At 59.0% G+C, this 112,701-nt stretch carries 108 protein-coding genes (1 of these 108 only partly in view); 56 read left to right on the top strand and 52 right to left on the bottom strand.

From position 1 onward, the window contains the following. From nsrR to KHQ24_RS13870, 4 genes are all read left to right on the top strand, one after another. Positions 1-412, top strand: partial view of a nitric oxide-sensing transcriptional repressor NsrR gene (gene nsrR, locus KHQ24_RS13885; RefSeq protein ID WP_002885667.1) — the 3' portion only. Its footprint begins 14 nt before the window's first position; only the last 412 of its 426 coding nucleotides appear in the window; its start codon lies off the left edge, out of view; the stop codon is at positions 410-412. 36 nt (positions 413-448) lie between these two features. Further along, complete coding sequence (rnr, locus tag KHQ24_RS13880) at positions 449-2,887, top strand: ribonuclease R (protein ID WP_004206447.1); 2,439 nt, start codon at positions 449-451, stop codon at positions 2,885-2,887. Between the two features lie 79 nt (positions 2,888-2,966). Further along, positions 2,967-3,698 (top strand): 23S rRNA (guanosine(2251)-2'-O)-methyltransferase RlmB, encoded by a 732-nt coding sequence (gene rlmB, locus KHQ24_RS13875; protein ID WP_002885669.1) that lies wholly within the window; start codon positions 2,967-2,969, stop codon positions 3,696-3,698. 124 nt (positions 3,699-3,822) lie between these two features. Next, the gene (locus KHQ24_RS13870; protein WP_023319565.1) at positions 3,823-5,460 is read left to right on the top strand and encodes an isovaleryl-CoA dehydrogenase; all 1,638 of its coding nucleotides are present in this window, start codon (positions 3,823-3,825) and stop codon (positions 5,458-5,460) included. On the opposite strand, the gene yjfN is transcribed toward KHQ24_RS13870, so the two are convergent. Both yjfN and bsmA read right to left on the bottom strand, forming a co-directional pair. After that, on the bottom strand, positions 5,451-5,726 hold the full coding sequence (gene yjfN, locus KHQ24_RS13865) for a DUF1471 family protease activator YjfN (protein WP_004206450.1): 276 nt from the start codon (positions 5,724-5,726) through the stop codon (positions 5,451-5,453). The two genes, KHQ24_RS13870 and yjfN, sit on opposite strands and share 10 nt — an antisense overlap. 137 nt (positions 5,727-5,863) lie before the next feature. After that, positions 5,864-6,172 (bottom strand): biofilm peroxide resistance protein BsmA, encoded by a 309-nt coding sequence (bsmA, locus tag KHQ24_RS13860; RefSeq protein WP_004206451.1) that lies wholly within the window; start codon positions 6,170-6,172, stop codon positions 5,864-5,866. A gap of 209 nt (positions 6,173-6,381) precedes the next feature. Here bsmA and yjfP point away from each other — a divergent pair, with 209 nt between their 5' ends. Next, on the top strand, positions 6,382-7,098 hold the full coding sequence (gene yjfP, locus KHQ24_RS13855; protein WP_004206452.1) for an esterase: 717 nt from the start codon (positions 6,382-6,384) through the stop codon (positions 7,096-7,098). Here yjfP and ulaR read toward each other — a convergent pair. Beyond that, positions 7,095-7,850, bottom strand: coding sequence for an HTH-type transcriptional regulator UlaR (ulaR, locus tag KHQ24_RS13850; RefSeq protein ID WP_004206453.1), 756 nt, complete (start codon positions 7,848-7,850; stop codon positions 7,095-7,097). The two genes, yjfP and ulaR, sit on opposite strands and share 4 nt — an antisense overlap. Before the next feature lie 107 nt (positions 7,851-7,957). Beyond that, the gene (gene ulaG / locus KHQ24_RS13845; RefSeq protein WP_048294047.1) at positions 7,958-9,022 is read right to left on the bottom strand and encodes an L-ascorbate 6-phosphate lactonase; all 1,065 of its coding nucleotides are present in this window, start codon (positions 9,020-9,022) and stop codon (positions 7,958-7,960) included. 362 nt (positions 9,023-9,384) lie between these two features. Here ulaG and ulaA point away from each other — a divergent pair, with 362 nt between their 5' ends. The 6 genes from ulaA to KHQ24_RS13815 are packed head-to-tail and all read left to right on the top strand — an operon-like array spanning position 9,385 to position 13,794. Next, entirely contained in the window at positions 9,385-10,785 is a 1,401-nt protein-coding gene (gene ulaA, locus KHQ24_RS13840) for a PTS ascorbate transporter subunit IIC (protein ID WP_023319569.1), read from the top strand. Positions 10,786-10,797: 12 nt separating this feature from the next. Further along, positions 10,798-11,103 carry a PTS ascorbate transporter subunit IIB gene (ulaB, locus tag KHQ24_RS13835; RefSeq protein ID WP_002885682.1) on the top strand — a complete coding sequence of 102 codons (306 nt, stop codon included), beginning with the start codon at positions 10,798-10,800 and terminating at the stop codon, positions 11,101-11,103. A gap of 9 nt (positions 11,104-11,112) precedes the next feature. Beyond that, positions 11,113-11,580: a PTS ascorbate transporter subunit IIA gene (gene ulaC / locus KHQ24_RS13830; RefSeq protein WP_002885683.1), complete on the top strand. Its 468-nt coding sequence runs from the start codon at positions 11,113-11,115 to the stop codon at positions 11,578-11,580. A gap of 13 nt (positions 11,581-11,593) precedes the next feature. After that, positions 11,594-12,244: a 3-keto-L-gulonate-6-phosphate decarboxylase UlaD gene (gene ulaD, locus KHQ24_RS13825; protein ID WP_008807179.1), complete on the top strand. Its 651-nt coding sequence runs from the start codon at positions 11,594-11,596 to the stop codon at positions 12,242-12,244. Positions 12,245-12,253: 9 nt separating this feature from the next. Further along, positions 12,254-13,108, top strand: a complete 855-nt coding sequence (locus KHQ24_RS13820; protein WP_017900591.1) for an L-ribulose-5-phosphate 3-epimerase — start codon at positions 12,254-12,256, stop codon at positions 13,106-13,108. After that, on the top strand, positions 13,108-13,794 hold the full coding sequence (locus tag KHQ24_RS13815) for an L-ribulose-5-phosphate 4-epimerase (RefSeq protein ID WP_004206461.1): 687 nt from the start codon (positions 13,108-13,110) through the stop codon (positions 13,792-13,794). Before KHQ24_RS13820 ends, KHQ24_RS13815 begins: the two co-directional genes overlap by 1 nt. A gap of 63 nt (positions 13,795-13,857) precedes the next feature. Here the strand turns inward: KHQ24_RS13815 and KHQ24_RS13810 are convergent, their stop codons facing one another. Both KHQ24_RS13810 and KHQ24_RS13805 read right to left on the bottom strand, forming a co-directional pair. Continuing rightward, a complete protein-coding gene (locus tag KHQ24_RS13810) occupies positions 13,858-15,051 on the bottom strand; it encodes an MFS transporter (protein ID WP_004206462.1) in 1,194 nt (397 codons plus the stop codon). A 149-nt stretch (positions 15,052-15,200) separates the two neighbouring features. Continuing rightward, a complete protein-coding gene (locus KHQ24_RS13805; protein WP_004206463.1) occupies positions 15,201-15,476 on the bottom strand; it encodes a DUF1471 domain-containing protein in 276 nt (91 codons plus the stop codon). Between the two features lie 341 nt (positions 15,477-15,817). Between KHQ24_RS13805 and rpsF the strand changes: the two genes are divergently transcribed. The 4 genes from rpsF to rplI are packed head-to-tail and all read left to right on the top strand — an operon-like array spanning position 15,818 to position 17,256. Beyond that, entirely contained in the window at positions 15,818-16,213 is a 396-nt protein-coding gene (rpsF, locus tag KHQ24_RS13800; protein ID WP_002885691.1) for a 30S ribosomal protein S6, read from the top strand. A 5-nt stretch (positions 16,214-16,218) separates the two neighbouring features. Continuing rightward, the gene (gene priB, locus KHQ24_RS13795) at positions 16,219-16,533 is read left to right on the top strand and encodes a primosomal replication protein N (RefSeq protein WP_002885722.1); all 315 of its coding nucleotides are present in this window, start codon (positions 16,219-16,221) and stop codon (positions 16,531-16,533) included. Between the two features lie 4 nt (positions 16,534-16,537). Then, positions 16,538-16,765, top strand: a complete 228-nt coding sequence (gene rpsR / locus KHQ24_RS13790) for a 30S ribosomal protein S18 (RefSeq protein ID WP_000135199.1) — start codon at positions 16,538-16,540, stop codon at positions 16,763-16,765. Positions 16,766-16,806: 41 nt separating this feature from the next. Next, the gene (rplI, locus tag KHQ24_RS13785) at positions 16,807-17,256 is read left to right on the top strand and encodes a 50S ribosomal protein L9 (protein WP_004206464.1); all 450 of its coding nucleotides are present in this window, start codon (positions 16,807-16,809) and stop codon (positions 17,254-17,256) included. A 108-nt stretch (positions 17,257-17,364) separates the two neighbouring features. On the opposite strand, the gene KHQ24_RS13780 is transcribed toward rplI, so the two are convergent. Continuing rightward, positions 17,365-18,039 carry a LysM-like peptidoglycan-binding domain-containing protein gene (locus KHQ24_RS13780; RefSeq protein ID WP_023319573.1) on the bottom strand — a complete coding sequence of 225 codons (675 nt, stop codon included), beginning with the start codon at positions 18,037-18,039 and terminating at the stop codon, positions 17,365-17,367. 219 nt (positions 18,040-18,258) lie between these two features. On the opposite strand from KHQ24_RS13780, the gene fklB reads away from it, so the two are divergent. Next, a complete protein-coding gene (fklB, locus tag KHQ24_RS13775; RefSeq protein ID WP_002886687.1) occupies positions 18,259-18,879 on the top strand; it encodes an FKBP-type peptidyl-prolyl cis-trans isomerase in 621 nt (206 codons plus the stop codon). Positions 18,880-19,184: 305 nt separating this feature from the next. Further along, complete coding sequence (gene cycA / locus KHQ24_RS13770) at positions 19,185-20,588, top strand: D-serine/D-alanine/glycine transporter (protein WP_004206470.1); 1,404 nt, start codon at positions 19,185-19,187, stop codon at positions 20,586-20,588. Positions 20,589-20,692: 104 nt separating this feature from the next. Here cycA and ytfE read toward each other — a convergent pair whose 3' ends face one another. From ytfE to KHQ24_RS13750, 4 genes are all read right to left on the bottom strand, one after another. Next, a complete protein-coding gene (gene ytfE, locus KHQ24_RS13765; RefSeq protein WP_004206471.1) occupies positions 20,693-21,355 on the bottom strand; it encodes an iron-sulfur cluster repair protein YtfE in 663 nt (220 codons plus the stop codon). Positions 21,356-21,437: 82 nt separating this feature from the next. After that, on the bottom strand, positions 21,438-22,409 hold the full coding sequence (locus KHQ24_RS13760; protein ID WP_053810846.1) for a DMT family transporter: 972 nt from the start codon (positions 22,407-22,409) through the stop codon (positions 21,438-21,440). A gap of 75 nt (positions 22,410-22,484) precedes the next feature. After that, positions 22,485-23,309 (bottom strand): AraC family transcriptional regulator, encoded by an 825-nt coding sequence (locus KHQ24_RS13755; RefSeq protein WP_048294052.1) that lies wholly within the window; start codon positions 23,307-23,309, stop codon positions 22,485-22,487. Positions 23,310-23,387: 78 nt separating this feature from the next. Next, positions 23,388-24,236: an SDR family oxidoreductase gene (locus KHQ24_RS13750; RefSeq protein WP_211777325.1), complete on the bottom strand. Its 849-nt coding sequence runs from the start codon at positions 24,234-24,236 to the stop codon at positions 23,388-23,390. Between the two features lie 90 nt (positions 24,237-24,326). Between KHQ24_RS13750 and KHQ24_RS13745 the strand changes: the two genes are divergently transcribed. Then, positions 24,327-24,698, top strand: a complete 372-nt coding sequence (locus tag KHQ24_RS13745) for a winged helix-turn-helix transcriptional regulator (RefSeq protein ID WP_004206475.1) — start codon at positions 24,327-24,329, stop codon at positions 24,696-24,698. 226 nt (positions 24,699-24,924) lie between these two features. Here the strand turns inward: KHQ24_RS13745 and cpdB are convergent, their stop codons facing one another. Continuing rightward, positions 24,925-26,868: a 2',3'-cyclic-nucleotide 2'-phosphodiesterase gene (cpdB, locus tag KHQ24_RS13740; protein WP_032456889.1), complete on the bottom strand. Its 1,944-nt coding sequence runs from the start codon at positions 26,866-26,868 to the stop codon at positions 24,925-24,927. A 191-nt stretch (positions 26,869-27,059) separates the two neighbouring features. On the opposite strand from cpdB, the gene cysQ reads away from it, so the two are divergent. Continuing rightward, the gene (cysQ, locus tag KHQ24_RS13735) at positions 27,060-27,803 is read left to right on the top strand and encodes a 3'(2'),5'-bisphosphate nucleotidase CysQ (RefSeq protein WP_211777324.1); all 744 of its coding nucleotides are present in this window, start codon (positions 27,060-27,062) and stop codon (positions 27,801-27,803) included. Here the strand turns inward: cysQ and KHQ24_RS13730 are convergent. Further along, complete coding sequence (locus KHQ24_RS13730) at positions 27,793-28,350, bottom strand: YtfJ family protein (protein ID WP_004206478.1); 558 nt, start codon at positions 28,348-28,350, stop codon at positions 27,793-27,795. The genes cysQ and KHQ24_RS13730 overlap by 11 nt on opposite strands. A gap of 324 nt (positions 28,351-28,674) precedes the next feature. Here KHQ24_RS13730 and KHQ24_RS13725 point away from each other — a divergent pair, with 324 nt between their 5' ends. Continuing rightward, complete coding sequence (locus KHQ24_RS13725) at positions 28,675-28,881, top strand: DUF1107 domain-containing protein (protein ID WP_002886707.1); 207 nt, start codon at positions 28,675-28,677, stop codon at positions 28,879-28,881. Positions 28,882-28,942: 61 nt separating this feature from the next. Here KHQ24_RS13725 and araC read toward each other — a convergent pair whose 3' ends face one another. The 5 genes from araC to msrA form a co-directional block, all read right to left on the bottom strand. Then, positions 28,943-29,815: an arabinose operon transcriptional regulator AraC gene (gene araC, locus KHQ24_RS13720; protein ID WP_004206480.1), complete on the bottom strand. Its 873-nt coding sequence runs from the start codon at positions 29,813-29,815 to the stop codon at positions 28,943-28,945. Positions 29,816-29,845: 30 nt separating this feature from the next. Further along, entirely contained in the window at positions 29,846-31,855 is a 2,010-nt protein-coding gene (locus tag KHQ24_RS13715; RefSeq protein ID WP_211777323.1) for a beta-galactosidase, read from the bottom strand. Positions 31,856-31,873: 18 nt separating this feature from the next. Continuing rightward, the gene (locus tag KHQ24_RS13710; RefSeq protein ID WP_017900583.1) at positions 31,874-33,106 is read right to left on the bottom strand and encodes an oligosaccharide MFS transporter; all 1,233 of its coding nucleotides are present in this window, start codon (positions 33,104-33,106) and stop codon (positions 31,874-31,876) included. Between the two features lie 200 nt (positions 33,107-33,306). After that, complete coding sequence (locus KHQ24_RS13705; RefSeq protein ID WP_004206485.1) at positions 33,307-34,644, bottom strand: hemolysin family protein; 1,338 nt, start codon at positions 34,642-34,644, stop codon at positions 33,307-33,309. 180 nt (positions 34,645-34,824) lie between these two features. Next, a complete protein-coding gene (gene msrA / locus KHQ24_RS13700) occupies positions 34,825-35,463 on the bottom strand; it encodes a peptide-methionine (S)-S-oxide reductase MsrA (protein ID WP_211777322.1) in 639 nt (212 codons plus the stop codon). A gap of 209 nt (positions 35,464-35,672) precedes the next feature. On the opposite strand from msrA, the gene tamA reads away from it, so the two are divergent. The 3 genes from tamA to KHQ24_RS13685 are packed head-to-tail and all read left to right on the top strand — an operon-like array spanning position 35,673 to position 41,526. Then, positions 35,673-37,406: an autotransporter assembly complex protein TamA gene (gene tamA / locus KHQ24_RS13695; RefSeq protein ID WP_211777321.1), complete on the top strand. Its 1,734-nt coding sequence runs from the start codon at positions 35,673-35,675 to the stop codon at positions 37,404-37,406. Then, positions 37,403-41,179 carry an autotransporter assembly complex protein TamB gene (gene tamB / locus KHQ24_RS13690; RefSeq protein WP_211777320.1) on the top strand — a complete coding sequence of 1,259 codons (3,777 nt, stop codon included), beginning with the start codon at positions 37,403-37,405 and terminating at the stop codon, positions 41,177-41,179. Before tamA ends, tamB begins: the two co-directional genes overlap by 4 nt. Before the next feature lie 2 nt (positions 41,180-41,181). Beyond that, entirely contained in the window at positions 41,182-41,526 is a 345-nt protein-coding gene (locus tag KHQ24_RS13685) for a gamma-glutamylcyclotransferase family protein (RefSeq protein ID WP_002886724.1), read from the top strand. Positions 41,527-41,671: 145 nt separating this feature from the next. Here KHQ24_RS13685 and KHQ24_RS13680 read toward each other — a convergent pair whose 3' ends face one another. Continuing rightward, the gene (locus tag KHQ24_RS13680; RefSeq protein ID WP_186602555.1) at positions 41,672-42,859 is read right to left on the bottom strand and encodes a hypothetical protein; all 1,188 of its coding nucleotides are present in this window, start codon (positions 42,857-42,859) and stop codon (positions 41,672-41,674) included. 74 nt (positions 42,860-42,933) lie between these two features. Beyond that, complete coding sequence (gene ppa / locus KHQ24_RS13675; RefSeq protein WP_002886766.1) at positions 42,934-43,464, bottom strand: inorganic diphosphatase; 531 nt, start codon at positions 43,462-43,464, stop codon at positions 42,934-42,936. Positions 43,465-43,867: 403 nt separating this feature from the next. Between ppa and ytfQ the strand changes: the two genes are divergently transcribed. The 4 genes from ytfQ (at position 43,868) to yjfF (ending at position 48,471) form a co-directional block, all read left to right on the top strand. Beyond that, positions 43,868-44,824, top strand: a complete 957-nt coding sequence (gene ytfQ, locus KHQ24_RS13670; protein WP_002886769.1) for a galactofuranose ABC transporter, galactofuranose-binding protein YtfQ — start codon at positions 43,868-43,870, stop codon at positions 44,822-44,824. Between the two features lie 123 nt (positions 44,825-44,947). Next, positions 44,948-46,450, top strand: coding sequence for a galactofuranose ABC transporter, ATP-binding protein YtfR (gene ytfR, locus KHQ24_RS13665; protein ID WP_008807146.1), 1,503 nt, complete (start codon positions 44,948-44,950; stop codon positions 46,448-46,450). 10 nt (positions 46,451-46,460) lie between these two features. Beyond that, positions 46,461-47,486, top strand: a complete 1,026-nt coding sequence (gene ytfT, locus KHQ24_RS13660; RefSeq protein WP_004206491.1) for a galactofuranose ABC transporter, ATP-binding protein YtfT — start codon at positions 46,461-46,463, stop codon at positions 47,484-47,486. Then, positions 47,473-48,471: a galactofuranose ABC transporter, permease protein YjfF gene (gene yjfF / locus KHQ24_RS13655; RefSeq protein WP_002886825.1), complete on the top strand. Its 999-nt coding sequence runs from the start codon at positions 47,473-47,475 to the stop codon at positions 48,469-48,471. The genes ytfT and yjfF overlap by 14 nt, the downstream gene beginning before the upstream one ends. 44 nt (positions 48,472-48,515) lie before the next feature. On the opposite strand, the gene fbp is transcribed toward yjfF, so the two are convergent. Then, a complete protein-coding gene (fbp, locus tag KHQ24_RS13650) occupies positions 48,516-49,514 on the bottom strand; it encodes a class 1 fructose-bisphosphatase (protein WP_004206493.1) in 999 nt (332 codons plus the stop codon). 175 nt (positions 49,515-49,689) lie between these two features. On the opposite strand from fbp, the gene mpl reads away from it, so the two are divergent. Together mpl and KHQ24_RS13640 are read left to right on the top strand one after the other, a co-directional pair. Continuing rightward, on the top strand, positions 49,690-51,063 hold the full coding sequence (mpl, locus tag KHQ24_RS13645) for a UDP-N-acetylmuramate:L-alanyl-gamma-D-glutamyl-meso-diaminopimelate ligase (protein WP_004206494.1): 1,374 nt from the start codon (positions 49,690-49,692) through the stop codon (positions 51,061-51,063). A 68-nt stretch (positions 51,064-51,131) separates the two neighbouring features. Continuing rightward, positions 51,132-51,659: a GNAT family N-acetyltransferase gene (locus KHQ24_RS13640; RefSeq protein ID WP_017900578.1), complete on the top strand. Its 528-nt coding sequence runs from the start codon at positions 51,132-51,134 to the stop codon at positions 51,657-51,659. Between the two features lie 43 nt (positions 51,660-51,702). Here KHQ24_RS13640 and KHQ24_RS13635 read toward each other — a convergent pair whose 3' ends face one another. Both KHQ24_RS13635 and yjgA read right to left on the bottom strand, forming a co-directional pair. After that, the gene (locus KHQ24_RS13635; RefSeq protein WP_017900577.1) at positions 51,703-52,911 is read right to left on the bottom strand and encodes an aldose 1-epimerase family protein; all 1,209 of its coding nucleotides are present in this window, start codon (positions 52,909-52,911) and stop codon (positions 51,703-51,705) included. Positions 52,912-53,339: 428 nt separating this feature from the next. Further along, positions 53,340-53,891 (bottom strand): ribosome biogenesis factor YjgA, encoded by a 552-nt coding sequence (yjgA, locus tag KHQ24_RS13630; protein ID WP_004206498.1) that lies wholly within the window; start codon positions 53,889-53,891, stop codon positions 53,340-53,342. A gap of 95 nt (positions 53,892-53,986) precedes the next feature. On the opposite strand from yjgA, the gene pmbA reads away from it, so the two are divergent. From pmbA to KHQ24_RS13560, 14 genes are all read left to right on the top strand, one after another. Further along, positions 53,987-55,339, top strand: a complete 1,353-nt coding sequence (gene pmbA / locus KHQ24_RS13625) for a metalloprotease PmbA (protein WP_043519315.1) — start codon at positions 53,987-53,989, stop codon at positions 55,337-55,339. 36 nt (positions 55,340-55,375) lie between these two features. Continuing rightward, complete coding sequence (gene cybC / locus KHQ24_RS13620; protein WP_002886893.1) at positions 55,376-55,762, top strand: cytochrome b562; 387 nt, start codon at positions 55,376-55,378, stop codon at positions 55,760-55,762. A gap of 289 nt (positions 55,763-56,051) precedes the next feature. After that, positions 56,052-56,390, top strand: coding sequence for a PRD domain-containing protein (locus KHQ24_RS13615; protein WP_004206500.1), 339 nt, complete (start codon positions 56,052-56,054; stop codon positions 56,388-56,390). 10 nt (positions 56,391-56,400) lie between these two features. Beyond that, positions 56,401-56,763, top strand: a complete 363-nt coding sequence (locus KHQ24_RS13610) for an SFCGS family glycine-rich protein (protein ID WP_004206501.1) — start codon at positions 56,401-56,403, stop codon at positions 56,761-56,763. Between the two features lie 2 nt (positions 56,764-56,765). Beyond that, positions 56,766-57,065, top strand: a complete 300-nt coding sequence (locus KHQ24_RS13605) for a DUF4312 family protein (protein WP_004206503.1) — start codon at positions 56,766-56,768, stop codon at positions 57,063-57,065. A 21-nt stretch (positions 57,066-57,086) separates the two neighbouring features. Next, a complete protein-coding gene (locus KHQ24_RS13600; RefSeq protein WP_002886897.1) occupies positions 57,087-57,863 on the top strand; it encodes a DUF4311 domain-containing protein in 777 nt (258 codons plus the stop codon). 13 nt (positions 57,864-57,876) lie between these two features. Continuing rightward, positions 57,877-58,521, top strand: coding sequence for a DUF4310 family protein (locus KHQ24_RS13595; RefSeq protein WP_004206504.1), 645 nt, complete (start codon positions 57,877-57,879; stop codon positions 58,519-58,521). A gap of 112 nt (positions 58,522-58,633) precedes the next feature. Further along, positions 58,634-59,767, top strand: a complete 1,134-nt coding sequence (locus KHQ24_RS13590; RefSeq protein WP_049092412.1) for an amidohydrolase/deacetylase family metallohydrolase — start codon at positions 58,634-58,636, stop codon at positions 59,765-59,767. Next, the gene (locus tag KHQ24_RS13585; protein WP_048322776.1) at positions 59,751-60,869 is read left to right on the top strand and encodes a DgaE family pyridoxal phosphate-dependent ammonia lyase; all 1,119 of its coding nucleotides are present in this window, start codon (positions 59,751-59,753) and stop codon (positions 60,867-60,869) included. The genes KHQ24_RS13590 and KHQ24_RS13585 overlap by 17 nt, the downstream gene beginning before the upstream one ends. Continuing rightward, on the top strand, positions 60,866-61,606 hold the full coding sequence (gene dagF / locus KHQ24_RS13580) for a 2-dehydro-3-deoxy-phosphogluconate aldolase (RefSeq protein WP_064187964.1): 741 nt from the start codon (positions 60,866-60,868) through the stop codon (positions 61,604-61,606). Before KHQ24_RS13585 ends, dagF begins: the two co-directional genes overlap by 4 nt. 66 nt (positions 61,607-61,672) lie before the next feature. Then, positions 61,673-62,824: a lactonase family protein gene (locus KHQ24_RS13575; RefSeq protein ID WP_057212389.1), complete on the top strand. Its 1,152-nt coding sequence runs from the start codon at positions 61,673-61,675 to the stop codon at positions 62,822-62,824. Between the two features lie 22 nt (positions 62,825-62,846). Next, positions 62,847-64,757 carry a BglG family transcription antiterminator gene (locus KHQ24_RS13570; protein ID WP_004206509.1) on the top strand — a complete coding sequence of 637 codons (1,911 nt, stop codon included), beginning with the start codon at positions 62,847-62,849 and terminating at the stop codon, positions 64,755-64,757. A 77-nt stretch (positions 64,758-64,834) separates the two neighbouring features. After that, positions 64,835-65,077: a type II toxin-antitoxin system RelB/DinJ family antitoxin gene (locus tag KHQ24_RS13565; protein WP_002886901.1), complete on the top strand. Its 243-nt coding sequence runs from the start codon at positions 64,835-64,837 to the stop codon at positions 65,075-65,077. Further along, a complete protein-coding gene (locus KHQ24_RS13560; protein WP_017900571.1) occupies positions 65,067-65,348 on the top strand; it encodes a type II toxin-antitoxin system RelE family toxin in 282 nt (93 codons plus the stop codon). Before KHQ24_RS13565 ends, KHQ24_RS13560 begins: the two co-directional genes overlap by 11 nt. A gap of 3 nt (positions 65,349-65,351) precedes the next feature. Here the strand turns inward: KHQ24_RS13560 and nrdG are convergent, their stop codons facing one another. From nrdG to treR, 5 genes are all read right to left on the bottom strand, one after another. Continuing rightward, complete coding sequence (gene nrdG / locus KHQ24_RS13555) at positions 65,352-65,816, bottom strand: anaerobic ribonucleoside-triphosphate reductase-activating protein (protein WP_032456904.1); 465 nt, start codon at positions 65,814-65,816, stop codon at positions 65,352-65,354. A 241-nt stretch (positions 65,817-66,057) separates the two neighbouring features. Then, positions 66,058-68,196 carry an anaerobic ribonucleoside-triphosphate reductase gene (nrdD, locus tag KHQ24_RS13550; protein WP_049114966.1) on the bottom strand — a complete coding sequence of 713 codons (2,139 nt, stop codon included), beginning with the start codon at positions 68,194-68,196 and terminating at the stop codon, positions 66,058-66,060. Positions 68,197-68,581: 385 nt separating this feature from the next. Continuing rightward, positions 68,582-70,237 carry an alpha,alpha-phosphotrehalase gene (gene treC / locus KHQ24_RS13545; RefSeq protein ID WP_154041549.1) on the bottom strand — a complete coding sequence of 552 codons (1,656 nt, stop codon included), beginning with the start codon at positions 70,235-70,237 and terminating at the stop codon, positions 68,582-68,584. A gap of 51 nt (positions 70,238-70,288) precedes the next feature. Then, positions 70,289-71,707, bottom strand: a complete 1,419-nt coding sequence (treB, locus tag KHQ24_RS13540) for a PTS trehalose transporter subunit IIBC (protein ID WP_004206516.1) — start codon at positions 71,705-71,707, stop codon at positions 70,289-70,291. 131 nt (positions 71,708-71,838) lie between these two features. Continuing rightward, the gene (gene treR, locus KHQ24_RS13535; RefSeq protein ID WP_069135465.1) at positions 71,839-72,786 is read right to left on the bottom strand and encodes a trehalose operon repressor TreR; all 948 of its coding nucleotides are present in this window, start codon (positions 72,784-72,786) and stop codon (positions 71,839-71,841) included. On the opposite strand from treR, the gene mgtL reads away from it, so the two are divergent. Continuing rightward, complete coding sequence (gene mgtL, locus KHQ24_RS24565; protein ID WP_349817321.1) at positions 72,767-73,018, top strand: mgtA regulatory leader peptide MgtL; 252 nt, start codon at positions 72,767-72,769, stop codon at positions 73,016-73,018. The genes treR and mgtL overlap by 20 nt on opposite strands. Before the next feature lie 145 nt (positions 73,019-73,163). Next, complete coding sequence (gene mgtA / locus KHQ24_RS13530; RefSeq protein WP_004206521.1) at positions 73,164-75,872, top strand: magnesium-translocating P-type ATPase; 2,709 nt, start codon at positions 73,164-73,166, stop codon at positions 75,870-75,872. Between the two features lie 73 nt (positions 75,873-75,945). Here the strand turns inward: mgtA and ridA are convergent, their stop codons facing one another. From ridA to KHQ24_RS13510, 5 genes are all read right to left on the bottom strand, one after another. Then, a complete protein-coding gene (gene ridA / locus KHQ24_RS13525) occupies positions 75,946-76,332 on the bottom strand; it encodes a 2-iminobutanoate/2-iminopropanoate deaminase (RefSeq protein WP_002886926.1) in 387 nt (128 codons plus the stop codon). A 152-nt stretch (positions 76,333-76,484) separates the two neighbouring features. Next, a complete protein-coding gene (gene pyrI / locus KHQ24_RS13520; protein WP_002886927.1) occupies positions 76,485-76,946 on the bottom strand; it encodes an aspartate carbamoyltransferase regulatory subunit in 462 nt (153 codons plus the stop codon). 14 nt (positions 76,947-76,960) lie between these two features. After that, positions 76,961-77,896, bottom strand: coding sequence for an aspartate carbamoyltransferase (gene pyrB / locus KHQ24_RS13515; RefSeq protein ID WP_004206522.1), 936 nt, complete (start codon positions 77,894-77,896; stop codon positions 76,961-76,963). 2 nt (positions 77,897-77,898) lie between these two features. Next, a complete protein-coding gene (locus tag KHQ24_RS24480) occupies positions 77,899-77,958 on the bottom strand; it encodes a pyrBI operon leader peptide (RefSeq protein WP_227650304.1) in 60 nt (19 codons plus the stop codon). Further along, complete coding sequence (locus KHQ24_RS13510) at positions 77,933-78,037, bottom strand: pyrBI operon leader peptide (RefSeq protein ID WP_002886930.1); 105 nt, start codon at positions 78,035-78,037, stop codon at positions 77,933-77,935. The genes KHQ24_RS24480 and KHQ24_RS13510 overlap by 26 nt, the downstream gene beginning before the upstream one ends. A gap of 194 nt (positions 78,038-78,231) precedes the next feature. Here KHQ24_RS13510 and KHQ24_RS13505 point away from each other — a divergent pair, with 194 nt between their 5' ends. Next, positions 78,232-78,684 (top strand): YhcH/YjgK/YiaL family protein, encoded by a 453-nt coding sequence (locus KHQ24_RS13505; protein WP_017900567.1) that lies wholly within the window; start codon positions 78,232-78,234, stop codon positions 78,682-78,684. A 69-nt stretch (positions 78,685-78,753) separates the two neighbouring features. Here the strand turns inward: KHQ24_RS13505 and argF are convergent, their stop codons facing one another. Then, positions 78,754-79,758 (bottom strand): ornithine carbamoyltransferase, encoded by a 1,005-nt coding sequence (gene argF, locus KHQ24_RS13500; RefSeq protein WP_032456908.1) that lies wholly within the window; start codon positions 79,756-79,758, stop codon positions 78,754-78,756. Continuing rightward, a complete protein-coding gene (gene argL, locus KHQ24_RS24560) occupies positions 79,728-79,823 on the bottom strand; it encodes a putative translational regulatory protein ArgL (RefSeq protein WP_370701738.1) in 96 nt (31 codons plus the stop codon). The genes argF and argL overlap by 31 nt, the downstream gene beginning before the upstream one ends. Before the next feature lie 98 nt (positions 79,824-79,921). Here argL and rraB point away from each other — a divergent pair, with 98 nt between their 5' ends. Together rraB and miaE are read left to right on the top strand one after the other, a co-directional pair. Continuing rightward, complete coding sequence (gene rraB, locus KHQ24_RS13495; RefSeq protein ID WP_004206524.1) at positions 79,922-80,344, top strand: ribonuclease E inhibitor RraB; 423 nt, start codon at positions 79,922-79,924, stop codon at positions 80,342-80,344. Positions 80,345-80,402: 58 nt separating this feature from the next. Beyond that, positions 80,403-81,167 carry a tRNA isopentenyl-2-thiomethyl-A-37 hydroxylase MiaE gene (gene miaE, locus KHQ24_RS13490; RefSeq protein WP_004206526.1) on the top strand — a complete coding sequence of 255 codons (765 nt, stop codon included), beginning with the start codon at positions 80,403-80,405 and terminating at the stop codon, positions 81,165-81,167. Between the two features lie 282 nt (positions 81,168-81,449). Here the strand turns inward: miaE and KHQ24_RS13485 are convergent, their stop codons facing one another. From KHQ24_RS13485 to pepA, 4 genes are all read right to left on the bottom strand, one after another. Next, the gene (locus KHQ24_RS13485) at positions 81,450-81,953 is read right to left on the bottom strand and encodes a GNAT family N-acetyltransferase (protein WP_017900565.1); all 504 of its coding nucleotides are present in this window, start codon (positions 81,951-81,953) and stop codon (positions 81,450-81,452) included. A 119-nt stretch (positions 81,954-82,072) separates the two neighbouring features. Further along, positions 82,073-84,928 carry a valine--tRNA ligase gene (locus tag KHQ24_RS13480; RefSeq protein ID WP_053810834.1) on the bottom strand — a complete coding sequence of 952 codons (2,856 nt, stop codon included), beginning with the start codon at positions 84,926-84,928 and terminating at the stop codon, positions 82,073-82,075. Continuing rightward, positions 84,928-85,371 carry a DNA polymerase III subunit chi gene (gene holC / locus KHQ24_RS13475; RefSeq protein WP_004206530.1) on the bottom strand — a complete coding sequence of 148 codons (444 nt, stop codon included), beginning with the start codon at positions 85,369-85,371 and terminating at the stop codon, positions 84,928-84,930. Before holC ends, KHQ24_RS13480 begins: the two co-directional genes overlap by 1 nt. 121 nt (positions 85,372-85,492) lie before the next feature. After that, positions 85,493-87,004: a leucyl aminopeptidase gene (gene pepA, locus KHQ24_RS13470; RefSeq protein ID WP_004206531.1), complete on the bottom strand. Its 1,512-nt coding sequence runs from the start codon at positions 87,002-87,004 to the stop codon at positions 85,493-85,495. Positions 87,005-87,393: 389 nt separating this feature from the next. Between pepA and lptF the strand changes: the two genes are divergently transcribed. Next, complete coding sequence (gene lptF, locus KHQ24_RS13465) at positions 87,394-88,491, top strand: LPS export ABC transporter permease LptF (protein ID WP_012969078.1); 1,098 nt, start codon at positions 87,394-87,396, stop codon at positions 88,489-88,491. Continuing rightward, entirely contained in the window at positions 88,491-89,573 is a 1,083-nt protein-coding gene (lptG, locus tag KHQ24_RS13460; protein WP_002886956.1) for an LPS export ABC transporter permease LptG, read from the top strand. Before lptF ends, lptG begins: the two co-directional genes overlap by 1 nt. A 49-nt stretch (positions 89,574-89,622) precedes the next feature. Here the strand turns inward: lptG and KHQ24_RS13455 are convergent, their stop codons facing one another. Both KHQ24_RS13455 and KHQ24_RS13450 read right to left on the bottom strand, forming a co-directional pair. Further along, positions 89,623-91,125, bottom strand: a complete 1,503-nt coding sequence (locus KHQ24_RS13455) for a helicase HerA-like C-terminal domain-containing protein (protein WP_211777319.1) — start codon at positions 91,123-91,125, stop codon at positions 89,623-89,625. A gap of 97 nt (positions 91,126-91,222) precedes the next feature. Continuing rightward, a complete protein-coding gene (locus KHQ24_RS13450; RefSeq protein ID WP_023319606.1) occupies positions 91,223-92,044 on the bottom strand; it encodes a TIM barrel protein in 822 nt (273 codons plus the stop codon). 351 nt (positions 92,045-92,395) lie between these two features. Here KHQ24_RS13450 and KHQ24_RS13445 point away from each other — a divergent pair, with 351 nt between their 5' ends. Further along, complete coding sequence (locus tag KHQ24_RS13445) at positions 92,396-93,901, top strand: CoA-acylating methylmalonate-semialdehyde dehydrogenase (protein ID WP_004146794.1); 1,506 nt, start codon at positions 92,396-92,398, stop codon at positions 93,899-93,901. A gap of 18 nt (positions 93,902-93,919) precedes the next feature. Next, on the top strand, positions 93,920-94,729 hold the full coding sequence (iolB, locus tag KHQ24_RS13440; protein ID WP_017900561.1) for a 5-deoxy-glucuronate isomerase: 810 nt from the start codon (positions 93,920-93,922) through the stop codon (positions 94,727-94,729). 745 nt (positions 94,730-95,474) lie between these two features. Here the strand turns inward: iolB and KHQ24_RS13435 are convergent. Continuing rightward, the gene (locus KHQ24_RS13435; RefSeq protein WP_004206536.1) at positions 95,475-96,332 is read right to left on the bottom strand and encodes a MurR/RpiR family transcriptional regulator; all 858 of its coding nucleotides are present in this window, start codon (positions 96,330-96,332) and stop codon (positions 95,475-95,477) included. A gap of 151 nt (positions 96,333-96,483) precedes the next feature. Continuing rightward, entirely contained in the window at positions 96,484-98,397 is a 1,914-nt protein-coding gene (locus KHQ24_RS13430) for a bifunctional 5-dehydro-2-deoxygluconokinase/5-dehydro-2-deoxyphosphogluconate aldolase (RefSeq protein WP_211777318.1), read from the bottom strand. Between the two features lie 505 nt (positions 98,398-98,902). On the opposite strand from KHQ24_RS13430, the gene iolD reads away from it, so the two are divergent. The 4 genes from iolD to iolE are packed head-to-tail and all read left to right on the top strand — an operon-like array spanning position 98,903 to position 103,752. Beyond that, complete coding sequence (gene iolD, locus KHQ24_RS13425) at positions 98,903-100,843, top strand: 3D-(3,5/4)-trihydroxycyclohexane-1,2-dione acylhydrolase (decyclizing) (RefSeq protein WP_211777317.1); 1,941 nt, start codon at positions 98,903-98,905, stop codon at positions 100,841-100,843. A 46-nt stretch (positions 100,844-100,889) separates the two neighbouring features. Continuing rightward, on the top strand, positions 100,890-101,903 hold the full coding sequence (locus tag KHQ24_RS13420; protein ID WP_004186740.1) for a Gfo/Idh/MocA family protein: 1,014 nt from the start codon (positions 100,890-100,892) through the stop codon (positions 101,901-101,903). Positions 101,904-101,944: 41 nt separating this feature from the next. After that, positions 101,945-102,829 (top strand): sugar phosphate isomerase/epimerase family protein, encoded by an 885-nt coding sequence (locus KHQ24_RS13415; RefSeq protein ID WP_004152193.1) that lies wholly within the window; start codon positions 101,945-101,947, stop codon positions 102,827-102,829. 23 nt (positions 102,830-102,852) lie between these two features. Beyond that, the gene (gene iolE / locus KHQ24_RS13410) at positions 102,853-103,752 is read left to right on the top strand and encodes a myo-inosose-2 dehydratase (protein WP_002886970.1); all 900 of its coding nucleotides are present in this window, start codon (positions 102,853-102,855) and stop codon (positions 103,750-103,752) included. A gap of 227 nt (positions 103,753-103,979) precedes the next feature. On the opposite strand, the gene KHQ24_RS13405 is transcribed toward iolE, so the two are convergent. From KHQ24_RS13405 to KHQ24_RS13365, 9 genes are all read right to left on the bottom strand, one after another. Continuing rightward, positions 103,980-105,290 (bottom strand): ABC transporter substrate-binding protein, encoded by a 1,311-nt coding sequence (locus tag KHQ24_RS13405; protein WP_043519346.1) that lies wholly within the window; start codon positions 105,288-105,290, stop codon positions 103,980-103,982. Then, positions 105,283-106,356, bottom strand: coding sequence for an ABC transporter ATP-binding protein (locus KHQ24_RS13400; protein ID WP_032456913.1), 1,074 nt, complete (start codon positions 106,354-106,356; stop codon positions 105,283-105,285). Before KHQ24_RS13400 ends, KHQ24_RS13405 begins: the two co-directional genes overlap by 8 nt. Before the next feature lie 5 nt (positions 106,357-106,361). Beyond that, positions 106,362-107,186 (bottom strand): phosphodiesterase, encoded by an 825-nt coding sequence (locus tag KHQ24_RS13395; protein ID WP_023284524.1) that lies wholly within the window; start codon positions 107,184-107,186, stop codon positions 106,362-106,364. 10 nt (positions 107,187-107,196) lie between these two features. Then, positions 107,197-108,084, bottom strand: a complete 888-nt coding sequence (locus KHQ24_RS13390; protein WP_004206543.1) for a carbohydrate ABC transporter permease — start codon at positions 108,082-108,084, stop codon at positions 107,197-107,199. Beyond that, positions 108,074-108,958, bottom strand: a complete 885-nt coding sequence (locus KHQ24_RS13385) for a carbohydrate ABC transporter permease (RefSeq protein WP_004146807.1) — start codon at positions 108,956-108,958, stop codon at positions 108,074-108,076. The genes KHQ24_RS13390 and KHQ24_RS13385 overlap by 11 nt, the downstream gene beginning before the upstream one ends. A 130-nt stretch (positions 108,959-109,088) precedes the next feature. Continuing rightward, positions 109,089-110,108: an NADPH-dependent aldehyde reductase Ahr gene (gene ahr, locus KHQ24_RS13380; protein WP_211777316.1), complete on the bottom strand. Its 1,020-nt coding sequence runs from the start codon at positions 110,106-110,108 to the stop codon at positions 109,089-109,091. 111 nt (positions 110,109-110,219) lie between these two features. Beyond that, a complete protein-coding gene (locus KHQ24_RS13375; RefSeq protein ID WP_117130497.1) occupies positions 110,220-111,689 on the bottom strand; it encodes a SulP family inorganic anion transporter in 1,470 nt (489 codons plus the stop codon). Continuing rightward, positions 111,686-112,366: a carbonic anhydrase gene (locus tag KHQ24_RS13370; RefSeq protein WP_201357172.1), complete on the bottom strand. Its 681-nt coding sequence runs from the start codon at positions 112,364-112,366 to the stop codon at positions 111,686-111,688. The genes KHQ24_RS13375 and KHQ24_RS13370 overlap by 4 nt, the downstream gene beginning before the upstream one ends. A 74-nt stretch (positions 112,367-112,440) precedes the next feature. Further along, positions 112,441-112,701 (bottom strand): hypothetical protein (locus KHQ24_RS13365; RefSeq protein ID WP_211777315.1); only part of this gene is annotated, 261 nt, incomplete at its 5' end.

Genomic DNA, 112,701 nt, shown 5'->3' with positions numbered 1-112,701 from the left:
TTTCACCGATTACGGACTACGGGCGCTGATTTATATGGCGTCGCTGCCGGAAGGACGGATGACCAGTATCTCGGAAGTGACCGAGGTCTATGGCGTCTCCCGTAATCATATGGTTAAAATAATCAATCAGTTAAGTCGCATGGGCTACGTAACTGCCGTGCGGGGGAAGAACGGGGGCATTCGCCTCGGCAAACCAGCTGGACAGATCCGCGTCGGTGACGTGGTACGCGACCTGGAACCCTTATCGCTGGTCAACTGCAGCAGCGAGTTTTGCCACATTACACCAGCCTGTCGTCTGAAACAGGCACTAGCTGAAGCCGCGCAGAGTTTTCTCAAGGAACTGGATAACTATACGCTGGCTGATTTGGTTGAGAAGAATCAACCGCTTTATAAATTATTGCTGGTGGAGTGACGCCACTCTGCCGGAGATGACAACGGAGGAACCGATATGTCACAAGATCCATTCCAGGAACGCGAAGCTGAGAAGTACGCGAACCCAATCCCGAGCCGGGAATTTATCCTCGAACATTTAACCAAACGGGAAAAGCCCGCCAGCCGCGATGAGCTGGCCATCGAGTTAAATATTGAGGGCGAAGAGCAAACCGAAGCGCTGCGCCGCCGCCTGCGCGCGATGGAACGCGACGGTCAGCTGGTCTTCACCCGCCGTCAGTGCTATGCGCTGCCGGAGCGCCTTGATCTCCTCAAAGGAACCGTTATTGGTCACCGTGATGGCTATGGTTTCCTGCGTGTTGAAGGGCGCAAAGACGATCTGTATCTGTCGTCAGAGCAGATGAAAACCTGTATTCATGGCGATCAGGTGCTGGCCCAACCGCTGGGCGCGGACCGCAAGGGCCGCCGCGAAGCGCGCATCGTCCGCGTTCTGGTGCCGAAAACCAGCCAGATTGTTGGCCGCTACTTTACCGACGCTGGCGTCGGTTTCGTTGTCCCGGACGACAGTCGCCTGAGCTTCGATATCCTGATCCCGCCGGAAGAGATTATGGGCGCGCGGATGGGCTACGTGGTGGTGGTCGAGCTGACCCAGCGCCCGACCCGCCGCACCAAAGCCGTGGGGAAAATCGTCGAAGTGCTGGGCGACAACATGGGTACCGGCATGGCTGTCGATATGGCGCTGCGTACCCATGAAATTCCGTACGTTTGGCCGCCGGCGGTGGAAAATCAGGTTTCCGGCCTGAAAGAGCAGGTGCCGGAAGAGGCGAAAGCCGGGCGCGTCGATCTGCGCTCCCTGCCGCTGGTCACTATTGACGGTGAAGATGCCCGCGACTTCGATGACGCGGTGTACTGCGAGAAGAAACGCGGCGGCGGCTGGCGCCTGTGGGTAGCCATTGCCGACGTCAGCTACTACGTGCGTCCGGGGACGCCGCTGGACGCGGAAGCGCGCAGCCGTGGAACCTCGGTCTACTTCCCGTCGCAGGTGGTACCGATGCTGCCGGAAGTGTTGTCTAACGGTCTGTGCTCGCTGAACCCGCAGGTCGATCGCCTGTGCATGGTATGCGAGATGACGATTTCGTCAAAAGGCCGTCTGACCGGTTATAAATTCTATGAAGCGGTGATGAGTTCACATGCTCGCCTGACCTATACCAAGGTGTGGCATATACTGCAGGGCGACCAGGAGCTGCGCGAGCACTACGCGCCGCTGGTGAAGCATATTGAAGAACTGCATAACCTCTACAAGGTGCTGGATGGCGCCCGCGAAGAGCGCGGCGGTATCTCATTTGAAAGTGAAGAAGCTAAATTCATCTTCAACGCCGAGCGCCGTATCGAGCGTATCGAACAGACCCAGCGGAACGATGCGCACAAGCTGATTGAAGAGTGCATGATCCTGGCGAACATCTCCGCCGCGCGCTTCGTTGAGAAGGCGCAGGAGCCGGCGCTGTTCCGTATTCACGATAAGCCGAGCACCGAGGCGATTACCGCGTTCCGCAGCGTGCTGGCGGAGCTGGGGCTGGAACTGCCTGGCGGCAACAAGCCGGAGCCGCGCGATTACGCCGAACTGCTGACCTCCATCGCCGATCGCCCGGATGCGGAGATGCTTCAGACGATGCTCCTGCGGTCGATGAAGCAGGCGGTCTACGATCCGGAAAACCGCGGCCACTTTGGCCTCGCGCTGCAGTCCTATGCCCACTTCACCTCGCCGATCCGTCGTTACCCGGATCTGTCGCTGCACCGCGCCATCAAATATCTGCTGGCCAAAGAGCAGGGGCATAAAGGCAACAGCACGGAGACCGGCGGCTGGCACTACAGCATGGAAGAGATGCTGCAGCTGGGCGAGCACTGCTCGATGACCGAACGCCGCGCTGATGAAGCGACGCGCGAAGTCTCCGACTGGCTGAAGTGCGACTTCATGCAGGATCAGGTAGGCAACATCTTCTCCGGGGTTATCGCCAGCGTGACCGGCTTTGGCTTCTTCGTCCGTCTCAACGATCTGTTTATCGACGGCCTGGTGCATGTTTCCTCTCTGGATAACGACTACTATCGTTTCGACCAGGTGGGGCAGCGTCTGATCGGCGAGTCCGGCGGGCAGACTTATCGCCTGGGCGACCGCGTGGAAGTCCGTGTGGAAGCGGTCAACATGGACGAGCGTAAAATCGACTTTACCCTAATCTCCAGCGAGCGCGCGCCGCGTAATGTCGGCAAAACCGCCCGTGAGAAAGCGAAAAAGAGCACCTCCGGCAAACCGGGCGGCCGTCGTCGTCAGGTCGGTAAGCAGGTGAACTTCGAGCCAGACAGCGCGTTCCGCAAAGAAAAAGACCAGGCGAAAGCGAAGCCGAAAGGCGAGAAGAAAGCGAAAAAACCGTCGGCGAAAACGCAGAAAATCGCCGCCGCCACCAAAGCCAAGCGCGCGGCAAAGAAGAAGAGCGCCGAGTGATTGACCACCCTTCATCCTGAAGTCTGCTGACGCAGGACGGGGTGAAGGGCGGATAACAGAACCTAAAACGAGTACATCAATGAGTGAAATGATTTACGGCATCCATGCGGTGCAGGCACTGCTGGAGCGCGCACCTGAGCGTTTTCAGGAAGTTTATATTCTGAAAGGCCGTGAGGATAAGCGCCTGCTGCCGCTGATCCACGCTCTGGAAGCGCAGGGCGTGGTGATTCAGCTGGCCAACCGCCAGTTTCTCGATGAGAAGAGCGAAGGCGCGGTACACCAGGGGATCATTGCCCGCGTGAAGCCGGGGCGTCAGTATCAGGAGAACGATCTGCCGGATCTGCTGGCGCAGCTCGATCAGCCGTTCCTGTTGATCCTTGACGGTGTGACCGATCCGCATAACCTCGGCGCCTGCCTGCGCAGCGCCGATGCTGCCGGCGTGCACGCGGTGATTGTGCCAAAAGATCGTTCCGCGCAGCTGAATGCGACGGCGAAGAAAGTGGCCTGCGGCGCGGCGGAGAACGTCCCGCTGATCCGAGTCACCAACCTGGCGCGCACCATGCGTCTGTTGCAGGAGGAGAACGTCTGGATCGTTGGAACCGCAGGTGAAGCCGACCATACGCTGTTCCAGAGCAAAATGACCGGGCCGATGGCGCTGGTGATGGGCGCGGAAGGCGAAGGCATGCGCCGCCTGACCCGCGAGCACTGCGATGAGCTGATCAGCATTCCGATGGCGGGCAGCGTCTCCTCGCTGAACGTCTCGGTGGCCACCGGCATCTGCCTGTTTGAGGCGGTACGCCAGCGCAGCTAAGCTGACCCGCTGACGAAACTGAAAAGCCATCCTTCGGGATGGCTTTTTTGTGACCGCTCTCGCGGGCGAGTATCCTCCCGGATAACCATACTTAGGCTTATCGCCATTGATGGAGGGAGACACGATGCACTGGCAAACCCACACCGTTTTTAATCAACCGACCCCGCTGAATAACAGCAATCTGTTCCTGTCCGATACCGCCCTACGTGAAGCGGTGGTCCGCGAAGGCGCCGGCTGGGATGGCGATCTGCTCGCCAGCATTGGCCAGCAGCTGGGGACCGCAGAATCGCTGGAGCTGGGACGCCTGGCCAACAGCAACCCGCCGGAGCTGCTGCGCTATGACGCCACCGGCGCCCGACTGGACGACGTTCGCTTCCACCCCGCCTGGCACCTGCTGATGCAGGGGCTGTGCGCGAACCGGGTGCATAATCTCGCCTGGCAGGAGGATGCCCGTGAAGGCGCGTTTGTCGCGCGCGCCGCTCGCTTTCTGCTTCACGCCCAGGTAGAGGCCGGAACGCTGTGCCCGATTACCATGACTTTCGCCGCGACGCCCCTGCTGCAGCGCGCCCTGCCCGCGCCTTTTGGCGACTGGCTGTCGCCGCTGCTGAGCGACCGTTACGATCCCCACCTCGCGCCGGGCGACCAGAAGCGCGGTCTGCTGATTGGCATGGGGATGACCGAGAAGCAAGGGGGTTCCGATGTGCTGAGCAATACCACCCGCGCGGAGAAAACAGCGGAAGGGTTTTACCGGCTGGTGGGACACAAATGGTTTTTCTCGGTGCCGCAGAGCGATGCGCACCTGGTGCTGGCCCAGGCGCCTGCGGGTCTGTCGTGCTTCTTTGTGCCGCGCCTGCTGCCCGACGGGCAGCGCAACGGGGTGCGTCTGGAGCGCTTAAAAGAGAAGCTCGGCAACCGCTCCAACGCCAGTAGCGAAGTGGAGTTTTATGACGCCTGCGGCTGGCTGGTGGGTGACGAGGGCGACGGCGTGCGGCAGATCCTCAGGATGGGCGGTCTCACCCGCTTTGACTGCGCGCTGGGCAGCCATGCCCTGATGCGCCGGGCCTTCTCGGTAGCGCTGTATCATGCGCTACAGCGTCAGGCGTTCGGTAAAAATCTGGTCGATCAGCCGATGATGCGCCAGCTGCTGGGGCAAATGGCGCTCCGTCTTGAAGGACAGACCGCGTTTCTGTTTCGTCTGGCGCGAGCCTGGGACCGTCGGGATGATGCCCGGGAAAGCGCCTGGGCGCGTCTGTTTACGCCTGCGGCCAAGTTTGCCATCTGCAAGGCCGGTATCCCGTTTGTCGCTGAGGCGATGGAAGTCCTGGGAGGGATCGGCTATTGCGAGGAGAGTGAGTTGCCGCGGTTGTATCGCGAGATGCCGGTCAATAGCATCTGGGAAGGCTCCGGCAATATTATGTGCCTCGATGTGATGCGGGTGCTGAGCAAGCAGCCGGCGGCGATGGAGCTGTTGGCCGCGGAGTGTGCGGAGGTGAAAGGACAGAACCGCCATCTCGACCGCGCATGGCGTCAGCTGCAGCAATTGCTGAAACGACCCGCCGAAGAGCAGGGCAGAGAGATTGCCCGGCTGGTCTATCGTCTGGGGGCGGGGGCGCAGATGCTGCGTTTCGCTTCGCCGCCGCTGGCCGAAGCCTGGTGCCGGATGATGCTCGACACGCGCGGCGGCATACGTCTTGACGCGCCGACCCTCGACGACCTGCTGCTGCGGGCCATGGGGCGGGGGCGCCAGGCGCCTCAGGCGTAGAGAATGGCCTGCACGCGCCAGCTGTCCGGCTGTTGTTCCTCGTACATCTGAATAATGCGATACCAGGAGGCGCCTTGCTCGTCCGCTTTGCGGGCAATGGCGTGCTCCACATCCTGTTGGCTGCCGGAAAGATTAGCGACGGAGATCAGACCGATTTCATTCAGGCCGGTAACGCAATCCGCGCTGGCGAATTCGGCTGACTGCGCGGACGTGTTGGCCGTCGCAGTGGTTAACAGCAGGCTGGATAGGGTAAAAGATCGTTTCATCGTCAGCTCCATTTCACGTAGTCCCAAGGGCAGTCCGTTGCTAACGTCCTGCCAGGTGGCTGGCCGAACGTTATTATGCACAGGAGAACGTGAATGGACGCAAAGCTATGTAAAGCAGATTTAAAGACACCGCCTCGTCATCGACGATAGAGGATCGCCTGCGAATACCACTGGCCGGGTACCATGGTGTCATCGATCATGATGATGACGTAGTAATCGGCTTTGGCCGCTTCTGCTTTGGCCTTCAGCGCCGCTTCGACATCCATCGGCGAACCGTACATCAGTACGCTCACCGTGGCCATTTTCTGCAGGCCAGCCGTCTGGTTGCGCTGGATCTCCTGCGGATGGTCGGTGGCGGGCGGCGGGGCTTCCGGCGTTCCCTGCAGAGCACTACACCCGCTGAGGACGATAGCCAGTAACCACGGAGACAACCTGCGCATAACCATATCTCGTTTCCTGATAGTGATAGTGTAGTGGTAGCCTTAACAGGATTTCCGGGGAATGTTCCCGAACTGTTATCTCTGACGCGATTTTCGAATGAAAATGTTGTGAAAGCGTAACCGGGTTCTCAACATTATGAATCGTAGCAAACTGGGTTGCCTGGTGAATGCATTTTCCCATGCCGCCTAACCACAATAGAGAAGGGAGACGATAAATGATTGCACTAGAAATGCGCAACCTCGGCGGTGGCGAAATTTTGCATGCCTGCCCGCAGGAGAGTCTGGACAAACCACTGCCCTGTATCGTCTTTTATCATGGCTTTACCTCGTCGAAACTGGTTTACAGCTACTTTGCGGTGGCGCTGGCCCAGGCGGGTTTCCGGGTGATTATGCCGGACGCGCCGGAGCATGGCGCGCGCTATCACGGTGATGAGACCGGGCGGATGCAGCGCTTCTGGCCGATCTTGCAGCAGAATTTCAGCGAGTTTCCCGCGCTGCGCGAGGCGATTATCGCCGAAGGCTGGCTGGAAGGAGAGCGACTGGCGGTGGCGGGGGCGTCGATGGGGGGAATGACGGCCCTGGGTATCATGACGCACCATCCCGAGCTGAACAGCGTCGCCTGCCTGATGGGATCAGGCTATTTTCGTTCGCTGTCGCAAACCCTGTTTCCCTCGCCTGGCTTTGATGGCGACAGCCTCAGCGAATGGGATGTCAGCCATCAGCTGGCGTCGCTCGCCCGGCGGCCGCTGTTGCTCTGGCATGGCGATGCCGACGACGTGGTGCCGCCGGAAGAGACCTTCCGTCTTGAGCAAGCGCTCAGGCAGAGCGACCTTGCCGCCAGGCTGACCTGTGTCTGGCAGAAAGGCGTCCGCCATCGCATCACCCCGGAGGCGCTGGCCACGACGGTCGCCTTTTTTCAGCAGCATCTTTAAACGCGGATCACGCTGACGCCCTGGTCCTCAAGCTGCTTGAGGATCGCGGCATCGGCCTGTTTGCCGGTGATCACCACGTCAATTTGCCCGGCCTGGCTGAATAGCATTCCGGCGCGCTCGCCGATCTTGCTGCTGTCGACCAGCACCGCCAGCTTGCCGACCACGCTGAGCATTTTCTGCTCGGCCATGGCGGTCAACATATCTGTTTTGTATAACCCCTCGGCGGTTAACCCTTTGCCGCTGGTGAACATCCAGTGCCCGGCATAGAGGCTGTTTTCACTGCCGTGGGGGCTGAGGGTGATGGCGTGGCTGCGGTTGTACTGCCCGCCCATGATAATCACGCTGTCGTGTTCCTGGTCGATCAGGTAGTTGGCCAGCGGCAGATAGTTAGTGATGATCTGCACCGGTTTGCCGCACAGTTCACGCCCCAGCAGAAAGGCGGTGGAGCCGCAGTTGATGACGATGCTCTCACCCGGCGCGATCAGCTGCGAAGCGGCGCGCGCAATACGCACTTTTTCATCCAGATTCTGCGCCTGGTGGATATTCATCGGCGTCCAGCGGGGGCGCTGCTCGCTAATGGCTTCCGCGCCATTGCGTACCTTTTTCAGTTTGCCGCTTTCATCCAGCTTGTTGATATCACGTCGGGCCGTTGCGGGTGAGATCCCGAGCCGCGACATCACCTGCTCTACGGTAACAAACCCCGTTTGGGCGAGCAGATCCAGCAGAATTTGGTGCCTTTGCGCTTCCGTCATGAGCGAATCCGATTAAAAGTGAACGGCAAAGATGATATTTGAAATCATGTGAAAATACTAACCCTGCGGCGGGGTATTTCCGGCAGGCAGGGCCTGCCGGAGGCGGCTTACAGGAAGGATTTGAACGGCAGGTCCGGCTCAATGGTAAAGCAGTCATCGAAGCCGCGCGGGTAGTGATATTCGAAATTGTCTTTATCCAGCGGCCAGGTAAATTTGCCGCCGACCTGCCAGATAAACGGCTTGAAGCCGTACTTCAGACGATCTTTTTTCATCTCCCACAGGACGCGGATCTCCTGCGGATCGGCCTGAAAGTTCGACCAGATATCATGGTGGAACGGGATCACCACCTTCGCGTTGAGCGACTCTGCCATGCGCAGGATATCGGCGCTGGTCATTTTGTCGGTGATCCCGCGCGGGTTCTCGCCATACGAGCCGAGGGCGACGTCAATCTGATGCTCGTTGCCATGCTTCGCGTAATAGTTGGAGTAGTGGGAATCGCCGCTGTGGTACAGGTTGCCGCCCGGTGTTTTAAACAGATAGTTGACCGCGCGCTGGTCCATCCCGTCCGGCAGCACGCCGGCGGCTTTTTGATCCGCCGGGAGGGTGATCAGCGCGGTACGGTCGAACGCGTCGAGCGCGTGGATCTCAATGTCCTTAATCTTCACGACATCGCCGGGCTTCATGACGATACAGCGCGCTTTCGGCACGCCCCAGCCGATCCACATATCGACGCAGGTTTTCGGGCCGATAAACGGCACATCGGCCGGGCAGTTCTGCATGACGGCGGCGGCGACGTTGACGTCAATATGATCGTTGTGATCGTGGGTCGCGAGGACCGCGTCAATCTGGCGAATGGCGAATGGATCGAGCACGAACGGGGTGGTGCGCAGATTGGGCTGGAGCTTCTTCACCCCTGCCATCCGCTGCATCTGATGGCCGGTTTTCATCAGTGGATTGCCGTGGCTCTGCTTGCCGGTGCCGCACCAGAAATCGACGCAGACGTTGGCGCCGCCTTCGGATTTCAACCAGATGCCGGTACAGCCCAGCCACCACATGGCGAAGGTGCCGGGCGCAACCTGCTCCTGCTCAATCTCTTCATTCAGCCAGCTACCCCATTCCGGAAAGGTGTTCAGGATCCATGATTCACGGGTGATGGTCTGTACTTTACTCATCGCGGTCTTCCTCGTGTATTTTCAAAAGTAATCATTATTTGATTGGTTTTGATTATGTTGTCACTGTGCTTCCAGGATTGCAATCATGTTTTCCATCCCTTTTGCGATCTGATACGTATGATCTCCCGTCTTTTTCACAGCTTACGTGCCTTGGTTTTTGTTTTATCTATATGATTTAAAATGTTTATTTATGTTTCATTATAAATGAATGGAAATAACCTGAGTGAAGGAAAGGATTATTGCGGTGTGCGTCACATTTAATCAAATTTAATCTTGTTGTGATTATTTTTGATTATTAGAGTGAGCAACGAGAAATGCTGAGCGTAAGGCGCGTTCAGCGCCTTCACCATCGGGAGTGTGTTATGGCAATCCTCTACAACATCTTTACCGTTTTCTTTAATCAGGTGATGACTAATGCCCCGCTGCTGTTGGGTATCGTGACCTGCCTGGGCTATATCCTGCTGCGTAAAAGCGTCAGCGTGATTATCAAAGGCACCATCAAAACCATTATCGGTTTCATGCTGTTACAAGCCGGCTCCGGCATCCTCACCAGCACCTTTAAACCGGTGGTGGCGAAAATGTCAGAGGTGTACGGCATTAACGGCGCCATCTCTGACACCTATGCCTCGATGATGGCGACCATCGACCGGATGGGCGAGGCCTATAGCTGGGTGGGCTACGCGGTGCTGCTGGCGCTGGCGCTGAATATCTGTTACGTCCTGCTGCGCCGGATTACCGGCATCCGCACCATCATGCTGACGGGCCATATCATGTTTCAGCAGGCGGGGCTGATTGCGGTCTCGTTCTTTATTTTCGGCTACTCCATGTGGACCACCATCATCTGCACCGCGGTGTTGGTGTCACTCTACTGGGGCATTACCTCCAATATGATGTACAAGCCTACTCAGCTGGTCACCGACGGCTGCGGTTTTTCTATCGGGCACCAGCAGCAGTTCGCCTCGTGGATTGCCTACAAAGTGGCGCCCTGGCTGGGGAAAAAAGAGGAGAGCGTCGAAGACCTCAAGCTGCCCGGCTGGCTGAACATCTTCCACGACAACATCGTTTCCACCGCGATTGTGATGACTATCTTCTTCGGTGCGATCCTGCTCTCTTTCGGCATTGACGTGGTGCAGGCGATGGCGGGTAAAACCCACTGGACGGTCTATATCCTGCAGACCGGTTTCTCCTTCGCGGTGGCGATTTTCATCATCACTCAGGGCGTGCGGATGTTCGTCGCCGAGCTGTCCGAAGCCTTCAACGGTATCTCGCAGCGTCTGATCCCCGGGGCGGTGCTGGCGATCGACTGCGCCGCCATCTATAGCTTCGCGCCGAATGCGGTGGTCTGGGGCTTTATGTGGGGCACCATCGGTCAGCTGATTGCCGTCGGCATTCTGGTCGGCGTCGGCTCCCCGATTCTGATTATTCCAGGTTTTATCCCTATGTTCTTCTCCAACGCGACGATTGGCGTTTTTGCCAACCACTTTGGCGGCTGGCGCGCGGCGCTCAAAATCTGCCTGGTGATGGGCATGATTGAAATATTCGGTTGCGTATGGGCGGTGAAACTCACCGGCATGAGCGCCTGGATGGGGATGGCGGACTGGTCGATTCTGGCGCCGCCGATGATGCAGGGCTTCGCCTCCGTCGGGCTGGCGTTTATGGCCGTCATCATCCTGATTGCACTGGCTTATATGTTCTTCGCCGGCCGCGCGCTGCGCGCCGAGGAGGACGCGGAAAAACAACTGGCAGAGGCCTCTGCCCAATAAGGAGTTCTGATTATGACCGTACGTATTCTGGCTGTGTGTGGTAACGGGCAAGGCAGTTCCATGATCATGAAAATGAAGGTGGACCAGTTTCTGACGCAATCCAACATCGACCACACGGTAAACAGCTGCGCGGTAGGTGAATACAAAAGCGAGCTGAACGGCGCGGATATCATCATCGCTTCAACCCATATCGCGGGGGAGATTACCGTCTCCGGTAATAAACATGTGGTGGGCGTGCGTAACATGCTTTCGCCAGCGGATTTCGGTCCCAAGCTGCTGGAGGTGATTAAAGCTCACTTCCCGCAGGACGTGAAATAAGGAGCGGCCATGAAACTTCATGAATCGCTGGCGCAGAACCACTCCATCCGCCTGCAGGCGGAAGCGGAAACCTGGCAGGAGGCGGTAAAAATCGGCGTCGATCTGCTGGTGGCCGCCGACGTCGTGGAACCGCGCTACTACCAGGCAATCCTCGACGGCGTCGCGCAGCACGGCCCCTATTTTGTGATCGCTCCGGGATTAGCCATGCCGCACGGGCGGCCGGAAGAGGGCGTCAAAAAAACCGGCTTTGCGCTGGTCACGCTAAAGAAACCGCTAATTTTCAACCACGAAGATAACGACCCGGTCGACATCCTGATCACCATGGCGGCGGTTGACGCCACCACCCACCAGGAAGTGGGCATCATGCAGATCGTTAACCTGTTTGATGATGAAGCCAATTTCGACCGTTTACGCGCCTGTCGCAGCGAGCAGGAAGTGCTGGATTTAATTAAAAACGCCACCGCAGCGGCTGTTTAAAAGGAACACTATCATGTCATTACCTATGTTACAGGTCGCACTGGACAACCAAACGCTGGCCAGCGCCTACGAGACCACCCGCCTGATCGCCGAAGAGGTGGATATCATTGAAGTCGGCACCATCCTTTGCGTCGGCGAAGGGGTGCGTGCGGTGCGCGATCTGAAAGCGCTGTACCCGCATAAAATTGTGCTGGCGGACGCCAAAATCGCCGACGCCGGCAAGATTTTGTCGCGAATGTGCTTTGAAGCCAACGCCGACTGGGTCACGGTGATCTGCTGCGCCGATATCAATACCGCCAAAGGGGCGCTGGATGTCGCCAAAGAGTTCAACGGCGACGTTCAGATCGAGCTAACCGGCTTCTGGACCTGGGAGCAGGCGCAGGCATGGCGCGAGGCGGGCATCCAGCAGGTGGTTTATCACCGCAGCCGCGACGCGCAGGCGGCGGGCGTGGCGTGGAGCGAGGCGGATATCAGCGCAATTAAGCGTCTGTCCGATATGGGCTTCAAAGTGACCGTCACCGGCGGCCTGGCGCTGGAGGACCTGCCGCTGTTCGCTGGCATCCCCATCCACGTCTTTATTGCCGGGCGCAGCATCCGCGATGCCGCTTCGCCGGTGGAAGCGGCGCGCCAGTTTAAACGCTCTATCGCCCAGCTGTGGGGTTAAGGAGCGGCTATGTTGGCGAAACAAATTCCGCTCGGCATCTATGAAAAAGCGCTCCCCGCCGGGGAGTGCTGGCTGGAGCGGCTAAAGCTGGCGAAAGCGCTGGGCTTTGATTTTGTGGAAATGTCCCTCGATGAAACGGACGCTCGCCTTGCGCGGCTGGACTGGAGCCCGGAGCAGCGTCTGGCGCTGGTCAAGGCGGTGGCCGAAACCGGCGTCCGGGTGCCATCGATGTGCCTGAGCGCCCATCGCCGTTTTCCACTGGGCAGCGAAGATGACGCGGTGCGTCTTCAGGGGCTGGAAATCATGCGCAAAGCCATCCAGCTAGCGCAGGATGTCGGGATCCGGGTGATCCAGCTGGCAGGTTACGACGTCTATTACCAGCAGGCGAACGATGAGACGCGGCGCCGCTTTCGCGATGGCCTGAAAGAGAGCGTCGAGATGGCCAGCCGGGCCCAGGTAACCCTGGCGATGGAGATTATGGACTACCCGTTGATGAACTCGATCAGCAAAGCGCTGGGCTACGCCCATTACCTGAATAATCCGTGGTTCCAGCTTTATCCCGATATCGGCAATCTGTCGGCGTGGGATAACGACGTCCAGATGGAGCTGCAGGCCGGCATGGGGCACATCGTGGCGGTGCACGTCAAAGATACCCGGCCCGGCGTCTTTAAAAACGTGCCGTTCGGCGAAGGGGTCGTCGATTTTGAACGCTGCTTCGCAACCCTCAAACAGACCGGCTACTGCGGCCCGTATCTGATTGAGATGTGGAGTGAAAGCAGCGCGGATCCGCTAGCGGAAGTGGCGAAGGCGCGCGACTGGGTGAAAGCGCGGATGGCCCGCGCCGGGCTGATGGAGGCGGCGTAATGCAACAACTGAAACAGCAGGTGTTCGAGGCCAATATGGATCTGCCGCGCTACGGCCTGGTGACCTTCACCTGGGGCAATGTCAGCGCGATTGACCGGCAGCGCGGGCTGGTGGCGATCAAACCCAGCGGCGTGGCCTACGACGCCATGACCGTCGATGACATGACGGTGGTCGATCTGCAGGGCAACGTGGTGGAAGGACGCTGGCGTCCCTCCTCTGATACCGCTACCCATCTGGCGCTCTATCGCCGTTATCCCGGCCTTGGCGGAGTGGTGCATACCCACTCGACGCACGCTACCGCCTGGGCGCAGGCGGGGCTGGCGATCCCGGCGCTCGGCACCACTCATGCGGACTATTTCTTCGGCGATATCCCTTGCACCCGGGCGCTTAGCGCGCAGGAGGTGGATGAGGCCTACGAGCTGAACACCGGAAAGGTGATTATCGAAACGCTGGGCGAGGCAAACCCGTTGCATACGCCGGGGATCGTCGTCTATCAGCACGGGCCGTTCTCCTGGGGGAAAGACGCCCACGAGGCGGTGCACAACGCGGTAGTGATGGAAGAGGTGGCGCGCATGGCGTGGATTGCCCGCGGCATTAATCCGCAGCTGCAGCCGATTGATAGCTGGCTGATGGAAAAACATTTTCTGCGTAAGCACGGGCCGAACGCCTACTACGGGCAGAAGTAAACGACGCGCTCCGGGGCTTTCACCGTCACGGTGAAACAACTGGTCTGGCCCCGGAGCCGTTTTTTAGCCCTGACGATAAGCTGAGGGCATAGCGCGCATGCCGATGAGCGTGACCACGCAAATTATCGCGCCAGCGTAAAACGTCGAAGCGGCGCCGAAGGTTTCCCACAGCACTCCGGCGCAGGTACTGGCCAGCAACAGCGCCAGGCCGCTCATCAGGTTGAACATACCGAACGCCGTGCCGCGTAGCTCCGGCGGCGCCGTATGGGCGACCATCGCCGCCAACAGCCCTTGGGTCATCCCCATGTGAATTCCCCATAGCGCGACTCCGACCAGCAGCGTGCTCCAGTGGCCGCTGAGGGCCAGCACGATATCGGCGAGGATCAGCACCAGCAGTCCCCACTGCAGCAGTTTGCTGTGGCTCATGCTGTCAGAGAGCTTGCCGAACGGGTAGGCCGTAACGCTGTAGACGAGGTTCATCGCCACCATCACCAGCGGAATAGTAAACAGCGGGATCTCCATCTGCTGGGCGCGCAGCACCAGAAAGGCTTCGCTGAAGCGGGCAAGGGTGAAGATGCTACCGATGGCGACCACCCACCAGTAGGCGGCGGAGAGCTTTTGCAGATTTTCGCGCTTCAGCGGATTACTGCGTTTATGACCGATGGCGGATTTTGGCTCCTGCAGACCAAAACCCAGCAGGAGAATGGAGAGCACGGCGGGAATAACCGCCACCCAGAATATGGCGTGAAAATCGTTGGCCCAGATAAACATCAGCAGCACAGCCAGCAGCGGGCCGAGAAAGGCGCCAATGGTATCCAGCGCCTGACGCAGCCCGTAGGCGGCGCCGCGGATCTCCGGTGGGGTGACGTCGGCGACCAGCGCGTCTCGCGGCGCGCCGCGAATGCCTTTGCCTACGCGGTCTATCATGCGGGCGCTAAACACCACGCCGGCGGTCGGGGCGATGGCAAACAGCGGCTTGCTGAGCGCGCCCAGGCCGTAGCCCAGCAGCGCCAGCCCTTTGCGCTTGCCGACGTAGTCGCTGATCGCGCCGGAGAAGACTTTCAGGATCAGGGCGGTGGCTTCCGCCAGCCCCTCGATAAGACCGATAATGATCACGCTGGCGCCGAGGGTGGTGGCCATAAACAGCGGTAAGAGACTGTGGATCATCTCGGACGACACATCCATCAGCAGGCTGACGCCGCCGAGCACCCAAACGCCTTTGGGGATGCGGCCTAAGGTGGCGAAACGCGGAACCATCCATTACTCCTGATTATCAAAAAACAGACTGATGATTAAATCAGGTTGCAATGACGCTGATAAGTCGGTTTATAAAATAATTCTCAATTGCATTTAGGTGAGGGTTTCGCTTCGCCCCTCGCGAGGAGAGGCGAAGAATGGGCCCGGCGTTAGCGGTATATCACCGCGCTGGCGCGAAGCGGGCCGTTGGTTTCTGGTTCATGCATCAGGATGGGCTGGAAGTATTTCGCCCCCTGCGCATCGCTCAGCTGGCTAAGGGCCTGTTCAGCCTCGTGCTCAGTGGCCATATTATGATTGATATAGATAACGCCGAGGCTCTGCACGTCGTCCATGTTGCGGGCCTGTCGTTCGGTGATTTGGATAGCTGCCAGCGCGTTGGCGCTGAAGAAAAGCGCAGCCATCATGGCGATGATTTTCAGTTTCATATACTACGCTCCTGACTGACAGTCCTGACGCTGACTCGGGGGCTCTCCTGTGGTCGTTGGGCTTTGATATAAGTGTAATCGCTGCGCGTTCGTCGCATGGCGACCTTTTCTGATGCAGTTGTTCAAAAAAATGCCGCTTCCTTTGCTGGTTAATTTTAAATCACCCACTTAGCGCAACTTGACGCATAGTGCGAATTATTTGTGCAAATGCGCTTGTGTTCCTGGGGGGCCGCCATTAGAATGACGCGTCAATTTTTCAGCCGCCCTTTAACACGTTCCTTGCCTCCATGGGCCGCGGCTGACCCAGACAGGAGGCTGAATAATCCGTAAGGAGCAATTCGATGCGTCATTACGAAATCGTTTTTATGGTCCATCCTGACCAGAGCGAACAGGTTCCGGGCATGATCGAACGTTACACTGGTGCAATCACTGCAGCAGCAGGTACGATCCACCGTCTGGAAGACTGGGGCCGCCGTCAGCTGGCTTATCCGATCAACAAACTGCACAAAGCTCACTACGTTCTGATGAACGTTGAAGCGCCGCAGGAAGCGATCGATGAGCTGGAAACTAACTTCCGCTTCAACGACGCCGTTATCCGCAGCATGGTAATGCGTACTAAGCACGCTGTTACCGAAGCATCTCCGATGGTTAAAGCGAAAGACGAGCGCCGTGAGCGTCGCGAAGATTTCGCCAACGAAACCGCAGATGATTCTGAAGCTGGGGATTCTGAAGAGTAATCCTGATGACCAACCGTCTGGAGCTGTCCGGCATTATTTGCAGGACTCCACTTCGTAAGGTCAGCCCGTCAGGAATTCCTCACTGCCAGTTCGTGCTTGAGCATCGTTCAGTGCAGGAGGAAGCCGGTTTTCACCGGCAGGCATGGTGTCAGATGCCCGTTATTATTAGCGGTCACGAGAACCAGGCCATTACTCACAGTATAACGGTCGGTAGCGCAGTAACCGTTCGAGGGTTCATCTCTTGCCATAAGGCAAAGAACGGCTTGAGCAAAATGGTTCTGCATGCCGAGCAGATTGAATTGATAGATTCTGGAGACTAGCCATATGGCACGTTATTTCCGTCGTCGCAAGTTCTGCCGTTTCACCGCGGAAGGCGTTCAAGAGATCGACTATAAAGATATCGCTACGCTGAAAAACTACATCACCGAAAGCGGTAAGATTGTCCCGAGCCGTATCACCGGTACCCGTGCAAAATATCAGCGTCAGCTGGCACGCGCTATCAAACGCGCTCGCTACCTGTCCCTGCTGCCGTACACTGATCGTCATCAGTAATCGGTCACGGTCCATTAATACGACTTTGAGAGGATAAGGTAATGCAAGTTATTCTGCTTGATAAAGTAGCAAACCTGGGTAGCCTGGGTGATCAGGTTAACGTTAAAGCGGGCTATGCTCGTAACTTCCTGGTCCCGCAGGGTAAAGCTGTTCCTGCTACCAAGAAAAACGTTGAATTCTTCGAAGCGCGTCGCGCTGAACTGGAAGCCAAACTGGCTGACGTTCTGGCAGCTGCTGAAGCTCGTGCTGCGCAGATCAACGCCCTGGAATCCGTAACCATCGCGTCTAAAGCTGGCGACGAAGGTAAACTGTTCGGTTCCATCGGTACTCGCGACATCGCCGACGCTGTCACTGCAGCAGGCGTTAAAGTTGCTAAGAGCGAAGTTCGCCTGCCGAACGGCGTTCTGCGTAACGTTGGCGAGCACGAAGTGGACTTCCAGGTTCACAGCGAAGTATTCGCTAAAGTTATCATCAACGTGGTTGCTGAGTAATCGGCATCTGACGTTCTGGTAACAACAAACCGCCGGCCTTGTGCCGGCGTTTTGCTTTCCAGAGCCCTTCATTTTGCGGCGGCGTAACGCTCGCTGTCGTCTTCTCTGCTAGCGCGCACGCACAAAACTGCCATTCGACTGGCGGGTAAACAGCACCTGCTGACCATTGCCGGTATCAATAGTGAGCCCGGTGACCACGCCGTTGGCGTTCTGCCGAATCTGCACCGTCTGTCCGCTCTGCAACGTACTTAATGGTTTACCAGCGCCTTCAACCTGCGCCATGGCGTAGACGTCGGTGGCCGGCAGCCCATGATCGCGGAACAGCTGGGCCAGGGTTTTGCCTGACTCGATGCGATAGGTTCGCCACTGTTGCTCAATGCCCGGCGCGGACTGCTGCGATGAGGATTGATAGGGCTGGGAGGCGGCGGGCTGCTGCGTTTGCGCCTGGTCCGGTTGCTCATCCTGAATCGGCTCCGGGGCGACCGGTGCCATCTGGTCGGCATCGCTCACGGTAGGCGTATTGGTGATCGGCGGCAGGGGAACAGCCTGATTGCCGCCAGCTTGCGGCTGGGACTGCGACTGCAGATTCAGGTTTGCTTCACGGCTGGTGGTCGCCGGGTTTTGGCTATCGTCAGAGGGAAGCAGAATGCCGATGATAACCAACAGGAAGCCAGCAATAATTCCCCGGCGGTGCATCGGGGGCAGTGGGTCCAGGAGGCGAAAATGATCCGGGGCGTGCCAGATTTTCGCCAGGGTAGATGTCAGTTCAAAGCGCCCGGGCATGGCTTTCCTCCTGCTCCGCATATTTTTATCCTGCATATGAGTATAGATGGCTAACGTCCTGATGACCGGAACAAAGTGAAGTTAACCTGATGCCGCCTATTGTTTCTTTTTCGCTGAGATTTGTCATCATCCGCCGACAAAGTTTTACCCATTTCGCTATGGCTGTTATGCTTCCGGACGCTTTTCTCTTGATGTTTATCACCCAAAAAAGGAACAAAGATGGCAACCCCAACTTTTGACACTATCGAAGCGCAGGCAAGTTACGGTATCGGCTTGCAGGTTGGACAACAGCTGAGCGAATCCGGCCTGCAGGGGCTGCTGCCGGAAGCGTTGGTGGCGGGTATCGCCGATGCGCTGGAAGGTAACCAGCCGCAGGTGCCGGTAGAAGCCGTCCACCGTGCGCTGCGTGAAATCCACGAGCGCGCCGACGCCGTGCGTCGCGAGCGTTTCCAGGCGATGGCCGCTGACGGCCAGAAGTACCTTGATGAAAACCGCGAGAAAGAGGGTGTGAACAGCACCGAGTCCGGCCTGCAGTTCCGCGTGCTGACCCAGGGCGAAGGCCCGATCCCGGCCCGTACCGACCGCGTACGCGTGCACTACACCGGCAAACTGATCGACGGCACCGTCTTCGACAGCTCCGTCGCCCGCGGCGAACCGGCAGAGTTCCCGGTGACCGGCGTAATCGGCGGCTGGATTGAAGCGCTGACCCTGATGCCGGTAGGTTCCAAATGGGAACTGACCATCCCACACAACCTGGCCTACGGCGAGCGCGGCGCTGGCGCGTCGATCCCTCCGTTCAGCACCCTGATCTTCGAAGTTGAACTGCTGGATATTATCTAAACAGCAGAGGCTTCCTCTTCCCCAGCGGCGGGGGAAGCCACAAAAATAGCGTAAAATCCTTAAGTTAAAAATTAATTGGAATTATGTTTTGCATTCATCGCATATGGGTGTATTTTTGTGAGCTATTTCGCGTTAGATGAGTGATATAACACTCACTTTAAACATAAAATTAACATTATATCTAAATCATAGTATTCATCCCTCCGATTCTTACCTAATATCGACTAGCCCTTGCTGGGGTTAATGACAGACGACAGGCCATCAGAGCCTGAACAACACAGACAGGTACAACAGGAAGAAATCACATGGTAGATCAGGTTAAAGTCGCTGCTATCGAGCAGGAGCCGACTGAACAATCGCTACGGCGAAATCTCACAAACCGACATATTCAGCTGATTGCAATTGGCGGGGCGATCGGCACTGGATTATTTATGGGTTCTGGCAAAACCATCAGCCTTGCCGGGCCATCCATTATTTTTGTTTATATGATTATCGGTTTTATGCTGTTTTTCGTTATGCGAGCCATGGGCGAATTACTGCTGTCGAACCTCGAATATAAATCCTTCAGCGACTTCGCGGCCGATCTGCTGGGCCCCTGGGCGGGCTACTTTACCGGCTGGACCTATTGGTTCTGCTGGGTGGTGACGGGGATGGCGGACGTGGTGGCGATCACCGCCTACGCGCAGTTCTGGTTTCCCGGACTCTCCGACTGGGTCGCGTCGCTGGCGGTGATCCTGCTGCTGCTGGGCCTGAACCTTGCCACCGTCAAAATGTTTGGCGAAATGGAGTTCTGGTTCGCGATGATCAAAATCGTCGCCATCGTGGCGCTGATCGTGGTCGGCCTGGTGATGGTCATGATGCATTTTAAATCGCCGACCGGCGTCGAAGCCTCTTTCGCGCATCTGTGGAATGACGGCGGCTGGTTCCCTAAAGGGCTGAGCGGCTTCTTCGCCGGCTTCCAGATTGCGGTATTCGCCTTCGTGGGGATTGAGCTGGTCGGTACCACTGCGGCTGAGACCAAAGACCCGGAAAAATCCCTGCCGCGGGCGATTAACTCCATCCCGCTGCGTATCATTATGTTCTACGTCTTCGCATTGATTGTGATTATGTCGGTGACGCCGTGGAGCTCCGTGGTGCCGAGCAAGAGCCCGTTCGTTGAGCTGTTCGTGCTGGTCGGTCTGCCGGCGGCGGCGAGCCTGATTAACTTCGTGGTGCTGACTTCCGCAGCCTCCTCAGCCAACAGCGGCGTCTTCTCCACCAGCCGTATGCTGTTCGGTCTGGCGCAGGATGGTCAGGCGCCGAAGATGTTCGCCAAGCTGTCGAAGCGTGCGGTGCCGGCGAAGGGCTTAACCTTCTCCTGCATGTGCCTGCTGGGCGGTGTGGTGATGCTGATGGTCAACCCGAGCGTGATCGCCGCGTTCACCATGATCACCACGGTGTCGGCGATCCTGTTCATGTTCGTCTGGACGATTATCCTTTGCTCTTACCTGGTCTATCGTAAAAAGCGTCCGCAGCTGCACGAGAAGTCCAAGTATAAGATGCCGCTGGGCAAATTAATGTGCTGGGTGTGCATGGCCTTCTTCGTCTTCGTACTGGTGCTGTTGACCCTCGAAGATGATACCCGTGAAGCGCTGATGGTCACCCCGCTGTGGTTTGTTCTGCTGGGTGCGGGCTGGCTGTTTGCCGGCAAAAAACGTCTGGCGAAATAAACGAAAATTTTAACGTTGCTTGCAACGGATCGTCATAAAAAAGGCCACTCAAAGTGGCCAAATAAGACGGACAATGTCGAGGGCGCCTGCGGGCGCCTTTTTCTTTACTGACCGGCGAGCGCACGCGGGAACAGCACGTTATTTTCCAGACTGATGTGCTCCATCAGATCGTCGATCATCTCGTTGATACCGTTATACATTGCCTTCCAGGTGGTGCAGGCTTCCGGCGGCGGCGTCACGTTATGGGTGATATGTTTGATTACCTCGAGCAGTTCGCCCGCTTCATCATGCTCGCTTTCCATTACGCCGATCGGGCCCCCGGCCTGGGCGCCCATCCCCTGTTTGATCATCGGAAACAGGATCTGCTCCTCTTTCATCATGTGGCTGGAGAGCTCCTGCTGCAGCATGGTCAGGTACTTCGTCAGCCCTTTCGGCACATTCGGTTTATCGGCGTGGACCCGTTCAACCTTGGTGGCTTGCAGGATCAGCTCCGGCAGCTGTTCGCGGTGCCGGTCATGATAGCGAACGATGATATGGTCGATGATCTCCGCCAGAGGCGCCGCGCGCCAGTCGCGGGTGATAGGCTCCCCGGCCAGTTTCTCCAGCTCGGCCTCAATCACCGCGACATCCAGCGCTTTGCGCGATGCGGCGCGCGCCAGCGTCTGTTTGCCGCCGCAGCAGTAATCCATATCGTATTGACGGAACAGGGCGGAGGCGCGCGGGATGGTCAGCGCCAGCTCGCCTAAAGGTTGGTCACGGAAAGCCATAGCAGTTACCTCGTCATCAGGAATATAAGATGTATTTTAAATACATCTTTTTGGCGAGGGAATACCCCTTAATAGGGCCCGGCTACTTTTTTTCGTTCGTCAGCGGTTGCAACGTTGTTTTTTCCGGCCTGGCGCGGACGGCGGAGACCACGCCGAGCACCAGCAGCAGGATACCGCTCAGGGTCAGCAGCGGCGGTAAACTTTGCCGCAACAGAAAGGTATACAGAAGCCCGGCCAGGGTTTCGAAAACGATAAGCGGCCCGAGGATCACCGTCGGTAATCGTTGACTGGCAATATTCCAGCACAGCGCGCCGACCCATGAGCAGAGCACCGCGATGGCCAGCATCAGCGTAATAAACACCGCCGGGCGCGGGCCGAAGGGCAGGGGGAACCCGGCCTGCTGACCGTGCAGCCAGGCGCAGGCGGCGAGATAGCCGGCCAGCGAAACCGGAAGCGTCACCAGCGCCTGAGCGGTAGCCCACATCATCGGCGGTTGATGCGGGTTCTCCCGAAGCCAGCGGGCGTTGCGCAGGGCATACCAGGCCCAGCAGACCACCGACCCCAGCGCCAGCGCAATGCCGGAGCCGTAGCGCCACGGGCTAAAATCAGGCAGCCCCTGGCGCAGTTCCGCGACGTTAACGCAGATCAGGCCGACGGCGATGCAGACCAGCGCCGGAAACAGGCGCCGCCATGGCAGCTTTCCGTCGCGCTGGCTGTAGAGCAGATTGGCGAAGACCGGCAATACCACCGGCAGCGTGCCGATAATCATGGTGGAGACCGGCGCCCCGGTACGCTGAATGGCGCTGGCCAGGCAGACGTAATAGATAAGATTTCCCATCATCGTCAGACCCAGCGCGGTCCACCAGTCGTTCCGGCTCAGCTGGCGCAAACGCGCGCGCCCGAGCCATGCCAGCGGCAGGGCGATCAGACCCAGCGCCAGATAGCGTCCCATCGACTGCAGCATCGCCGGATACTCTGGCACCAGCAAAGGCCCGACGAAAATTAAACCCCACATCAGCCCCGCCAGCAGGGCGTACAACACACCACTAATCATCATTGCATCCATTGTCATCACGGTTGTCTGCAGTGTAGAAGGAGGCCGGGCGGGAATATTGTATGAGATTGCGCATCAGCGCCTGGCGACCTGCTTCTGATAGCGTACCGGCGTAATGCCGTAACGCTGGGTGAAGGTGCGGGTCAGGTGAGACTGGTCGGTGAGGCCGACGGCTATCGCCACTTCGGCGGCGGGCATGCCGTGGGTGAGAAATGCTTTGGCGCGCCACAGGCGGATGGCCATCAGCATCTGATGGGGCGTTACGTGATAGTGGGCTTTAAACTGGCGCTGAAAGTGGTACGGGCTCAGCGCCGCCACCTGCGCCAGCTCGTCGAGGGTGATGGGGCGCATATAGTTATCATGCAGGTAGTCGCGCACGCGGTCGAAGCGATGCCCGGCCTCACCCTGCGCCGAGGCATGGTGGGCCAGAGGGCGGAAGGCGTCGATGAGGTCGAGCAGCATTCCCTGCTGGGCCAGCGCATCTTCGCTGTGCCACAGACCGTAAATCAGCTGGCCAATCCGCCGGGACCGCAGGGGATCCTCGCGAACCACCTCGCTGAACCACCAGTCGCGCACCCCGGTGATGGCTTCCAGACGGTCGGGCTCCAGATAAATCATCCGGTAGCGCCAGCCGTCGGCGGTTTCCGCTTCGCCGGTGTGCAGCTCGTCGGGATTCATGGTGACAATGGCATTGGCGGCGGCGATGTGCTGACTGCCGCGGTAGCGAAAGCGCTCGGCGCCCTGCTCAATCACGCCAATGCCGAAAGCTTCGTGGGTATGGGGTTCAAAGGCGTAGCGGGAGATATGGGCGTGGTAAAGCTCTACCCCGGGCAGCTGTTCGAGATGGCGAAAGCGCGCGCGATCTTTTTCATCACTAAATTGGGGTGGTACGCCCTGCATGCCTGCCTCCCGACGATTAATCTCTTCAATATGAGAGAGGAACCGCCGGGACGCAACCGCAAAAGCTGAGAGGGGCGGTTACAGAATGCCTTTCACGCTTTCGGCAAGGGAGGTGGTCGGACGGCCGATCAACGTACTCAGGGTGCGGCTGTCGTCAAACAGCCCGCCTTTCGAGGCGCCGACGTCGGAGTCTGCCAGCATATCGGCCAGACCCGCCGGCAGGCCGACGCTTTTCAGCGCGGCGGCGAAGTCGGCTTCGCTGAGATTTTGGTAGACCACGTTTTTACCGCTTTGCTTGCTCAGCTCAGCAGCCAGGTCGCTCAGCGTCCAGGCGTTATCACCCGCCAGTTCATAAACTTTCCCTGCATGGCCTTCACCGGCGATAACGCGGGCGGCCGCGGCGGCATAATCTGCGCGGGTAGCGGAGGCAATTTTACCTTCGCCGGCGGCGCCGATAAACACGCCGTGCTCCAGCGCCGGCGGCGCGCTGGCCAGATAGTTTTCATTATACCAGCCGTTACGCAGCAGGGCGTAAGCGATACCCGAGTCGGCCAGCATCTGCTCAGTTGCAATATGCTCTGCGGCCAGGCCCAGCGGCGAAGTGTCGGCGTGCAGCAGGCTGGTGTAGGCGATGAACTTCACCCCAGCGGCTTTGGCGGCGTTGATGACGTTGCGGTGCTGTACGGCGCGCTGGCCGACTTCGCTGGAGGAGATTAACAGCAGTTTATCCACGCCCTGCAGCGCGGCGGTCAGCGCCGCTTCGTCGCTATAGTCGGCCTGGCGGACGACAACGCCCTGCTGGCTGAGAGTCTGGGCTTTGGCCGGGTTGCGGACAATCGCCACAATCTGGCCGGCAGGGACGGTTTTAAGCAGATCTTGCAGAACGTAGTGGCCAAGCTGGCCGGTGGCACCGGTAAGAGCGATCATTAGTCTTCTCCTTCGTGTTTAGTGGCAGTTGTGGTAAGCTAACACCTTAACTAACTTTTAGTAAGTACGTACAAAAAGGTAAGTGTGAAAATGGCCGAACCGACGCTGAGCGAGAAACTGCGCAATGGCAATTTGTTTGCGGAACAGTGCCCGTCGCGCGATGTGCTTAAACATGTCACCAGCCGCTGGGGCGTGTTGATTCTGGTGGCGCTGCGCGAAGGAACCCATCGCTTCAGCGATCTGCGGCGCAAAATGGGCGGGGTCAGCGAAAAGATGCTGGCGCAGTCGCTGCAGGCCCTGGAGCAGGATGGTTTTATCGACCGCGTCTCTTATCCGGTGGTGCCGCCGCACGTTGAATATAGCCTGACGCCGCTCGGCCTGCAGGTGAGCGAGAAGGTGGCGGCCCTGGCGGACTGGATCGAGGTTAATCTGCCGGCGGTGCTGGCTAGCCACGAGGAGTGAAAATGTATCACTCCCTGTAGCCCCGGTAAGCGCAGCGCCACCGGGGAGATGTTCCCGGATAGCGGCTGGCGCCTTATCCGGGCTACCCATCAGCTCCGGTTTGTAGCCCCGGTAAGCGCAGCGCCACCGGGGAGATATTTCCGGATAGCGGCTGGCGCCTTATCCGGGCTACTCGTCAGCTCCGGTTTGTAACCCCGGTAAGCGCAGCGCCACCGGGGAACAGGGATTACTGACTCAAATCCAGCTGATAAATGGCGAAGCCGATATCATCGGTGGCCACCTGACGCATCGGATACTGGGCTTTCTCTTTGATAAACGCCGCGGCTTTGTCGCCAGGCGAGGTCTCAAAACGGATATCCAGCGGCGTCTTACTGTGGATCGGCGCCAGACGCCAGTTGTTATCCGCCGCCGGATGGATCGCGCCATCCTTCTTCGATTGCGCGCCAATCCACGCCGCCAGCACTGAACGGTTTTCATCCGGTGAGGCGAAGGCGATATGGCTTTCGCCGGTGCCAGCGAATTTACCGCCGTACGCGCGATAGTTATTGGTGGCGACCAGGAAAGTGGCCTGCGGATCGACCGGTTTGCCGTTGAAGGTCAGGTGCTTAATACGCTCTGCCTGCGGATGGATCATCTGACATTCGCCGTCGTAGCGGGCCGGCTGAGTGACGTCGATCTGGTAGTTCACCCCGTCAATCACGTCGAAGTTATAGGTGCGGAAGCCGTCCCAGTTGATCAGCGACTGCGGCTTGCTGCTGGCGGGATCGATCTGGTTAAACTGCCCGGCGGAGCACTCCAGCCACTCCTTGACCTCCTTCCCGCTGACCTTCATCACCACCAGGGTGTTCGGGTAGAGATAGAGGTCGGCGGCGTTGCGGAAGGTAAGCTGGCCTTTTTCCACTTCCACGAAGCTCGCCGGATCGTTTTTACGCCCGCCGACTTTAAACGGCGCGGCAGCGGAGAGTACCGGTAGTTTCGCCAGATCCGGGTCGCCCTGAATGTAGTGTTCAACGTAGGCTTTCTGCGCCATGTTGACCACCTGCACCGTCGGGTCGTCCTGCACCAGCGCCAGATAGCTGTACATGTTGTCGGCGGACTTGCCGATCGGCTTACTGACGAACTCGCGAGTAGCGTCGTGATCGGCTTTCAGCACCGCCACCAGCTTACCGTCTTCGTCCGCCAGCGATTTCTTCGCCACCGCGTCGTAGATTGGCCGTGCTTCCGCTTTACTCTGAGTCACCTGCCATTTGCCGCTGTCGTTGTTCAGCACCAGATCGACCACCCCGAGATGATCGCCCCACATTCCCGGCATCACCGCCGGTACGCCGTTCAGCGTCCCTCTGGCGATATCCGCGCCTTTAATGTTGGCGAAGTCTTTGCCTGGGAATACCGCGTGGGCGTGGCCGAACATGATGGCGTCAACGCCGGGCACCTGGCTTAAGTAGTAGACTGAGTTCTCGGCCATCGCCTGATACGGGTCGGCGGAGAGGCCGGAGTGAGCGACCACTACCACCACATCAGCCCCTTTCGCCCGCATCTCCGGGATATATTTGCGCGCGGTTTCGGTAATGTCGTTGACCGTCACTTTGCCGCTAAGATTGGCTTTATCCCAGGTCATGATCTGCGGCGGCACAAAGCCGATATAGCCGATGCGCAGGGTGTGGGATTGACCTTCGCTGTCCTGAACCGGGGTATCCTTGATCAGGTACGGGGTGAACAGCGGTTTGCCGGTTTTGGCATCGATGATATTGGCGTTCACGTAGGGGAATTTCGCCCCGGCTAGCGCCTTGTGCAGGAAGTCGAGGCCATAGTTGAATTCATGGTTGCCCAGGTTGCCGACGGCATAATTCAGGGTATTCATCGCCTTATACACCGGATGAACATCGCCCTCTTTCAGTCCCTTGGCGGCCATGTAGTCGCCCAGCGGGCTCCCCTGGATGACATCCCCGTTATCCACCAGTACGCTGTTTTTCGCTTCTGCCCGCGCCTGTTCAATCAGGGTGGCGGTACGCACCAGGCCGAATTTTTCCGTGGCGGCATCTTTGTAATAGTCAAAGTCCATCATATTGCTGTGCAGATCGGTGGTTTCCATGATCCGCAGGTCGACCGTTGCGGCGTTGACGCTGGCGGCGATCAGCGTGGCCAGGAGCGTTGCGCTAAACTTAATCATCAGAGGCGTCCTTTTTTATGAGCGATAGCACAGAAGAAAATGTATTTATATTCTGTTGCTTACAGAAATGTGAATCTTGCCAGAAAAGCGGGCAGAGAAACCGCCATCGTTATCACAGATAGCGGAACTTGCGGTGATGCGATATAAATAAAACAACAAGTTAACGCCACTGTAACCAGACGAGGTGGAGAATGTTAGAACAAGTATGTCAGCTTGCACGGAACGCGGGCGATGCCATCATGGAAGTTTACGATGGAAACCAGCCGATCAACGTCGCCAGCAAGAAAGATGATTCTCCGGTCACGGCGGCGGATCTCGCGGCGCATAAAGTCATTGTCAGCGGCCTGCAGGCGCTGGATGCCACCATTCCCATTCTGTCGGAAGAGGACCCGCCGGCCTGGGAAGTGCGCCAGCACTGGCAGCGCTACTGGCTGGTCGACCCGCTGGACGGCACCAAAGAATTTATTAAGCGTAACGGCGAGTTCACCGTTAATATCGCGCTGATTGAAAACGGCAAGCCGACGCTGGGCGTGGTCTATGCGCCGGTGATGAAGGTGATGTACTGCGCGGAAAAAGGCAAAGCCTGGAAAGAAGAGTGCGGCGTGCGCAAGCAGATCCAGGTCCGCGATGCCCGTCCACCGCTGGTGGTGATCAGCCGCTCCCATGGCAACGATCCGGAGCTGCAGGAGTACCTTGAGCAGCTGGGCGAGCACCAGACCACTTCCATCGGCTCCTCGCTGAAGTTCTGCCTGGTGGCGGAAGGCCAGGCCCAGCTCTATCCGCGCTTCGGGCCGACCAGCACCTGGGACACTGCCGCCGGCCATGCCGTCGCGGTCGCCGCCGGGGCGCATGTTCACGACTGGCAGGGCAAAACCCTCGACTACACGCCGCGTGAATCCTTCCTCAATCCCGGCTTCCGGGTCTCTATTTATTAAGCAATTTATGCAGCAGGTCGATCACCTGCTGCACCTCTTGCTGAGTGAGCGCGCCGTCTTTGGCCCACTGGATGCGCCCGCTCTTATCCAGCACCACAATCGCCGAGCTCTTCTCGTCCAGCTGCCAGGCTTTTCGCACCAATCCATTGCTGTCGACGATAAATTGCGACCATGGGAAGAGCTTTTTATTGCTTTCGATACTGTTGCGCACAAACATACCGGTGCCCGGGATGGCATCGTCGGTATTGACGATGGTGGTGGTCTGATAGCGATCGTGCGGGAAGCCCGCCGCTTTAATCGCCTCGATCAGATTGGCATTTTTCTCTTTTGCTGACGAGCGTCCGGCGATGTGCTGGACGACGCGCACTTTTCCCGCCAGCTGCGAGCTATTCCAGTTTTTATAGCTAAACTTATCATTATCCAGAATTAATTCGCCCCGATCCGCGACGCCGACCGGCGCCACGCGCTGGCCATCGACAAAGTTATGCGCTGAGGCCAGCAGCGGCACGAGGAGTAACGAGGCGGCCAGTATGCTACGTAGGGTCATACGGTTTCCTTAATCATTTTTTGTGCAGGTGATCCGACCACTTGGTCTCGTTTAATCATAAGTGCGATTGGTGGTGATTACCCGCAATGAGGATGCCAGTTTGCGTGTTGACGCACAAATTAGTCGAAAAACGGCGACTTATACTTACTTCATCGTATGTCTGAAACGAAAATTCTGAATTAATGTCATCAAAGGGTAAATAAACTTATACATACTGGGTCCCTCTGAGATTCTGGACTATAGTTTTAGGGCATTAAAATTTGCGCTCCCGATACGTGGGCTAACTGTGGCACCACAGGAGCGTAACCCTGGCAGGAGAGAAGAATGAAAATTTTCCAACGCTACAATCCGCTGCAAGTGGCGAAGTACGTGAAGATCCTGTTTCGTGGACGGTTGTACATCAAGGACGTTGGCGCATTTGAATTTGATAAGGGCAAAATCCTTATCCCGAAGGTCAAGGACAAGCTGCATCTGTCAGTGATGTCCGAAGTCAATCGTCAGGTGTTGCGTCTGCAAACTGAGATGGCATAACCTGAAACGTAGCAGTACGTAGTAGGTAAAAGACGGCTCCCGATGGGAGCCGTTGATGTTTTTAGCCCTTCATTTCCGCATAGCGTTTGCGATATTCGCCCGGTGGAATACCGTTATGTTTACGAAACAAGCGGGTGAAATAGACCGGATCGCTGTAGCCTACCGATAAAGCAATTTTGTTAAGCGGGAGCGAGGTGCTCTGAATAAGCCACCTGGCGCGGTTGATGCGTTGCGTTTCCCGCCATGCATAAACCGTTTGCCCCAGTTCATTTTTGAAAAGGTGCGCCAGACGTGAAGGGGAGATAAATACCATCGCCGCCAGGGTCTCGATTTTTACCTCCTGCGCAATATGGGCGTTGAGGTAGTCGCAGACGGCGTTAATCCGTGGGTCGTGGGCGTGACGGTTGCTGATGGGCTGTCGCTGAAAACAGTGAAGGATCAATCTTTCCAGGGCGTTCATCGCCAGCGCTTCCGACAGCGGCGCGGATGCCGAGTGATGGCGTATCACTTCGTAGAACAGATCGCGCAGCTGCTGGAGCTGTTCGGGATCGTTAATGGTTGTTTTGCCGATACCGTGAGTAGTTTGGTCCCACTTTAGCCAGTCTATCCAGTAGGGGCGGGGGATAAAGTAGATCCACAGATGGTCCCAATACTCGCTGTGCTCGTCCCTGCCGTAGTGATGGGGCACCCCGGGAGGAAACAGCAGCAGATCGTTTTCCCGGCACAGAAGGAAGCCATCGCCCGCCTTCGCCCGCGCCTGGCCGCGCAGGGTCAGATTAATGATGTAACCTTTCATCCCCTGCGGGCGGTTAATGTAGTAGTCCAGCGTGGAGCCGCGGGTAATCGGCGTGAAGCCTGCGACGACCCAGGCATTGAAGGTAAAGGTCTTCATCAATGGAGAGAAATTGAGTAGCTCATTGATATCCAGTTCCATTCTCTCTCCCACCTGAGCGCCGCCGCGTCGTTAGCTTTCGATGATAGTAAATTCCCAGGCCCTGAGGCGCAACGGCTGGCCGACGTATACTGTCTCCCCGTTCAGCAGCGCGCTACCCGCGTTCTCGCTGACAAATTCCAGCGTCTCGCCGGAGTAATTGAACAGGAAGTGGATGGTTTTCCCGGCGCGATTACGCATTTTTTTGACCACTAATGGGAAGCGATAGGCGGAAGTGCGCGAGCGCAATGCGATCTCGGCGGTTAGTACATCAAACAGCTGGCTAATCAATCCCTTCTGCGGCAGGAAGCCAACATACATCGCTCGTCCCCGGCCATAATCCGCTTCGGTGGCGGCGGCGTATTCGCCCCATGCCGGATGCTGATAGCGCAGCAAGGTGCGGGTCCCATCATCGGGTGTCAGCAATTCCATCCACAGCTCAGCCTGATTGTCATTGCGGCAATCAATCTCTGCACAGCAAGAGCTTACCGTCGTCCCTTCCGGCAGGGTGAACTGGCTGTAGCTGACGCCGCAGCTCTGCCGCAGGATCCCAGGCTGCGCGCTGCGGCGTACCTTGACGTTTTCATCGCTAAAGCCCGATTTAAAGCCGATAAGCGCTCTGCCGCCCTCGGCGATATAGTGATTGATCCGTGCCAGCAGGCCATCATCGGCAGCGTACAGGCCGGGAACGATCAGCACTCGGTAGCGCGAGGTTTCCTCGTTTACATCGTGGATGATGTCGAGGCTGATATTGTGGTCATACAGCGCATCGTGGAAGCGGCGAAAGATATTGTTATAAATGTTGCCCTCGGCATCGCCAGGACGGAAGTGATTGAGGGCGTCCATTGCCTCATTGCTTATCAGCAGCGCAACGTCGTTTTCGGCCTTCAGCTCCGCCAGCTGCGGCGACAGGCGGGCAAAGTCAGCCCCGATAGTGGTGGCCTCCTGCCAGGTCGGGTTACGCGAGAAGTCGTGGCTGAGCAGCCCCTTCCAGTAGGTTTCGAAGGCGTTATGAATCGAATGCCAGTGCCAGTAGGAGACCATGGCGGCGCCGGAGGCGATATGGCTGAACGCCTGCAGGCGCAGCTGGCCCGGGTAGGGAGTCCACTGGGCGAAGCCCTGCGCCTGGGTTTCCAGCACGAAGTAGTTCTGGCCCGGCTTAAGCGAGCGGGTGATGGCGCCGCCAAAGGCGATTTCCCGCCCGGTCAGGTGTGCCTGGCTCGGGTGATAGATATCGACGCCGGCGATATCCAGCGCCTGCGCCGCCGCAAAATGGTCGACCCGCGGCTGCACGCCGTAAGAGTAACCGCGCCATTCAAAATCGAAGTTGTGGGTGACGAACTGGTGCGGTTGGGCGTACTCGCGCACAATCTCCGCCTGCCAGGCCAGATACTCGGTGACCTGCTGGCGCTGATAGCGGGAGAAGGCGCAGGCGAGGCTGGCGTTGATGGTGTTTTCCACCGGCGGAAAATCCTGCCAGCGGTCAATGCGGTTGCTCCAGTAATCCAGACCGAAATCGTGATTCAGTTGTCGGAGGTCTGGATATTTCTCCTGCAGGCTGCGCACGAAGCCCTCCTGCATATAGCGGCCAATATTGTCGTAATGCTTGGTTTCGTTATCCAGTTGCCAGCCGATAATCGCCGGATGGTGTTGCACATGGGCCATCAGCGTGCGGATAATTTTTTCGGCATAGCGGCGAAAGGTCGGGTTGACGATATCCATGATCTGCCGCGGACCATATTTTTGCTGCCCCGCGACGGTGGTGACCAGAATATCGGGATGTTTCGCCGCCAGCCAGGCCGGGACCGCGTAGGTGGGCGTCCCGACGATGACCGCAATGCCGGCCTCATGCATCGCCTCGAGCACCCGGTCGATATGGTAGAAATTGTACTGGCCCTCTTCGGGCTCCAGTGTACTCCATGTGGACTCGGCGATACGCACCACGTTAATGCCGGTTTCGCGCATTAAGGCGATATCGCTGGCCAGCCGATCTTCCGGCATATATTCATCGTAATACGCCACGCCATAAAATAACTGAGACATGCAGACTACCTCCTGACATTAATTCGCGGGCACAGGTTGTGAAGAGAACACGCGTGCTTTATCCAGCGTGATAAACGAAATGAGCGTGAAGCACAGGGCGATACTACCGAGCACGATATAGCTGCTGGTAAAGCCCATGCTCTGGTACATATGGCCGATGCCGGTGGAGAGAAAAATAGAGCTAAAGCTTTTTGAAAACTGGAAGCCAATTAAGTAAACCGTCGCGGAAAGCAGGGGGTTAAAGTTAGCGGTAATATATTTAAGCGCCGCGACGAGTAACACCGAGCTTTCAAATCCATGGAGTAGTTTAATCAGGCTGATGGATACCGGGCCAATAGCCCACGCGGAACCGATAATGCGCAAGCTCATAATCAGCCCGCAGTATAACAGCGCATTTTTCGGGCCGATTTTATTCACAAACCATGGCGCAAAGAACATCACGATGGCATCAAGGAAAATCTGACCCGTGGTTAAATAACCGAAGACTTCTGCACCCCGGGCTTTACTCTCAAAGAAATGGCTGTAGTAGATAGCGAACTGCTGGTCATAGGTTTCATAGACCGCCCCGACGCCAATGACATAGAGGGCGAAGAACCAGAATTTTTTAATTTTTAACAACGAGACGGCATCGCGGAGGGTAACCGGCGACGTTTTGCCGGACAGCAGCCCCTGCTTTTGATGGGTGCTGATCTGCATTTTCCAGACAATCACCAGCAGGCAGACGCCTGCTGCGCTGGCCAGCCAGAAAATCATGTTCTGATCGATGCCGTAGAGCTTTCCTGCCGCAAAGGTGCCGATCGCGGCGCCGATGCCGCCGAACATCCGCGCCCGACCAAATTCGAAGCCGGAGGCGCGGCTGACCTTATCGATGTAGGCTTCGCAAATCCCGCAGCCTGCGCCGTAGGCCATGCCAATATAGAGGCCGCCAGCCAGCGCGCCGAGGAACACATTTATTTTTAACAGAGGCGCGAAGACATAGATCCAGTATGGAGCGAATAAGGTGATAATGATCGCCAGCATCCACATCAGATTCTTACGATACACCAGCTTATCCGATATAAAACCGAATAATGGCTGAACGCAGACGGCCACAATGGCAGTGAAAGAATAAACCAGACCGACGTCCGTGTAGTTAATACCGATGGTTTCCGTTAACCACAGTGATAAATAGGGGTAGCAGCATCCCCAGCCTATAAAGAAAAACAGGAAAAACAGACAGCTGATAAAGTAATTTTTATTCGACGTTATCATGGTAACCCTCGCTTCCTTTATTCAGGAATATGATCGTATAGACGCGAGCAACGTTACCTTTTTGCGCACGGGGGAGTCATAAACGTTTCGCTATCGAGCAGTAATAATCTGCTATCGGCAGAGGGGCGTGAGCCGCTTCACATTCGGGCAATAAAAAGGGCGGATGATCATCCGCCCTTAAGAGAGAGAAAGGATTACGCTCAGGCGTTCTGGCTTTCCGCCGCTTCCGCCTGCTTGGGCACCAGCACCGTGGGCTTGTTATCGATGCGGGTCACCAGCAACTGGTCGATACGGTAGTTATCGATATCCACGACCTCGAACTTATAGCCGGAGAACTTCACCGCGTCGGTGCGTTTGGGGATTTTACGCAGCATAAACATCATAAAGCCGCCGATGGTCTCGTAGTTCCCGGACTGCGGAAACTCGTCGATATCCAGCACGCGCATCACGTCATCAATCGGCGTACCGCCATCGATTAACCACGAGTTTTCATCGCGGGCGACGATCTGCTCTTCCAGCCCCTGGCCGACGAGGTCGCCCATCAGAGTTGTCATCACGTCGTTAAGGGTGATGATCCCGACCACCAGCGCATATTCATTCATGATCACCGCAAAGTCTTCCCCGGCGGTTTTGAAGCTTTCCAGCGCTTCGGACAGGGTCAGGGTATCCGGGACGATCAGCGTGTTGCGGATCTGCACGCCGCCGGTCAGCACCAGGCTCTGGTTCGCCAGCACGCGGTTCAGCAGATCTTTTGAATCGACGTAGCCGATAATGTGGTCGATATCTTCATTACAGACGAGGAACTTCGAGTGCGGGTGTTCGGCCACTTTATTCTTCAGGCTCTGCTCGTCTTCATGCAAATCAAACCAAATGACGCTTTCACGCGGGGTCATGGAGGAAGGAACGGTGCGGGACTCCAGCTCGAACACGTTCTCAATCAGCTCATGCTCCTGCTTGCGCAGCACCCCGGCCAGCGCGCCGGCTTCGACCACGGCATAGATATCGTCGGAGGTGATATCGTCTTTCCGCACCATCGGCAGTTTAAAGATGCGGAAGATCATGTTGGCCATGCCGTTAAACAACCACACCAGCGGGCGGAAGACTAACAGGCAGAAGCGCATCGGGTTGATGATGCGCAGGGCCACAGTTTCGGGCGCAATCATACCGATGCGTTTCGGAGTCAGGTCAGCAAACAGGATGAACAAGCTGGTGACCAGGGTAAAAGAGATGATGAAGCTCAGTTGCTCGGAGAGCTCCGGTGACAAATACCCGCTGAGCAGGCTATGAAACGCCGGTGAGAAAGCCGCGTCGCCCACAATACCGCCAAGAATGGCGACGGCGTTGAGGCCAATCTGCACGACGGTAAAGAAGGTGCCCGGGTTCTCCTGCATCTTCAGCACCCGCTGTGCGTTGACGTTGCCTTCATCGGCCAGCAGTTTCAGTTTGATTTTACGTGAGGCGGCCAGTGAGATTTCCGATATCGAAAAAAACGCACTGACGGCTATCAGACAGAGTATTACTAAAATACTGTTTAACATATCTTTTCTGACCGTTGAGGTCAGATCCTCGGAAGGGAAGTTGATAACTTAAATGTGGAATACATAAAAAACCGGTCCGAAGGCGCTGGACCGGCTGTCACACTGGGTAGTATAGCGTAAGGGAATGTAAAGCCGCCAGAGCGTTCATTAACCGCCTCGCTGTTGAGGCGGAAATCAGAATTACGCCTGAGGCGGCAGGCAGACGCCAATGCCGCCAATGCCGCAATAGCCGTGCGGGTTCTTATACAGATACTGCTGGTGATCGTCCTCGGCATAGTAGAACGGTTTGGCGGTGGCGATCTCGGTGGTGATGTGACGGGTATCGTGCGCGTCTTTCATCGCCGCCTGGAAGCGCGCGAGGCTGGCCTTTGCCGCTGCCGTCTGTTCCGGCGTCAACGGATAGATCGCCGAACGGTACTGGGTGCCGAGGTCGTTACCCTGTCGCATGCCCTGCGCGGGGTCGTGATTTTCCCAGAACACCTGCAATAACTGCTCATAGCTGATGACCTGCGGATCGTAGACCACGCGCACCGCTTCCGCGTGACCGGTCTGGCCGCTGCACACTTCGCGATAGGTCGGATTGGGCGTATAGCCGCCAGTGTAGCCGGCGGCGGTGCTGTAAACCCCCGGCAATTGCCAGAACAGACGTTCAACTCCCCAGAAGCAGCCCATGGCGAACAGTGCCACTTCCATCCCCGCCGGGACGTTGGTCATCGAGTGGCCGTTAACTGCGTGGAGCGTCGCCACTGGCATCGGGGTATTGCGTCCAGGCAGCGCATCCGCCTGGGCGACAAGATGCGTTTTATCAAATAGACTCACGGTGGGCCTCTCAATACAGAAATCGTCGTTAAGGTTGTAACGAAGCGTGTCTTTTAACACAATAAATACGCGTAATACGTCTAGATTAATACATAAGAATTATTTGGGTTATTGCCACTTTTTCAACCCTAAGTTGTTAGGGTTTTGTTAAGCCGTGGAGCGGCGCCAGTGTTTCCTGTAGGGGGAAACAGGGATATTCAGGAGAAAATGTGCTAAAAATCCGCCAGTTATGTGTCACCAGCCTTTTGCTGGTCAGCGGGGTCGCCAGCGCAGCGAATGTGCGTTTGCAGGTTGAGGGATTATCCGGAGAGCTGGAGAAAAACGTTCGCGCCCAGCTTTCCACCATCCAGAGTGATGAGGTCACGCCGGATCGTCGCTTTCGCGCGCGCGTCGATGACGCCATTCGCGAAGGTCTGAAAGCGCTGGGATATTACGAGCCGACGATTGAATTTGATCTGCGTCCGCCGCCGAAAAGGGGCCGTCAGGTGCTGATCGCCAAAGTGACCCCGGGTGAGCCGGTACGCATTGGCGGAACCGAGGTGATTCTGCGCGGCGGCGCCCGCACCGACAGCGACTATCTGGCGCTGTTGAAAACCCGCCCGGCCATCGGGACGGTGCTCAACCACGGCGATTACGACGGTTTCAAGAGCTCATTGACCCGTGTCGCCCTGCGCAAAGGCTACTTTGACAGCGAGTTCAATAAAAGCCAGCTTGGGGTCTCCCTCGACCGTCATCAGGCGTTCTGGGATATCGATTACGACAGCGGAGAACGCTATCGCTTTGGCCGCGTCACCTTCTCCGGATCGCAAATTCGCGATGAATACCTGCAAAACCTCGTGCCGTTTAAAGAGGGCGACTACTACACCTCGCAGGACCTGGCCGAGCTAAACCGCCGCCTGGCGGCGACCGGGTGGTTCAGTTCGGTGGTGGTGGCGCCTGATTTTGCTAAGTCACGAAAAACCAAGGTGCTGCCTCTGCAGGGCGTTGTCTCGCCACGCAAAGAGAACACCGTGGAAACCGGGGTAGGGTACTCCACAGACGTCGGTCCGCGGGTGAAAGCCACGTGGAAAAAACCGTGGATGAACTCCTATGGCCACAGCCTGACCTCCAGCGTCAGCCTCTCCGCCCCGGAGCAGCAGTTTGACTTCACCTATAAAGTCCCGCTGCTCAAGAGCCCGCTCGAGCAGTACTATCTGATGCAGGGCGGCTTTAAGCGTACCGATCTCAATGACACCCAGGCCGACTCCACCACCCTGGGGGTCTCGCGTTTCTGGGAGATGTCGAGCGGCTGGCAGCGGGCGATTAACCTGCGCTGGAGCCTGGACCACTTTACCCAGGCGAACGTCACCAACACCACCATGCTGATTTACCCGGGGGTCTCGGTGAACCGCACTCGCTCCCGCGGCGGCCTGATGCCTACCTGGGGCGATTCGCAGCGCTACTCGGTGGACTACTCCAACACCATGTGGGGCTCGGACATCAACTTTATCGTGATGCAGGCTCAGGACGTCTGGATCCGTACCCTCTATGACCGCCACCGCTTTGTGGTGCGTGGCAACCTGGGCTGGATCGAAGCGGACAACTTTGACAAGGTGCCGCCGGACCTGCGTTTTTTCGCCGGGGGCGATCGCAGTATTCGCGGCTATAAATACAAATCCATCTCGCCGAAGGACGATGACGGCAAGCTGATCGGGGCCTCGAAGCTGGCCACCGGCTCGCTGGAATATCAGTACAACGTCAGTGGCAAGTGGTGGGGCGCCGTGTTTGTCGATAGCGGCGAAGCGGTCAGCGATATTCGCGAGAGTGATTTCAAAACCGGCGCCGGGGTAGGCGTGCGCTGGCAGTCGCCGGTGGGGCCGATCAAGCTGGATATCGCCCGGCCAATCGGCGACAAAGAAGAGCATGGTTTACAGTTTTACATCGGTCTGGGGCCTGAATTATGAGTTTATGGAAGAAGATAAGCCTCGGCGTATTAATCGTGTTGGTTCTCCTGCTGGGCACCGTCGGGTTCCTGGTGGGCACCACCACCGGCTTGCATCTGGTGTTCAAAGCGGCGGATCGCTGGGTGCCGGGGCTGGAAATCGGCAAAGTGACCGGCGGCTGGCGTGATTTAACCCTCGATAATGTCCGCTATGAGCAGCCCGGCGTGGCGGTGACCGCCGGCCAGTTTCATCTCAGCGTCAGGCTGCGCTGTCTGTGGGACAGCAGTCTGTGCGTAAACGACATCTCGCTGCGCGATATTTACGTCGCCGTCGATACGAAGAAGATGCCGCCCTCTGCGCCGGTCGAGGAAGAGGACAGCGGGCCGCTGAATCTCTCCACCCCTTATCCGATCGCCCTCAGCCGCGTCGCGCTGCATAACGTCAACGTCAAAATCGACAATACCGCGGTCTCCGTGCGCGATTTTTCCACCGGCCTGAACTGGCAGGAGAAAAACCTGACCCTGACGCCGACCTCGCTGCAGGGGCTGCTGATCGCTCTGCCGAAGGTGGCGAAAGTGGCGCAGGAGCAGGTGGTCGAACCGAAAATCGACAACCCGCGACCGCAGGAGAAACCGCTCGGCGAGACGATGACCGACCTCTTCTCGCAGCCGGTACTGCCGGCAATGACCGATGTGCACCTGCCGCTGAACCTCAACATTCAGGCGTTCCGCGGCGAGCAGCTGCGCCTCACCGGCGATACCGATATCACCGTGTACAACCTGCTGCTGAAAGTCAGCAGTATCGACGGGCAGATGAAGCTCGACGCCCTCGACATCGACTCCGATCAGGGCAAGGTCAGCGCTTCGGGCAGCGCCCAGCTACAGGATAACTGGCCGGTAGACATCACCCTCGCCGGAACGCTGAACGTCGAACCGATGAAAGGGGAGAAGGTGCAGCTGAAGGTGGGCGGCGAGATACGTAAAACGCTTAAGGTCGGAGTGGACTTAAGCGGGCCGGTCGCGGCCACGCTGCGGGCGGACGCGCAGCTGGCGGAGGCCGGGCTGCCGCTCAATATGGAGCTGAAAAGTAAGCAGCTCGCCTGGCCGTTCAGCGGCGAGAAGCAGTTCCAGGCCGACGACGTCCAGCTGAAGTTCAGCGGCAAAATGACCGACTACGCGCTGGCCTTCTCCACCGCGGTGAAAGGCCAGTCGCTGCCGCCGGCGAAAATCGCCCTCAACGCCAAAGGCAATGAGCGGCAGATCAATCTCGACAAGCTGACGGTCAATGCCCTGGAAGGGAAAACCGAGCTGAAAGCGCTCCTCGACTGGCAGCAGGCGATCAGCTGGCGCGGCGAGCTGACCCTCGACGGCATCAACACCGCCAAAGAGGTGCCGGACTGGCCATCGAAGCTCAATGGCAGGATCAAGACCCAGGGCAGCCTGTACGGCGGCAGCTGGCAGATGTCGGTGCCGGAGCTGAAAATTACCGGCAACGTGAAACAGAACAAGGTGGATGTTTCGGGCTCGCTGCAGGGCAACAGCTATCTGCAGTGGAAAATCCCGGGGCTGCATCTGGCGTTAGGCCCGAACAGCGCCGATATCAAAGGCGAGCTGGGGGTGAAGGATCTGAATCTCGACGCCACCATCGATGCGCCGCACCTGGATAATGCGCTGCCGGGGCTCGGCGGGACGGCGAAGGGGCTGGTGAAAGTGCGCGGCACTGTCGATGCGCCGCAGCTGCTGGCGGACATCACCGCCCGGGCGCTGCGCTGGCAGGAGCTGACCATCGCCCAGGTCAACGTCAAAGGGGATGTGAAATCCACCGATCAGATTGGCGGCAACCTGGACGTACGGGTGGATCGCATCAGCCAGCCGGGGGTGAATATCAGCCTGGTGCAGCTCAATGCCAAAGGCACTGAGAAGCAGCATGAGCTGCGGCTGCGGGTGCAAGGCGATCCGGTTTCCGGCCAGCTGGCGCTGGCGGGCAGCTTCGATCGTCAGGCCGAGCGCTGGAGAGGCGCGCTAAGCGATACCCGCTTCCAGACGCCGGTGGGTCCGGTGGCGCTAACGCGCAGTATCGCGCTGGACTACCGCAACCAGGAGCAGAAAATCAGCATCGGGCCACACTGCTGGACCAACCCGAACGCCGAGCTCTGCGTGCCTGAGACCATTGACGCAGGCGCCAGCGGGAGGGCGCGGGTGAATCTCAACCGCTTCGACCTGGCGATGCTCAAGCCGTTTATGCCGGAGGCGACCCAGGCCAGCGGCGTCTTTACCGGTAATGCCGATGTCAGCTGGGACACCACCAAAGAGGGGCTGCCGCAGGGTAAAGTGACCCTCAGCGGGCGCAACGTCAAAGTGACCCAGGTGGTCAATGACGCCCCGCTGCCGGTGGCATTCGATACGCTGAACCTCAGCGCCGACCTGCATAACAATCGCGCGGAGCTGGGCTGGCTTATCCGCCTGACCAACAATGGCCAGCTGGATGGGCAGGTGCAGGTCACCGACCCGCAGGGGCGGCGTAACCTCGGCGGCAACGTCAATATCAGCAACTTCTCGCTGGCGATGATCAACCCGATTTTCGCCCGCGGTGAAAAGGCGGAGGGAAGGCTCAACGCCCGTCTGCGCCTGGGCGGCAACGTGAAGAGTCCGCAGCTGTTCGGCCAGATGCAGTTAAGCGGGGTGGATATCGACGGCAACTTTATGCCGTTTGATATGCAGCCGAGCCAGCTGGCGATGAACTTCAACGGCACGCGCTCGACCCTGCAGGGGACGGTGAACACCCGTCAGGGGCAAATCGCCCTCAGCGGCAACGCCGACTGGACGCAGATCGATAACTGGCGGGCGCAAATTGCGGCGAAAGGCAGCCGGGTGCGGATCACGGTGCCGCCGATGGTCCGTCTCGATGTATCGCCGGACGTGGTGTTTACCGCCACGCCAAGCCTGTTCAACCTCGATGGCAAGGTGGATGTGCCCTGGGCGCGGATCGTGGTCAACGAGGTGCCGGAGAGCGCGGTTGGCGTGTCTTCTGATGAAGTGATGCTCGACAAAAACCTCAAGCCGATTAATCAGCAGAGCGCCGGGATCCCGATCAACAGCAACCTGACGATCCACGTCGGCAACAACGTTCGTCTGGAAGCCTTCGGTCTGAAAGCGCGTCTGACCGGCGATCTGAAAGTGGCGCAGGACAAGCAGGGGCTGGGACTCAACGGGCAGATCAATATTCCGGACGGCCGCTTCCACGCCTATGGCCAGGATTTGATTGTGCGCAAAGGGGAACTGCTGTTCTCCGGTCCGCCGGATCAGCCATTGCTGAATATCGAAGCAATTCGTAACCCGGATGCCACCGAAGACGACGTGATCGCCGGCGTTCGCGTCACCGGCTCCGCCGATCAGCCGAAAGCGGAGATCTTCTCTGACCCGGTTATGTCCCAGCAGGAAGCGCTGTCTTATCTGCTGCGCGGCCAGGGTTTGAGCAGCGGACAGAGCGATAGCGCCGCGATGACCTCAATGCTTATTGGTATGGGGGTTGCACAAAGTGGTCAGGTTGTGGGTAAAATCGGCGAGACGTTTGGCGTAAGCAATTTGGCGTTGGACACCGAAGGGGTAGGCGACTCTTCCCAGGTGGTGGTCAGCGGCTATGTACTGCCGGGTCTGCAGGTAAAATACGGGGTCGGTATCTTCGATTCCCTGGCGACGCTGACTTTACGTTATCGCCTGATGCCTAAGCTATATGTGGAAGCGGTGTCTGGCATCGACCAGGCGCTCGATTTGCTCTATCAGTTTGAGTTTTAGCAATGCGAATATTTGTTTACGGCAGTTTACGACGCAAACAAGGCAACAGCCACTGGATGACCAACGCCCAGTGGCTGGGCGCTCATAGTGTCGACGATTATCAGCTGTACAGCCTGGGCCACTATCCAGGCGCGGTGCCCGGCGAAGGCACAGTACATGGTGAAGTTTATCGTATTGATGCATCGACGCTGGCCGAACTGGATGCGCTGCGCACCAAGGGGGGCGAGTATGCGCGCCACCTGATTCAGACGCCTTACGGCAGCGCATGGATGTATGTCTATCAACGTTCCGTTGAGGGTTGTACGTTGATAGCGAACGGCAACTGGTTGGATCGCGACCAGTATTAACCATGACAGCGCCACCTTCGGGTGGCGTTGTTTTTTTCTGCGCCCGCCTCTTACCAGAGCGGAAGATAATCCTTCGCCAGCCACGCTGTGGAAGCCAGCGTCGTCAGCGCGAGGAATAATAATCGTCGTGTTGGGGTGCTAAACATTACATGACCTCCTCGAGCGTGGTAGGAGGGGCAGCCCCCCGCAGGTAACGCCGCATCGCCGATCGCAGCTTCAGCCAGTCAGCCACCCGGCGTGACAATAACCAGGCCGTTGGGCCTATCAGCTCCAGCACCGCCAGTACCCCACCAAAACAGAGTAACAATAAGGACAGCATGTCCAGCGAATCCTGAACCTGCCACCAGACGCGCCGGCCTGACTGAAGGGCGCTGACGAGTTCTACTCCGAGAAATAACAGATACATCACCAGCGCGAGGCCGTAAAACAGGTAATAGAGCAGCGACAGCTGTCGGCGTCCAGGATAGAGCGGATGGTTTTTTATATAAGCCGCGCCGTCGCTGGCATTGTATAGCGCATGGATCGCCCGGCTGTCGCGCTCGTATACGGCGAGGATGCGATCGCCGGTGGCAAGAAACGGCGGCTGACAACGGTAAAACACCGGATGCAGCGCGAAATTAGCGCAGCCTGCCTGCCACCAGAAGGCCAGCGGCAGGGAACCGCATTGTATCCCGAGGCCGTGATATTCGCGGGTTGGATTGCCTGCATACCACTTCTTAAAGTGGGCGTCGATGATGATGTCTGCCTGAGCGGCATAGCGTTCCGGCAGGGCTTGCGTAAAAGGCATTGCCGACTGGCGGAGGGCTTGCGTCGTGGCGGGTAGCGACTGGCAAAAGGAGACGTCGCGTCGGCGGGCCAGCGCCATCTTCGCCAGCAGATCGCGCATGGCGGGGTGCCGTTTTAGCGCCGGGTGGAACAGAAGCTCGTAGAGCCCGGTTAACAGCGCGATGAAGGCCAGTATCGCGATAATGCCGCAGCCGAACTTTCCCCATTCTGAGGCGCTCACCATGAGCGGGATAAGGGTGATGATGAGCGTCAGCAGGCTGATAAACAGCAGTGGCCGGGCCCAGCGCTTTACGTATTGACTGGGCTCAAGGAGCGTTTCGCCATCGCTGAGCCAGTGGATCCAGTAACTGCCGTTGTCCAGGCGGCGGGCGCCAAGATGCAGGGGCTGATTGATCTTCAGACGGTCAAAAAGTGCGGGGTCGTTAAAATAGCGTTTATCGGTATAAAAGACATGCTCGCCGGCGATAAGGCGCAGATACCCCTGTTTTTCAGAGGCGGCGGTCGTGAAGCCAGAAAAGTTAAGAGTGAAATAGCGAACGCTTTTCACGGGACACCCTCCATGGTGTTATCGCGGCAATCCGTGCCGCAATCAGGCAGGGGATGACCCTGCCTGAGACAGAATTACTTCTGCTTAGCGCGCTCGAAAGAGGCAACGATTTCGGCTTTCGCCGCTTCCGCGTTGTCCCAACCGTCGACTTTAACCCATTTGCCTTTTTCCAGATCTTTGTAGTGCTCAAAGAAGTGAGTGATCTGGGCTTTCAGCAGTTCCGGCAGGTCGTTCACATCATTGATGTGATCGTATTCTTTGCTCAGCTTGGTGTGCGGTACGGCAACCAGTTTCGCATCTTCACCGGATTCGTCGGTCATCTTCAGAACGCCAACCGGACGGCAGCGGATCACGGAGCCCGGCTGCAGCGGGTACGGAGTCGGGACCAGCACGTCAACCGGGTCGCCGTCCAGGGACAGGGTGTGGTTGATGTAGCCGTAGTTGCACGGATAGAACATCGCTGTGGACATGAAACGGTCAACGAACAGTGCACCGCTCTCTTTGTCGACTTCGTATTTGATAGGATCTGCGTTCGCCGGGATCTCGATCACGACGTAGATGTCTTCCGGCAGATCTTTGCCCGCAGGTACGTTGAGTAAGCTCATGTCTGTTTCCTTTAAAATGTATGGCAAACAAGTGCTCGGTATTATAGCCAACTCACATCGAATGTCTTCGCTTCTTTTTCCCGATCTCGCCGCGGAGTGCTCTGAATTTTGCACGCCATAATGACATGAAAATCCATAAACATAGCCACATCATGAATAAATTTATGTAACCGTTTTCATTGCATGTGATTGATTTATCAAACTGCTTAAAAAAACGTCACAAACCGCCGCTGCCGCGCTCCCCGCGAAGCCTTATCCGCTCTCCGCTGGGCAATGGGGCTGTCATTAACATCTCATTTACTTTTTTGAAGTGTGATGTAACGCATTCAGTTACATCACCGATTGTCTATAGTTTGTCCGCAGGTGAGACTTTAACCAACAATAACCCTACGAGGATACCCTTATGTGGAAGCGCTTACTTCTTGTCACAGCAGTTTCCGCAGCTATGTCGTCTATGGCGATAGCTGCCCCGCTAACCGTAGGTTTTTCGCAGGTCGGTTCTGAATCCGGCTGGCGTGCGGCGGAAACCAGCGTCGCGAAAGAGGAAGCCGCCAAGCGCGGTATTACGCTGAAGATCGCTGATGGTCAGCAAAAACAGGAAAACCAGATCAAAGCGGTGCGCTCCTTTATCGCCCAGGGGGTTGACGCGATCTTCATTGCGCCGGTGGTGGCCACCGGCTGGGAGCCGGTGCTGAAAGAGGCGAAAGAGGCCAAGATACCGGTCTTCCTCCTCGACCGTTCCATTGATGTGAAAGATAAAGATCTCTACATGACCACCGTGACCGCCAACAACGTGCTGGAAGGCCAGCTGATTGGCGACTGGCTGGTGAAAACCGTCGACGGTAAGCCGTGTAACGTCGTTGAACTGCAGGGCACCGTCGGGGCCAGCGTGGCCATCGACCGTAAGAAAGGCTTCGCCGACGCTATCGCCAAAGCGTCGAATATCAAAATTATCCGCTCTCAGTCCGGCGACTTCACCCGCAGCAAAGGGAAAGAGGTCATGGAGAGCTTTATCAAGGCGGAGAATAACGGCAAAAACATCTGCATGGTATTCGCTCATAACGACGATATGGCCATCGGCGCCATCCAGGCCATTAAAGAAGCCGGTCTGAAGCCGGGCAAAGATATTCTGACCGGCTCCATCGACGGCGTGCCGGATATCTATAAAGCGATGATCGCCGGCGAAGCCAACGCCAGCGTCGAGCTGACGCCGAATATGGCCGGCCCGGCGTTTGATGCGCTGGAGAAATACAAAAAAGACGGCACCCTGCCGGAGAAGCTGACCATTACTAAATCGACGCTGTATCTGCCGGATACGGCTAAAGAAGAGTTAGAGAAGAAGAAAAATATGGGCTACTGAGTGGCTAGCCCCTCATCCCGGCCCTCTCCGCAAGCGGAGAGGGTAACAGGCAGCGTTCCAGTAACCCCGGCAAGCAGAGCGCGAACCGGGGCAACCTGACATCATTTGAAGGTGATATCGATTATGAGCGCCGAGGCACACCAGGAGATCCTTCGCACCGAAGGACTCAGTAAATTCTTCCCCGGCGTTAAGGCGCTGGATAACGTCAACTTTAGCCTGCGGCGCGGCGAAATCATGGCCCTGTTGGGCGAAAACGGCGCCGGAAAATCGACGCTGATCAAAGCGCTTACCGGCGTTTACCATGCCGATCGCGGCACCATCTGGCTGGAAGGCCAGGCCATTTCCCCGAAAAATACCGCCCATGCCCAGCAGCTGGGGATCGGCACCGTTTATCAGGAAGTGAACCTGCTGCCGAATATGTCGGTGGCGGACAACCTGTTTATCGGCCGTGAGCCGCGGCGGTTTGGCCTGCTGCGGCGTAAAGAGATGGAGGCCAGGGCGACGGCGCTGATGGCCTCCTATGGCTTTTCCCTCGATGTGCGCGAGCCGCTGAACCGCTTTTCAGTAGCGATGCAGCAGATCGTCGCTATCTGTCGGGCTATCGACCTGTCGGCCAAGGTATTGATCCTCGACGAGCCCACCGCCAGCCTCGATACTCAGGAGGTGGAGATGCTGTTTACCCTGATGCGCCAGCTCAGGGATAACGGCGTCAGCCTGATCTTCGTCACCCATTTTCTCGACCAGGTCTATGCGGTCAGCGACCGCATTACCGTGCTGCGCAACGGCAGCTTCGTCGGCTGCCGCGAAACCCGCGAGCTGCCGCAGATTGAGCTGGTGAAAATGATGCTGGGCCGCGAACTGGACCACAACGCCCTGCAGCGGGCGGGCCGAACCCTGCTGAGCGATAAGCCGGTGGCGGCGTTCGAAGGCTACGGCAAGAAAGGCACCATCGCCCCGTTCGACCTGCAGGTCCGTCCGGGCGAAATTGTCGGCCTCGCCGGCCTGTTGGGTTCCGGACGCACTGAAACCGCCGAAGTGATCTTCGGCATTAAAACGGCGGACAGCGGGAAGGCATGGATCAAAGGCAAACCGCAAACCCTGCGCTCTCCGCATCAGGCCTCCTGCCTCGGGATCGGCTTCTGTCCGGAGGATCGCAAAACCGACGGCATTATCGCCGCCGCTTCGGTGCGGGAAAATATCGTCCTTGCCCTGCAGGCGCAGCGCGGCTGGCTGCGGCCGATACCCCGGCGTGAACAGAACGAGATCGCCGAGCGCTTTATTCGCCAGCTGGGGATCCGTACCCCCAGCGCGGAGCAGCCGATCGAGTTTCTCTCCGGCGGCAACCAGCAGAAGGTATTACTTTCCCGCTGGCTGCTGACCAAACCGCAGTTCCTGATCCTCGATGAACCGACCCGCGGCATTGACGTCGGCGCCCACGCGGAAATTATTCGCCTGATTGAAACCCTCTGCGCCGATGGTCTGGCGCTGCTGGTCATCTCCTCTGAACTGGAGGAGCTGGTGGGTTACGCCGATCGGGTCATTATCATGCGCGATCGCCGGCAGGTGGCCGAGATCCCGCTCGCCGAGCTCTCTGTACCGGCGATCATGAACGCTATTGCGGCATAAGGAGTAACTCATGATGCCTCGATCTCTTTCGCAAACCGGCCCGGAGAAGCGACGCTTCACCTGGCCGAAGGGCACCCCGCAGATCATTGCTCTGCTGCTGGTTCTGCTGGTCGACAGCCTGGTGGCGCCCCATTTTTATCAGGTGGTGCTCCAGGATGGCCGCTTGTTTGGCAGCCCAATCGATATTCTCAACCGCGCCGCTCCGGTGGCGCTGCTGGCCATCGGCATGACGCTGGTGATCGCCACCGGCGGAATCGACCTGTCGGTGGGGGCGGTGATGGCGATTGCCGGCGCGACGGCCGCCTCGATGACCGTCGCCGGACACAGCCTGGCGGTGGTGCTGCTGGCCTCGCTGGCGGCGGGCGCGCTGGCCGGGCTGTGGAACGGCATCCTCGTGGCGGTCCTTAAGATCCAGCCCTTTGTGGCGACGTTGATCCTGATGGTGGCCGGACGCGGGGTAGCGCAGTTGATCACTGCCGGGCAGATCGTCACCTTTGATTCCCCTGCGCTGGCGTGGCTTGGCAGCGGATCGTTTCTGCTGTTTCCGACGCCAGTGATCGTCGCCGCTGCTACGCTGCTGCTGTTCTGGCTGTTTACCCGTAAAACGGCGCTGGGCATGTTTATCGAAGCGGTGGGGATCAATATCCGCGCGGCGAAAAACGCCGGCGTTAATACCCGCATCGTGGTGATGCTGGCCTATGTCCTGAGCGGCGTCTGCGCGGCGATCGCCGGGATCATCGTGGCGGCGGACATTCGCGGCGCGGATGCCAATAACGCCGGGCTATGGCTGGAGCTGGACGCCATTCTGGCGGTGGTCATCGGCGGCGCTTCGCTGATGGGCGGGCGATTCAACCTGCTGCTGTCGGTGGTGGGGGCGCTGATTATCCAGGGCATGAACACCGGGATTTTGCTCTCCGGCTTCCCGCCGGAGCTCAACCAGGTGGTGAAAGCGGTGGTGGTGCTGTGCGTACTGATTGTCCAGTCGCCGCGCTTTATCGGTTTACTGAAAGGGGTACGCGGCCATGATAAAACGTAATTTACCGTTGATGATCACCCTCGCGGTGTTTGTGCTGGGCTATCTCTACTGCCTGACGCAATTCCCCGGCTTTGCCTCGACGCGGGTGATCTGCAATATCCTGACGGATAACGCCTTCCTCGGGATCATCGCCGTGGGCATGACCTTCGTGATCCTCTCCGGCGGGATCGATCTGTCTGTCGGGTCGGTGATCGCCTTTACCGGCGTCTTTCTCGCCAAAGCGATTGGCTTTTGGGGAATATCACCGCTGGTGGCGTTTCCGCTGGTGCTGGTGATGGGCTGCGCCTTCGGCGCGTTTATGGGGCTGCTGATTGACGCCCTGAAGATCCCGGCCTTTATCATCACCCTCGCCGGCATGTTCTTCCTGCGCGGCGTGAGCTATCTGGTGTCAGAGGAGTCGATTCCGATTAACCACCCGGTGTATGACACCCTGTCCGGGCTGGCATGGACCATTCCCGGCGGCGGACGCCTCAGCGCCATGGGGCTGCTGATGCTGCTGGTGGTGGTGGCCGGTATTTTTGTCGCCCACCGCACCCGCTTCGGCAACCAGGTGTATGCCATCGGCGGCAACGCGACGTCGGCGAATCTGATGGGGATTTCCACCCGCAGCGCCACAATCCGTATCTATATGCTCTCCACCGGGCTGGCGACGCTGGCCGGGATCGTCTTTTCCATTTATACCCAGGCGGGCTATGCGCTGGCGGGCGTCGGCGTGGAGCTGGACGCCATTGCCTCGGTGGTGATCGGCGGCACGCTGCTCAGCGGCGGCGTTGGCACCGTGCTGGGAACCCTGTTCGGGGTGGCGATCCAGGGGCTGATTCAGACCTACATCAACTTCGACGGCACCCTCAGCTCATGGTGGACGAAAATCGCCATCGGCATTTTGCTGTTTATCTTTATCGCGCTGCAGCGTGGGCTGACCGTGCTGTGGGAAAACCGGCAGAATGCGGCGGTGACGCGGGTGAGCGGGGCGGGGAGTCGCTAAGCGAGAGGCTCCTCCCGCAGGCGCGGGAGGAGCGGGCAGGGCGTTTAGGCGTCCGGGAACGACTTAATAAAGTTCTCGACGTCTTCCACCATGTGGTTGTTGCCGACGAAGAAGGAGCGGCGCTGGTGCAGGCTTTCCGGAACAATATCCAGAATACGCTCTTTGCCATCGCTGGCCTTACCGCCCGCCTGTTCGGCAAGGAAGGCCATCGGGTTGCATTCATACAGCAGGCGCAGCTTACCGTCCGGGTGGCTGGCGGTGCTTGGATAGAGGTAGATGCCGCCTTTCAGCAGGTTGCGGTGGAAGTCCGCCACCAGAGAGCCGATATAGCGTGAGGTATAAGGACGCTGAGTCGCTTTGTCCTCTTCCTGGCAGTACTTAATGTACTTCTTCACGCCCTGCGGGAATTTGATGTAGTTGCCTTCGTTAATGGAGTAGGTATTGCCCTTCTCCGGGAAGCGCATGCGCTCCTGGCACAGACAGAAGACGCCGAGGGACGGGTCATAGGTGAAGGCGTGGACGCCGCAGCCGGTGGTATACACCAGCATTGTCGAAGAGCCATAGACCACATAGCCCGCTGCCACCTGCTTGTTTCCCGGCTGCAGGAAATCTTCTTCTGTCACCGGCGTGCCAACAGGCGTCACACGGCGATAGATAGAGAAGATCGTACCGACAGAGACGTTAACGTCGATGTTAGAGGAGCCATCCAGAGGGTCCATCAGCACCACGTATTTGGCGTGTTCACACCCTTCGAAGACGACAATCTCATCTTCTTCTTCAGAGGCGATCCCGGCAACAATATCGCGTGCTCGCAGTGCGGCTTTTAATTTTTCATTAGCGAACAGATCGAGTTTTTGCTGAACCTCGCCCTGAACGTTTTCAGCACCGCTGGCACCCAGGATATCGACCAGACCGGCCTTGTTGATATCGCGGTGGATGATCTTGGCGCCCAGCTTTATTGCTGACAACAAAGCAGTCAGCTCACCGGTGGCGTGGGAGAACTCGTGCTGCTTTTCAACAATAAACTCACCTAACGTTTTCATAACTCGTTCCCTGCATTTTTATGTTGAGTAAAACGAACGCAACAATCTTAACAAAGAATCAAAAAAGTGCGCACTGGTGAATCGCGCCAGCAAAATACAGATTCGCCTGAAATGCATTTCGCCAGGGCCCGGGATATGGGTAAAATGTGCCCCGGATAAGAGAAGGAAATGACGAATGCGCATTCATATTTTAGGAATCTGTGGCACGTTTATGGGGGGCCTGGCCATGCTGGCGCGCTCCCTCGGTCATGAGGTAACGGGGTCGGATGCTAACGTCTATCCGCCGATGAGCACCCTGCTGGAAAACCAGGGGATTGATTTAATTCAGGGCTATGACCCCAGCCAGCTGGAGCCCCGGCCGGACCTGGTGATCATCGGTAACGCCATGACTCGCGGCAACCCGTGCGTTGAAGCGGTGCTGGAAAACAATATTCCCTATATGTCCGGCCCGCAGTGGCTGCACGACTTCGTGCTGCGCGATCGCTGGGTGCTGGCCGTCGCCGGGACCCACGGCAAAACCACCACCGCCGGCATGGCGACCTGGATCCTTGAAGCCTGCGGTTACCAGCCGGGCTTCGTTATTGGCGGCGTTCCGGGCAATTTCGACGTCTCTGCGCGCCTGGGCGACAGCCCGTTCTTCGTCATTGAAGCGGATGAATACGACTGCGCCTTCTTCGACAAGCGCTCCAAATTTGTTCACTACTGCCCGCGGACGCTGATCCTTAACAACCTTGAGTTCGACCACGCGGATATCTTTGACGACCTGAAGGCGATTCAGAAGCAGTTCCACCATCTGGTGCGCATCGTGCCGGGCAAAGGCAAAATTATCCTGCCGGAGAACGACATCAACCTGAAGCAGGTGATGGCGATGGGCTGCTGGAGCGAGCAGGAGCTGGTGGGCGAGCAGGGCCACTGGCAGGCGAAGAAGCTGAACGCCGACGCCTCGCAGTGGGAAGTGCTGTTTGACGGCGAAAAGGTCGGCGAGGTGAAGTGGGCGCTGGTCGGCGAACATAATATGCATAACGGCCTGATGGCCATTGCCGCGGCGCGTCACGTCGGGGTACTGCCGGCGGATGCCGCGAACGCGCTGGGCAGCTTTATCAACGCCCGCCGTCGCCTGGAGCTGCGCGGCGAAGCCAACGGCGTCACCGTGTATGACGATTTCGCTCATCATCCGACGGCGATCCTCGCCACGCTGCAGGCGCTGCGCGGCAAAGTGGGCGGCACCGCGCGCATTCTCGCCGTGCTGGAGCCGCGCTCTAATACCATGAAAATGGGCGTCTGCAAGGACGATCTGGCGCCGTCCCTTGGCCGCGCCGATGAAGTGTTCCTCCTGCAGCCGCAGCATATCCCGTGGCAGGTGGCGGAAGTGGCGGAAGCCTGCGTCCAGCCGGCCCACTGGAGCGCCGACGTCGATACCCTGGCGGAGATGGTGGTCAAAACCGCCCATCCTGGCGACCATATCCTGGTGATGAGCAACGGCGGCTTCGGCGGCATTCATCAAAAGCTGCTGGATAAGCTGGCGCAAAAAGCGGCCGCGGCAGAGTAAGCCCGAGCGCCTCCGGTCACTGCCCTCCGCGTGAGGGCAGTTTTGTTTTTACCAACAGGGAGGGTGTGATGCTGACCTGCGAAAGCGTACTAACTACCGACTCGCCCCATTTCGCCATGCTGGACGCGCTCTACGCACGCGCCTTTCCGTGGCACGAGCAGCGCGAAAGCGAGGCCAAACTTCAGGCGCTGAGCCACCCGCACTACGCGCTGGAGGCGTGGTTCGATGAGAACGTATTTATCGGCCTCAGCGGCTGCTGGCTGTTTGCCGGCTACGGTTATGTCGAACATCTGGCGATCGACGATACGCTGCGCTCCCGTGGCTATGGTAAACAGCTGCTGGCGCAGATCCTGACGCGCGCCCCGCTGACTATTCTGGAAATCGATCCGCTCACCAGCGAGATCGCCCATAAACGACTGCGCTTTTATCAGTCGATGGGATTTCACGCTAACCCCTGGGCGCATCGTCATCCCACCTATCATCAGGGCATCGCGGATCATGAGCTGCTGGTGCTGAGCTATCCGCAGCCGATCGATGAGCGACAGTACCAGCAGTTTGCCCGGGATCTCGGGCACGAGGTGATGGGGCGGGAGTAGCCCGGCGCGGCGTACCGCTCCGGGCGTTCGGCTGGGGGTATTTTTACTCTTTGGCGATCGGCGTTTCGTTCTCCACCACTTTATTGTCGCCCTGAATCTGCGCGATCTTCTGCTCGACGGCGGCCACCTGGGCGCTGTCGTGCAGCAGGGTGTAGGTCAGATCAAACTGCGCGCTGGCGCCCGGCTGTAGCTGCTTCACGCGTTTTTGCTCGCGTTCAATGGTCACCGGATAGGCGTAGCTGGTCCCCGGCTCGATACCGGTGACGTAACCCTGTTTGACGGTGTCGGTGTTTTTCCACAGCGTCAGGACCGGCAGCTGGCGGGTGTCGAACTGAATGGAGGCTCCTTTATCGCCCGCTTTGTTGACCACGGCGGCCAGCGTCTGGTGATTTTCATCGGCCAGCGGCTGAATATTAAACACCATCTCGTCAAAGTCTTTGGTCGGCCCCTGATAGGTTTGCCAGGTTTTTAATCCGCTCTTGGCGTAATCATTGAACGGGCTGATGCTGGACATCGGGGCGAGGAAACGCGCGCCTTCTTCGAGGATCGGGGTGCCGAAGTTGCTGTGGTAGATGATCTGGTAATCATGCGGATAGTCGGCGTGATTGGTTAAGACATCGTGCAGGCTGAAGCTGTTGCTGCCCGGGATATAGCGCAGCTCGGTCATGGTCTGCAGATCGGCTTTTTTGAAGGTGCTCTCTTTCACCAGCCCGCGGACGCGAATTTCATACGGCGCGCTGTCGGCCACCTCAACCTCCACCAGGGAGGCCGGCGTGTTGCCGGCTTTGCCGTGCAGGGTATAAATTTGCCCGTCCGCGGTGACCGGATGGCCGGTCCACTCATAGCCGCAGCGGACCATCATCTCGTTGAACCCTTCCAGCCAGCCGAGTCCGTTGCGGCTCTCCAGGTTGATAAACGCCGGGTTAACAACCTCTTTGACCGGCGAATCCCAGCCCATCCGGCTGCCGAAGCCTTCCACTCGCAGCAAGTTCATGCCCCGCGTCGGGCTGAGGGTGATAGTCAGGCCGTCTTTACTGCGAATGGTGAGGATTTTGCTGCCTTCCTGCTTGCCGCCGTGCAGGACTTTCTGCTCAATGCTGAACGTATGGTCTTTCACCTTCAGCTGATCGCTGCTGATCTGCCAGTTTCCTTTATCCATGCCCTCTTCAGCACTCGTCAGCACCCATGTTTTTGCCGCGGCGGAGCCAGAAACCAGCAGAGCGATAGCCGTCAGAACCAATGTCTTTTTCATTTTTATTCCCTTTTGCTGAATCGATTGTGTCATTGACGTGTGAAATCTACCGGCATGGGGGTGATTAAAATGTGAAGCGCCTCACCTGGTGAGAAAGTGGCCGTTTTGAAGATGTTAAATGCGATAAGTGTCGTATTATTGTGCTAAGACTTGATTAATTATCACCACAAGATGTGATCTGCATTGCTTTTAGCTTTAACGATTCAGCTGTGGTGAGGCAATTAACAAAAGTATCGTTGTGCGGATTAGGGGGACTCAGGAGATGCAGCGGGAACCCCCTGCTGCCGCGATGTTGGCGTTGTAGCTGGGGAAGGTAGGCCGGATAAGGCGTAGCCGCCATCCGGCACAACGCCGGAAACAGCGGAGTAGCCCGGATAAGGCGCAGCGCGCCGCCATCCGGGTGACTTGTGCGGCAAAAGCGGCGGGGATTAGCCTTCGTTTTCCGCCAGTTCGCGCAGATACTGGAAGATCAGGCGCGCGGATTTCGGCGGTTTGTTGCCTTCTTTCTCTTTCTTCGCATTGCGGATCAGGGAACGCAGCTGCTGACGGTCAGCATCTGGCCACAGGTTCAGCACTTCAGCTACGGCGTCATCCCCGTCGTCAATCAGGCGGTCACGAATCTGCTCCAGCTTGTGGAACAGCGCAACCTGCTGGTTGTGGCGGTTTTTTAGCTTATCCAGCGCCTGACGAATCGGATCGACATCGCGATTGCGCAGCATCTTACCGATAAGCTGCAGCTGGCGGCGGCGACCCTCTTTTTTGATTCGCTGGGCGAGTTCGATGGCGTCGCGCAGGTCAGTATCCAGCGGAATTTTATCCAGCGCGTTTTTCCCCAGGTCAACGAGTTCAGCGCCAAGACGCTTCAGTTCTTCCGCGTCGCGCTTAATTTCACTCTTACTGACCCAGATAATTTCATCGTCTTCATCCTCGATATCATCACCGGGAACGTCGTCGAGCCAGTCTTCGGGCTGCTTTGTCATCTCAGGCTCCTTAAAAAAAGAGGCTAATGTTACCAGTTAAGGCGCGCACTGAAAAACGGTTCTCTGTTAGACTTCAGTTAACTCCTTCTTACATTATGGCATTAGCAATGAAAGTGATCTCTCAAGTTGCCCAGCAACGTAAGACGCTGGAAGAGGCCGTGACCACGGCGCTGGAACTGGCGGCAGGTAAATCCGATGGCGCAGAAGTCTCCGTCAGCAAAACGACAGGCATCGGCGTCAGCACCCGCTATGGCGAAGTGGAGAATGTAGAATTCAATAGCGATGGGGCGTTAGGCATCACGGTTTACCACCAGAACCGCAAGGGCAGCGCCTCTTCCACCGATCTCAGCCCGGACGCCATCGCCCGTACCGTGCAGGCGGCGCTGGATATCGCGCGCTATACCTCCCCGGACCCGTTTGCCGGCGTGGCCGATAAAGAGCTGCTGGCCTTTGACGCCCCGGATCTGGACCTGTTCCACCCGGCGGAGGTCTCCCCGGACGACGCCATTGAACTGGCCGCCCGCGCGGAGCAAGCGGCGCTGAAGGCCGATAAACGCATCGCCAACACCGAAGGCGGCAGCTTTAACAGCCACTATGGCATCAAAGTGTTCGGCAACAGCCATGGCATGCTGCAAAGCTACTGCTCGACTCGCCATTCGCTCTCCAGCTGCGTCATTGCGGAAGATGACGGCGATATGGAACGCGACTACGCCTACACCATTGGCCGGGCAATCGAGGATCTGCAATCCCCGGAATGGGTCGGGGAAGAGTGCGCCCGCCGCACCCTGTCGCGCCTGGCGCCGCGTAAGCTGTCGACCATGAAGGCGCCGGTGATTTTCGCCAACGAAGTGGCGACCGGGCTGTTTGGCCACCTGGTCGGAGCGATTGCCGGTGGTTCGGTATACCGCAAATCCACCTTCCTGCTCGATTCGCTGGGCAAACAAATTTTGCCGGAGTGGCTGACCATTGAAGAGCATCCGCACCTGCTGAAAGGGCTGGCCTCCACGCCTTTCGACAGCGAAGGCGTGCGCACCGAGCGTCGCGATATCGTCAAAGACGGCGTGCTGACCCAGTGGCTGCTGACCAACTACTCCGCCCGCAAGCTGGGGATGAAAAGCACCGGCCACGCCGGCGGCATCCATAACTGGCGCATTAACGGCCGCGGCCTGAGTTTTGCAAAGATGCTTAAAGAGATGGGCACCGGTCTTGTGGTTACCGAACTGATGGGGCAGGGTGTCAGTGGCGTCACCGGAGACTACTCACGCGGCGCATCCGGCTTCTGGGTAGAAAATGGCGAAATTCAATATCCTGTCAGTGAGATCACTATTGCAGGAAATCTGAAAGAAATGTGGCGTAATATCGTGACCATTGGCGATGATATTGAAACGCGCAGCAACATTCAGTGTGGTTCTGTGCTGCTGCCGGAGATGAAAATCGCCGGACAATAACACCTGTTTGCTTAAATAATAAAAAGGAAGTGAGCAATGCGTAAAAAACTGTTAGCGATGCTGGCTGTCTCTGCTTTTGCGCTCGGTTCAGCGTCGGCCTTCGCCGACCTGGGCGAAGACATGGACACTCTGGCAGAAAACCTGCAAGTGGTACAGAAAACCTCTGACGCCGGCGAGCTGAAAGCGGCGCTGAATAAGATGCGTACCGCCGCGGTTGATGCCCAGAAAGAGACCCCGCCGAAGCTGGAAGGCAAAGCGGCCGACAGCGCTGAGATGAAAGATTACCGTCACGGTCTGGATATTCTGATCGGCCAGATCGACGGCGCGCTGAAGCTGGCGAATGAAGGCAAGGTGAAAGAGGCGCAGGCCGCCGCGGAGGAGTTTAAAACCACCCGCAACACCTACCATAAGAAGTACCGCTAACTGTTCTTTTCGGGAGGCATCAGCCGATGTCTCCCGCCTGAAAACCTACCTGTATCACATTTTTCCCTTTTCTTTTTCCGGCCTTTCCGCAGCCGCGGGCGGCTCATTCGCGCGCATTGTTGTGATACGTCTCACGCCATAATTGCTGTTTTTTCATTTTTCCAGTGAATATGTGGTGTCGATCACGCCTGCCGTCTCCCTTTCCACTTCGAAGTGGAAAACAACTCGCTACAAACTCCCATCCCCCGGCGCTACTTTGATTCCCAGAGACATCAGCGGGGTATCAGAAGTGAATAACGGAGCGGTAATACACGACGTAGGGGAGCAGGCAGCGCAGACCGAACGCCTGGCTGACAAGATGCTGCAGCAGGTTTTTGCCCTGTTAAGCCGTCACGGCATCGTCCCTAACGACGTTCAGGAGCAAATGCTGACTTCCCACGTGCGGGCGATGGCCCACCGGTCAATCAGCGGCGAACCGCTGCCGGAAGTGGATGCCAGCCTGTTCGAAGAGATTTCACCAGATTCAATGACGTTGGCCCGCGAAGTGGTCGCGCAGTTCGGCAACCTGCCTGATGAAGAGGCCTGGCTGCTCTCCGTCCACTTCGAAGTCGCAAAAGAAAACCTGTAAGGAGCAAAACATGGAACAAATCACCGTAGTTATTGGCGACCGTCTGGGTAAAGGCCAAAAGGTCGCCGCAGGCGCAGAGAAAGCCGGCGCACGCGCAGTGGTCGTCCCTGGCGTTGCTGCCGACATGAAGCTTGGCGACATGATGAAAGCGGAAAACGCCACCTTCGGCATCTCCTTCTGCGGCAGCGGCGGCGCCGGCGCCATCACCGCCCAGACCAAATACGGCTACAAAGCGAAATACGGCATGCGTTCTGTTGAAGAGGGCGTCACCGCCATCAACGAAGGCTGCAACGTGCTGGGCTTCGGCTTTATGGATAAAGAAGAGCTGGGCGAGCGCCTGGTAGAAGCCTGGAAAAAGAAATACGGCGCATAAGTATGAAAGAGCAATTCACCACCACGGTGAGGGTTGCCGGCAAAGGCGAAAGCAAATCACGGGCCTTCGCCGATGCCCTGAACCATGTGCAGGCTGCGGTGATGAAAACCTCATCGCACATTCTGCTGCGTATTGAGCCACAGGACGTGACGGTTGTTCATGCGCGCGAAGCGGTACGAAAAGAGGCCTTCCTGTTTTTCTTTTTGCGCCGTGAACGACGGACCTACAGCGTGGAGCTGGACGTCACCGTCAACGTGACCGCCATCGATCTCGATAAAGTGGATTTCGTCACGCAAACCTGATTGTTAGCAAAGGGTCTGACTATGTTCCTGATAATTTTAATAAAATCGCTTATCATCGGCGGCCTGGTCGGCGTCGGCGTGGGCGCCGGAGCGGCACGCATGTTTCATGCCCCTACCACCCAGGGGATGGGGGCGTTTCGAACCCTGGGCGAGCTGAACTCCTGTGAGGGCGATCCGGCTTCCCACTTCTCCTTTGGCCTCGGTTTCTTCTTTAACGCCTGGGCCTCTTCCGTTGCAGCAGGCTCCTTCACCCAGGATGTTGACCACCGCATTATCCCCAACTGGGGCGCGGCGGCGCTGATGCTGAAAAATCGTAACGTCGGCGAAACGCTGCACGATCCGAAAAAAATGGCCATCTCCTGCGGCATCATCGGCATGATTGTCGTCGCCTTCCTCAACCTTACCGCCTCGTCCGTACCGGAAGCGCTGCAGGTGACCGCGGTTAAGGTACTGGTACCGGCGGCAAACCTGCTGGTGAACACCGTGATGCCGGTGATCTTCTGGCTGGCGGCGATCGACGCCGGTAAAAAATCAGGCTTCTGGGCGACCATCTTCGGCGGCGCGGCGCAGCTGATTATGGGCAACGCCGTACCGGGGCTGGTGCTGGGTATTCTGATCGGCAAAGGCGTTGAAGAGAGCGGCTGGAACCGGGTCACCAAAGTGATGATGGTGGCCATTGTCGCCCTGTTCGTCCTCAGCGGCTTCTTCCGCGGCTTCGACATGAAGATGATCGAATCCTTCCATCTGACCGTGCCGAACTGGCTGGACATGATCCACAACTCACTCAGCGGCAAATAACGGGAGCCTGATAATGGAACAGAATAAAGGTTTTTGGTATGCCGACTGGTCGTTCCCGATCTTCGTTGGCCTGCTCTCCTCCGGCGTCTTCGCCGGGACCCACATGTACTACCTGTACGGCATCGGCGCCTTTAACGAAGTCGCCTTCGTGGCGATGCTGAAGTCGGGGATTGATACCGGCGTTTACGGCGCGGTGGCGGCGTTTGGCGCCAGCTTCCTGTTCGCCCGCATCATCGAAGGGTCGCTGGTGGGGATCCTCGATATCGGCGGCGCTATTCAGACCGGGATCGGTCTTGGCGTCCCGGCGCTGCTGCTCGGCGCGGGCTTTGTCTTCCCGGTGGCGAACTTCGCCGCCTCGCTGGCAACCGGCCTGATCCTCGGCCTGGCGGTGGGCTACATCATCATTCTGGCGCGTAAGTTCACCATCAACCAGAGCGACTCCACCTACGGCGCCGACGTGATGATGGGCGCAGGTAACGCCTCCGGCCGCTTCCTGGGGCCGTTGATTATCCTCAGCGCAATGACCGCCTCGATTCCTATCGGGATCGGCTCGCTGGTTGGCGCACTGCTGTTCTATATCTGGCAGAAACCGATCACCGGTGGCGCCATCCTCGGCGCGATGATCCTCGGCTCGATCTTCCCGGTGGCGATTAGCTAATCGCTAGATGGCGCTGCGCTTATCGGGCCTACAGGTCAGCGCGATGTGTAGGCCGGATAAGGCGGTACGCCGCCATCCGGCAACAGATTCACTCTTTCATCAGGAGATAGCTATGTTTGATTTACTCCTGCGCCGCGCGCGCCTCGTCGACGATACCCTGACTGATATCGCCATTCAGGACGGGAAAATCGCGGCGCTGGGCGAGATTAGCGCGCCCTCCCGTAAAACCATCGATCTGCAGGGCAACAGCTACGTCAGCGCCGGCTGGATTGACTCCCACGTTCACTGCTACCCAAATTCGCCGATATATCACGATGAGCCGGACAGCGTTGGCATCGCCACCGGCGTCACCACCGTGATTGATGCTGGCAGCACCGGCGCCGACGATGTGGACGACTTCTACCAGTTAACCCGCAAAGCGGTGACGGAAGTCTATGCCCTGCTCAATATCTCCCGCGTCGGGCTGATTGCCCAGAACGAACTGGCCAATATGGCCAATATCGACGCCGAGGCGGTGAAGCAGGCGGTGCAGCGCCATCCCGACTTTATCGTCGGCCTGAAAGCGCGGATGAGCAGCAGCGTGGTGGGGGAAAACGGCATTACGCCGCTGGCGCGCGCCAAGACTATGCAGCAGGAAAACGGCGATCTGCCGCTGATGGTACACATCGGCAATAATCCGCCGAACCTCGATGAAATTGCCGAGCTGTTGAGTCGCGGCGACATCGTTACCCACTGCTATAACGGCAAGCCGAACCGCATTCTGAATCCTGCCGGCGAACTGCGCAGTTCGATTACCCGCGCCCTGCACCGCGGCGTGCGCCTTGACGTCGGCCACGGTACCGCCAGCTTCAGCTTTGAAGTGGCGCGCCGGGCGATTGCGCTGGGCATTCTGCCGCACACCATCAGCTCGGATATTTACTGCCGCAACCGCATCGACGGCCCGGTACGTTCGCTGGCGCTGGTGATGTCGAAATTCCTCGCTATCGGCATGACCCTGCCGCAGGTGATTGACTGCGTGACCGTCAGCGCCGCCGAGGGGCTGCGCCTGTCGCGTAAAGGGCGGCTGGAAGTGGGTTTCGACGCCGATCTAACGCTATTTCGCCTGGAGCGCCAGCCTACGCTGCTGGTGGATGCCGAAAAAGAGAGCCTCCAGGCAGACAACATTCTGGTGCCGCTGGCCGCGATCCGCGCGGGCAAAGGCTATCTGACCGAACAAGGGAGCGCGGAACATGCCTTCGATTTTTGAAAAATACCATTTAAAACAAGTTATTAACACTTCCGGCCGGATGACGGCGCTGGGCGTCTCCACGCCGCGCCCGGAAGTGGTGGAAGCCGCGATGGCCGGTATGAACCAGTACTTTGAAATGAAAGACCTGGTGAATAAGACCGGCGAGTACATCGCCAGGCTGCTGGACGTGGAAGGGGCGACCGTGGTCTCCTGCGCGTCGGCAGGGATTGCCCAGTCGGTGGCGGCGGTGCTGGTGAAAGACAGCGACTGGCTGCTGGAGAACCTGCACGTTACGCCGATAGAGAATAACGAAATCGTCCTGCCGAAGGGCCACAACGTCAACTTCGGCGCGCCGGTCGGCACCATGGTGGCGCTGGGCGGAGGTAAGCTGGTGGAAGCGGGCTACGCCAACGAATGCTCTGCCGAACAGCTGGCGGCGGCGATCACCCCGCGCACCGCGGCGATCCTCTACATCAAATCCCACCACTGCGTGCAGAAAAGCATGCTCAACGTCGCGCAGGCCGCGGAAGTAGCGCGTCAGCATCATTTACCGCTGATCGTCGACGCGGCGGCGGAGGAAGATCTGCAGTGCTACTACCGCATGGGCGCCGACCTGGTTATCTACAGCGGCGCGAAAGCGATTGAAGGGCCGACCAGCGGGCTGGTGATCGGCAAAACGCAGTACGTTGAGTGGGTTAAACGCCAGTCGATGGGCATTGGCCGGGCGATGAAAGTGGGGAAAGAGGGGATCCTCGGCCTGACCTGCGCCATTGAACACTACCTGACGGCGAGCAAAGAGAGCGGTGAGGAGATGGTGACGAAGATGACGCCGTTTATCGAACAGCTCAACACCCTCGACGGCGTCACTGCCCGTGTGGTATGGGACAGCGCCGGCCGCGATATCGCCCGCGCCGAAATCAAATTCGACGAAGCGGTGACCGGCGTGAAGACCGGCGATCTGGTTAACGCGCTGAAGCAAGGCGAATACGCCATCTACTTCCGCGGCTATAAAGCGAATGAAGGCATTATCGAAGCCGATGTCCGCAGCGTTAACGCACAGCAGCTGGCGGTGGTCGCCCGTCGCATCGCGGAAGTTCTGCACAAGGAGAAACAAGCATGAAACTGACCCCAAACTTTTACCGTGACCGCGTGTGCCTGAACGTCCTGGCGGGCAGCAAAGACAACGCTCGGGAAATCTACGACGCGGCGGAAGGTCGTGTCCTGGTCGGCGTGCTCTCCAAAAATTACCCGGACGTCGCCAGCGCGGTGGCCGATATGCGCGACTACGCGAAGCTGATTGATAACGCCCTCTCCGTCGGGCTGGGCGCGGGGGATCCGAATCAGTCGGCGATGGTGAGCGAGATTTCTCGCCAGGTGCAGCCGCAGCACGTCAACCAGGTCTTCACCGGCGTGGCCACCAGCCGCGCGCTGCTCGGGCAGAACGAAACGGTGGTCAACGGCCTGGTCTCGCCCACCGGCACCCCGGGGATGGTGAAGATCTCCACCGGCCCGCTGAGCAGCGGCGCGGCGGATGGGATTGTGCCGCTGGAAACCGCCATCGCGCTGTTAAAAGATATGGGCGGCAGCTCTATCAAATACTTCCCGATGGGCGGCCTGAAGCACCGCGACGAGTTCGAAGCAGTGGCCAAAGCCTGCGCCGCGCACGATTTCTGGCTGGAGCCGACCGGCGGTATCGATCTGGAAAACTACAGCGAGATCCTGAAAATCGCCCTTGATGCCGGGGTAAGCAAAATCATCCCGCATATCTACAGCTCGATTATCGATAAAGCCAGCGGCAACACCCGCCCGGCCGATGTTCGCCAGCTGCTGGAGATGACCAAACAGTTAGTGAAGTAGTGCCCTTGCCCCTCACCCTCAAAGGGTGAGGGGCAACTGATCCCACCGAACCATCAAGGAGTTACCATGCCAACCGCTCGTCACCTGCTTGTTGCTTCACTGTCTTTGCTTGCCGCCGGCGCCGCCGCGCAAACCCACTACGCCTGGATTGGCACCTATAATCCCAATGGCGAAGGTCTGTACCGCTTTACCGTTGATGGCCAAACCGGCGCGCTGCGGGACAAGGCGCTGGTGAGCTCGCTGGCGAACGTCGCGCAGCTGACCGTCTCGCGCGATGGCAAAACGCTGTATGCCGCCAGCGAGGTGGAGAAAGGCGTGGTGCAGGCGTGGCGCATTGAGAGGAACGGTGAGCTGACCGCACTCAATCAGGTCGCCTCCGGCGGCGCCGGGCCGGTTTATCTCTCCCTGACGCCAAACGGTAAACAGCTGCTGGTGGCCAACTACGTCAGCGGCAGCATCGCCGTGCTACCGGTCAAAGAAGATGGTAGCCTGGGTGAGGCGGTGGACAGGCATCAGGATGAAGGCCCGGCAGGGGCCGAACGCCCGGCGGCGGCCGTCGAGGGCAGCTTCGCCATCAGCGATCACAATGGCCCGCACGCCCATATGATCGCCGCCGATCCCAGCGGAAAATACGTTTACTCTACCGATCTGGGGCTGGATCGGATCTATCAGTACCGGCTGGATAGCGCCAGCGGCAAGCTGACGCCGAACGATCCGCCATTTATCGCCGCTTCGTCGCCGGGCGCCGGCCCGCGCCACTTCGTCTTTACGCCAAAGGGCGACGGCCTGTGGCTGATTAACGAAGAAGCGTCGACGCTGACCTTCTATCATCTGGATCAGCAAAGCGGTCTGCTGCGCGAAGGCAAAACCGTCTCCGCGCTGCCGAAAGAGTATAAGGGCACCAGCTTTGCCGCCGGTCTGGCGCTGAGCAACGACGGCAAACAGCTGTACGTCGCCAACCGTCTGCATAACAGCATCGCCCACTTTACGGTGCAGGCCGATGGCCGCCTGAGCCACCAGGAGGATATCTGGACGCGCGGAGATTACCCCCGCACGCTGACCCTGGATACTCAGGGGCAGTGGCTGTACGTCATGAACCAGCGTAGCGATAATATTACCCGCTTCAGCGTGGCGCCGAAGGATGGCAAATTGACCTTTGTCTCAGACTACACGCCGGTCGGCAGCCCATCGCAGATGGTGATATCCGCCCAACCCTGAGCCGTAACCACAAGGAACTGACATGCGATTTCCCAACCAACGCTTAGCGCAACTCTTCACCCTGCTGCGGAATGAAACGCTGCCGCAGGATGAGCTGGCGCAACGCCTGTCGGTTTCCACCCGTACCGTGCGCGCCGATATTACCGCCCTGAATGCGCTACTGGCGCAGTATGGCGCGCAGTTTATCCTTAACCGCGGCAGTGGTTATCAGCTGAAAATTGATAACCCGGCGAGCTTTCAGACACTGGAGGAGACGTCGCCGAAGGCGCAGCATGTCCCGCGTACCGCCCAGGATCGCATCACGTTTCTGCTGGTGCGTTTTCTGACATCGGCGTTCTCCATCAAGCTGGAAGACCTGGCGGATGAGTGGTTCGTCAGCCGCGCCACGCTGCAGAACGATATGGTCGAGGTGCGCGAGCGCTTCCAGCGCTATCAGCTCACCCTTGAAACCCGCCCGCGCCACGGTATGAAGCTGTTTGGCAGCGAGGTATCGGTTCGCGCCTGCCTCACCGACCTGCTGTGGGAGCTGGCCCAGCAGGGCGGTATCGCGCCGCCGATCGGCGCCGAGGCCTTTGCCGCGGAGGTGCCAGCGCTGCTGGAGCCCGTGCTGCAGGAGACGCTCACCCGGCACCATATTCGCCTCACCGACGTCGGCGAGCGCTTTATCTGCCTGTACGGGGCGGTGGTGGTGCGCCGCGTCAGCGAAGGCTACCCGCTGGCGGATTTCAGTGCTGAAGATGTGGCGCAGAACGTCCGTGATGCCGCGCGCGATCTGGCGGGCGAACTGCAGCGGCTGGCCGGTAAACCTTTATCGCCCGCGGAAGAAGAGTGGCTGTGCGTGCATATCGCCGCCCGTCAGGTACAGGACGTGGACCCGGAAACCATCAGCGCCGACGATGACGAAGCGCTGGTCAACTACATCCTGCGCTACATCAACAGCCAGTATAACTACAATCTGCTGGACGATGCCCAGCTGCACGCCGATCTGCTGACCCACATAAAGACCATGATCACCCGCGTACGCTACCAGATCATGATCCCCAATCCGCTGCTGGATAACATCAAACAGCACTACCCGATGGCCTGGGATATGACCCTCGCCGCGGTCTCCAGCTGGGGCAAATACACGCCTTATACCATTAGCGAAAACGAAATCGGTTTTCTGGTGCTGCATATCGGCGTCGGGCTGGAGCGCCACTACAACATCGGCTACCAGCGTCAGCCGCAGGTGCTGCTGGTGTGCGATACCAGCAATGCGATGGTGCGGATGATTGAGGCGATCCTGCAGCGCAAATATCCGCAGCTGGAGATCGCCGCCACTATTTCCCAGCGCGAGTACGAACAGCGGGACGCGATCGAGGCGGATTTTGTTATCTCCACGGTGCGGATCAGCGAAAAAGACAAGCCGGTAGTGACCATCGCGCCGTTCCCCACTGACTATCAACTGGATCAGATCGGCAAGCTGGTGCTGGTGGACCGCACCCGTCCGTGGATGCTGAATAAGTACTTCGATGCCGCCCATTTCCGGGTGATCGACACGCCGATGGATCAGCAAACGCTATTCGCCGAACTGTGTCAGCAGCTGCTGGAGGAAGGCTTCGTCGATGCGGAGTTTCATGCTTCGGTGGTGGAGCGTGAAGCGATCGTCAGCACCATGCTCGGCGACGGTATTGCGCTACCGCACTCCCTGGGTCTGCTGGCGAAAAAGACGGTGGTCTATACCGTTATCGCTCCGCAGGGCATCGCCTGGGGGGACGAAACCGCCCATATCATCTTCCTGCTCGCCATCAGCAAGCGCGAGTATGAAGAGGCGATGGCGATCTACGATATTTTCGTGACTTTCCTGCGCGAGCGCGCCATGAGCCGCCTCGCCACGACCCGCAGCTTCGATGAGTTTAAAACGGTGGCGATGGAATGCGTCAGCCGGTTTTGAGAGGCGTTTTCCAGATTCGAGTGTAATTCAAATGTAATGCTATAATGCATTACAAAATATCCCTTTCTGGAGGCATAATGGCCACGCTCAACGTTCGGCTGGATGATAAACTCAAAAAAGAGGCTTATGCCGTGCTGGAGAAACTCGATATGACGCCAACGGAGGCGGTACGCCTGCTGTTTCAATACATTGCGGAAAATGGCCGCATGCCGGTGAAAAGTATGACCATCAGCGATGGCGAAGCGGCGTTGTTACGCACCGTTCGCGAGCGGCTGGAAAACCCACGGCCGGGGGTTAAGGTGAGTCTGGATGACCTATGAACTGGAGTTTGATCCACGAGCCTGGCGCGAATGGCAGCTTGGCGAGACGGTCAAAAAACAGTTCAAAAATAAGCTCCAGCAGATTGTGCAGAATCCGCGAATTGAGTCGGCCAGGCTGAGCGATTTGCCGGATTGCTACAAAATCAAGCTTAAGGCGTCAGGTTATCGGCTGGTGTATCAAGTACGAGATAGGGTGGTGGTGGTTTACGTTATTGCCATTGGCAAAAGAGAGAAAGCGGCCGTTTATCATCAGGCGAATAAACGGCTCTAAACGCTATCGCAAATGATGCACGACCTGGTTGCTGCTGCCGCGCCAGATCAGCGCCGGGTCTTTTAAATCCTGCACAAACTTACCGTCGACCAGCACGTTGATCAGGTTCACCACCTGCATCTGCGCCTCATTCAGCTCTTCCAGCTTATAGCCGGTCCAGACCCAGATATCTTTGCCGGGGCATTCGGCGCGCACGCGCTGAACCAGCTTTAAGATCTCCGCGATGTTTTGCGGATGCAGCGGATCGCCGCCGGAGAGCGAAATCCCCTGGCGCTTGATGCGGGTGTCGTTGAGGTCGGCGATGATGCGGTCGGCCATCTCGGTCGTGAAGGGCATGCCGGAATTCACCCGCCAGGTGCTTTTGTTGTAGCAGCCTGGGCACTCGTGGACGCAGCCGGAGACAAACAGGGTGCAGCGGGTGCCGGGGCCGTTGACAATATCTACCGGGTAGTACTGATGGTAATTCATTTTTCGCTTCTCAATTAACGCCATAGCGGCGTTGGCTGCGCTCGCTCGCCCCAGTCACGTACTGAATGTACGCTCCCGGGGATTCCCTCGTTTGCCGCCTTGCTCTGACGCTAATTGCTTTGCGAAAACGGAGGAGTGCGGCCATTTCCCGGCGTCGCTGCGCTCGGCCGGGCTACGACAGTGGTAGTGGTAGCCCGGATAAGGCGCTGCGCGCCGCTATCCGGGAAAAGCACATTGCTCTTTAACCGATCTGCCCATTGCCCAGGTGCTTCACGCGGCGCTTCACTTCTTCCTGCTTGCCGGCGTTGAACGGACGCGCGTCCGGGCTACCGAGGTAGCCGCACACCCGGCGGGTAACGGAAACGCGGGAGGCGTCGTGGTTACCGCATTTCGGGCAGGTAAAACCCTTGCTGGTGCACTCGAACTCGCCGGTGAAACCACATTCGTAGCACTCATCGATCGGCGTATTGGTTCCGTAATACGGCACATGCTGATAGCTGTAATCCCACACGTCCTCCAGCGCCTTCAGGTTGTGCTGGATGTTCGGGTATTCGCCGTAGCAAATGAAGCCCCCGTTGGCCAGCGGCGGATACGGCGCTTCAAAATCGATCTTATCGTACGGGTTGACCTTCTTCTCCACGTCGAGGTGGAAGCTGTTGGTGTAGTAACCTTTGTCGGTTACCCCTTCCACCACGCCAAACTCGGCGGTATCGAGACGGCAGAAGCGATCGCACAGGTTTTCGCTCGGCGTGCTGTACAGGCTAAAGCCGTAGCCGGTCTCTTCCTTCCACAAATCGACGGCGTCGCGCAGGCGCTGGACGATGGCCACACCCTTCTCGCGCAGCGCCTCGCTGTCGTACATATGCTGGTTGCCGTACAGCGCATTGATAGTTTCATGGATACCGATATAGCCCAGCGAAATCGACGCCCGGCCGTTTTTGAAAATCTCGGAGACGTCGTCGTTGGCTTTCAGTCGCACGCCGCAGGCCCCTTCCATATAGAGGATCGGCGCCACGCGCGCTTTTACCCCTTCCAGGCGGGCAATACGGGTCATCAGCGCTTTGCGCGCCAGCTGCAGGCGCTCGTCCAGCAGCGCCCAGAAAGCGGCTTCGTCGCCTTTCGCTTCCAGGGCGATGCGCGGCAGGTTGAGGCTGATAACGCCGAGGTTATTGCGCCCATCGTGCACCTGCTCGCCGTTCTCGTTTTCCCACACCCCGAGGAAGCTGCGGCAGCCCATCGGCGTTTTAAACGACCCGGTAACCTTCACCACCTGGTCGTAGTTGAGGATATCCGGGTACATGCGCTTGCTGGCGCACTCCAGCGCCAGCTGTTTGATGTCGTAGTTCGGATCGCCGAACTTATGGTTCAGGCCGTCACGGATCGCGAACACCAGTTTCGGGAACACAGCGGTCTTACGGTTTTTACCGAGGCCGGCAATGCGGTTACGCAGAATCGACTGCTGGATCAACCGCGATTCCCAGCTGGTGCCGAGGCCGAACCCGAAGGTGACGAACGGCGTCTGGCCGTTGGCGGTATGCAGCGTGTTAACCTCATACTCCAGCGACTGGAAGGCGTCGTAGCACTCTTTTTCGGTACGGGCGCGGGCATAGCCTTCGGCATCCGGGATCTGCCACTCTTCGGCGATTTTGCGATGCTTGTTAAAGCTTTCGCTGACGAACGGCGCCAGCACTTCATCGATGCGGTTAATGGTGGTGCCGCCGTAAATATGGCTGGCGACCTGGGCGATGATCTGCGCTGTCACCGCGGTGGCGGTAGAGATAGACTTCGGCGGCTCGATCTCCGCGTTGCCCATCTTAAAGCCCTGGGTCAGCATGCCTTTCAGGTCGATCAGCATGCAGTTAAACATCGGGAAAAAGGGCGAGTAATCGAGATCATGATAGTGGATCATGCCGCGTTCGTGGGCCATCACCACATCGTGAGGCAGCAGGTGCTGCCGGGCGTAGTGCTTGGCGACGATACCGGCCAGCAGGTCGCGCTGGGTCGGGATGACTTTACTGTCCTTGTTGGCGTTTTCGTTGAGCAGCGCGGAGTTGGTCTGCTCGACGAGACCGCGGATCTCCTGATTGAGGCGGCCGCGCTTCTCACGCTGGCTATCGCGGTCATGGCGATACTCAATGTAGGCGCGCGCCAGCTGCTTATAGGGGCCGGACATCAGCTGGTTTTCCACCGCGGTCTGGATCTCATTGATGTCGACCTGGGCGCGGCCCTGCATTTGTTGGCTAACGACTTCTGCGACGGTGGCGCAATAGTCTGCGTCATCGACTCCCGCTGCTTTAGCTGCACGCAGAATTGCTTCCTGAATGCGCTCTGACTTGAACGGCACTTTACAGCCATCACGTTTCATCACATGCGGTGTCATGATCACTCCATATATAGAACAGGTTATCCACAGAGGCGGAGGTTATCCCGAAGGCGCTGCGCGCTACGGCTCGTGCTGTTTGCCTTCAGATCCGGCCCGTTTTATCCACATCTCATCACCGCCAGACATCGACAAGATATGGTGACATAATAGACGATTAATACAACATGTAGGGCCGGGACGCATTTTAAGTTCTATATGTAGTGATTTGCATCAAAGATGTTTGCGATTTTATTGACCCAGAACAAGGTAAAAAGGTGAGAGTACGGATGATGGGCGCTGGCGATAAATGTAAATTTATCTGGCTGGAAAATAAGCAAAAATGCCTGGCGTTCGCCACCTGCGCCAGGCATGACCTTCTCATTTCGGGAGGGCAGGGGATACCTTACGCCTGTAGCCACCATACCGCTTCGAACGGCCGCAGCGTCAGCCCGGTCGGGCGGGGCGTGGTCTCGGCATAGTTGCTGATAATCATCTTCCAGTCGCCTGGGGCCTCCTCTGGCTGCCAGGTCTGCAGGTCGCGGCTCAGGTTGGCGGCGACCACCAGCGTTTGTCCCCGCCACTGACGGCGATAACACCACAGCGACGGATGGTCAGGCAGGAGATCCTGATAATCGCCCCAGGTCAGCAGCGGCAGGGTTTTACGCAGCGTAATCAGCTGCTGATAGGCATAAAACACCGAATCGGGGTCCGCCAGCGCCGCCTCGACGTTGATCTCCCGGTAGTTATCGCCAAGGCCGATCCACGGCTCACCGTCGCTAAAGCCACCGTTCTCGCCACTATGCCACGGCATCGGCGTGCGGCTGTTGTCGCGCGATTTGCTGGCAAGAATTGCCAGCAGTTCGTCCGGGCTTTGCCCCTGCGCCGCACGTTCGATAAACATATTGTGGCTCTCGACGTCGCGATAATCGCTGATGCTGTTGAAGTGCGGATTGGTCATACCGATCTCTTCGCCCTGATAAATATAGGGCGTGCCCTGCATGCCGTGCAGCACCATCGCCAGCATCTTCGCCGCCGGCACCCGGTACGCGCCTTCGTCGCCAAAGCGCGAGACGATGCGCGGCTGATCGTGGTTACACCAGAACAGCGCGTTCCATGCCCGGTTGTGCATCCCCTGCTGCCAGTGGCGGAACAGCGCCTTCAGCGCCACATAGTCCGGGCGGGCGAGGGTCCACTTCTCCCCGCCGGGATAATCGACTTTTAAATGGTGGAAGTTAAAGGTCATCGACAGCTCGCGGCCGTCCAGCGCGGCGTACTGCTGGCAGTGTTCCAGCGAGGTGGAAGACATCTCGCCGACGGTCATCAGGTTACGCGGGGTGAAGACATCGCGGCTCATCTCCTGCAGGAACTCATGCACCCGCGGGCCGTCAGTGTAGAAGCGGCGGCCATCCCCTTCCGCATCGCAGGGAAAGGTCTGATCTTTCGAGATCAGGTTGACCACGTCGAGGCGCAGACCGTCGACGCCGCGGTCGGCCCAGAATTCGCAGACCTTTTTCAGCTCGGCGCGCACCGCCGGATTCTCCCAGTTGAGATCCGCCTGCTCAATGGCGAACAGGTGCAGATAATACTGGCCGCTGTCGGCGTGCCACTGCCAGGCGTTGCCGCCAAACTTGGAGCGCCAGTTGTTCGGCAGGGCGTCCGGTTCGCCATCGCGCCAGATATAGAACTGACGGTAGGGGCTTTCCTTATTCAGCGACTGACGGAACCATTCGTGTTCGGTCGAGGTATGGTTCAGCACCATATCCAGCACGATGCGGATCCCGCGGGCCTTCGCCTCCGCCACCAGGGCGTCAAAGTCGGCCATCGTGCCGTAGGAGGGATCGATGGCGGTGTAGTTCGCCACGTCGTAGCCGTTATCCACCTGCGGAGAGACGTAGAACGGCGTCAGCCAGATGGCGTCTACCCCAAGCTTTTGCAGATAGTCGAGGCGGGAGGTGACGCCGCGCAGGTCGCCGGTACCGCTGCCGGTGGTATCCTGAAAACTCTTCGGATAGATTTGATAAATAACGCCGTTTTGCCACCAGTGGGGGAGTTGATTCATAGTACTTTCCTGCTGCAACGAGGGGCGCCAAAGGCGCCCCGAAAGAAGAAGTTAGACAATCTGCAAGGTGCCCTGACGGTACTTGCGCTGATACACCACGGTGGTGAGGATAATCGGCACCACCACCGCGATGGCCATCGCCATGGCGTACACCTGCCAGTAGGTAGGCTGGATGGAGAGGATCCCCGGCAGGCCGCCGACGCCGATGCCGTTCGCCAGCACGCCGTTCAGGCCGCACAGCAGGCCGGCGAGGCCGGAGCCGATCATCGCGCACAGCATCGGGAAGCGGTACTTCAGGTTGATACCGTACATTGCCGGCTCGGTGACCCCGAGATAGGCGGAGATCGCCGCCGGCACCGAGATTTCACGTTCATTCTGCTTGCGGCTGGCGATGATGATGCCGACCACCGCCGACGCCTGGGCAATGTTGGACAGCGCAATCAGCGGCCACACCGGGGTACCGCCCATGCTCTGGATCATCTGCATATCGATGGCGAGGGTGGTCTGGTGGACACCGGTAATCACCAGCGGCGCGTAGAGGAAGCCGAACAGCGCGGCGCCGATCGGCGCGAAGCTGCCGGTTAACAGATGGCGTACCGCGAAGGCCACGCCGTCGCCGATCAGGCGGCCGAACGGACCGATAATGGCGTGCGCGAGGAACACCGCGAGGATCAGCGAGCAGACCGGGACAATGACCAGGTAGAGGTAGTCAGGCACGATGCGCTTGAGGCGCGTCTCGATAAAGCCTAAGGCCAGGCCAGCCAGCAGGGCCGGGATCACCTGCGCCTGGTAGCCGACTTTAGCAATGGTAAACAGGCCGAAGTTCCACACCTCCGGCACCTGCTGGCCGAGGAGATAGGCATTCATCAGCTGCGGGGACACCAGGGTCACGCCAAGGACGATCCCGAGGATCGGCGTACCGCCCATCTTCTTCACCGCCGACCAGCAGATCCCCACCGGCAGATAGAAGAAGATCGCCTCGCCAATCAGCCACAGGAAGTCATAGATGGTTTTCAGCGACGGGTGCATCTGGGCCAGCGTCTGGCCGTTGCTCATGGGTAAGTCGCCGATGACGTTGCGGAAACCGAGGATCAGACCGCCGCTGATCAGCGCCGGCAGCAGTGGGAAGAAGATCTCGGCGAAGTGCGAGATCAGCTGTTCATGCCACTTCATATTTTGCCGCGCGGCCTGTTTGACCTGCTCTTTATCGGCGGAAGTCTGGCCGGTGGTCGCCAGCAGGGCTTTGTAGTAATCGCCCACCTCGGTGCCGATGACCACCTGGAACTGGCCGGCGTTAGTGAAGCATCCCTTCACCATGCGCAGCTGCTCAATCTCTTTTGGTCTGGCGATGGCCGGGTCGTTCAGCACAAAGCGCAAACGGGTAATACAGTGGCTGACGGTGGCGATATTGCCGCGCCCGCCCACCAGTTCGATCAGTTTATCGATGTCCTGCTGGTTTACTTTGCTCATGATGAAGCCTCAAAAACAGAGGGGGAGAGATGCCGTTTTTACCTTGAGGGCATCCTAACCGTTCCGCTTGATTTGCAAAATGGGAACGTTCCCGAAACCCGGCGACGATCACATAAATCGCCCGAACGAGATTAATTCAGGGCGGCGGGAATTACGATCTGGCGGGGATCGACGCTGCCGGCGATCTGCTCGATCAACTGCCGGGCGGCCCGGCGTCCGGACTCGGCATAGCCCGGATCGACGGTCAAGATTTCCGGGTGGAGAAACTTCATCAGCGGCGTGCTGCCGACGCTGGCGAGCTGCAGCGCATCGCGACCCTGCTGCTGGAGGTACTTGCTGGCGCCGAGGGCGAGGGTATCGGTGGCGCAGACCAGGGCGCTGGTCTCGGCCGTCAACACGCTGGCGACGGTGTCATACCCCTGCTTCATGCCCAGCCCCGGCAGGGCGGCGGTGGGCGTCAGACGATGCTTTTTACAGAAGGCGAGGTAGGCGAGATGGCGGCGTTCGCCGGTGGTGACGTCGCTGTGCGGTACGCCAAGGAAGCTGATGTGGCGATGTCCGCGATCGTAGAGCCGCTGCATCAGCAGTGTGATGGCCCCCTCGTCGTCATAGCACACCGAGGCGAAGCCGGGGGCGTCGCGGGCCATCAGCACCAGAGTGTCGCGCCAGGGGGCGAGCATCGCTTCGTCGATGCCGGTAAAACCGAACAGTACCACGCCGTCAATATTACGCCGGGCGAGCATGCCGAGATGCTCCTCCACCAGCCCCGGGGAGAACTGACTCTCCATCATAATCGGGTCGTAACCCTGCTCATAAAAGGCGGGCAGCATGGTCTGCACGGCGAGGTTTTCCGACAGCGAATCGAGACGGGTGACGATAATCGCCACCACTTTATCGCTCTGGCCGCGCATGGCGCGGGCGGAGCGGGAGGGCGAGAAACCGTGCTGCTGCATCACCGCTTCGACGCGCTCGCGGGTCCGTTCGCTGACCCCGCTCTCGTTGTTGAGGACGCGGGATACCGTTGATTTCCCTACGCCGCTTAAGCGCGCGATATCTTTGATGGTCAGCCGGTTCTGCATGCGGAATTCTCGTCAGGGGGTAGAAGTGAGCATAATGCTACTCAACCAAACCGCAATGAGCAAAGTCTGGTTTACGTTCGGTTTAGTTGCGCGGGTTTATCATCGCCATTATTGCCACACAATCCTTAACGAGGGCGCTATAATCCGCGCCGTTTATATTCACTTACCGGAGATAGTTATGGACCCCGATCCCACTCCTCATCCTCGATGGAGCAACCTTTCTTTCCGGTAAGCCTGTTTAACACTGCTTTACCGGAAAGCGTAAAGCAGTGACGTCCTTGATGTCCCTGCCATAAAAATAACATGCCTGACAGGTAGGTTTTGCTACGCCCGTCGGCAACGCTGCGTTCGCTTACGCGAGCGCGGAGGGACTGTTTATGCTGAAAAATTATACCCGGCAGCTGTTCGCACAGCTTAGCCGCCATCTGCCACGCCGTTTAGTCCAGCGCGATCCGCTGCCGGACGCCCGTCATCTGGCGAGCGGCCCCATTCCTGAGTCGCTGGGCAAACAGTGTCTGGACGTGGCGGCGATGGACGACCAGGAGATCTGGCGCGCCTTTGACAGCCACCCAGAAGGGCTCAATGAAGGCGAAGTGGCGGCGAAAATCCTCAAACACGGTGACAACCAGATCCCGGCGCAGAAGCCCTCGCCGTGGTGGGTGCATCTGTGGACCTGCTACCGCAACCCGTTCAATTTGCTGTTGACGGTGCTCGGCATCGTCTCCTATTCCACCGAGGATCTGTTCGCCGCCGGGGTTATCGCCCTGATGGTGGGGATCTCGACGCTGCTCAACTTCATCCAGGAGGCGCGCTCGACCAAAGCGGCGGATGCGCTGAAGGCGATGGTGAGCAATACCGCCACCGTGCTGCGGGTGGTCAACGAGCAGGGGGAGAGCCGCTGGCTGGAACTGCCTATCGACCAGCTGGTGCCGGGCGACATCATCAGGCTGTCGGCGGGAGACATGATCCCGGCCGACCTGCGTATCCTGCAGGCGCGGGATCTGTTCGTCGCCCAGGCCTCGCTGACCGGCGAATCGCTGCCGGTGGAGAAAGTGGCCCGCAGCCGCGATCCGCTGCAGCAGAACCCGCTGGAGTGCGACACCCTGTGCTTTATGGGCACCAACGTGGTGAGCGGCTCGGCGCAGGCCATCGTTTTCGCCACCGGCGGCCACACCTGGTTTGGTCAACTGGCCGGCCGCGTCAGCGAGCAGGAGAGCGAACCGAACGCCTTCCAGAAAGGCATCAGTCGGGTGAGCATGTTGCTGATCCGCTTTATGCTGGTGATGGCCCCGGTGGTGTTGCTGATCAATGGCTACACCAAAGGCGACTGGTGGGAGGCGGCGCTGTTCGCGCTGTCGGTGGCGGTTGGCCTGACGCCGGAGATGCTGCCGATGATCGTCACCTCGACGCTGGCGCGCGGGGCGGTGAAGCTGTCGAAGCAAAAGGTGATCGTGAAGCACCTCGACGCCATTCAGAATTTTGGCGCGATGGACATCCTCTGCACCGATAAAACCGGCACCCTGACCCAGGATAAAATCGTGCTGGAGAACCATACCGACGTCTCCGGCAAGGTCAGCGAGCGGGTACTGCATGCCGCCTGGCTCAACAGCCACTACCAGACCGGCCTGAAAAACCTGCTCGACACCGCGGTGCTGGAGGGCGTTGAGCTGGAAGCCGCCCGCGGGCTGGCGGCGCGCTGGCAGAAGGTAGATGAGATCCCCTTCGACTTCGAACGCCGCCGCATGTCGGTGGTGGTGAAAGAGCAGGACGACGCGCATCAGCTGATCTGCAAAGGGGCGCTGCAGGAGATCCTCAACGTCTCAACCCAGGTGCGCTACAACGGCGATATCGTGCCGCTGGACGACACCATGCTGCGCCGCATTCGCCGGGTGACCGACACCCTCAACCGGCAGGGGCTGCGGGTGGTGGCGGTGGCGACCAAATATCTGCCGGCCCGCGAAGGCGACTACCAGCGCGCCGATGAGTCGGACCTGATCCTGGAAGGCTACATCGCCTTCCTCGATCCGCCGAAAGAGACCACCGCTCCGGCGCTGAAAGCGTTAAAAGCCAGCGGCATCACGGTGAAGATCCTCACCGGCGACAGCGAGCTGGTGGCGGCCAAGGTGTGCCATGAAGTGGGGCTGGATGCCGGCGAAGTGGTGATTGGCAGCCAGATTGAAGCGATGAGCGACGACGAGCTGGCGGCGCTGGCGAAACGCACCACGCTCTTCGCCCGCCTGGCGCCGCTGCATAAGGAGCGTATCGTGACGCTGCTGAAACGCGAAGGCCACGTGGTGGGCTTTATGGGCGACGGCATCAACGACGCCCCGGCGCTGCGCGCGGCGGACATCGGCATCTCGGTCGACGGCGCGGTGGATATTGCCCGCGAGGCGGCGGATATCATTCTGCTGGAGAAGAGCCTGATGGTACTGGAGGAGGGGGTGATCGAAGGACGCCGCACCTTCGCCAACATGCTTAAGTACATCAAAATGACCGCCAGCTCCAACTTCGGCAACGTCTTCAGCGTGCTGGTGGCCAGCGCCTTCCTGCCGTTTCTGCCGATGCTGCCGCTGCACCTGTTGATTCAAAACCTGCTGTACGATGTCTCCCAGGTGGCGATCCCGTTCGATAACGTCGATGATGAACAGATCCGCAAACCGCAGCGCTGGAACCCGGCCGATCTCGGGCGCTTTATGGTCTTCTTCGGCCCGATCAGCTCGATTTTCGATATCCTCACCTTCGGCCTGATGTGGTGGGTGTTCCACGCCAATACCGTGGAGATGCAGACCCTGTTCCAGTCCGGCTGGTTTATCGAGGGGCTGCTGTCGCAAACGCTGATTGTGCACATGATCCGCACCCGGCGCATTCCGTTCGTCCAGAGCCGCGCCGCCTGGCCGCTGTTCGCCATGACCCTGGTGGTGATGGCGGTGGGGATCGCGCTGCCGTTCTCGCCGCTGGCGGGCTATCTGCAGCTGCAGGCTCTGCCGCTGAGCTACTTCCCGTGGCTGGTGGCGATCCTGGCGGGCTATATGGTGCTGACCCAAACCGTCAAAGGCTTCTACAGCCGCCGCTACGGCTGGCAATGAGGGGAAGGTTTACGGATGACCCACGTAAAAAAGGCAGCCTGCGGGCTGCCTTTTTTCATGCCGAGGTTAGCGATCAGCGACGCACGGCGATGGCTTCGATCTCGATCTTCACATCTTTCGGCAGACGCGCCACTTCAACGCAGGAGCGCGCCGGGAAGGTGGCGTTGTGCTCGGTGAAGAATGCTTCGTAAGTGGCGTTAACGGTAGCGAAATCGTTGAGGTCTTTGACGAAAACGGTGGTCTTGACGATATCGCCGACGGTGAGGCCAGCGGCTTCAACGATCGCTTTCACGTTGTTCAGCGACTGGCGCGCCTGTGCGGACACGTCTTCCGGAACGCTGCCGGTTTTCGGGTCGACCGGGATTTGGCCAGAGGTGATGATCATGCTGCCGAGGTCAACGCCCTGAACGTATGGGCCAATCGCTGCTGGTGCATTTTCCGTCGCAATAGTTTTGCTCATGTTATCTCCAGATGAACTGAGTAATGTTACGCAAAATCATTCAGGTTGCCGCCAGGCGATAAGCGCTGTATCGCCGGCGCAGACGCCGCCTGAAGGACGAAGCGTAGGGTGGTAGCCATTATAGGGAGGCCTACCACCAATACCAACCGCATTTAGTTGGCCAGCACCACATAATGAGAAAACTCTTTTTCGCAGTATTTACATTTGAGTGCGATGTCATCAGCGCGCTTTTTCACTGCAAAACTGGAAGAAACCGGTTCGGCGTGGCTGATACAGTTGCTGTTCGGGCAGACCAGCACGCTGTCGATACGATCCGGCAGGCTCGGGCGGGATTTGCCCACCACTTCGTAATCATCAATGCGGTTTACCGTCGCCTGCGGGGCGTATAACGACAGCTGGTTAACCTGCTCGTCGGTCAGGAAGGTGTTCTCGATTTTAATCAAGTCTTTGCGGCCCATCTCGCCGGAGGGCAGGTTCAGGCCGATGGTGATGCGCTGGTCGGTTTCGGTCAGTTTGAACAGGGTGAGCAGCTTAAAGCCGACCTGCGCCGGGATGTGGTCGATCACGGTGCCGCGTTTGATCGCTTCTACCTGCAGTTTATTGTCGTGTGTCATCTCTCATTTCCCCCTTACAGAGCCAGCTCGCTATTCAGTACCAGTGCCAGTAACGCCTGGCGGGCGAAGATGCCGTTACCGGCCTGCTGGAAGTACCAGGCGTGCGGCGTTTTATCGACATCGGTGGTGATTTCGTCAATGCGCGGCAGCGGGTGCAGCACCTTCATGTTAGCGCGCGCCCCTTCAAGGTCGGCGGCGCGCAGGACGAACTGCGCTTTGACGTTGGCATATTCCGACGGATCCAGACGTTCTTTCTGCACGCGGGTCATGTACAGAATATCCACTTCCGCCATTACGTCGTCGATGGCGCTATGCAGGCTCCAGGCGATACCTTTTTCATCCAGCATATCGAGGATGTATTGCGGCATGGCCAGCGCGTCCGGGGCGATGAAGTAGAAGCGGTTGCCGCTGAACTTGGCCAGCGCCTGGGTCAGGGAGTGGACGGTACGGCCATACTTCAGATCGCCGACCATCGCCACGTTGAGGTTTTCGAGGCGGCCCTGGGTCTCCTGAATGGTGAACAGGTCGAGCAGGGTTTGGGTCGGGTGCTGGTTAGCGCCGTCGCCGGCGTTCAGTACCGGCACGCCGCCGGAGAATTCGGTCGCCAGACGGGCCGCGCCCTCCTGCGGATGACGCATCACGATGGCATCAACGTAGGTGCTGATGACGGAGATGGTATCCGCCAGCGTTTCCCCTTTTTTGCCCAGCGAAGTGTTGGCGCTGTCGGAAAAGCCGACCACGCTGGCCCCCAGGCGGTGCATCGAGGTTTCAAAAGAGAGGCGGGTGCGGGTCGAGGCTTCAAAGAAACAGCTGGCGATAACCTTATGCTTCAGCAGCTCGGGTTGTGGATTGGCTTTCAGCTTTGCCGCCGTCGCCAGCACCAGTTCGAGGTCTTCGCGGCTGAGATCGTTTATGGAAATGATATGTTTTTGATATAGCGGGTTAGCCATGCTTATCTCCTGACGCCTGGGCAAAAAAAAAGCCCCTTAAATAAGGGGCTTCGGGAATCCAATGAGCAACGGAAAGAAAAACGGCAGGCCAGCGTCTGCATTGAGACGCGCTAAGACAGAATGTCGTACGCAATTGGCCATGCTTCCTCCCGGCAAAACGACTGGCATTATACGCAGACCGTTATGACGATCAAGCGATTCATTCACAATCAGGTAATCGTTTGCCTGCAGAAAAGTGCGCCAGCGCAAAGAACCATGAAACTGTACTGGTATGGCAGTGGCGATGGGGGTATAAAACGCAAAAATGAAATGTTGTTTTATATTTGAGGTAAGCGATGATTATTGGCAATATCCACCATCTGCAGCCGTGGCTGCCGGCCGCGCTGCGCGAGGCTATCGAACACGTTATCGCCCATGTCAGCGAGGCGACGCCGCTGGGTAAACACGATATCGACGGCGACAACCTGTTTTATCTGATTTCCGAAGACACCACCGAGCCGCAGGCCGCACGCCGCGCGGAATATCATACCCGCTATCTCGATATCCAGATTGTGCTCCGCGGCAGCGAGGGGATGACCTTCAGCACCTTGCCGGCAGGAGAGCCGCAGACCGACTGGCTGGCGGAGAAAGACATCGCTTTCCTGGCGGAGGGGACGCAGGAGCAAACGGTGATCCTTAACGAAGGGGACTTTGTGGTGTTTTATCCCGGGGAAGTGCATAAACCGCTGTGCGCCGTGGGCGCGCCGGCGAAGGTGCGCAAAGCGGTGGTGAAGATGCTGATGGCGTAACGCAGCGCCCTGACGGGCGGTATCCCGGATACGCGCCGAGCGATCCGGGATTTGACGGCGAGCGAAGGACTATTTGCTCAGCGTCGCCACCATCACCGCTTTGATGGTGTGCATCCGGTTTTCCGCCTGGTCAAAGACCACGCTTGCCGCCGACTCAAACACCTCGTCAGTCACTTCCATGCCGCCGTGCAGGCCGTAATCGGCCGCCATCTGTTTGCCCAGCGTGGTCTGGTCGTCATGGAACGCCGGCAGGCAGTGGAGGAACTTGACCTGCGGATTGCCGGTCAGCGCCAGCATCGCGCTGTTAACCTGATAGTCGCGCAGCAGGGCGATACGTTCGGCCCATTTTTCCTTCGCCTCGCCCATTGAGACCCAGACGTCGGTATAGATAAAATCGGCGCCTTTCACCCCCGCGGCGATATCTTCCGTCAGGGTGATGTTGCCGCCCTGCTGTTTCGCCAACGCGGTACAGGTTTCCACCAGCGCGGCCTCCGGCCAGCAGGCCGATGGCGCCACCAGGCGCAGATCCAGACCGGTCAACGCGGCGGCTTCCAGCATCGAATTGCCCATGTTGTTGCGCGCGTCGCCGGCGTAGACCAGCGTCATCTGGTTAAAGGCTTTGCCCGGCAGGTGCTCTTTCATGGTCAGCAGGTCCGCCAGCAGCTGGGTAGGGTGGTACTCGTTGGTGAGGCCGTTCCATACCGGCACGCCGGCATATTGCGCCAGGGTCTCCACCACTTCCTGGCCGTGGCCGCGATACTGAATGCCGTCGTACATCCGTCCGAGCACGCGGGCGGTGTCCTTGATCGACTCTTTATGGCCAATCTGGCTGCCGCTGGGCCCCAGGTAGGTCACGCGGGCGCCCTGATCGTATGCGGCAACTTCGAAAGAGCATCGTGTACGGGTTGAGTCTTTTTCGAAGATGAGCGCGATGTTTTTCCCTGCCAGTTTCTGGACTTCGATACCGTTTTTCTTATCGGCTTTCAGCTTTGCCGCCAGCTCGAGCAGGGCGGTGATTTCTGCAGGCGTAAAATCGAGTAACTTTAAAAAATGCTTCTGGTAAAACGCAGACATGGTTCCCTCACCTGGTATAGGCCACTAATTGAATTAAAATTCAATTTATATGTATGAATATTCATTTGCAAGTCTGTGATCGAAATCTTTCACTGAGAAGTGGAGGCAATGACGGCGGTATGTGACAATAGGGATAACTGCCGCACATTATGAGGAACGAGCCATGGCAAACCCGGAACACCTGGAAGAACAGCGTGAAGAGACGCGTCTGATTATCGAAGAGCTGCTGGAGGATGGCAGCGATCCGGACGCACTGTACACGATTGAGCATCACCTCTCTGCAGACGATTTCGAAACCCTGGAGAAAGTGGCGGTGGAAGCCTTTAAGCTGGGCTACGAAGTAACCGAGCCCGAAGAGCTGGAAGTGGAAGAGGGTGAAGTGGTCATCTGCTGCGATATTCTGAGCGAATGCGCCCTGAACGCAGAACTGATCGATGCCCAGGTGGAACAGCTGATGACGCTGGCAGAAAAATTTGACGTCGAGTATGACGGTTGGGGCACCTACTATGAGGACCCCAACGGCGAAGAAGACGGCGATGATGACGAAGATTTTGTCGATGAAGACGACGATGGCGTTCGTCACTAAGTCGCAGATGTTGTAGATGGATACGGCGGCGCCAGCCGCCGTATAGCAAGGAACTTCCATGGATTACCCGCAGATACTCTCCCCGATTATCAACTTCCTGCACTGCCCGACGCCGCAGGCGTGGATTGACGAAGCCCGCAAGCCGGAAAACCTGCCGCTGCTGCTGACCGACCATATGGTGTGCGAACTGAAAGCGGCGCAGAACGCCATGCTGCTGGTGCGTCGCTACGTCGCGGATAAAGCCGACGCCGATGAGCTTCTGGACTGCCTGAAGCCGTATGAAGACTTCACCTACCGCCGGGGGCCGGAGCCGGATTTTGTCGCTCTGCATAAGCGGATCAACAAAAGCGCCATGCCGCAGACCGACGACCCATGGGGCCGTCAGCTGCTGGACAGCATGATTTTGCTGATTAAAGAGGAGCTGCATCACTTCTGGCAAGTGCGGGAGATGATGCTGGCGCGCGATATCCCCTACGTCAAAATCACCGCCAGCAACTATGCCCGCGGCATGCGACGGGAGGTACGCTCACATGAGCCGGTGATGTTGATCGACAAGCTCATCTGTGGCGCCTATATCGAGGCCCGCTCCTGCGAGCGCTTTGCGGCGCTGGCGCCGTGGCTGGACGACGATCTGCAGAAGTTCTATCTGTCGCTGCTGCGCTCGGAAGCGCGTCACTATCAGGACTACCTGGATCTGGCGCAGAAGATTGCCGGAGAAGATATCAGCGAGCGGGTACGCCAGCTCGGCGAGGCGGAAGCGGCGCTGATCCTCCGTCCGGAGGCCGAGTTCCGCTTTCACAGCGGCGTGCCGGCGGCGGCGTAGCCCACGCTATTCGGCCCCTGTAGCCCCGGTAGCCACTCACGCCGGCAGTCTCAGTAGCCATGGGGGAGAGATAGCGTTGAGAGCTTCAGCTCGCAATAGTACGGGCCGTAGGTTGGGTAAGGCGTTAGCCGCCACCCGACAAAAAAACGGCACCGCGAGCACGGGTAAGGTGCCAGCAGTGCCATCCGGGACATACCCCGGCTCGCGCTGCGCTTAGCCGGGCTACCGAACTGTAGCCCCGATAAGCGTAGCGCTACCGGGGACGCCTGCGATATCGAGGCGCTACAGCGTTTTCAACATCCGCACTTCGCAGTCCACGTGGCCGGTGCAGCCCAGCGGACCGTCAATATGTTCGAAGCCAAGATGCTCATATAAGCCGATCGCCTCCGTCAGGAAGGCGGTGGTTTCCAGATAGCAGCGTTTAAAGCCCTGCTCGCGGGCGTAGTCCAGCGCCAACAGCGCCAGCTTCTTCGCCAGCCCCTGGCCGCGGGCGCTGGTCATAAAATACATTTTCTGCAGCTCGCAGATATCCGGCTCGCTGCAGGCGAGCGGCGCGACGCCGCCGCCGCCCACCACTTCTCCCTCTTTCTCCACCACCCAGTAGGCGGAGCCCGGCTGGCTGTACAGCTCATACAGCTCATCGAGATTCGGGTCGGCGACCGTATAGCCTTTATCGGCGGTCAGGCCGTATTCAGCGGAGACCTGACGGATGACCCTGGCGATGGCGGGATTGTCTGCCGCCGTAATGCGACGCAGCAACGTCGCCGCGGGGACGCTCGTATTCATACAATGACTCATTACCCAAAAAAGACGAATGATGATGTTAATAACATCGCGGCAGGGGAGAGCGCAAGCGAGGATGTTTCATAAAAACGCCCCTTGCCGGGTGGCAAGGGGCGGGAGGGTTACAGCGCGGCGATCACCGCCTGCTGTTCAATCAGCTTCGCTTTCGCTTCCGCGTAGCCTTCCAGCTTCTCGCGCTCTTTGGCGATCACCGCTTCCGGCGCTCGGGCGACAAAGCCTTCGTTGGCCAGCTTGCTTTCGATGCGGCCAATTTCACCTTCGATTTTGGCCACTTCTTTCGCCAGACGCGCCAGCTCATCTTCTTTGTTGATGAGGCCCGCCATCGGGATCAGCAGTTCGGCGCCGTCGACGATCTTGGTCACCGAGACCGGACCTTTATCCTCGGCAGGCAGCACGGTAATGCTTTCCAGACGCGCCAGATTCAGCAGGAAGCTGCGGTTGTCGTTCACGCGACGCTCGGCCTCTTTGCTGCAGCCGCGCAGCAGCAGTTCCAGCGGTTTGCCCGGAGCGATGTTCATTTCCGCACGGATGTTACGCACGGCGACGATCGCCTGCTTCAGCCATTCGGTGTCGGCCAGCGCCGCGTCGTCCACCTGAGAGGCATCGTACTGCGGGAACGGCTGCAGCATGATGGTGTCGGCGGTGATCCCGCAGATGACTTTCACGCGCTGCCAGATGGTCTCGGTGATGAACGGAATGATCGGATGCGCCAGGCGCAGCAGACCTTCCAGCACAGTCACCAGCGTATGGCGAGTGCCGCGCAGCTCCGCTTCGCTGCCGCCGTTCATGACCGGCTTGGTCAGTTCCAGGTACCAGTCGCAGAACTGGTTCCAGGTGAACTCATACAGGATGCCGGCGGCGATATCGAAGCGGAAGTTATCCAGCGCTTCGCGATACGCTTTGACGGTGTGGTTGAATTCCGCAAGGATCCAGCGGTCGGCCAGGGAGAGCACCATCTCGCCGCCGTTGAAGCCGCAATCCTGATCTTCGGTGTTCATCAGCACAAAGCGGCTGGCGTTCCACAGCTTGTTACAGAAGTTACGGTAACCTTCCAGACGCTTCATATCCCAGTTGATGTCGCGGCCGGTAGAGGCCAGCGCCGCCAGGGTGAAGCGCAGGGCGTCGGTGCCGTGCGGCTCGATGCCGTTCGGGAACTGTTTCTCGGTGCGCTTACGGATTTTCTCCGCCAGCTGCGGCTGCATCATGTTGCCGGTACGTTTCTCCAGCAGCTCCGGCAGGGTGATGCCGTCAACCATATCCAGCGGGTCAATAACGTTACCCTTGGATTTGGACATCTTCTGGCCTTCGTCATCGCGGATCAGACCGGTCATGTAGACGGTCTTAAACGGAACCTGCGGTTTACCGTTTTCATCTTTGATGAAGTGCATGGTCATCATGATCATGCGGGCGATCCAGAAGAAGATGATGTCGAAGCCGGACACCATCACGCTGGTTGGGTGGAACTGACGCAGGGCGTCGGTGTTTTCCGGCCAGCCGAGGGTGGAGAAGGTCCACAGCGCGGAGGAGAACCAGGTATCGAGAACGTCTTCGTCCTGACGCAGCGCAACGTCGGCGCTCAGGTTGTTTTCCTGACGCACTTCGTCTTCGCTACGGCCCACGTAGACGTTGCCGTCGTTGTCATACCATGCCGGAATGCGGTGACCCCACCACAGCTGACGGGAGATACACCAGTCCTGAATATCGCGCATCCAGGAGAAGTACATGTTTTCGTACTGCTTCGGCACGAACTGGATGTCGCCGTTTTCAACGGCTTCCACCGCCGGCTTGGCCAGCACGTCCGCGCGCACGTACCACTGGTCGGTCAGCATCGGTTCGATAACCACGCCGCCGCGGTCGCCGTAAGGGACGGTCAGGTCGTGCGGTTTGATCTCTTCCAGCAGGCCGAGGGCGTCAACCGCCGCAACGACGGCTTTACGCGCCGCGAAGCGTTCCAGTTTCTGGAACTCCGCCGGGATCTCGCTGGAGTAGACGTCAGATTCATTGCCTTTGGTGTCGTACACTTCCGCGCTTTCGCGGATGTCGCCGTCAAAGGTCAGGATGTTGATCATCGGCAGCTGGTGACGACGACCCACTTCGTAGTCGTTAAAGTCGTGCGCCGGGGTGATCTTCACGCAGCCGGTGCCTTTCTCCATGTCGGCGTGTTCGTCGCCCACGATCGGGATGCGGCGGTTTACCAGCGGCAGCATCACGAATTTGCCAATCAGATCTTTGTAGCGCGGATCTTCCGGGTTAACGGCCACGCCGGTATCGCCCAGCAGGGTTTCCGGACGGGTAGTGGCGACCACCAGGTAGTCTTTACCGTCAGCGGTTTTCGCGCCATCGGCCAGCGGGTAGCGGATGTGCCACATCGAACCTTTCGATTCGCGGTTTTCCACTTCGAGGTCGGAAATGGCGGTGCGCAGTTTCGGGTCCCAGTTAACCAGGCGTTTACCGCGGTAGATCAGATCTTCTTTGTACAGGCGAACAAAGACTTCTTTCACGGCATTGGAAAGCCCCTCGTCCATGGTGAAGCGCTCGCGCTCCCAGTCCACGGAGTTGCCGAGACGGCGCATCTGACGGGTAATGGTGCCGCCGGATTCCGCTTTCCACTGCCAGATTTTGTCGATGAAGGCGTCGCGGCCGTAGTCGTGGCGGGTTTTCCCTTCTTCAGCGGCAATCTTACGCTCAACCACCATCTGGGTAGCGATACCCGCGTGGTCGGTCCCCGCCTGCCACAGGGTGTTTTTGCCCTGCATGCGCTGGTAGCGAATCATGGTATCCATGATGGTTTGCTGGAAGGCATGACCCATATGCAAACTGCCGGTGACGTTCGGCGGCGGGATCATGATGCAGAAGCTCTCCTGGCTTTCATCACCATTCGGTTTGAAATAGCCCTGCTTTTCCCAGTGCTCGTAAAGCGGCTGTTCGATATCTTGTGGGTTGTATGTCTTTTCCATTATTTCCAGGTTGCCGTGTTCAGGTTGAAACCAGCCATGCGGTACGCCTTATAGCGTTCGCGCGCCAGTTGTTTCAGATTTTCTTCGTAAGGGACAAAGTCTATCACTTCTGTGAAAGCGGTGGCAAAATCTGCAAAGTTAAGCCGCAGGCTGATCAGAATATCCCGCGGGCTGCTGTTGCGCTTTTGCGGCCAGGCAATCTCCACCGGCGCGCCGCCTCGCGGGCCTTCGCCCGCCAGATTGTGCGGCACAAAGCTCTCCGGCGGCCGCGACCACAGCGCCTCATCGAGACGAATCGCCTGCTGCTCATCTTCACAGGCGATCAGGACGCGCTTGCCGTTGCGCCAACGTTCTGCGGCAATGTCACACACCAGCTGCTCGACGGCGCTCAGGCCGTCGACGGTGTCTTCGTTGTCCAGAAGGTAGAACGTTGCATTCTTCATATATGGGGCTTCTTGTCGTGGATTTAAATGCAAAGCCGGGTGGCGCTACGCTTACCCGGCCTACAAACGGCATCTTTCCGTAGGCCCGGTAAGCGTAGCGCCACCGGGCATCAGACGGCAATCACTCTTCGCCGTTAAAACCCGCGCGATTGAGCAGGAACTGCGACAGCAGAGCGACCGGACGACCGGTGGCGCCTTTGGCTTTGCCGGAACGCCAGGCGGTGCCGGCGATGTCGAGGTGCGCCCAGTTGTACTTGCGGGTGAAGCGCGACAGGAAGCAGCCGGCGGTGATCGCGCCGCCAGGACGGCCGCCGATATTCGCCATATCGGCAAAGTTGGATTCCAGCTGGTCCTGGAACTCATCGGCCAGCGGCAGACGCCATGCGCGGTCGCCGGCCAGTTCGGAGGCGCCGATCAGCTCATGGGCCAGCGGGTTATGGTTCGACATCAGGCCGGTGATGTGATGGCCGAGGGCAATCACGCAGGCGCCGGTCAGCGTCGCGACATCGATAACCGCTTCCGGCTCGAAGCGCTCAACGTAGGTCAGCACGTCGCACAGCACCAGGCGGCCTTCGGCGTCGGTGTTGAGCACTTCCACCGTCTGGCCGGACATGGTGGTCAGAACATCGCCCGGGCGATAAGCACGACCGCCAGGCATGTTTTCACAGCCCGCCAGCACGCCGATCACGTTCAGCGGCAGCTGCAGCTCAGCAACCATCCGCATCACCCCGTACACCGCCGCGGCGCCGCACATGTCGTACTTCATCTCGTCCATGCCTTCAGCCGGCTTGATGGAGATGCCGCCGGAGTCGAAGGTCAGGCCTTTACCGACCAGCACGATAGGGCGCGCGTCTTCCGACGGGTTGCCTTTATACTCGATGACCGACATCAGCGACTCGTTCTGCGAACCGTTGCCGACGGCGAGGTAGGCGTTCATTCCCAGCTCGCGCATCTGCTGTTCGCCGATCACCCGGGTGATAACGTTTTTGCTATAGGTATCGGCCAGCTGGCGTGCCTGGGAGGCCAGATAGGCGGCGTTACAGATGTTCGGCGGCATGTTGCCGAGATCTTTCGCCGCTTTGATGCCGGCGGCGATCGCCAGCCCGTGCTGAATGGCGCGTTCGCCGCTGGTCAGCTCGCGACGGGTCGGCACGTTAAAGACCATTTTACGCAGCGGGCGACGCGGCTCGCTTTTGTTGGTCTTCAGCTGGTCGAAGCTGTACAGCGTCTCTTTGGCGGTTTCAACGGCCTGGCGAACTTTCCAGTAGTTGTTACGGCCCTTGACGTGCAGCTCGGTCAGGAAGCAGACCGCCTCCATTGAACCGGTATCATTCAGGGTATTGATGGTTTTCTGGATGACCTGCTTGTACTGACGCTCATCCAGTTCGCGCTCTTTGCCGCAGCCAATCAGCAGAATGCGCTCAGACAGAATGTTTGGCACATGGTGCAGCAATAACGTCTGGCCAGGTTTGCCTTCCAGCTCGCCGCGACGCAGCAGGGCGCTGATGTAGCCGTCGCTGATTTTATCGAGTTGTTCGGCGATGGGGGAGAGGCGACGTGGTTCAAAGACGCCGACCACGATACAGGCGCTCCGCTGCTTCTCCGGGCTACCGCTTTTTACACTGAACTCCATGCACTATGCTCCTGAATCTTAAAGACAACAGTGGTGGCTACGGCTATACTCGTCGCCTTTCAAGTTGCAGATGCGCCGGCTGCGCCTGCTTACCCTGACGTGGCACATTGTGCGCGCCAGGGGCCACAGCCCTGCTGCCTTCTTACAACTCGAAATCCATTGAGTATATAATTGCAAGCTTTCGTAACTCATATCCGCTGTTGCGGTGACTTCGTGTTAATCTTAACGTTATTAAGGCCTGGGTTCGTCAGAAAAGATCCTGACATGCAGAACCGATGAGTCATTTAATCTTAGCGACGTTTTCGACGACCAAAGAGAATAAATGACGTTTAAGCCATGAAACAAGCAATTTTCCTGCACTAAAACGGGTTTTTACGGGCGTATTTATAGTGATAATCATAAGATATCTGGTTCGTGAGACGCTGAAAAGCCAGTTGGCGATCCTATTCATCCTGTTACTGATTTTCTTTTGTCAGAAATTAGTCAGGATCCTCGGCGCTGCGGTGGATGGCGATATCCCAACCAATCTGGTGCTCTCGCTGTTGGGGCTCGGCATCCCGGAGATGGCGCAGCTTATCCTGCCGTTAAGTCTGTTCCTTGGCCTGCTGATGACCCTCGGCAAGCTGTACACCGAAAGCGAAATTACGGTGATGCACGCCTGCGGCCTGAGTAAAGCCGTGCTGATCAAGGCGGCGATGATCCTCGCGCTGTTCACCGGCGCGGTGGCGGCGGTCAACGTGATGTGGGCGGGGCCGTGGTCGTCGCGCCATCAGGATGAAGTGCTGGCGGAAGCCAAGGCTAACCCCGGCATGGCCGCTCTGGCCCAGGGCCAGTTCCAGCAGGCCAGCGATGGTAACGCGGTGATGTTTATCGAGAGCGTCAACGGCAACCGCTTCCATGACGTCTTCCTTGCCCAGCTGCGTCCGAAAGGCAACGCGCGACCTTCCGTGGTGGTGGCGGATTCCGGCGAGCTGTCGCAGCAGAAAGACGGTTCGCAGGTGGTGACCCTCAACAAGGGCACCCGCTTTGAAGGCACCGCGATGCTGCGCGATTTCCGCATTACCGATTTCAATAACTATCAGGCCATTATCGGCCACCAGGCGGTGACCTCCGATCCGGACGACACCGAACAGATGGATATGCGCACTCTGTGGCAGACCCACACCGACCGCGCGCGCGCCGAACTGCACTGGCGCTTCACGCTGGTGGCGACGGTCTTCATTATGGCGCTGATGGTGGTGCCCCTCAGCGTGGTGAACCCGCGCCAGGGCCGCGTGCTGTCGATGCTGCCGGCGATGCTGCTCTACCTGGTGTTCTTCCTGCTGCAGACCTCGATTAAGTCGAACGGCGGCAAAGGCAAAATGGACCCGGCTATCTGGATGTGGGCGATCAACCTGCTCTATTTTGCGCTGGCGGTGCTGTTAAACCTGTGGGACACGGTGCCGATGCGCCGCTTCCGCGCCCGTTTTAATAAAGGAGCGGCCTGATGCAGGCGTTTGGCGTACTTGACCGTTATATCGGTAAGACGATTTTCAACACCATCATGATGACGCTGTTCATGCTGGTGTCGCTCTCCGGCATTATCAAGTTTGTCGATCAGCTGAAAAAGTCCGGGCAGGGCAGTTACGACGCGCTGGGCGCCGGCCTCTATACCATCCTCAGCGTGCCGAAAGACATCCAGATCTTCTTCCCAATGGCGGCGCTGCTTGGCGCGCTGCTGGGGCTGGGGATGCTGGCCCAGCGCAGCGAGCTGGTGGTGATGCAGGCGTCCGGTTTTACCCGGCTGCAGGTGGCGCTGGCGGTGATGAAAACTGCGATCCCGCTGGTGCTGCTGACCATGGCGATCGGCGAGTGGGTGGCGCCGCAGGGCGAACAGATGGCGCGCAACTACCGCGCCCAGCAGATGTACGGCGGTTCGCTACTTTCCACCCAGCAGGGGCTGTGGGCGAAAGATGGCCATAACTTTGTCTATATCGAACGGGTGAAAGGTAACGATGAGCTGGGGGGCGTCAGCATTTATGCCTTCAACCCGGAGCGTCGTTTACAGTCGGTGCGCTATGCCGCCTCGGCAAAATTCGATAGCGAGAATAAAGTGTGGCGCCTGTCGCAGGTGGATGAATCCGATCTGACCGATCCGAAGCAGGTGACCGGGTCGCAGATGGTGAGCGGTACCTGGAAAACCAACCTGACGCCGGACAAGCTCGGCGTGGTTGCCCTGGATCCGGATGCGCTGTCGATCAGCGGGCTGCACAACTATGTGAAATACCTGAAATCCAGCGGTCAGGATCCGGGACGCTACCAGCTCAATATGTGGAGCAAAATCTTCCAGCCGCTGTCGGTGGCGGTGATGATGCTGATGGCGCTGTCGTTTATCTTTGGCCCGCTGCGTAGCGTGCCGATGGGCGTCCGGGTAGTGACGGGGATTAGCTTCGGCTTTATCTTCTACGTGCTGGATCAGATTTTCGGCCCGCTGACCCTGGTGTACGGCATACCGCCGATCATCGGCGCGCTGTTGCCAAGCGCCAGCTTCTTCCTGATAAGCCTCTGGCTGATGATGCGTAAGGCCTAGCGGGTAAGCCTGAAACCTAAGCCCCCTCATTGATGAGGGGGCTTTTTTTTTAGCGCTTGCGTCCGCCCAGCAGGCTGCCCAGCATGCCGCGGACGATCTGATTGGTGACCTGGCGAACTGCGCTTTTCGCCGCGGTCTGCACGATACCGTCGCGTTTGCCGCCGCGCGGGCCGGTGCTGCCGAACAGGATATCTTTCAGGCCGCCGAGCAGCCCGTCGTCTTCTCCGCTCTGCTGACCCTTCGCCGGCGGAGCCGACTGCTGCTCGGTAGTGACCTGCACCCCTTGCTGCAGCATCTCGAAGGCCGACTCGCGGTCCACCTCCTCTTCATACTTGCCGTACAGCGGCGAGTGATTCAGCAGGCCATTGCGCTCGTCATCGCTGACTGGCCCCATCCGCGAGCAGGGGGCGATAACCATCGCCCGCTCGACCACCGACGGACTGCCTTTCTCATCGAGGAAGGAGATCAGCGCCTCGCCGGTGCCCAGCTCCTGGATCGCCTGTTCGGTACTGAAGGCCGGGTTGGCGCGCATGGTCTGGGCGGCGGTTTTCACCGCTTTCTGATCCTTCGGCGTAAAGGCGCGCAGCGCGTGCTGCACACGGTTGCCCAACTGGCCGAGCACAACGTCGGGAATATCCGCCGGGTTCTGCGAGACAAAATAGACGCCGACGCCCTTGGAGCGGATAAGACGGATCACCTGTTCGATTTTATCCAGCAGCACCTGCGGCGCATCGTTGAACAGCAGATGCGCCTCATCGAAGAAGAACACCAGTTTGGGCTTGTCGAGATCGCCCGCCTCCGGTAGGCGCTCGTACAGCTCGGAGAGCATCCACAGCAGGCTGGCGGCGTAGAGCTTCGGCATCTGGTAGAGCTTTTCAGCGCTGAGGATATTGATCACCCCTTTGCCACTGGCATCGACGCGCATCCAGTCGGCAATATCCAGCATCGGCTCGCCGAAGAAGTGCCCGGCGCCCTGTTGCTCCAGGGTCAACAGCCCGCGCTGGATGGCGCCGACCGAGGCGCTGCTGATATTGCCGTACTGATTCTGGAAAGATTTGGCGTTGTCGCCGATAAACTGGGTGATGGCGCGGAGATCTTTGAAGTCGAGCAGCAGCAGGCCGCGGTCGTCCGCGATGCGGAAAATAATGTTCAGCACGCCGCTCTGCACCTCATTGAGATTGAGCAGGCGCGCCAGCAGCAGGGGGCCAAGATCGGAGACCGTCGCCCGCACCGGGTGGCCCTTTTCGCCAAAGATATCCCAGAGCACCACCGGGTTGGCGTGCGCCTCCCAGTCGCTGACGCCGATCTTCTCCAGCCGCGCCTGCAGTTTCTCTGAGCTCTGGCCCGCGGCGGCAATGCCGGTCAGGTCGCCCTTGACGTCCGCCATAAATACCGGCACGCCAATCTCCGAAAACGACTCAGCCAGCTTTTGCAGGGTGACGGTTTTACCGGTGCCGGTCGCACCGGTGATCAGCCCATGGCGGTTGGCCATGGCGGGCAGCAAATAGAGCGCGTTATCCAGCGTGCGCGCAATCAACAGGGGTGAGCTCATGATCGATTCCTCCATTTATCCTGCGACGATTATAGGCAACCTCGTCGTCCGGCGTTGGGGAAATCGTCACGCGCCGCGCACGCTGTCGCGAGAGGCCTCAGGCGCAGTGGCGTTGGATAAGCGCGATGCTCTGCTCAATTTCGCGCTCGATATCCGCTTCGCTCCACTGCGCCAGCTCGGGAGCGAAGGGTTCAAAAGCGTATATCCCCTGATAGCCGCGGGCTTCCAGGGCCTTAACCTGCTCGCAGGTGCCGAGACGATCCTGCGGCGTCAGCATGATGCGCTCGGCATCGGTGAGCTGCTCGCGCGGACGGGTATCGTCCACTCCGGAAAGGTGGACCAGCCCGATGTCCGCTACCTCCACCTGACTGAACTCGTCCGCCGCCTGCGGGTAGAGATGGTGATGGAAGGTGTCGATCAGCAGCTTAAACGGCACGCGCGCGTCATGGATCAGCGTCTGCGCCTGGTGCGCCGATCGCAGCGAGCTTTGCGGGAAGCCCAGCGGCTCCACCAGGCCGTGGATGCCGTAGAAGGCGAACAGCGGGGCCAGGTCGCGCAGGGCGCCCAGGGTGTCGCTGGCCGGCACCTCGCTGCCGTCGTTGAGCGGGCAGAGCACCAGCGATTTGGCGCCGATGGCCTGAGCCTCTTTCAGCAGCGACTCGGTCAGCTGCCGCACCTCTTCGCTACGGCGGTTAAAGGGATAGACCGCGTTAATCGTCAGGATCTCGATGTGATAACGCGCCGCCAGCTCGCGCACCTGCTGATGGCTTAAATCGTCGGTCACCTTCCCGCTGGGTAAATCGTTGCGCAGCTCGACTTTATTCAGGCCCAGACGGTTCACCAGACGGAAAAACGCTTCAATGCTGAGCGCTGGCGCGATTTTGCGGTTAATACAAAAACGTTGCATTGCGATGGCCATAGGACACTCCTGACGGAAGAGGGTTAGGTTCGTTCAATTGGCTAACAGTCAAAACGTTTATTCCAAAATAAGCAAGAATGAAAATGATGATTGTTTGAGCTGCCTCGCAAAATATTCCCGGCCGCCGCGGCGGGAGCGACCGGGACGGGGAGCCTGGCATCACGAGGCGGCGCGGCTCGATGGGGGAAGCGTGTAAGCGATGCGTGAGCGCAAAATGCGACTGTTATCACCAAAATGAAATTTCATTTCACAACAATGTTGAAATATAAATTTCATTTTACTACGGTTATAGCACAGCAGAATCAGCGACGGGCCGGTGTGCGCTGGCCCTCTTCACTATGAGGCGAGAACATGACGATCACAGGAAACTTTATTGGCGGGAAAACCGTTATCAGCAGCAGCAACGAAACGATGCCGGTGTACGATCCGGCGACGGGCAAAGCGGTGCGCGAAGTCACGGTATCGACCGCGCAGGAAGTCTCTGAGGCGATTCAGGTTGCTCGCGATGCGTTTGACAGCTGGTCCCGTACCACGCCGCTGCGCCGCGCCCGCGTGCTGTTCAACTTCAAAATGCTGCTGGAGCAGCACGTGGAAGAGCTGGCGGGGATCATCGTCAGCGAGCACGGCAAAGTGTGGTCGGATGCGCTGGGCGAGCTGACCCGCGGCATGGAAGTGGTCGAATTCGCCTGCGGGATCCCGCACCTGATTAAAGGTGAATACTCTTCTGACGTCGGCACCGGCGTCGACAGCTATTCGCTGATGCAGCCGCTGGGCGTGGTGGCCGGGATCACCCCGTTCAACTTCCCGGCGATGGTGCCGATGTGGATGTTCCCGCTGGCGCTGGCCTGCGGCAACAGCTTCGTCCTCAAACCGCCGGCGCTGGCGCCGACGGCCGCCGTGCGTCTGGCAGAGCTGCTGAAAGAGGCTGGTCTGCCGGACGGCGTGTTTAACGTCGTGCACTGCAGCAATGAAGATGCCGAGCAGCTGTACACTGACCCGCGCATTGCGGCAGTGAGCTTCGTTGGCTCCTCCGGCGTGGCGGAGTATATCTATAAGACCGCCAGCGCCCACGGCAAGCGCGTGCAAGCCTTTGGCGCCGCCAAAAACCACGCGATAGTGATGCCGGATGCCGATCTTGACGCCACCGTTAACGCCATTATGGGCGGCGCCTTCGGTTCCGCAGGCGAGCGCTGCATGGCGCTGCCGGTGGTGGTCGCGGTGGGAGATGAAACCGCCGACAAACTGATCGCCCGCCTGAAGCCGTTGGTGGAGGCGCTGAAAGTGGGCCCGGGCTGCATGCGCGGCCAGGAAGAGAACGAGATGGGGCCGGTGGTTTCTGATACTCACCAGAAAAAAGTCCTCGGCTATATTGATAAAGGCGAAAGCGAAGGGGCAAAACTGGTGGTCGATGGCCGCAAACTGCGCGTGCCGGGTTACGACGCGGGCTATTATGTCGGCGGCACCCTGTTCGATCACGTCACCCCGGAGATGACCATCTGGCGCGAAGAGATCTTTGGCCCGGTGCTGGGGATTGTGCGCGCGGCGGACTATGACAGCGCCCTCGAACTGGTCAACAGCCACGAGTTTGGCAACGGCAGCGCCGTCTTCACCAGCAACGGCCACACCGCGCGTGAATTCGTCCACGACGTGCAGGCGGGGATGGTCGGGGTGAACGTGCCGGTCCCGGTGCCGATGGCGTTCCACAGCTTCGGCGGCTGGAAGCGCTCAGTGTTCGGGGCGCTGAACGTTCACGGGCCGGACGGCGTGCGCTTCTACACGCGCATGAAGACCGCCACCGTACGCTGGCCGGCAGGGCAGCAGACCGTATCTGAATTCAGCATGCCGACGTTAGGTTAATCGGCGAAGGAGAGCGCCATGTCGTTACTGGCTAAATCGCGAAAAGAGGGACAGATCCAGCATATTACGCCGCAAAGCGCCGGTTGGCGCTATATCGGCTTTGATGTCTGGATGTTGAAAAAAGGGCAGACCGTGACGCTGGAGAGCGGCGACCGCGAGCTGTGCCTGGTGCTGGTCGCCGGCCTGGCGTCGGTGAAAACGCAGCAGGCCGATTTCCCGAATCTCGGTAAACGGATGTCGCCGTTTGAACGCACCCCGCCGTGGTCGGTGTACGTGCCACCGCAGGATCGGGTCGAGGTGACCGCCGATTCCGATCTGGAGCTGGCGGTGTGTAGCGCGCCGGGCAAAGGCAGCTTCCCGGCACGCCTTATTCGGCCGGAAGACGTCGGCGTCGAGCATCGTGGGAAAGGGCGCAACCAGCGTCGGGTGCATAATATTCTGCCGGACAGCGCCGAGGCGGATTGCCTGCTGGTGGTGGAAGTCTACACCGACGAAGGGGCCACCAGCTCGTGGCCGTCGCATAAGCACGATACCGCCCTGCCGGGCAAAGAAACGCAGCTGGAAGAGACCTACTATCACCGCTTCGATCCGCCGCAGGGCTTTGCCTTCCAGCGGGTCTACACCGACGACCGCAGCCTGGACGCCTGTATGGCGCCCTATAACCACGATGTGGTGATGGTGCCGCGCGGTTACCATCCGGTGGCGGCGATTGCCGGTTACGACAGCTACTATCTGAACGTCATGGCCGGGCCGGACCGGAAATGGCTGTTCACCTGGGAAGATGACCACGCCTGGATCAACACGCCGGAGTATCCGCGTCACGACTAACGTGACGCGCAGACGCCGATAAAAAAGGCCGGTTAGCGATGCTAACCGGCCTTGTTGTTTGAGGCTGCGGGTGTTTTTTAGCGAAAGGCTCCGCGGAATCCCACTCCCTGGCCCGGCAAGCGCAGCGTTGCCGGGCCGTCAGGCACCGTACCCGTGACTGTGCCGGATGGCGCTACGCTTATCCGGCCTACAGGGTTCGTGCGACCTGTCCTTGATTTACCCACTTGCGCGACTGAAACTGCCGGTGCTGACGGCCTCAAAATCGCTGAGACGTTCCCGGAAGGCCGGGGCAGCCCGCATGGATGCGGGCTGAGGTCCGTGTTTTGCAGGGACGCTGCCTCGGCCCGACCCGAAGCCTGCAGGGATAAGTCGAAGGGACCGCGCAGCGGCGATTTTGCTGGCCGGAGCCCGGGGGTACAGGGGGCGGCGGCGACTGGCCGCCCCCTGTGCGCTCCCTGCGCCATGCCAGGCATAACGCAGACGATTAACCGGGAGCGCAAATTTCGCTGAAGTTACACGTGATAAACGCATTGTCTGGCCGGGAAAGTTGCAAACCGATAACAGTCTCAACGGCGACCCGCAGGTGCACATATCCCAGGCCCGGCAAGCGCAGCGCCGCCGGGCAGGACACCTCCGGCGCCATACCTGCCTTTGTGCCGGATGGCGGCTTCGCCTTATCCGGCCTACGGGATCCTCCCGCAGGCTTATGCCACTCCGCCAGGCAACCGACGCCAGGCGGTCTGTCTCACGCCTTCTGCTTGGCCTCAGACTCCTGACTGCTGTTCAGCGCCAGCGAGACCGCCAGCGTCTGGGCCAGGCACAGCGAAGCAACCTGCGAGCGGAAGCCATCCACCTGCGCTTCCCGCACCACAAAGCAGACATCGCTGAAGGCCGCCAGCGGGCTGACCTGGCTGTCGGTAATGGCGATCTGCCGCGCTTTGCGCTGCGCGCCCAGCTCCACCAGCTCGACCACTTCCCGGGCGTACGGCGAGAAGCTCACCGCCACCACCACGTCTTTCGGGCCGACCAGACTCAGCTGCTCGGTGAACATGCCGCCGAGGCCGTCGATCAGAAAGGCTTTGCGATCGAGGTGGCGCAGCGCATAGGTCAGATAGGAGGCGACGCTGAACGACCGGCGCAGGCCAATGACGTAGATATTTTCCGCCTCGCCCAGCAGGGCCACCGCGCGCTCCAGCTCATCGCTGGAGGTCTGCATCGCCAGCTGCTGCAGCGCCTGGTTGTTCACCATCGTGAACATATTAAGGATTTCCGTCGGCGTTTCCGGCGGGCTGGACTCATCGCTGGTGGTCTGGCGGAACAGACGGGCGCGCTCGGTATAGTTGGCGGTCTCTTCCATCAAATGCTGCTTGAACATCTGTTTCATTTCGTTAAAGCCGCTGAAGCCGAAGGCGTTGGCAAAACGAATCAACGTGGAAGGGGGAACGTCCGCCTGTTGCGCAATGGAGGCCACTGTATCGAAAGCCACGCTATTGCTGTTATCAAGGATATAGCGGGCGACCTGTTTCAGGCGTTTGCTTAACGTATCGTAGCGACGCCTGATTTCATCCTGCAGGATGGTCAGCTGTGTTGGGTTATTGGCCATAGAGTGCGCTCTGAGAAAATGGAAGGAATATGGCTTCCAGTGTACCAAATGAAGCGAATTTTTCATTTATTGCGACGAAATACGCGATTCATTTCACGAAGAAACAGAAAAACGCCCGCTCCGCAAGGTGACGGAGACGGGCGTCGGGGGATCAGCGGCGGGCTTCGCGCCAGTAGCCAATAAGCGTCAGGTAGTTGCGTTTCACTTCCTCTATCAGCGCCTCATCGCTGAGCTCACCCTGCATCCAGCGCCGAGACGGCTGGCCAAAGATGGTGCGCCCGACGGCGAAACCTTTGATCATCGGGTGTGCGGCCGCTTCGGTGAAACCGGCGCGCAGTTTGTCGGAAGGCGCGTCGAGGCCGAGGATCAGGATCCCGCGGCTCCACGGATCTTCGCGCTCGATAAGGGCGGTGATCTGCTGCCAGCTGGCGCTGGAGAGCGGCGGCAGCTTCCACCAGTCCGGCTTGATCCCCAGCTGATAGAAGTGTTCCAGCATGGTGTGGTAATGGCGCTCGTCTTTGTCCGGGCCATTTTCCGGCAGGATCACCTCCAGCAGCAATTCATGGCCTGACTTGTTACAGGCCTGCCACACCTCGAGCAGCAGGGCGTCCTGCTCTGCACGCAGCGCCGCCGGGTCATCCGGGTGATAGAAAACCAGACATTTGACGACATGCTCCAGCGGCCAGTCGATCAGCTGCGAGCCGATGTTGCCATGCTCCAGACGCAGCGGTCGCGAGCTGGGCAGTTCGATAGGGCGCCCGATCCACCAGCCCTTGCCGGTAATGGCGTTCAGCGCACGCTGGCCGTAGGTGCCGTCGGCCAGAATACCGCTGCGCTGGTCAAGGCCCGCCTCCTGCGCCGCCGCTTCGGCCGCGGCCAACAACAGCAGCTTGAGCTGCGGAATGCAGGCTTCATCGCGCCCGGCCCCCCGCGCCAGATCGGCCAGCTGTTTGCGATGGTCGAAGGCGAAAATGCACAGCTCCGGCCACTGCTGGCGGCGGCTGGTCACCCGGTGCAGGTGGTTGAGGCGCTCGTCGACGTCCGGGCGCGGCACCGATTCGGCGCGCTGCAGATAGTCATCGAGTTCGACTTTGGTCGGCATCGCCGGCGCACAGCCGTGGCGGGAGACCACCAGCGCCCCGCAGGCATTGGCATAACGGCAAGCCTGCTCCCAGCCCTCGTCGTTAAGCCAGCCGCGCAGCAGGCCAGACATAAAGGCATCTCCGGCGCCCAGCACGTTGAGCACCTCCACGCGCACGCCCTGCTGCAGCGGCACCTGGTCCCAGCTGTCCGGGATGTCGCCTTCCAGCACCACGCAGCCCATCGGCCCGCGCTTGCAGACGAGGGTGGCTTTGGTGGCATGGCGCACATTTTTGAGCGCGGTCAGGGTATCGGTGCTGCCCCCGGCAATATGAAACTCTTCTTCGGTTCCCACCACCAAATCGAACAGATGCAGCACTTCCTGCAGCTGGCTGGTGACCGGCCCGGACTCAATGAAACGGGTTTCGCCATCGCCGAGCGAGGTGAGTCCCCACAGCACCGGACGGTAATCGATATCCAGCGCGGTACGCAGGCCGTGACGGCGGGCGTACTCCAGCGCCTTCAGCACCGCGGCGCGGGTGTTGGCGTGCGACAGATGGGTGCCGGTCACCGCCAGCGCCCGGGAGGAGGCAATATACTCCTCGCTGATGTCGTCAGGCGTTAAGGCCATATCGGCGCAGTTATCGCGGTAGAAAATCAGAGGGAAAGTCTCCTGATCCTTTATCCCCAGCATCACCAGCGCGGTCAGGCGAGATTTGTCGGTAATCAGATACTCAGTATCCACCCCGGCGCGGTTGAGCGTTTCACGCAGGAAACGGCCGTTGTGTTCATCGCCAACGCGCGCCAGCATGGCCGATTTCAGCCCCTGAATCGCGGTGCCAAAGGCCACGTTGCCGGAGGAGCCGCCCAGATATTTCGCGAAACTGGCAACGTCTTCTAGCCGCGAACCGATCTGCTGGGCATAGAGGTCGACGGCCACCCGACCTATACAGATGACGTCGAGCCGCTTTACTGCTGCATTCATAGCTAGGATTTCCTTTTTGGTGTCTGCTGCCTGGAAGGGTCGGGATCCCGACGTTGACTCCGTGAACAGCCTGAGGGTTATTGGTTACCCTTAGTTTGAGAAATAAATATTTCATTTGCAAACTCGTTCGAAATTAAAAAACCAAAAGTGTGAGGGATCTACCACTCTGCCGCACTGAGCCTCGCGCGAGCGCGGATCGTCCCCACTGTTGACCCGGGAGAAAATGAAACGCCACACGACAGCCATTTACCTATGATTTTTAAGGGGATATTGTCGTGTGCTGCGGCAAAAAAGGGCCCGAAAACGTGTCAGGAATGTAAGTGAAACGTATGAAATGGGTAGAGAGTTTGATCCTTCTCGCAAAATGAAATATTTCTTCTGTATTTGTATTTAATGAAAAAAATGTTTGCCTATAATCCACAGGTATTCCAGTGACGTGAACGACGGCCCCGGCGGCATCGGCGCGACGCCACACACAAATACTGAACAATAAGGATTGTGCATCATGGGCAAACTGAGACTGACAACGGCGCAGGCGCTGGTTAAGTTCCTCGATAACCAGTACCTGGAAGTGGATGGTGTAGAGCTGAAGTTCGTGAAAGGCATTTTCGCGATATTCGGCCATGGCAACGTCCTGGGGCTGGGGCAGGCGCTGGAGCAGGACAGCGGCGACATGCGCGTCTATCAGGGGCGCAACGAGCAGGGGATGGCCCACGTGGCCACCGGTTTTGCCCGCCAGGCCTTGCGCCGGCAGATTATCGCCTGCACCTCCTCCATCGGTCCGGGGGCGGCCAACATGATCACCGCCGCCGGCACCGCCAGCGCCAACCGCATTCCGCTGCTGCTGCTGCCGGGCGATGTCTTCGCCACCCGCCAGCCGGACCCGGTGCTCCAGCAGATTGAACAGAGCTACGATCTCAGCATCAGCACCAATGACGCCTTCCGCGCGGTCAGCAAATACTGGGACCGCATTACCCGTCCGGAACAGCTAATGAGCGCCTGCATCAACGCCATGCGCGTCCTGACCGACCCGGCGGAAACCGGCGCGGTGACGCTGTGCCTGCCGCAGGACGTGCAGGGCGAAGCCTGGGACTACCCGGAATCCTTCTTTGCGCGCCGGGTGCACCGTCTTGACCGCCGCCCGGCCAGCGCCGCGCAGCTGGCGGACGCCGTGGCGGCCATCAAAGCCAGCCGTAAACCGCTGATCGTCTGCGGCGGTGGGGTGAAATACTCCGGCGCGGGCGAAGCGCTGTCCCGTTTCGCCGAGCGCTACGGGGTGCCCTTCGCCGAAACCCAGGCCGGGAAGGGGACGGTGGTCTCTTCTCACCCCCTGAACGTCGGCGGCGTCGGCGAGACGGGCTGTCTGGCGGCGAACCTGCTGGCGAAAGAGGCCGACCTGGTGATCGGCGTCGGCACCCGCTTCAGCGATTTTACCACCGCCTCGAAATGGATTTTCCAGCACCCGGAGGTGCGTTTCCTGAATATTAACGTCAGCAACTTCGACGCCTGGAAGCTGGACGGCATTGCCATGCTGGCGGACGCCCGGGAAGCGATGACCGCCCTCGACGCGGCGCTGGCGGACAGCGGCTGGCAGGCCGGCTGGGGCGCGCAGATCGAGAGCGTGCAGAGCCGTCAGTTAAAAGAGACCCAGCGCGTCTACCAGGCGGTGTGGCAGGAGAAATCCTTTGTCCCGGAGATCGACGATCATCTCGATCGCGAATCAGTGTATCGCGAATTCCGCCAGATCACCGACTCCACCCTGACCCAGAGCAGCGTCCTTGGGGTACTGAATGAAACGCTGCCGGCCGAGGCGGTGATCGTCGCGGCGGCGGGCAGCCTGCCCGGCGATCTGCAGCGCGTCTGGCGCAACCGCGCGGAAAACACCTACCACGTGGAGTACGGCTACTCCTGCATGGGATATGAGGTCAACGCCGCACTGGGCGTAAAGCTGGCGCAGCCGCAGAGCGAAGTCTACTCCCTGGTCGGCGATGGCTCGTTCATGATGCTTCACTCTGAACTGGTCACCTCTCTGCAGGAGCGGGCGAAGATCAACGTCGTGCTGTTCGACAACATGGCCAACGGCTGCATCAACAACCTGCAGATGGAGCACGGGATGGACAGCTTCGGCACCGAGTTCCGCTACCGCCAGCCGGAAACCGGCCAGCTGCAGGGCGGCCTGGTGCCGGTGGACTTCGCCACCATCGCCGCCGGCTACGGTTGCAAAACCTGGCGCGTCACCACCCTGGACGAACTGCGCAACGCGCTGGACGCCGCCCGTCGCGAAACGGTCAGCACCCTGATTGATATTAAAGTGCTGCCGAAGACCATGGTGCACAAATACGGCAGCTGGTGGAACGTAGGCGTCGCCCAGACGGCGCTCTCTGAGCGGATCCGCAAAGTTGCGCAAATGATTAATGAAAAGCGCGCCCAGGCGCGTGATTACTAAAACGAACATCCACTCTGAATCCTACAGACTTACGGAGAAAACCATTATGTCGCTCAAATTAGGTGTCATCGGCGCTGGCGCTATCGGTAAAGAACACATCCGTCGCTGCACCCAGGTTCTGCAGGGCGCCACCGTTGTGGCGGTGTCTGATATCAATGCCGACAACGCCCGTGCGGCGGTCGCGCTGCCGGGCGTGCAGGCGGAAGTCTACGCCGACGGCCACGACGTGATTAACGCCAGCGATGTCGACGCCATCCTGGTCACCTCCTGGGACCCGACCCACGAAGAGTACACCCTGGCCGCCATCGCCGCCGGTAAGCCGGTGTTCTGCGAAAAACCGCTGGCGATGACCGCGGAAGGCTGCCGCCGCATCGTCGATGCTGAAATGAAGGCCGGCCGTCGCCTGGTGCAGGTAGGTTTTATGCGCCCGTACGACGAAGGCTATCTGGCGCTGAAAAAAGTGATCGACGATGGCGATATCGGCGCGCCGCTGATGCTGCGCTGCGCCCACCGCAACCAGTCGGTCGGCGAGAACTACACCACCGATATGGCGATCACCAACACCCTGATCCACGAGCTGGACGTGCTGCGCTGGCTGCTGAACGATGACTACCGTTCCGTGCAGGTGCGCTTCCCGCGCTCCACCTCGCACACCCATGCGCGCCTGAAAGATCCGCAGATCGTCTCCTTTGAAACCAAAAAAGGCACCCTGATCGACGTCGAAGTGTTCGTGAACTGCCAGTACGGGTATGACATCCAGTGCGAAGTGGTCGGCGAGACCGGGATTGCCCGTCTGCCGGAGCCGTCTGCCGTCCAGATGCGCAAGTCCGCCAGCCTGTCGACCGCCATTCTCACCGACTGGAAAGACCGCTTTATCAAAGCCTACGACGTCGAGCTGCAGGCCTTTATCAACGACGTCAAAGCCGGCCAGCTGCACGGCCCGTCGGCCTGGGACGGCTACGCGGCGTCGGTGGCGGCGGACGCCTGCATTAAAGCGCAGGGAACCAGCGAGCCGGTTGAAGTGACGCTGCCTGAGTGCCCGGCATTCTATAAACGTTAAGCACGTTTTGCTGACGGAACTTCTTTGCACAGGTAACGACGATGAAAATTGCCTTTGATGTGGATGTGATTAAGGACCTCGGGATCACCCGCATGGTCCATCAGGTAGCGGAGTGGGGCTACAAGTACATTGAACAGTCGCCGCACCCGCAGATTAACCCGTTCTACAAGCACCCGCGCGCCAGCCGGGAGATCATGGCGGAGTACAAGCAGGCGCTGCGCGATACCGGCCTTGAGCTGTCGTCGTTTATCTGTGTCTACCGCTGGTCTGGCCCGGACGAACTGCGCCGTCAGGCAGCGGTGAAAAACTGGAAACGGCTGGTGGAAATTGCGGTGGAGATGGGCGTTCAGGTGATCAACACCGAGTTCTCCGGCGATCCGAATCAGCCTGAGATCTGCGATGAAATGTTCTATCGCTCGATGGAAGAGCTGTTGCCGATTTTTGAGCGGGAAGGCATCCGCGTGGAGATCCAGGCGCATCCCTGGGATTTCTGCGAAGAGAACAATGAAACCGTCGATATTGTGAAGTCGTTCCGCAGCGATAACGTGAAGTACGTCTACAGCGTGCCGCACACCTTTTTCTACGACAAAGGCGTCGGCGACGTGGCGAGCATGCTGCGCTATGCCGGGAGCGATCTCTCCCATGTCCTGATTGCGGATACCCGCAATCATACGAAACATTGCCGCTATATCGTTAACCCGCCGGGCGTGGATGCCGTGGTGCACCAGCACGTAGGCGTCGGGGAAGGGGATGTGGATTTCGACGCGCTGTTCCGCACCTTGCGCGAAATGAAATTCGCCGAGCAGACCTTCAAGGTCGGCGGGGAGCCGATTGTCGCCACCTCGCTGTTTGGCTACCCGGAAAAAATGAAATACCAGGCAGTGGAAACCCGTGAACTCATTGAACGTGAATTGCTGCGCCGCTAAGGCGCAGCGGCAGGAGCCCTACTATGAACAAAGATAACGTCAAACTGGCTATCGCCCCGATCGGCTGGACTAACGATGATATGCCGGAGCTCGGCAGCGAAAACACCTTCCAGCAGATCGTCAGCGAAATGGCGCTGGCCGGCTTTACCGGCAGCGAAGTCGGCAGCAAATATCCGCGCGACCCGGCGGTCCTCAAGCCGATGCTGGACATCCGCGGCATTCAGATCTGCAACGCCTGGTTCAGCACCTTTTTCGCCAACGGCCAGCGGGAAAAAACCATTGATGAATTCGTCAATCACATGAACTTCCTTCATGCGATGGGCGCGAAAGTGATTGGCTGCTCCGAGCAGAGCGGCAGCATCCAGGGGCTGGATAAACCGATCCTCGGCGATGCGAAGCCGTGCTTCAGCGACGAGGAGTGGCAGCGGGTAGCGGAAGGCTATAACACCCTAGGTCGCCTGGCGGCGGAGAAGGGGATGCAGGTCTGCCTGCATCACCACATGGGCACCGGCATCCAGACCACTGCGGAAATCGACAAGTTTATGTCGCTGGTGGACGAGCGCGTCTTCCTGCTGTTCGACACCGGCCACGCCTGGTATTCCGAAGGCGGCGAAGCGCCGATGCTGGCGATCCTCAAAAAGTATCTGCCGCGCATTAACCACGTTCACCTGAAAGACGTCCGTCCGCCGGTGATCGACCAGGTGCGCCGCGACGGCCTGTCGTTCCTCGACGGCGTGAAAAAAGGCACCTTCACCGTCCCGGGCGACGGGGTGATCGATTTCCGTCCGGTGTTCAAGCTGCTGGACGACTTTGGCTATAAAGGCTGGATGGTGGTGGAAGCAGAGCAGGATCCTGCTCTGGCCAATCCTTTCGAATACGCCGTCAAAGCGCGCAAATATATCCGCGAAACGGCAGGGATCTAATCGTTGTGACATTTTCAGGCCATACCGGGTATGGCCTGCTTTTTTCCTTTCTCAACCGGACCCAGGGCTCAACCACGGCTCCGGGCAGTTCCCTCTCCCGGGCCCAGGGCTTAACCACAGCGCCGTACCGTCCCCTCTCCCGGCCCCAGGGCTCAACCCCGGCGCCGGACAGTCCCCTCTCCCTCAGGGAGAGGGCCAGGGTGAGGGTGAGGATGACGGGTAAAGCGTCACTTCACTTCCGCCAGCGCGGTCTTATCCACATACGGTTTCATCAGCGCGTCGGCTTCCTTCTGCGCCGCCTGCACCGCCGCTTCCGGCGTCACTTTGGCATCGTTAACCACCGCCGCCAGCTGGTTCTCCATCGCCTTACGTACCGCAACGGTCTCCCAAGTGGAGTACCACGGATGGGCGTACTTCAGCTGCTCAAGGGCGATCGCCGCCCGCGGATCCTGCTGCAGATAGGCCTTCATCTCCGGCGTATCGTATGACGCCTTGCGCGGCGAGAAGTAGCCGGTAAAGCGGCTCCATGCGCCGTTCACGTCGGGGCTCACCAGATAGGTCAGGAACTGATACGCCGCTTTCTTCTGCGCATCGCTGATGCCTTTAAAGCTCACCAGGCTGGCGCCGCCGATCGGCACCGCGCGCTGCTCTTTGGCCGGCAGCATCGCCACCCCAAGCTCAAAGTCTTTGCTGTTCTCGCGCATAAAGCCCAGCGCGCCAGTGCTGAGCATCGCCATCCCGAGCTTACCGGAGAAGAACGCGGCGCTGATCTGCTTCGAGTTCAGCACCCCGGACGGCATTACCTTGTCCTTGTAAATCAGATCCTGCCAGAAGCGCAGGGCGCCGATGGCGGTCGGCGAGTTGTAATAGACCTCGCCCGGATAGTCTTCGTTAAAGTATTTCCCGCCGTTGGCGCGCACCAGTGCCGAGAAGATCCAGCCGCCGTAGTCGTCATTGGTCGACGGCAGCATGATCCCCCACTGGCCTGTGCTCTCGTCGGTCAGCTTTTTGGCATCGGCCAGCAGCTCGGCCCAGGTCTGCGGCGGCTGTTTTATCCCGGCCCGATCGAACATCGTCTTGTTGTAGTAGAGGATCGGCGTCGAGTTATGGAACGGGATCGCATAGGTGGTGCCCATCACCTGGGCGTTCTTATGCATCGCGGGCCAGAATTCCTTTTGCAGAAAATCGCCGGCCTTCTGATCGCCATATTTAAACAGCTCGTCCATCGGCAGGATCTCATCCTTCAGTGCCAGATCGGTGGTGAAGTTGGCGGACATGATCACCAGCGCCGGCGGCTGGCCGGCCTTCTGCGCCGATTCGGCTTTGATCTTGGTGGTGTCGTAGTTGCCGGTGAAGATGCCGCGTACTTCGACATCCTGCTGCGAGTCGTTGAATTGCTTAATGACGCGGGTCATCTCCATGGTCAGCTTGCCGTCCACCGGCGCCGGGAACATGAAGTCTATTTTCTCTTTTGCCAGCGCCGCGCCGCTCAGGGCAAGACTGAGGCCAACCGCGACTACCGTAAAAGGTTTAAACATGATCTGTCTCCATCAGTAAATTATGCTGGGTCTCAGCATGAAAAAGATGCACATCGGCAGGCGAAAAGCCGATCGGTAGCGACTCGCCTTTCTCCGGCACCGTGCCGCGGTGGCGGCGGCTAAAGCGCAGGGTGCCGATCGGGGTGCTGACGTGGAGCAGGTAGTCGGCTCCCATCAGTTCTCGTTGCAGAACGGTGGCCGGCAGGCGCAGATGGCCCTCCTCCACGCGGTCGGTAATATGTTCCGGGCGAACGCCCAGCCAGACGCGAGTCTGATCCCGGTGGCGCGGCGGCAGCGGATGGCGCTGTTCTCCCAACAGTACTTCACCGTTGGCGCAGGGTAGCGACAGCAGGTTCATCGCCGGCGAACCGATAAACCCGGCGACGAACAGGTTGGCAGGGTTGGCGTACAGATACTCCGGGCGCCCGACCTGCTGCACGTGGCCGCCGTTCATCACCACGATGCGGTCGGCCATCGACATCGCCTCGGTCTGGTCGTGGGTCACATAGATGGTGCTGGTTTTCAGCTGCTGGTGGAGGGCCATAATGCTGTCGCGCACTTCGCTGCGCAGACGGGCGTCGAGGTTGGAGAGCGGCTCGTCCATCAGGAACAGCCGCGGATTGCGCACGATCGCCCGGGCCATCGCCACCCGCTGGCGCTGGCCGCCGGAGAGCTTCGCCGGTTTGCGGTCAAGCAGCGCCTCCAGCTGCAGCATCTGCGCCACTTTGTCCACCCGCGGCTGCCAGCTGCTTTTCTCTTCCTTGCGCACCTGCATGCCGAAGGTAATGTTGTCGCGTACCGACAGATGCGGAAACAGGGCATAGTTCTGGAAGATCATCGCGAAGTTGCGCTCGCGTGGCGTGGCGGCGGTGATGTTCTCATCATGCAGCCAGATTTGGCCTTCGCTAACCGGCTCCAGCCCGGCAAGCAGGCGCAGCAGGGTGCTTTTCCCGCAGCCCGACGGGCCGACCAGCACCACGAATTCGCCTTCGTGAATATCCAGCGACAGGGCGCTGAGCGCCGGCTTGCCGTCGAAACGTTTACTGATGTTTTGCAGACTGAGCATGGCGGTTAGCGCTCTTCCGTTGGGCAACTGATGTTTTCGTCGTACAACCACGGCCCGGCGTAGTGGGCCAGCGAGTGCTGGTAGCTCACCCACTGCTCGCCGACCTGGCGGTGCATCAGGCATGAAGCCGGGGAGAGGTCGTAATAGGGCCGGGTGTCTTCGTGGCAGTACGGCACCTGATGGACGGTACCAGGGATAGTGGAGATCAGCGCCTGGCGATACTGGGTCATGGTCAGGCTGTGGTTATGGCCGCAGAAGATGCGCGTCAGCGACGGGAAACGCTCCACCAGCGCCAGCAGACGGTGGCCGTTTTCGCAGGCGATCGGGTCCATCTGCGCATTGCCCAGCGGCAGAGGCGGGTGGTGCATAAAGATGGTCGCCGGTTTGTCGCCGCCCTCGAACAGCTGGGCTTCCAGCCAGCCGATGGTCTCGTCGGTCAGCCAGCCCTTCGAGGTGCCGGCGCGGCTGGAATCGATAAACAGCAGGCGGGTGGCGAAATCATCCACCGCATAGCGCATATTTTGCGGATCGTTGCCCAGCTGCGGGCACAGCGGGTGAAGATGCTCCAGAAAATGGGCTTTGTCGTCGTGGTTGCCGGGGATCAGATACAGCGGATAGTTCAGGCTGCCGAGGATCTGGCGGGCCACCTGATACTCCTCCGGGCGGCCGCAGTTGACGATATCCCCGCTCACCACCACCGCGTTCGGGCGCTCGCGCAGCGCGTTAAGCTGCGAGACCACATCGGCGTTGGCGGCGTTGACGTCGATAAAGCCGTACAGCTTCTCGCCGCGGCTGCGGAAATGGGTATCGGAAATGTGCGCTAACAGCATGAATCACTCCTTATTTGATCCCGGAGAAGCCGAAGCTCCGCAGGAACTGTTTCTGAAAAAGGATGAACGCCAGCATCAGCGGCAGGCAGACCATCAGCGTCCCGGCGCCGATGGTGCCCCACTGGCCGCCGGATTCGGCGCCCATGGCGAAGGAGACCAGCCCGACGGTCAGCACCTGCTTGTCGGGATCGTTGAGCATCATCAGCGGCCACAGGTACTCGTTCCAGTGGTAGGTAATGCTGACGGTGGCGAAGGCCAGCACCGACGGCCAGGACATCGGCAGCAGCACGCGGAACAACACCTGCCACCAGCGGCAGCCCTCCATCAGCGCCGCCTCCTCCAGCTCTTTCGGGATGGCGAGGAACGCCTGACGCATCAGGAACACGCCGAACGCCGAGGTGAAGTAGGGCATCATCACCCCGGTGAGGGTATTGAGCAGGCCGAAGGTTTTCAGGGTCAGCATGTTCGGCACCATCATCACCACCGGCATGATCATCAGCTGCACCAGGAACAGGAGAAACAGCGTCTGCTTGCCGCGAAACTCGTGGCAGGCGAAGACGTACCCGGCGGTGGTGATGGTCAACAGCTGCACGCAGAAGGTGCCGAAGGTGAAGATAAGGGTGTTGGCGTACAGGCTCAGCCAGTCGGCGCTGTTCCAGGCGTCGCGGAAGTTATCGAGGGTTAGCGGCAGGCGCGGCAGCAGCGAGGCCATGTCTTCCCCGAAGGTGGTGGCGCTGAACGAGGTGGCCAGCATCCAGATAAACGGGCTGATCCACAGCAGCGCCAGGCAGCACATTAATACTGTAAGCGTAAAGGGCGACGAGCGGCGCAGGCGCAGCCACAGCGGACGCGCAGCGGCGGGTGTGCGGACCAGCAGCGGCGAGATGTCAGCGCTCATAGTGGGCTCCTTTCTCCAGCAGTTTCAGGTTAATCAGCGAGAAGGCGAACAGCCCGGCCAGGGTCAGGAAGGTGGCGGCGGAGGCTTTGCCAAGGTCGTGGGTATCCCAGGCGAGATTCTGGATGTAATAGAGCAGCACGGTGGTGGCGTTGTCCGGCCCGCCGCGGGTCATCACCGCCACGTGGTCGATCTGGGTGATGGAGTAGATCAGCGCTGTGGTGATCACAAAGCTCAGGGTCGGGCGCAGCAGCGGCAGCGTGACCTTAAAAAAGACCTGCGTGCGGGTAGCCCCCTCCATCAGCGCCGCTTCCCGCGTCGAGGCCGGAATGCTCTGCAGCCCGGCGAGGAAAAACAGCATGTAGTAGCCGGCGAACTTCCATACGCCGATCAGCGCCAGGGCCAGCAGCGCGCTGTTGCTGCGCCCCAGCCAGTTGTTGTTCATCGGCCCGAACAGCTTCGCCAGATAGTGGTCGAGCAGGCCGAGGCCGGGCATAAAGATAAACAGCCACAGTGCGGCGGCGCTGACCATCGGGATAATCATCGGGAAGAAAAAGGCGGTGCGCAGCCAGCGGTTGACGCGATGGTTCTCGCTCAGCGCCACCGCCAGCAGCAGGGCGAGGGTCACCCCGGGCACCACCGTCAGCAGGATATAGAGCAGGTTATTGCCCAGCGACTGCCAGAAGACGTTATCGGCAAACAGGCGGGCGAAGTTATCCAGCCCGACGTACTGTGCGCCGTCGCTGGCCATGCGGGTATCAAACAGGCTGTCATACACCGAACGCCCCAGCGGGAACCAGGTAAACAGCAGTAAAAACAGCAGGGAAGGCGACAGGATCAGCCAGGGAAGCCAGGTCTTTCTCATGGTGACGCGCATCTCGTTCAGCCATTTATCGAAGCCCGGATTGTGGGAAGCAATGACTACAGAGGCATGGCGGGGAGATGACGGTTTGATGAAGCGACGGGGAAAACGCCGGGCGAGCGGGCCGCCCGGCGGGAGAGAACCATCAGAAGTCGGCTTTCAGCACCGCGCGGTAGCGGGCTTTGCCTTCGCGAACGTGCTTCAGCGCTTCGTTAATCTGCGACATCGGGAACAGCTCGGTGGTCGGGGCCACTTTGCTGCGCCCGGCGAACTTCATCATCGTGCGCAGTTCGGACGGGTTGCCGGTCGCCGAGCCGGAGATGCTGCGGTCGCCGCCGATAAGGGTAAAGGCCGGCACCGGGAACGGCTTCATCACCGCGCCGACGGTATGGAAGTTGCCGCCGTAAGCCAGGGCTTCGAAGTACGGCTGCCAGTCGAGATCCACCGCCACGGTGTTGATGATCAGGTCAAACTGGCCGGCCAGCGCTTTTAAGACTTCCGGATCGCGGCTGTTGACCACGCGATCGGCGCCCATCGCCAGCACTTCCTGCTCTTTGGCCGGGTTGGAGCTGAAGGCGGTCACTTCCGCGCCCATCGCCCGCAGCAGCTTAATAGCGATATGGCCGAGGCCGCCGATGCCGATCACCCCGACGCGGCTGGTGGCGGTGACATGGTGGGTCAGCAGCGGTTTAAAGACGGTGATGCCGCCGCACAGCATCGGGCCGGCGGACGCCAGATCGATGCTCTCTGGCAGGGGGATCACCCACTGCCAGTCGGCACGCAGCTTATTGGCGAAGCCGCCGCGGTTGAGAATGGTCGGCACCGAGCCTTCCAGACAGTTGATCTGGTTGCCGCTGATGCAGGCGTCGCAATGGCCGCAGCTGCGCGCCGTCCAGCCGATGCCGACCTTCTGGCCAATCTTCAGGCCTTTATCCTGCGCCGCGCTGCCCAGCGCCGCCACCCGGCCAATCACCTCGTGGCCGGCTACCAGCGGGTAGCTCGACATCCCCCATTCGTTGTCGATCATCGACAGGTCCGAATGGCAGATCCCGCAGTATTCTACCTCAACTTCGACATCTTCCGGCTGCAGCTCGCCGGCATCGTACTCCCACAGCGACAGATCGGCGCCCGCTTCTTTGGCGGCGTAGCTTTTAATGATGCTCATGTTCATTTCCTTGGGGTTGGCGTGATAACCCAGAAAGTGTAGAGCATGGCATTCCACGGCGCTTGGCAATCGGAGGGGTCGCGAAGCGGGCGGACCAGCCGCCCGTTAAGGTCAGCGGCTGGCGAGCGGCCACTGATTAAGGCGGATGCCGCGCTGCGGCGCGCTCTCGGCAAAATCATCCAGCACCGCCCGCACGTCCGGGTCGAGGTAGCCGACGCTGTCGTGCTCGACGATCACCACGCTCTTTTCCGGAATTTTCGCCAGCAGGGCCAGCAGATGCGGATTGTGCATAAAGGTCAGATTCTGCTGGATGCGCAGCACGTAGTGGTCATCGTAGCGCGCCAGCTGCAGCGAGTGACGATGGCTGCGCCAGAGGCTGAACGCCATCTGGGTGGCAAGACCAATCCCGATCCCCGCCAGCATGCCGAAGGCAATAATCCCGCCGATGGTGGCGAGGAACGGGACGTACTGCGCCGCCCCCTGGCGGAACTGCTCGATGAACAGCCGCGGCGTCGCCAGCTTATAGCCGGTATACAACAGCACGGCGGCGAGGCTGGCGAGCGGGATCAGGGTCAGCAGACCGCTAAACCACAGGCCGCAGATCAACAGCAGCACACCGTGGATAAAGATCGACAGTTTGCTCTGCGCGCCGTTGCTGACGTTCACCGAGCTGCGGACGATCACCGCGGTGATCGGCATCGCCCCCAGCACGCCGGAGAGCAGGTTGCCGACGCCCTGAGCGACCATTTCGCGGTTCGGCGAAGGCGGCGGATTTTGCGGGCGCAGCTTTTTCAGCGCCTCCTGGCTGAGCAAGGTTTCGAGGCTGGCGACCAGCGCCAGGGTTACCGCCACCACCCACACCGACGGATTGCGCCACGCGCTCCACGCCGGAGACTCCAGCTCGCCCAGCAGATCGCCGAGGCTGCCGAACGCTGGCAGGGTAATGCGCGGCAGGGCGGCCAGCTGCTGCGGCGCAAAATGGGTCAGCAGCAGGGTGGTCACGCAGCCGAGCAGGACGGCGATCAGCGGCCCGGGGATCCAGCGCAGGCTCTTCACCCGGCGGATAAGCGGCGAGCCCCACAGCCAGAGTACCAGCAGGCCGCCCGCGGCCACGGCCATCGCAGTGACAGAGAAAGCGGCATTGCCCTGAACCACATCGGCAAGCCCGGTCTCTTCCGCCGTGCCGAGCGCGACGGGGATCTGCTGCATAATCAGCAGGATGCCGATCGCCGCCAGCATGCCTTTGATGACGCTGGCGGGAACCAGCGAGATAAAGCGCCCGGCCCGCAGGATGCCGAACAGCAGCTGCAGCACGCCGGCCAGCACCAGCGCCATCAGGAAGAGGGAGAAGGAACCCAGGGATTCAATGGCGGCGACGACGATGGTGACCAGTCCGGCGGCGGGGCCGCTGACGGCGAAGCGGGAGGGGCTGAGGGCAGTGACGACCAGGCCGCCGATGATGCCGGTCAGCAGGCCGACGAAGGGTGGTAAGCCGCTGGCCTGGGCGATGCCGAGGCACAGCGGCAGGGCGACAAGGAAGACGACGATGCCGGCGAGAGAGTCCTGACGAAGCGTGTTCATGGGGCGTGCTCCTGCAGTGAGAGGTGTTCGACGAGGGTGGTTAAATGGCCGGAGGCCAGATCGTAGACGCAGCCGTGCAGGCTGAGCGGCCGCCCGCTGGCGAGCACCGTCTGCACCGGCTCACTCTCCAGCAGACGGGCGAACTGGGCGCGAACGTTGGCTTCCACCAGGGCGTCAAGGGCACGGCGAGAGGGCTCCGCGTCGGAACTGGCGCTGGCACTGGCGCCGGGGGAGGCCGCAACACAACACCCATCGGCGATCTGCGCAATTTCTTGATGCAGGGTGTGGCGCAGCTGGCCGATGCGGCGAGCCAGCGCCGAGGACTCCTGCGCCAGCGGCAGGGTGGGCAGGGAAAGCGCCGCCTGCACGCCGCCGCAGCCGTAGTGGCCGCAGAGCACCACCCGCTCCACCTCAAGGTAGTGGAGGGCATACTGCAGGACGCTCATGACGTTGTCGTCGGTGGGGTCGAGCATGTTGGCGATATTGCGGTGGACAAAGAGCTCGCCGGGCTGGCTGCCGGTGAGCACCTCGGCGGGAACGCGGCTGTCGGAGCAGCCGATCCACAGCGAGTGGGGTCGCTGCCCGTCGACCCATTTTTCGAAATAGTCCGGGTCATGCTGACACTTCTGCAGCGCCCAGCTGCGGTTGCGGGCCAGCAAAGGTTTTAACGTCGTCACAAGTATTCTCCTGAGTTAATTCATCGAGTGAATATGTCCATCAAGACTCGTACAGCGACTAGTAAAAATAGTGTTTACCGGAACCCTTCACGCCTGAGGAAAATCCTGGAATAAACGGCAAAAAGAAAACTTTTCATTAATGTAAAGTTATAAAAATATTGATGAAATTGATATTTGACTGTGGGGCGAGTGAATAACAAAAAGGTATTGGCTAAAACTTTCTGGAATATATAGGAATGGCGTTGGGTGGGGTTAGGGGGAATATTGAGGGATTGGATATCGGGGATGGATGGGGAACGTTGGGTTGTGTTGGGTTGTGTTGAGTTGGGTTGAGT

This window comes from Klebsiella sp. 54 (assembly GCF_018223875.1).
In the GTDB taxonomy this organism is placed as follows: Bacteria; Pseudomonadota; Gammaproteobacteria; order Enterobacterales; family Enterobacteriaceae; genus Klebsiella; species Klebsiella quasipneumoniae.
Note: the sequence above shows the minus strand (reverse complement) of the source record. Positions and strands in the feature narration are given on the sequence as shown.

What these genes read in the sequence shown, in the direction of transcription:
- ulaD (WP_008807179.1), top strand. Translation starts at nt 11,594, where the DNA reads ATGTCATTACCTATGTTACAGGTCGCACTGGACAACCAAACGCTGGCC.
- KHQ24_RS13565 (WP_002886901.1), top strand. Translation starts at nt 64,835, where the DNA reads ATGGCCACGCTCAACGTTCGGCTGGATGATAAACTCAAAAAAGAGGCT.
- pyrI (WP_002886927.1), bottom strand. Translation starts at nt 76,946, where the DNA reads ATGACACACGACAATAAACTGCAGGTAGAAGCGATCAAACGCGGCACC.
- ridA (WP_002886926.1), bottom strand. Translation starts at nt 76,332, where the DNA reads ATGAGCAAAACTATTGCGACGGAAAATGCACCAGCAGCGATTGGCCCA.
- mgtL (WP_349817321.1), top strand. Translation starts at nt 72,767, where the DNA reads ATGGTCAGCCGGTTCTGCATGCGGAATTCTCGTCAGGGGGTAGAAGTG.
- KHQ24_RS13600 (WP_002886897.1), top strand. Translation starts at nt 57,087, where the DNA reads ATGTTCCTGATAATTTTAATAAAATCGCTTATCATCGGCGGCCTGGTC.
- ulaG (WP_048294047.1), bottom strand. Translation starts at nt 9,022, where the DNA reads ATGAGTAAAGTACAGACCATCACCCGTGAATCATGGATCCTGAACACC.
- fklB (WP_002886687.1), top strand. Translation starts at nt 18,259, where the DNA reads ATGGCAACCCCAACTTTTGACACTATCGAAGCGCAGGCAAGTTACGGT.
- cybC (WP_002886893.1), top strand. Translation starts at nt 55,376, where the DNA reads ATGCGTAAAAAACTGTTAGCGATGCTGGCTGTCTCTGCTTTTGCGCTC.
- pmbA (WP_043519315.1), top strand. Translation starts at nt 53,987, where the DNA reads ATGGCATTAGCAATGAAAGTGATCTCTCAAGTTGCCCAGCAACGTAAG.
- KHQ24_RS13760 (WP_053810846.1), bottom strand. Translation starts at nt 22,409, where the DNA reads ATGATTAGTGGTGTGTTGTACGCCCTGCTGGCGGGGCTGATGTGGGGT.
- iolB (WP_017900561.1), top strand. Translation starts at nt 93,920, where the DNA reads ATGTCGTTACTGGCTAAATCGCGAAAAGAGGGACAGATCCAGCATATT.
- KHQ24_RS13505 (WP_017900567.1), top strand. Translation starts at nt 78,232, where the DNA reads ATGATTATTGGCAATATCCACCATCTGCAGCCGTGGCTGCCGGCCGCG.
- KHQ24_RS13480 (WP_053810834.1), bottom strand. Translation starts at nt 84,928, where the DNA reads ATGGAAAAGACATACAACCCACAAGATATCGAACAGCCGCTTTACGAG.
- miaE (WP_004206526.1), top strand. Translation starts at nt 80,403, where the DNA reads ATGGATTACCCGCAGATACTCTCCCCGATTATCAACTTCCTGCACTGC.
- pepA (WP_004206531.1), bottom strand. Translation starts at nt 87,004, where the DNA reads ATGGAGTTCAGTGTAAAAAGCGGTAGCCCGGAGAAGCAGCGGAGCGCC.
- mgtA (WP_004206521.1), top strand. Translation starts at nt 73,164, where the DNA reads ATGCTGAAAAATTATACCCGGCAGCTGTTCGCACAGCTTAGCCGCCAT.
- ppa (WP_002886766.1), bottom strand. Translation starts at nt 43,464, where the DNA reads ATGAGCTTACTCAACGTACCTGCGGGCAAAGATCTGCCGGAAGACATC.
- KHQ24_RS13375 (WP_117130497.1), bottom strand. Translation starts at nt 111,689, where the DNA reads ATGAACACGCTTCGTCAGGACTCTCTCGCCGGCATCGTCGTCTTCCTT.
- rpsR (WP_000135199.1), top strand. Translation starts at nt 16,538, where the DNA reads ATGGCACGTTATTTCCGTCGTCGCAAGTTCTGCCGTTTCACCGCGGAA.
- araC (WP_004206480.1), bottom strand. Translation starts at nt 29,815, where the DNA reads ATGGAACTGGATATCAATGAGCTACTCAATTTCTCTCCATTGATGAAG.
- ulaA (WP_023319569.1), top strand. Translation starts at nt 9,385, where the DNA reads ATGGCAATCCTCTACAACATCTTTACCGTTTTCTTTAATCAGGTGATG.
- nrdD (WP_049114966.1), bottom strand. Translation starts at nt 68,196, where the DNA reads ATGACACCGCATGTGATGAAACGTGATGGCTGTAAAGTGCCGTTCAAG.
- ulaR (WP_004206453.1), bottom strand. Translation starts at nt 7,850, where the DNA reads ATGACGGAAGCGCAAAGGCACCAAATTCTGCTGGATCTGCTCGCCCAA.
- rpsF (WP_002885691.1), top strand. Translation starts at nt 15,818, where the DNA reads ATGCGTCATTACGAAATCGTTTTTATGGTCCATCCTGACCAGAGCGAA.
- KHQ24_RS13780 (WP_023319573.1), bottom strand. Translation starts at nt 18,039, where the DNA reads ATGCCCGGGCGCTTTGAACTGACATCTACCCTGGCGAAAATCTGGCAC.
- KHQ24_RS13400 (WP_032456913.1), bottom strand. Translation starts at nt 106,356, where the DNA reads ATGCTCAGTCTGCAAAACATCAGTAAACGTTTCGACGGCAAGCCGGCG.
- dagF (WP_064187964.1), top strand. Translation starts at nt 60,866, where the DNA reads ATGAAACTGACCCCAAACTTTTACCGTGACCGCGTGTGCCTGAACGTC.
- priB (WP_002885722.1), top strand. Translation starts at nt 16,219, where the DNA reads ATGACCAACCGTCTGGAGCTGTCCGGCATTATTTGCAGGACTCCACTT.
- KHQ24_RS13605 (WP_004206503.1), top strand. Translation starts at nt 56,766, where the DNA reads ATGAAAGAGCAATTCACCACCACGGTGAGGGTTGCCGGCAAAGGCGAA.
- KHQ24_RS13450 (WP_023319606.1), bottom strand. Translation starts at nt 92,044, where the DNA reads ATGGCCATCGCAATGCAACGTTTTTGTATTAACCGCAAAATCGCGCCA.
- KHQ24_RS13415 (WP_004152193.1), top strand. Translation starts at nt 101,945, where the DNA reads ATGAAAATTGCCTTTGATGTGGATGTGATTAAGGACCTCGGGATCACC.
- cycA (WP_004206470.1), top strand. Translation starts at nt 19,185, where the DNA reads ATGGTAGATCAGGTTAAAGTCGCTGCTATCGAGCAGGAGCCGACTGAA.
- KHQ24_RS13815 (WP_004206461.1), top strand. Translation starts at nt 13,108, where the DNA reads ATGCAACAACTGAAACAGCAGGTGTTCGAGGCCAATATGGATCTGCCG.
- KHQ24_RS13420 (WP_004186740.1), top strand. Translation starts at nt 100,890, where the DNA reads ATGTCGCTCAAATTAGGTGTCATCGGCGCTGGCGCTATCGGTAAAGAA.
- treB (WP_004206516.1), bottom strand. Translation starts at nt 71,707, where the DNA reads ATGAGCAAAGTAAACCAGCAGGACATCGATAAACTGATCGAACTGGTG.
- ulaC (WP_002885683.1), top strand. Translation starts at nt 11,113, where the DNA reads ATGAAACTTCATGAATCGCTGGCGCAGAACCACTCCATCCGCCTGCAG.
- yjfF (WP_002886825.1), top strand. Translation starts at nt 47,473, where the DNA reads ATGATAAAACGTAATTTACCGTTGATGATCACCCTCGCGGTGTTTGTG.
- KHQ24_RS13390 (WP_004206543.1), bottom strand. Translation starts at nt 108,084, where the DNA reads ATGAGCGCTGACATCTCGCCGCTGCTGGTCCGCACACCCGCCGCTGCG.
- KHQ24_RS13570 (WP_004206509.1), top strand. Translation starts at nt 62,847, where the DNA reads ATGCGATTTCCCAACCAACGCTTAGCGCAACTCTTCACCCTGCTGCGG.
- yjfN (WP_004206450.1), bottom strand. Translation starts at nt 5,726, where the DNA reads ATGAAACGATCTTTTACCCTATCCAGCCTGCTGTTAACCACTGCGACG.
- rlmB (WP_002885669.1), top strand. Translation starts at nt 2,967, where the DNA reads ATGAGTGAAATGATTTACGGCATCCATGCGGTGCAGGCACTGCTGGAG.
- ahr (WP_211777316.1), bottom strand. Translation starts at nt 110,108, where the DNA reads ATGAGCATCATTAAAAGCTACGCCGCCAAAGAAGCGGGCGCCGATCTG.
- pyrB (WP_004206522.1), bottom strand. Translation starts at nt 77,896, where the DNA reads ATGGCTAACCCGCTATATCAAAAACATATCATTTCCATAAACGATCTC.
- iolE (WP_002886970.1), top strand. Translation starts at nt 102,853, where the DNA reads ATGAACAAAGATAACGTCAAACTGGCTATCGCCCCGATCGGCTGGACT.
- yjgA (WP_004206498.1), bottom strand. Translation starts at nt 53,891, where the DNA reads ATGACAAAGCAGCCCGAAGACTGGCTCGACGACGTTCCCGGTGATGAT.
- KHQ24_RS13510 (WP_002886930.1), bottom strand. Translation starts at nt 78,037, where the DNA reads ATGGCCAATTGCGTACGACATTCTGTCTTAGCGCGTCTCAATGCAGAC.
- lptG (WP_002886956.1), top strand. Translation starts at nt 88,491, where the DNA reads ATGCAGGCGTTTGGCGTACTTGACCGTTATATCGGTAAGACGATTTTC.
- treR (WP_069135465.1), bottom strand. Translation starts at nt 72,786, where the DNA reads ATGCAGAACCGGCTGACCATCAAAGATATCGCGCGCTTAAGCGGCGTA.
- KHQ24_RS13610 (WP_004206501.1), top strand. Translation starts at nt 56,401, where the DNA reads ATGGAACAAATCACCGTAGTTATTGGCGACCGTCTGGGTAAAGGCCAA.
- KHQ24_RS13430 (WP_211777318.1), bottom strand. Translation starts at nt 98,397, where the DNA reads ATGAATGCAGCAGTAAAGCGGCTCGACGTCATCTGTATAGGTCGGGTG.
- treC (WP_154041549.1), bottom strand. Translation starts at nt 70,237, where the DNA reads ATGAATCAACTCCCCCACTGGTGGCAAAACGGCGTTATTTATCAAATC.
- rnr (WP_004206447.1), top strand. Translation starts at nt 449, where the DNA reads ATGTCACAAGATCCATTCCAGGAACGCGAAGCTGAGAAGTACGCGAAC.
- KHQ24_RS13820 (WP_017900591.1), top strand. Translation starts at nt 12,254, where the DNA reads ATGTTGGCGAAACAAATTCCGCTCGGCATCTATGAAAAAGCGCTCCCC.
- KHQ24_RS13395 (WP_023284524.1), bottom strand. Translation starts at nt 107,186, where the DNA reads ATGCTGTTAGCGCACATTTCCGATACCCATTTCCGCAGCCGCGGCGAG.
- KHQ24_RS13685 (WP_002886724.1), top strand. Translation starts at nt 41,182, where the DNA reads ATGCGAATATTTGTTTACGGCAGTTTACGACGCAAACAAGGCAACAGC.
- KHQ24_RS13725 (WP_002886707.1), top strand. Translation starts at nt 28,675, where the DNA reads ATGAAAATTTTCCAACGCTACAATCCGCTGCAAGTGGCGAAGTACGTG.
- KHQ24_RS13745 (WP_004206475.1), top strand. Translation starts at nt 24,327, where the DNA reads ATGGCCGAACCGACGCTGAGCGAGAAACTGCGCAATGGCAATTTGTTT.
- KHQ24_RS13640 (WP_017900578.1), top strand. Translation starts at nt 51,132, where the DNA reads ATGCTGACCTGCGAAAGCGTACTAACTACCGACTCGCCCCATTTCGCC.
- KHQ24_RS13435 (WP_004206536.1), bottom strand. Translation starts at nt 96,332, where the DNA reads ATGGCCAATAACCCAACACAGCTGACCATCCTGCAGGATGAAATCAGG.
- argL (WP_370701738.1), bottom strand. Translation starts at nt 79,823, where the DNA reads ATGAATATTCATACATATAAATTGAATTTTAATTCAATTAGTGGCCTA.
- rraB (WP_004206524.1), top strand. Translation starts at nt 79,922, where the DNA reads ATGGCAAACCCGGAACACCTGGAAGAACAGCGTGAAGAGACGCGTCTG.
- KHQ24_RS13585 (WP_048322776.1), top strand. Translation starts at nt 59,751, where the DNA reads ATGCCTTCGATTTTTGAAAAATACCATTTAAAACAAGTTATTAACACT.
- KHQ24_RS13810 (WP_004206462.1), bottom strand. Translation starts at nt 15,051, where the DNA reads ATGGTTCCGCGTTTCGCCACCTTAGGCCGCATCCCCAAAGGCGTTTGG.
- tamB (WP_211777320.1), top strand. Translation starts at nt 37,403, where the DNA reads ATGAGTTTATGGAAGAAGATAAGCCTCGGCGTATTAATCGTGTTGGTT.
- KHQ24_RS13870 (WP_023319565.1), top strand. Translation starts at nt 3,823, where the DNA reads ATGCACTGGCAAACCCACACCGTTTTTAATCAACCGACCCCGCTGAAT.
- cysQ (WP_211777324.1), top strand. Translation starts at nt 27,060, where the DNA reads ATGTTAGAACAAGTATGTCAGCTTGCACGGAACGCGGGCGATGCCATC.
- bsmA (WP_004206451.1), bottom strand. Translation starts at nt 6,172, where the DNA reads ATGGTTATGCGCAGGTTGTCTCCGTGGTTACTGGCTATCGTCCTCAGC.
- KHQ24_RS13590 (WP_049092412.1), top strand. Translation starts at nt 58,634, where the DNA reads ATGTTTGATTTACTCCTGCGCCGCGCGCGCCTCGTCGACGATACCCTG.
- yjfP (WP_004206452.1), top strand. Translation starts at nt 6,382, where the DNA reads ATGATTGCACTAGAAATGCGCAACCTCGGCGGTGGCGAAATTTTGCAT.
- KHQ24_RS13485 (WP_017900565.1), bottom strand. Translation starts at nt 81,953, where the DNA reads ATGAATACGAGCGTCCCCGCGGCGACGTTGCTGCGTCGCATTACGGCG.
- argF (WP_032456908.1), bottom strand. Translation starts at nt 79,758, where the DNA reads ATGTCTGCGTTTTACCAGAAGCATTTTTTAAAGTTACTCGATTTTACG.
- KHQ24_RS13805 (WP_004206463.1), bottom strand. Translation starts at nt 15,476, where the DNA reads ATGAAACTGAAAATCATCGCCATGATGGCTGCGCTTTTCTTCAGCGCC.
- KHQ24_RS13405 (WP_043519346.1), bottom strand. Translation starts at nt 105,290, where the DNA reads ATGTTTAAACCTTTTACGGTAGTCGCGGTTGGCCTCAGTCTTGCCCTG.
- KHQ24_RS13730 (WP_004206478.1), bottom strand. Translation starts at nt 28,350, where the DNA reads ATGACCCTACGTAGCATACTGGCCGCCTCGTTACTCCTCGTGCCGCTG.
- KHQ24_RS13635 (WP_017900577.1), bottom strand. Translation starts at nt 52,911, where the DNA reads ATGAAAAAGACATTGGTTCTGACGGCTATCGCTCTGCTGGTTTCTGGC.
- rplI (WP_004206464.1), top strand. Translation starts at nt 16,807, where the DNA reads ATGCAAGTTATTCTGCTTGATAAAGTAGCAAACCTGGGTAGCCTGGGT.
- holC (WP_004206530.1), bottom strand. Translation starts at nt 85,371, where the DNA reads ATGAAGAATGCAACGTTCTACCTTCTGGACAACGAAGACACCGTCGAC.
- KHQ24_RS13750 (WP_211777325.1), bottom strand. Translation starts at nt 24,236, where the DNA reads ATGATCGCTCTTACCGGTGCCACCGGCCAGCTTGGCCACTACGTTCTG.
- iolD (WP_211777317.1), top strand. Translation starts at nt 98,903, where the DNA reads ATGGGCAAACTGAGACTGACAACGGCGCAGGCGCTGGTTAAGTTCCTC.
- mpl (WP_004206494.1), top strand. Translation starts at nt 49,690, where the DNA reads ATGCGCATTCATATTTTAGGAATCTGTGGCACGTTTATGGGGGGCCTG.
- ytfE (WP_004206471.1), bottom strand. Translation starts at nt 21,355, where the DNA reads ATGGCTTTCCGTGACCAACCTTTAGGCGAGCTGGCGCTGACCATCCCG.
- KHQ24_RS13445 (WP_004146794.1), top strand. Translation starts at nt 92,396, where the DNA reads ATGACGATCACAGGAAACTTTATTGGCGGGAAAACCGTTATCAGCAGC.
- KHQ24_RS13755 (WP_048294052.1), bottom strand. Translation starts at nt 23,309, where the DNA reads ATGCAGGGCGTACCACCCCAATTTAGTGATGAAAAAGATCGCGCGCGC.
- KHQ24_RS13455 (WP_211777319.1), bottom strand. Translation starts at nt 91,125, where the DNA reads ATGAGCTCACCCCTGTTGATTGCGCGCACGCTGGATAACGCGCTCTAT.
- ytfQ (WP_002886769.1), top strand. Translation starts at nt 43,868, where the DNA reads ATGTGGAAGCGCTTACTTCTTGTCACAGCAGTTTCCGCAGCTATGTCG.
- KHQ24_RS13385 (WP_004146807.1), bottom strand. Translation starts at nt 108,958, where the DNA reads ATGCGCGTCACCATGAGAAAGACCTGGCTTCCCTGGCTGATCCTGTCG.
- KHQ24_RS13560 (WP_017900571.1), top strand. Translation starts at nt 65,067, where the DNA reads ATGACCTATGAACTGGAGTTTGATCCACGAGCCTGGCGCGAATGGCAG.
- cpdB (WP_032456889.1), bottom strand. Translation starts at nt 26,868, where the DNA reads ATGATTAAGTTTAGCGCAACGCTCCTGGCCACGCTGATCGCCGCCAGC.
- fbp (WP_004206493.1), bottom strand. Translation starts at nt 49,514, where the DNA reads ATGAAAACGTTAGGTGAGTTTATTGTTGAAAAGCAGCACGAGTTCTCC.
- ytfT (WP_004206491.1), top strand. Translation starts at nt 46,461, where the DNA reads ATGATGCCTCGATCTCTTTCGCAAACCGGCCCGGAGAAGCGACGCTTC.
- KHQ24_RS13705 (WP_004206485.1), bottom strand. Translation starts at nt 34,644, where the DNA reads ATGTTAAACAGTATTTTAGTAATACTCTGTCTGATAGCCGTCAGTGCG.
- ytfR (WP_008807146.1), top strand. Translation starts at nt 44,948, where the DNA reads ATGAGCGCCGAGGCACACCAGGAGATCCTTCGCACCGAAGGACTCAGT.
- nrdG (WP_032456904.1), bottom strand. Translation starts at nt 65,816, where the DNA reads ATGAATTACCATCAGTACTACCCGGTAGATATTGTCAACGGCCCCGGC.
- KHQ24_RS13575 (WP_057212389.1), top strand. Translation starts at nt 61,673, where the DNA reads ATGCCAACCGCTCGTCACCTGCTTGTTGCTTCACTGTCTTTGCTTGCC.
- KHQ24_RS13595 (WP_004206504.1), top strand. Translation starts at nt 57,877, where the DNA reads ATGGAACAGAATAAAGGTTTTTGGTATGCCGACTGGTCGTTCCCGATC.
- KHQ24_RS13715 (WP_211777323.1), bottom strand. Translation starts at nt 31,855, where the DNA reads ATGTCTCAGTTATTTTATGGCGTGGCGTATTACGATGAATATATGCCG.
- ulaB (WP_002885682.1), top strand. Translation starts at nt 10,798, where the DNA reads ATGACCGTACGTATTCTGGCTGTGTGTGGTAACGGGCAAGGCAGTTCC.
- KHQ24_RS13710 (WP_017900583.1), bottom strand. Translation starts at nt 33,106, where the DNA reads ATGATAACGTCGAATAAAAATTACTTTATCAGCTGTCTGTTTTTCCTG.